We start from the raw sequence: 115343 nt of genomic DNA, 5'->3' as shown, positions 1-115343 counted from the left end.
CACACCGGGGACGGGAGCGCCGGTGAGGCAGGCCTCACCGGCGCTCTGGCACTGGATCAGGCGCAGCCTTCCGGCGCCGGCGCGCTGGTGGCCGTGAACTCGAGGCCGGTACCGCTGAAGTGCTTCTCGAACAGCGTCTTCAGCGTGCCGTCCTCGTACATCTTGGTGATCGCCTTGTTGACGGCCTCACAGGTCTCCTTGTCGCCCTTCTTCAGGCCGACGCCGTACTTCTCGTCGGTGAACGGCGCGCCGGCGACCTTCAGCCCGCTGCCCTCACGCTTGGCGTACCCGGCGAGGATCATGTCGTCGGTCGTCACCGCGTCGATGGCGTTGCCCTTGAGCTTGGTGATGCACTCGTCGTAGCCGCCGGCCGGGACGAGCTCCACGTCGACCTTCTTGTTCTCCTTGTTGGTGCCCTCGGCGATGTTCTTCCAGGAGTTGGAGCCGGTCACCTGGCAGATGCGCTTGCCCTTGAGCGTGTCGAGCGAGGTGATCGACGCGTCGTCCGCGCGGATCAGGGTGTCCTGGTGCGCGATGTAGAACGGCCCGGCGAAGGTCACCTTGGGCTTGCGCGCCTCGGTGATGGAGTAGGTCGCGACGATCAGGTCGACCTGGCCCTGCTGGAGGAACGTCTCGCGGTTGGCCGACCGCGCCTCCTTCCAGGTGATGCCGCTCTCGGGGACGCCGAGCTCCTTGGCGATGTACTTGGCGACGTCCACGTCGAAGCCCTCGACGGTGCCGTCCGGTTTCTTCAGGCCCATGCCGGGCTGGTCGTACTTGACGCCGATGACGAGCTTCTTGTCGTCCTTGGCCTTCTGCAGAGCGGTGGTGGGGCCACCGCCGCCACAGGCGGTCAGGCTTCCCGCCAGTGCCGCCGCGGACACCAGGACGGCCCCGATCTGTCGTGTACGCATGTACGTCTCCCTCGGCTTTCTCTCTGACGAACGGTCGGTTCCTGTTCCCGCGGACGGGGACGGCGCGCCGGGCCTCGTCACGTGCGAGGCCGTGCGTGTCGTCGTGGCATTGCTCAGTGGGTGAGGATCTTGGAGAGGAAGTCTTTGGCGCGGTCGGTGCGAGCGTTGGTGAAGAACTCCTCAGGGGTGTTCTCCTCGACGATCTGGCCTTCCGACATGAAGACCACGCGGTTGGCGGCGCGGCGCGCGAACCCCATCTCGTGGGTGACGACGACCATCGTCATGCCTTCGCGCGCGAGGCCGATCATGACGTCCAGCACCTCCTGGACCATCTCGGGGTCCAGCGCGGAGGTGGGCTCGTCGAAGAGGATCATCTTCGGCCCCATGGCGAGCGCGCGCGCGATGGCCGTGCGCTGCTGCTGGCCGCCGGAGAGCTGCGCGGGGTACTTGCCGGCCTGGCTGGCGATGCCGACGCGCTCCAGCAGTTCCATGCCTTTCTTGTCGGCCTCGGCGCGGGACATGCCGCGCACCTTGACGGGGCCGAGGGTGACGTTCTCCAGGATGGTCTTGTGCGAGAACAGGTTGAACGACTGGAACACCATGCCGACGTCGGAACGCAGGCGCGCGAGGGCCTTGCCCTCGGCCGGCAGCGGCTTGCCGTCGAAGGTGATGGTGCCGGAGTCGATGGTCTCCAGGCGGTTGATCGCGCGGCACAGCGTCGACTTGCCGCCCCCCGACGGCCCGATGATCACCACGACCTCGCCCCGGGACACGGTGAGATTGATGTCCTTGAGCACGTGCAGCGAGCCGAAGTACTTGTCGACGTTCTCCACTCTGACCAGAGGTGCCGCATCCCCGTTGTCCGTCATGCTGGACAACGTAAGTGGTCAAGGCCGCCCGTCACTAACCGCGCGGTACCGATCGCATCACGGCATTGTCACAGGGCCGGACGAGTGGTGCGGAGCGTACGAGGAAAACCGGGTGAGGCGGGTCACGAGGCGTCGCGCGGGTCACGGAGCGCCTACGCTTGTACATCGAGATGACTGTCACCGAGGAGCGCTCCCGCACGTACGAGGTCCGCACGTACGGGTGCCAGATGAACGTACACGACTCAGAGCGGCTGTCAGGCCTGCTGGAGGACGCCGGATACGTCAAGGCGGCCTCAGGCGAGACCGCCGACGTCGTCGTGTTCAACACCTGTGCCGTCCGTGAGAACGCCGACAACAGGTTGTACGGCAACCTCGGCCACCTGCGGCCGGCCAAGGTCACCAATCCCGGCATGCAGATCGCCGTCGGGGGCTGCCTCGCGCAGAAGGACCAAGGCGAGATCGTCCGGCGGGCCCCGTGGGTCGACGTGGTCTTCGGCACGCACAACATCGGGTCGCTCCCGGTGCTGCTCGAACGCGCCAGGGTCGCGCGCGAGGCGCAGGTCGAGATCAAGGAGTCGCTCGACGTCTTCCCGAGCACCCTGCCGACCAGGCGCGAGTCGCCGTACGCCGCGTGGGTCGCCATCTCGGTCGGCTGCAACAACACCTGCACCTTCTGCATCGTGCCCGCGCTGCGCGGCAAGGAGAGGGACCGCAGGCCCGGCGACGTCCTCGCCGAGGTCCGTTCCCTGGTCGACCTCGGGGTCCTTGAGATCACGCTGCTCGGCCAGAACGTCAACACCTACGGCGTGGAGTTCGGCGACCGGCTGGCCTTCGGCAAGCTGCTGCGTGCCTGTGGGGACGTCGAGGGTCTTGAGCGTGTGCGGTTCACCTCCCCGCATCCGGCGGCGTTCACCGACGACGTCATCGAGGCGATGGCCGCCACCCCCAACGTCATGCACCAGTTGCACATGCCGCTGCAGTCCGGTTCCGACCGCGTGCTGAAGGCCATGCGCCGGTCGTACCGCGCCGAGCGCTACCTCGACATCATCGAGCGGGTGCGCGCCGCCATGCCGGACGCCGCCATCTCCACCGACATCATCGTGGGCTTCCCCGGCGAGACCGAGGAGGACTTCCAGCAGACCCTGGAGGTCGTGCGCCGGTCCCGTTTCGCCAACGCCTTCACCTTCCAGTACTCCATCAGGCCCGGCACCCCCGCCGCCACCATGGACGACCAGGTGCCGAAGGAAGTCGTCCAGGAGCGTTACGAGCGACTGGTGGCCCTCCAGGAAGAGATCTCCTGGGAGGAGAACCGCACCCAGATCGGCCGCACCCTCGAGGTCCTCGTCGCCGAAGGCGAGGGCCGCAAGGACGGCGCCACCCAGCGCATGTCGGGCCGTGCCCCCGACAACCGCCTCGTGCACTTCGTCCCCACCCCCGCCGACGGCTCATGGACGACCCCACGACCAGGCGACATGGTCACCGTCAAGGTCACCTACGCCGCCCCCCACCACCTGGTGGCGGACGGCCCCGCCCTGGCCGTCCGCCGCACCCGAGCGGGAGACGCCTGGGAGTCCGCCGACAGCGCGTCCTGCGGCGTCCCGTCCACCCCCGGCAAATCGGGAGCGGTGTCCCTCGGCATGCCGGCCCTGCGCCGCTCCTAGACCTGTCCGCCTGAGCATCACCGTCCGAGGCACCGAACTGGGAACAGCCGCGCCGGTGCCTCCGGTACACCGACTGTCGCTGGGACACTGGTGTCGCTGGTACGCCGACTGTCGTCGGGACACTGGTGTCGTCGGGACACTGGTGCCGTCGGGATACCGGTGCCGCGATGAGTGCGGTCGCCTTCACCACGGCCATGAGCAGGTAGGTCTTACTCGGCGCCGCGGCGGCGGGACGTGGTGCGGCGAATCCGGCGCCGTCGTACGCACGTCAACCGGTGGAACTAGAGGGATGGGTCACCCTCCGTTCCGTGTCCCCGCCTCCAGTCGCCGGTGCGCCTTCCGGCTCGGGCGGCTGTGTTCCCCCGGCGCTTCGCCCCTTGATCGAAACCCCACCTCGGCTGCTGTGGCCTTGGCCCACCCATCGGAGTCGCCCCACTCCAACTCCGCCACCCACCCGAACCCCCACCACGTCCCGACCGCGCACAGCGTGCCGTGGCTGACGGGTTCGCGGCTGGGTCACCGTGTATGTCCCGTCCCAGGTACCGCGTGCGGTGGCCGACGGGTTCGAGGCTGGGTGACGTGCCTGATGCCCGTGTATGTCCCGTCCCGGGTACCGCGTGCGGTGGCCGACGGGTTCGGGGCTGGGTGACGTGCCTGATGCCCGTGTATGTCCCGTCCCGGGTACCGCGTGCGGTGGCCGACGGGTTCGGGGCTGGGTGACGTGCCTGATTCCCGTGTATGTCCCGTCCCGGGTACCGCGTGCGGTGGCCGACGGGTTCGGGGCTGGGTGACGTGCCTGATTCCCGTGTATGTCCCGTCCCGGGTACCGCGTGCGGTGGCCGACGGGTTCGGGGCTGGGTCACGTGCCTGATGCCCGTGTATGTCCTGTCCCGGGTATCGCATGTCGTGGCCGATGAGATCGAGGCTCGGTCACGCACCCGAACCCCACCACGTCCCGTCCGCGCGCAGCGCGCCGCGATGAGGATCTGTCAGCGAGTCGAAATTTACCGGTGTGGCCGGACCCCGCATCAGGCTGTGGTGGTACTCGGCCTCTACGGTCTGGGTTGATCGACGTGCCGGTGTCGCTGCGCCGACAGAAAGATCGTCGTCTCCCAATCTTCCGCTAGATACAGCATTTCGGACACTTGGTGCGAGTCTCTCGGTAGGCTCGCTCTGGTCGTGTTGGTGGTGGGGGTCCCGGGGTTGTTGGACCGTTGTGAAATCGGTCCAACAGATGACAAGTCGTGATTCCTCCGTGATTGAGGTGCGATAACGCGACGTTTGGGGCTAGTGTGACGTGCACTCGCGGAAGCCGGAGCGCTTTCTTCCCGATATGCCGCAGGAGTCAACTACATGGATCGGCACGACCCCACGTCGCCGGGCCGCAACGACGAGTCCCACTCGTTCTCCCCGCCCCCCTCCTTCCCCACGGAGTACCTGTCGTCCGAGCAGCGGCCGTCACGAGCCGAGCGCTCGGCGGCCGCGCGCACCTCGGGCCGCCGCCGCACCCTCGTGATCAGTGCGGCCGCGGCGGTGGTAGCCGCCGCCGTCACCGCCGGAGGTGTCATCGCCCTCACGGGTGACTCCGGCACCGCGGCCCCCGTGTCCGGCAAGCAGGTGGCCGGACAAGGCGAAGCCGGCCCCGCGGAGAACGCCGAACCCGTGGGCCCGGAGGCCGACCCCGGGGACGCCTCCTTGGAGGACGCCCCTGGTGACGCCGCCCCCGGCAGCGCGGGTTCCGGCGGCGCCGGTTCCGGTGGCTCAGGTGGCGGCGCGCAGGACGCTCAGCCGGACGCGCCGGTTCGCGACGGCGAGAGCGCCGCCAAGAACAAGCCCAAGGACGACGCGGCGGCCCCGCGGTCCGGCGGCTCAGGCGTCGGCCCCGACGGATCGGCCGGCTACGTCGAGCCGCTGCCGCAGCAGCCCAACGCGTTCAAGGGCATCGGCAGGTTCGAGTTCCCCGGTCCGAAGTCCACACCCTCGGCCACCCCCAAGCCGAAGCCCTCCGCGAGCGCCACACCGAAGCCGCGCAGGACCCCCACCCCGACGAGCAAGCCCTCGACCCCCTCCGGCGGCGGCTCCAAGCTCGTCACCGCCGAGGACGAAGTGGCCCGCCTGACCAACGCGGCCCGCGCCGAACAGGGCTGCGGCCCGCTGCGCATCGACGAGAAGCTCCGCGCCGCCGCGCGCGGCCACTCCGACGACATGGCCGCCAAGGGCTACTTCGACCACACCTCCGCCGACGGCCGTTCCCCCTGGGACCGCATCAAGGCCGCCGGCTACAAGAGCTCGATGTTCGCCGAGAACATCGCACGCGGCCAGGCCACCCCCGAGGCCGTCGTCAAGGCCTGGCTCAACAGCCCCGGCCACCGCGCCAACATCATGAACTGCAAACTCAAGGCCATAGGCGTCGGCGTCCACTTCGGCTCCGGCGGCCCCTGGTGGACCCAGGACTTCGGCGGCGACTGACCCACCCCCATCCTGCAACGGGCCGGGACCTCCACCGTGAGGGCCCGGCCCGCTTGCCGCCGGGAGTTCCAGACAGCCTGGTACGCGGGCTGGTAGTACCGATGCCGCTTATCGGTCGGCCGAGCGGCACCGCACGCTCGGAGTGGTGTGGCGTCCGGCCGGAGAGCTGGGAGTCGCGGGATCGGATCGAGCGTCCCACCGACGACCTGGGGTAAGGGCCGTGCCAGGCGCTCGGCTCGAGCGCCTGGCCGAGCTGACCGGTACCGGAAGCGGGGATCCTGCCTGCGGTCGACACCCTCGGTATCAGCAGGATCACCACACCATCGCGGTGACCTCTCTTGTTCCACCGGCTCACTACGCTCGGAGCGGCGGTTCCAGCCGGCCGACATCCAGAAGAGGTGGCCGCGGCCGGCCCAGGTCGGTGGCGGTGGTGTAGTCGGCTAGTTGCATGGCGATCCAGCCGAGCCAGGTGAGTTTCTGCACTGCATGTTCCGAGTGGCTCTGCACTGCGCGCTCCGGGCCACACCGCGTGCTCCTGGCTGTGGTTCTTGGACGGCGCCGGTACGGCGGGAAGTGGTGCGGTGAGATCGGCGCCGGGTTACGGTGGTCAGCCGGTCGGCCGGGTCGGTGTGAGGACGGGGCAGGGAGTGGTTAGCCTGATCTTGTGCTTGTCGCCGCTGCTGTGTGTCCGCATCCTCCGTTGATTGTTCCCGAGTTGGCGGGGGGTGCGGCGGGGGAGTTGGACGGGTTGCGGGAGAGTTGTGTGGCGGCGATCCGGGGCCTGCGGGACGCGGACGAGGTGGTGGTCGTGGGGGGTGGCGCGGCCGGTGCGGTGTATCCCGCCGATGCCGCGGGGACGCTGGCTCCCTGGGGGGTGGACGTCCGGGTGGGGGAGGGGACGGCGGTGCTTCCGCTGTCGCTCACCGTCGGCCGGTGGTTGCTGGACCGGGCCGGGGTGGGGAGGCCGGACGAGTACCGGGCCGTGGCGGTGGACGCCGGGCCTGAGGAATGTCTCGCCATCGGCGCGGAGCTGGCGGAGCGCGCCTCACGGGTCGCGCTGCTCGTCATGGCCGACGGTTCGGCCGCGCTCACCGTCAAGGCTCCGGGGTACCTCCAGCCCGGCGCCGAGGATTACGACCGGGCTCTGGTACGAGCCCTCGCCGCGGCGGACGTGACGGCGCTGGGTGCGCTGGATCCCGCAGAGGCCGACGAGCTCTGGGTGGGGGGCCGCGCGGCGCTCCAGGTACTCGCCGGAGCGGGGAGGAAAGACACGTTCCAGGCGGAGGTGCTGTACGACGAGGCGCCGTACGGTGTCGGCTACCACGTGGTCTCCTGGCACCGCTGAGAACGCGACTCTCCAGTCGCGTTCCGCGTGGCGCCGAGGAGGCGATCCCTGGATAAGGGCCCCGGGTCGCGCGGAGAGCATGGCGGCTCGTGCCGTTCGAGCGACACCGTCGGGAGATGTCACCGGCCGCCGCTACCGTGAGAGATGACATCGGTGGGTCGGGAAGGCGGAAGCATGACGGGGGTCGCGTTCGGCACGGTGGAGACGCCGCTCGGGGACTTCCTCGTGGCGGTCACCGGCGACGGGGTGGCCGCGACCGCGTTTCACGACGGTGACGCTGTGCGGCGGGCCATCGTGGCGCGGCTCAGGCTTCCCGAGACGGCCGACGCGACGCCGGCGAGGCAGGCCAGGGACGAGCTGGCCGGGTACTTCGCCGGTGAGAGACGTGTGTTCGACGTTCCGATCGACTGGCGCCTGATGTCCCCTCTGCAGCGCAAGGTCCTCGGCACGCTCACCGCCACCGTCGGGTACGGCCAGGTCACCACGTACGGCGCGCTGGCGGAGAGCAGCGCGGCGGGCGTCCCGGCGAGGGCCATCGGCTCGGTGATGGGGAGCAACCCCATCCCGGTGATCGTCCCGTGCCACCGCGTCGTCGCGGGCAACGGGCTCGGGGGGTTCAGCGGCGGCGAAGGCGTCGAGGACAAGCGCTGGCTGCTCACCCTGGAGGGCTACCTCCAGCCGACACTCGACTGGGCCCTGTGATGGACGCGCCGGCGGTCGTGGCCGTGGTCGGCCCCACCGCGGCCGGTAAGTCCGACCTGGCCGTGGAGCTGGCCCTGCGGCTCGGCGGTGAGGCGATCAACGCCGACTCGATGCAGCTCTACCGCGGCATGGACGTCGGCACCGCCAAGCTCACCACGGCCGAGCGCCGCGGCGTCCCCCATCACCTGCTCGACATCTGGGACGTCACCCGGGCCGCCAGCGTCGCCGAGTACCAGCGTCTCGCCAGGCCCCTCATCGACGGCATGCGCGCGCGAGGCACCGTCCCGATCCTGGTCGGCGGTTCCGGCCTGTACGTCAGGGCCGCGCTCGACGACCTGGAGTTCCCCGGCACCGACCCCGAGGTCCGTGCGCGCTTGGAGGCCGAGCTCGAAACCCTCGGGCCGGCGGCCCTGCACCAGCGGCTGAAGGAGCTCGACCCGGTCGCGGCCGAGGCGGTGCTGCCGAGCAACGGCCGCCGTGTCGTGCGCGCGCTCGAGGTCATCGAGCTGTCCGGCCGGCCGTTCTCCGCGACCATGCCGTCCTACGACGCGGTCTATCCGTCCGTGCAGATCGGCCTCCAGGTCCCGCGGCCGGAGCTCGATGAGCGCATCGCGCTGCGTGTGCGCCGCATGTGGGACGCCGGCCTCGTCGGCGAGGTGCGTGCTCTGGCCGGCCGGGGCCTCGCGGACGGCCGTACGGCGGGACGGGCCCTCGGTTACGCGCAGGTGCTGCGGTTCCTCGCGGGGGAGTGGACCGAGGAGCAGGCCGTCGAGGAGACCGTCAGGGCCACACGGCGGTTCGCGCGCCGTCAGGAGTCGTGGTTCCGCCGCGACCCGCGGGTGCGCTGGCTGCCGTACGACGCTCCTGACCTCGTCCGGCAGGCGATCGAGGCGGTGCGGGCGTAGGATGTTGTGACATGCGTTTCGTCAAGGGGCACGGCACAGAGAACGACTTCGTCATCCTGCCCGATCCAGATGGTGTGCTCGAACTGTCCGCCACCTCGATCGCGGCCCTGTGCGACCGGCGCTCCGGCATCGGCGCCGACGGCGTGCTGCGTGTGGTGCCGGTGAAGCTGAGCGCCGAGGCGAGCGAGATCATCGCGAGGGCCCGCCGCGAGGCCGGTTACACCGGTGACGCCGAGTGGTTCATGGACTACCGCAACGCCGACGGCGGCATGGCCGAGATGTGCGGCAACGGCCTGCGTGTCTTCGCGCGCTATCTCGCCGAGGCGGGTCTCGCCGACCCGGCCGGGTTCGACGTGGTGACCCGCGCCGGTGTGCGGCCGGTCAGCATCGCGCCGGACGGCATGGTGACCGTCGACATGGGGCCCCCACTCGTCAAGGGTGAGAGCTGGACGACGGTGGCCGGCACGCACTACACCGGCCTGGTCGTCGACATGGGGAACCCGCACCTGGCGTGCCTCACCGGCGAGCCGGTGGCCCGTCTCGACCTCGGCGCACATCCCGGTTTCGACCCCGCGGTGTTCCCCACCGGCGTCAACGTCGAGATCGTCAACCCCGTGGGTGAGCGCCGTGTCGTCATGCGGGTCCACGAGCGCGGCTCGGGGGAGACCCGGTCCTGCGGCACCGGCGCCGTGGCCTCGGCCGTCGCCGCCGCGCACGCCGCCGGCGAGACCACAGGCACCTGGACGGTGGAGGTGCTCGGCGGCCTGCTCACCGTCACCCTCACCCCGCAGACCAGCCTGCTGACCGGCCCGGCCGTCCTCGTGGCCTCCGGTGACCACCCCGCCACGACCCTGATCTGACCCCGCACGCGGGCCACGAGGTGTCGTGTCCGGCCACCTCCTGCGGCCCGCCGTCGATCTGACCCGCGCGGGGAAAGCGGCGCGGCCGGTGGCCGGCCACCGTTGTTCTGGCGACGGCGGGGAAAAACTTCCGTGACTTCTCGTGCTCGCCGGCCACATACGGTCCTCGGTATCCCCAGGGCACCGCTCGCATGTTTGGGGCAGGCCCTGTGAACTGGCAGACTGGCCTGCCATGGACGTTGACATCTGGGCATGGGTGGCGGACACCCAGCGGCAACTGCACGAAGCCGGTAACACCGGTCTTGCCATCGCGCTGGGTGACCTGCCCGCGCAGGTCTTCGAGGGCCGTTATGCCCAGCTTGACGTGATGGCCCCCGCGGTGGCCCAGCAGGCCCAGGAGCTGAACCAGCCGTGGCTGGAGTTCTTCGCGCGTTACTGGCATCTGCTGAGCCGGGTCGGCGACCGCCATCAGGGTGCGGTGGCCCTCGGCGACGCCGAGGCGCTGGCCGAGTTCTCCCGCAGGGCGGACGTCAAGGAGTGCCCCTCCACGCCGGCCGCCGTCGAGGCGGTGGCCCTCACCCAGGCCAACACCGACGGCCCGGGGTACGCCGCCGAGCGGCTGGCGGCTCTCGGCGCCGTGCTGGACGGCGTGGCCCACGACTCCGCGGCGTTCTGCGGTCTCGCCGCGCAGTACGTCTCGGCGCTTCTGGACGCGGGTGAGCACGAGCAGGCCGTCACCTACCACCAGTCCGCGGTGACCGGCCGCCGGGCCGCGGACGCGCAGGTGAGCTGGGAGCTCGCCGCCATGGGGGTGCGCGCGCTGCTCGCGGCGGGCCGCACCGAGGAGGCCCGCACCGAGCTCGACGCCGCCAAGGACTTCCCGGCCGACGACCCGGTGTCCAAGCCGCACCGTGAGGGTGTGCTGCGCGCGCTGGTGCTCGCCACCGCGGGCCGCCACGCCGCCGCGCTGGAGGCGCTGCCCGATCTCGACGTCATCGGCGAGCACCCCCGCGACTGGGTGGAGTGGGCCCGTGCGGTGCGCCTGCTCGACCAGGTCATCGCCAACACCTGGCAGCTCGGCCGGGTGCTGCGCCAGTGGATGGGTTACTACGAGAGCATGGGTGTGCACCGCGGCCGGGTCGAGCTGGCGCTGATCGCCGGCCACCTCGCGGTGGCGCGCAAGGGCATCTGGCAGGCGCGCGCTCTGGCCGATCTGGCCGAGGCCTGGACGGCCGACCTGCGGGTCGCCGACGGTGTGGCCGAGCGGGTGGCCGAGTTGCGGGCCGCCGCCGACGCCGCCACGCCGTTGCCCGCTCCCGGCCCGCAGGACGAGCTGGTGGCCTACTTCGACGCGGCCGACGGCCACAACGCCGACCCTGAGCGGTGGGTCGGCTGGCTGGCCCCGCTGTCGGGGACCGATCTGGAGGCCACGCGCCGCCACACCACGACCATCGCCTTCCTCGGGTACGCGCCGATCGGCGCCGACCTGCTGTGGAAGCAGATCGTCGACTCCGCCGACCCGGCGCAGGCCGAGCCCGACGACGTCGGCTACCTCACCGGGGTGCTGATCGAGGCCGGTCAGGACGAGCGGGTGGAGCGGTTCGCGGCCATGCTGCCGGAGCCGTCCCGCCATCTCGCTCTGGCGCGGCTGCACCGCGCGCGCGAGCGCTGGGAGCAGGTGCGCGAGGAGGCCGCCGCGTCGGTGGCGGCCGGGGCCGAGGGTGGGGTGGCGCTTGAGGCGCAGCGCCTGCTCGCGGGAGCGGCGCAGCAGCTCGGCGACAACGCCGAAGGCGCGGCACTGCTCCACAAGATCGTCGAGTCCGGTGCCTCCGAGGAGGAGGACGTGTGGCGCATGATCGTCATGGCCACCGCCGCCGAGGACTGGGCCCTGGTGCGCGCCGGCGCGGCCAAGCTCGGCATGGACGTCGACGGCACCGAGGGCCCGATCGAGGAGGAGTGGCACCTCGTGCGGGTCGTGCTTCCCGTCTCCGACGGCAGCCGCCGCGAGGTGCTGTCGGTGCGCACCGGCCCCGCGACCGCGCGGCTGCTCATCCCGCAGCCCCGCGGCATGGACTACAACGCCGGTGACATCGTCGTCATCGACCCCCGGCCGCTGGAGCCGGTACCCGAGGACCCTCAGCAGCAGGAGAGCTTCGTCATCCCGTTCGCCGCCGTCTCCATGCTCCGGCCCGGCGGCTACACGAGCTGGTTCTTCGACGGCGCGGCCCCCGGCGAGGACGACTGGACCGAGTTCAACGAGCTGATGGCCGAGCGCGGCTGGCCCATGTGGGTCTACAGCGAGGACAACTACACCGTCACCCATCCCACCTCCGGTGAGAGCCTTCAGGGTGTGTACGGCTGGATCGCCGTTCCCCCCGGCGTGGAGCCCGCTCAGCTCGACGCCGTGCTCGACGACGCCACCGAGCGCTGGTCCCACCCGCTGGCCTGGCTGGACCTCGCTCGCGCGGCGGGCATCGAGGCCGAGCGTCATGAGCGCATCATCAAGGAGTACGGTCTCTGACCTTTCCTGGCCGGCCCGTCCGTCCGGACGGGCCGGGGGCCCGCCACGTATCCACCGTCGTGGCGGGCTGGGTTACTTCGTGCTCTTGTGGGATTCTCGGGTTGTTAATCCGGTTGTGGGAGAGTAAGCGGTCTCTATCTCGCGGGTCAGTGGAGGGCTGTAGTGCTGGAGATCGATCGGCTCGGCGCGGTGGTGCGTGACGAGCGTCCGTGGGGGAACTTCGAGCGGTTCACACACAACGAGACCTCGACCGTCAAGATCATCGAGGTGGCGGCGGGGCAGCGGCTCAGCCTGCAGCGTCACAAGCACCGGGACGAGCTGTGGGTCGCGCTCGATCCCGGCCTGGTCTTCGAGATCGACGGTGAGCGCGTCGAGCCGGTCGTCGGTCAGCGGGTGCTGATCCGTGCGGGGCAGACCCATCGCCTGTCCTCCTCGGGCCCTGCCGCGCGCATCCTGGAGGTCGCGTTCGGCCACTTCGACGAGGACGACATCGAGCGGCTCGACGACGCCTACGGCCGCGCCTGACGGACACCGCTGAGCGGACCCGCCGGAGGGTGACCGGCCACCGGCGGGTGGCGCCGCTTGCGAAGATCCTTTTGTTGACCACGCTGCGGCTAATTGGGGTACTTCGGGGTAATTGATATACGTATCTTTTACCTTTCGTGTACTCCTGGGGGTGGGCTGTGGGGCGGCGCTGGCTGCGAGGTTTCGTCGCGGGTGGGCTGGTTCTCGGGTTGATGGGATGCGCACCCCTTGACGCCGCGGGAGGCGGCGGCGGTGGAGGTGGCGGGGGAGCGGGTGACGGTGGCGGCGGGAAGGCCGCCGGGGTCAGCCCGCTGGACAATCCCGACGGCACCGAGCCGGGCCTCGGGGAGGTGCGGTCGAAGAAGGACCGCGCGGCGGCCGTCGACGTGATCCAGAAGGTGGACACCAAGGGACGCGGCGCCAAGACCGGCTACGACCGGGACGAGTTCGGGTACGCGTGGGCCGACAACGTGGACGAGGTGCCGTTCGGCCGCAACGGCTGTGACACGCGCAACGACGTGCTGGCCAGGGACGGCAAGGACCTGAAGTACCGGTCGGGGTCGAAGTGCGTCCTGGTGTCGATGTCGTTGTACGACCCCTACACCGGCACGACGATCGAGTGGCGCAAGGAGGACGCCGCCGAGGTGCAGATCGACCACGTGATGCCGTTGTCGTACGACTGGCAGATGGGTGCGTCCCGCTGGAGCAAGTCCAAGCGGATGCGGATCGCCAACGACCCGCTGAACCTCATGCCGGTGGACGGGTCGACCAACTCCTCCAAGGGGGACTCGGGGCCGGCGACGTGGCTGCCGCCGAACCGCTCGATCCGCTGCGCGTATGCCCTCCGTTTCGCGCAGGTGGCGCTGAAATATGAACTTCCGGTCACTCCTGCGGACAAGGAGACGATGCTCACCCAGTGCGCCTGACCCGTGCCATAAGATCGGCCGACCGTAAAGCACGAGTAAAGGCGGAAGGGCGATGAACGCACGCAAGACGGCCGACGCGCAGGCAGGGGCGAAAGGACGAGGACGGCTGGTCTTGCGGGCCTTGCTGCTCGCGGTCATCGCGATCGTGGTGCTGGGGTTCGTGGCGAGTGGCTGCACCAAGGTCAGTACGGCGCCGGACGAGGTGCGCCTGCACTACGCAGGCGGCCCGTTCGAGGCGATCAAGTTCACCAAGTGCATCACCCCGTCCAGCGGCGCCACGTTCCTCGGCCCTGGCGACACTTCGTACGCCTACCCGTTCGGCCAGCGCACGTTCGACTTCTCCGGTTCCGAGGACGCCGAGTCCAAGCCGATCAGCATCGTGTCCAAGGACAACGTCGAGCTGAACGTGGCGGGCTCGGCGACGTTCACGCTGAACACCAACTGCGCCGTCCTGCGCCAGTTCCACGAGCGCATCGGCCTGAAGTACGGCGCCTACTTCGAGGGTGAGAGCACTTCCGACGGCTGGCGCCGCATGCTGAACTTCTACTTCAAGCAGCCCCTGGACCGCGCGATGGACGCCGCGTCCCAGGAGTTCGAGTGGAAGAAGCTGTTCAACGACCCGAACGCCAAGCAGCAGTGGGAGCAGCGGGTCGGCCAGCTCGCCAGGCAGTTCATCAAGGAGACCGCCGGGGCCGACTACTTCTGCCAGCCGAGCTACGGCGGCACCGGTGACTGCGGCGACGTGGTCCTGACCATCCAGAAGCCCGAGCCGCCGCAGAGCCTGATCGACGCGCTCGCCGCCGAGCAGGCCGCCAAGCAGCAGAACCTCGCGCAGCAGCAGATCAACACCAAGGTCCAGACCGAGATCGAGTCGATCAAGCAGCTGGTGAAGGTGCTCGGCCCGCAGGGGGCCATCCTCTGGAAGGCCATCCAGGACGGCCGGGTGCAGGTCGTCCCGGTGCCGCAGAACGGAGCGATCAACATCACGCCGCAGCAACGGTGAACCCGGCCGGCCGGTGTCCCGCTTCGGGTGCGACGATGGCCTGAGGGTCGTGTCCGAGTCCTTGTGAGGGGGTGCCGGATGCCGAAATGCACCCAGTATTCCGACGGAGCGCCGTGCTGGCCCGAGCTCACCGTCACCGACCTCGGCGGCGCCGCGCACTTCTACGGCGAGGTGTTCGGCTGGACCTTCCGGTCTCTCGGCCCGAAGGTCTGGGACTACACGATGTGCCTGATGGACGACATGCCGGTGGCCGGCCTGACCCCGCCACCGGTCGGCATGGAGAACTGCTTGGCGACGTGGAACGTCTACCTCGCCACCTCGCAGGTCGACGCGTCGGCGGTCCGGGTGCAGGCCAACAACGGCGAACTGGTGGTGCTGCCGACGGACCTGCCGGGTCTTGGACGGGTCGCCATGGCCATGGACCGGGAAGGGGCGGGGTTCGGTCTCCTGCAGCTGGGGAAGGAAAGCCCGCCTCTGCTGTACAAGGAGATCGGCGCCATGTGCTGGAACGAACTGTTCGCGCGCAGCTCCGTGGTGGCCGACAAGTTCTACACCGCTCTGTTCGGCTACGAGGCCGAGCAGGTGGGGGACGGCGTCGACTTCGACTACGTGCTGTGGAAGGTCGCGTCGCGGCCGGTGTGCGGACGGCTGCGGATGGACGGCGAACAGCCGCCGAGGCCGCCGCACTGGACCAGCTACCTGACGGTGGACGACAGCGAGGCCGCGGAGCGACGCATCGAGCGGGCCGGCGGCCAGGTGCTGATCGGCACCTACGACATGCCGCACGGCCGGGTCGCCGTGGTCGCCGACCCGTTCGGCGCGGTCTTCTGCCTGTGCGAGCACCCCACGGAGAACACCTGGTGAGCCCGGCGGTCAGCCGGCGGGACCGAGCTCGGCGCCGAAGGCACGCGCGAGGTCCCGCATCCCCGCGGCCAGCGTCTCCTGGTCCAGCGCGTCGATCCGCTCCGCGGGCCCGGAGACCGACATGGCGGCCACCACCCGGCCTCCGCCGTCCGGCACCGGGACCGCCAGGCAGTGCACCCCGAGCTCCTCCTCGCCGAGATCCATGGCGTACCCGCGCTCGCGCACGACGGCCAGCTCCGCGAGCAGAGCGCCGGCGGCCGTGATCGTGTGCTCGGTCCGGTGCGGCAGTCCGGTGCGGCCGAGCACGGCGGCGGCGTCCGGCCGGTCGGCGAGCAGCACCTTGCCGACCGCGGTGCTGTGCGGCAGCACACGCCGTCCCACCTCGGCGAACATCCGCAGCCGCCGCGGCGAGGCCGCCTGCGCGACGTACACCACGAAATCGCCTTCCAGCACGGCCAGGTTGGCCGTCTCCCCCGACAGCGCCACCATCTTCTCCAGGTACGGCTGGGCCCACACGCCGATCATGCCTTCGGCCACCCCGCCGAGCCGCACCAGCGCGCCGCCGAGCGCGTACCGCCGGTCGGACTCCTGGCGCACGTACCCCCGCGCCAGCAGCGACCGCAGCAGCCGGTGGATCGTCCCGTACGGCAGCCCCGTGCGCGCCGCGATCTCCGAGAGCGCCGCCGCGCCGCCGCGCTCCGCCAGCGCCTCCAGCACGTCGAGCGCGCGGTCCACACTCTGCACCGTCATGCCGGGCCGCCGAGAGCCGTGGGAGGCAGGCCGCGCAGCGAGGCGTCGAGCACCTCGGCGGTGTGCGCGACCCTGATGTCCGCACCGCGGCGCCGCATCGCCGCCGCGATCTGCATCGTGCACCCGGGATTGGCCGACACCAGCAGGTCGGCCGCCGCCTCGCGCACCCGCTCGGCCTTGCGGTCACCGAGCTCCCGTGCCGCCTCCGGCTGGAACAGGTTGTACGTCCCCGCCGAACCGCAGCACAGGGACCCTTCGGCGATCTCCCTGAGCGTCAGCCCCGGCACGCCGGCGAGCAGCGCGCGCGGCTGGTCGCGCACCCCCTGCGCGTGCGCCAGGTGGCAGGCGTCGTGGTAGGCCACGGTCATCGGCAGCGGATGCCGCTCCGCCGCCGGGCCGAGTTCGGCGAGGAACTCCGACAGGTCGGCGAACCGCAGCGCGCGGACCCGGCCGGCCCACGCCGGATCGCCGGCCAGGAGGTCGGCGTACTCCTTGGTGCTCGACCCGCATCCGGCCGCGTTGACCACCACGGTCGTCACCCCGGCCCGCTCGAACGTCTCGACGGTGCGCCGCGCGAACCGCGCCGCCTCCTGCGGCCGTCCCGAGTGCACCGACAGCGCGCCGCAGCACCCCTGCCCTCGCGGGATCACCACGTCGCATCCCTCAAGCGCGAGGACCCGCGCCGTGGCGGCGTTCACCTGGGGGAAGAACTCGCTCTGCACGCACCCCGTGAGCAGCCCCACGGTCGCTCTGCGCGGCCCGCGCGCCGCCACCCGCTCCGGCAGCCGCACCCGCCGCCGCGGCGCCTGCGGCGCGAGCTCCGCCATGGCCGCGAGGCGCGCGTCGAGCCGTTCCAGCAGCGGCCGTGCGCGGGACCGCAGCCCTTGGCCCGCACGCAGCGGCGTACGCAGGGCCCGCAGCCGGCGGGGGTAGGGGAACAGCCCGAACACCAGCCCGCGGAACACCCGGTCGGCCAGGGGACGGCGCCGCAGGCGCTCCACCTCGGCCCTCGTGGACTCGATCAGCTTGTCGTACCGCACCCCCGACGGACACGCGGGGACGCAGGCCATGCAGCCGAGGCACGCGTCGAAGTGGCCCGCCATCTCGGCCGTCATCGGTGTGCCTTCGACGTGCTGCTTCATCAGGTGGATCCGGCCGCGCGGCGAGTCCATCTCCTCACCCCACAACGTGTAGGTGGGGCAGGCCGGCAGGCAGAAACCGCAGTGCACGCAGTCGCCGATCAGCTCGGGGTCCATCGTCTCACCCCGCCTTCCCCGCGCCGGGGGTCCGGCCCGGCGCCATCCGGTCCTCGGGGTCGAACCGTTCCTTGACCCGCCGCATGAGCGCGGCGGCCCCCACCGGCCCCCAGCGGTCCAGCGGCCCGGTGGCCGGAGTGTCCCATACGACCAGTCTGCCGCCGCGGGTCCCGAGCGCGGCCCGTACCCGTGACACGAACGCGCCGACGGCCCCGGCGGGTGCCGCGGCGTCCAGCCCGAGCCACAGGACGGCACAGGCGGCCGACCCGCGCACGTGGACGGCGAGCGGCCCCGCGGCCTCGGCCACCACGCCGATGGCGTGCCCCGCCGAGGCCGGCGGCACCCGCAGTTCGAGCAGGTACCCGCCGTCCGGCGGTGACCCCCACCAGGCCGGCGGGGTGGCCGACGGCGGCACGACGGCGCCGAGCAGGTCCCCGGCGGCTTCGGCGCGCTCGCCGGCCGCGACGCCTTCGATCAGGACGGTCACGGTCGCCGGCCCGCCGGGATCGGGGACGTCGATCTCGACGGCGCTCGGTTCGAGCGGTGACCCGGCGACGGCGCCGACGGCGTCGAGCCGGCCGGCCTCGGGTGCCGTGGCGGTGACGTAGGCGCGGGAGGAGGGGAGCGGACGCAGCCGGAAGGTCGCCTCGGTGATCACGCCGAGGGTGCCGAGCGAGCCGGTGAACAGCTTGCCGAGGTCGTACCCGGCGACGTTCTTGACGACCCTGCCGCCGGCCCTGGCGACCGTGCCGTCCGCGAGGACGACCGTGATCCCGATGAGCAGGTCGCGTCCGGTGCCGTACCGCAGGCGCCGCGGTCCGGCGGCCCCGGTGGCGAGCACCCCGCCGACGGTGGCGGGCCCCGGCGGCACGTCCAGAGCCAGCTCCTGGCCGGACGCCGCGAGCGCCTCGCCGAGATCCCGCACAGGCAGCCCCGCCTGCACCCGGACCACCAGGTCACCGGCCTCGTGCTCCAGCACCTGGTCCAGGCGCCGGGTGTCGAGCAGCAGGTCGCACCGCTCAGGCGGTCCACCCCAGCCGATCTTGGTACGTCCGCCGGCCGGGACCACGGCGAGCCCGCGCCGCGCCGCGGCACGCAGCACGACCGCGACCTCCTCGGTGGACGCGGGGGAGGCGACCCACCGGGGCTCGGCCCCGGCGACCGTGTCGCCGGGGCCGGCGTCCCGTACCGCCACACCGGTCCCCGACAGCTCCGTGCCGGCGTTCATCGGTGTCTCCGCACGACGCGCATCAGAACAGTTCCGCCTCTCCTGAGGCCACCAGCGGGTGCACGCCTTTGCGCACCCCCGGCGCCTCCCCGCACAGGCGCGGCGTCGGGAAGACCTTGCCGGGGTTGGACAGGCCGCGCGGGTCGAAGGCGCAGCGCAGCAGCTGCATGGTGTCCAGGTCGTCCGGGCCGAACATCGCGGTCATGTGCTTGGCCTTGTCCACCCCGATGCCGTGCTCGCCGGTGATGGACCCGCCGTACGCCACGCACAGCGCGAGGATCTCGGCCGACACCTGCTCGGCCCGCTCACCGGCCCCGTCCTCGGTGTCGTCGAACAGCACCAGCGGGTGCAGGTTGCCGTCCCCCGCGTGGAAGACGTTCGCCACCCGGACGCCGAACCGCGCCGACAGCTCCTCGATGCCGGCGAGCACCTGCGGCAGCGCCGTGCGCGGCACCACGCCGTCCTGCACGAGGTAGGCCGGGCTGATCCGGCCCACGGCGGCGAACGCCGACCGGCGGCCCTTCCAGATCGCCTCCCGCTCCGCCGGGTCGTCGGCGGTACGCGTCTCGAACGCGCCGCTGCTCAGACACAGCTCGCGCACCCGCGTGAACTGCGCGGCCACCTCGGCGGCCGGGCCGTCCAGCTCGACGATCAGCACGGCGCCGGCGCCTGCCGGGTAGCCGCACCGCACCGCCGCCTCGGCGGCCTCGATGGCGAGCGCGTCCATCATCTCGATCGCCGCGGGCACGATGCCGGCCGCGATGATCGCCGACACGGCCGTGCCGCCGGACTCCACGCCGGGGAAGGCGGCCAGCAGCGTGGTCACCGTCTCAGGCGCGCGGCTCAGCCGTACGGTGATCTTGGTGGCGATGCCGAGGGTGCCTTCCGAGCCGATGAAGGCGCCGAGCAGGTCGTACCCGGGGTCGTCGGCGTCCAGCGTCACGATCTCCCCCTGCGGCGTGACCAGCTCGACGGCCAGCACGTGGTTCACCGTGAAGCCGTACTTCAGGCAGTGCGCGCCGCCGGAGTTCTCCGCGACGTTGCCGCCGATGGAGCAGACCTGCCTGCTGGAGGGATCAGGCGCGTAGTAGTACCCGTGCGGAGCCGCCGCCTCGGTGATCGCGAGGTTGGTCACCCCCGGTTCCACGACTGCACGCCGGTTCGGGATGTCGATCTGGAGGATCCGCCGCATGCGCGACATCACGATCAGCACCCCGTCGGTGCGCGGCACCGCGCCGCCGGACAGCCCCGTGCCGGCGCCGCGCGCCACGAACGGCGTGCCGGCCGCGTCGCACTCACGCACCACCGCGGCCACCTGCTCGGCCGTCTCCGGCAGCACCACGACGGCGGGGGTGGCCCGGTGGTAGGTCAGGCCGTCGCACTCGTAGGTGCGCAGCCGCACCGGGTCGGTGATCACCGACCCGGGGCCGAGCAGCCGCAGCAGCCGCGCCGTCAGGTCCGGCAGGGGGGACGCGGTGGCGGTCACGGCATGCGCGCGTAGGCCGGCAGGGTCAGGAACTCGGCGAAGTCGTCGTCCAGCGCGACCTCCTTGAACAGCTCGGCGGCCTGTTCGAACCGCGCGGCGTCGAACCCCGGCTCCTCGCGCATCGCGGAGAGCTCCTCGCCGATCACCTGCTCCACCAGCTCCCGCGTGACGACGTTCCCGGTGTCGGCGAGCCGGATGTCGTTGTGGATCCACTGCCAGATCTGCGAGCGGGAGATCTCGGCGGTCGCGGCGTCCTCCATCAGGTTGTGGATGGCCGCCGCGCCGGAGCCCGCCATCCACGCCGCCAGGTAGCGCAGCGCCACATCCACGTTGTTGCGCAGCCCCGCCTCGGTGATCTCGCCGGGGGTCTTGTCGACCGAGAGCAGGTCGGCGGCGCTCACCGAGACGTCCTCACGGAGCCGGTCGAGCTGGTTCGGCCGGTCGCCGAGCACCGCGTCGAACACCTCGCGGCACACCGGCACCAGGTCCGGATGCGCCACCCACGAGCCGTCGAACCCGTCGCCGGACTCGCGGGTCTTGTCGGCGCGCACCTTCTCCAGGGCCACCTTGTTGACCTCGGGGTCGCGGCGGGAGGGGATGAACGCCGCCATGCCGCCGATGGCGTGCGCGCCGCGCCGGTGGCACGTGCGCACCAGCAGCTCGGTGTAGGCCCGCATGAACGGCGCGGTCATGGTGACGGCGTTGCGCTCGGGCAGCAGGAACTCCCTGCCGCGGGTGCGGAACTTCTTGATCACGCTGAACAGGTAGTCCCACCGGCCGGCGTTCAGCCCGGCGGAGTGGTCGCGCAGCTCGTAGAGGATCTCGTCCATCTCGAAGGCCGCGGGGTAGGTCTCGATGAGGACGGTGGCCCTGATCGTGCCGTGCGGCACCCCGAGCGCACGCTGCGCCTCGGTGAACACCTCGTTCCAGAGCCGCGCCTCCAGGTGGGACTCCATCTTCGGCAGGTAGAAGTACGGCCCGCGGCCCTTGGTGATCTGCCGTGCGGCGCAGTGGAAGAAGTACAGCCCGAAGTCGAACAGCGACGCGGAGAACCGCTCGCCGTCCACCAGCACGTGCTTCTCGGTGAGGTGCCAGCCGCGTGGACGCACCACGACGGTGGCGAGCTCGTCGTCGGGACGCAGCGCGTAGCTCTTGCCGCCGGTCGCGAAGTCGATGGTGCGGTCCAGCGCGTCACGCAGATTGAGCTGGCCGTTGACGACGTTCTCCCACAGCGGCGAGTTGGCGTCCTCGAAGTCGGCGAGCCAGACCTTGGCGCCGGAGTTGAGCGCGTTGACGGTCATCTTGCGGTCCACCGGGCCGGTGATCTCGACCCGCCGGTCCACCAGGCCGGGGGCCGGTGGCGCGACCCGCCACGAGTCGTCCGCGCGGATGCGCGCGGTCTCGGGGAGGAAGTCCAGCGTGCCGCCGGCGGACAGCTCGGCCTGCCGCGCCTGGCGCGCGTCGAGCAGTTCACGGCGCCGGCCGTCGAACCGCCGCTGCAGGGCCGCGACGAACTCCAGCGCCTCCGGCGTGAGGATCTGGTCGAAACGGTCGAGCATGGGGCCCTTGATGTCGACGCCGTCCATGGGCTTCCCTTCATCTTTTCCACCAAGTGGAAACTATATTTTGAATCGCGGAATCGACGCTACTTCATGGTCGTCTCAGGGGTCAACGCGGGTCCCGGCAGGGTCCGGCCAGGGTTCGACTCGGGGCCTTCCCCGATGACCCGGCGGCCACGCGGACGGCATCCTCACAGCATGACCAAGACGACGATGATCGCCGCCGGCGCCGTGGTGTGCGCCGGGCTGGTGCTGAGCGGCTGCGGCCTGCGGACCATCGCCTCCCCCACCAAGGAGCACAGCCAGACGTACGACGTCACCGGTGGCAGGGTCGGCGCGCTCGACGTGCAGACCGGCGCCGGGGACATCGAGATCGTCCGCGGCACCGGCAAGAGGATCCGGGTGACCGAGACGATGCACTGGAAGAGCGAGCAGCCCAAGAGCGAGCACCCCGTGGACGGTGGCACGCTGCGCCTGTCGTACGAGTGCGCGCGCGACGACTGGAACTGCGGCGTGGACTACCGGGTGGAGCTGCCCGACGGCATGAGCGCCAAGCTGAGGACCGGTTCCGGTGACATCACCCTGCGGTCGGTCAGCGGCGAGCTGGACGCCTTCACCGGCTCGGGGGACATCGACGCCAACGGGCTGACCGGCCACCGCGCCATCGCCGAGACCGGGTCCGGTGACGTCGAGCTGCGCTTCACCGTCGCGCCGTTCGACGTGCAGGTCAGCACCGGCTCCGGCAACGCCACCGTCCACGTGCCGGCCGACGAGTACAACGTGACCGCGGAGACCGGTTCCGGCAGCCGGACGGTCGACGTCACCACCGACGCCTCCTCGGAGCGTCGCCTGATCCTGAAGACCGGCTCAGGCGACGCCAAGGTGCTCAAAGCCTGACTCCGGGGCAAACCCCGGTGATAAGGAGGTGAAACCTCTGGTACGGCGTGGCACCATCGGGGAAGACACCGTGGGATCGTCAGTGTTGAACTGTGTGAAGCGGTGAACCCAACGAGCGCCGAGGAGCGCGACATAACCACGAAGACGACATTCATGCAGAACGAGCCCTACGAGACCCTCGCCGACGGCGACTACGAGCTGGAGGAGCGCCAGGCGCTCCGCCGGGTGGCCGGGCTCTCCACCGAGCTCCAGGACATCACCGAGGTCGAGTACCGGCAGCTCCGCCTGGAACGCGTCGTGCTCGTCGGGGTCTGGACGACCGGCACTGTGACCGACGCGGAGAACTCCCTGCAGGAGCTGAAGCTCCTCGCCGAGACCGCGGGATCGGTGGTCCTGGAAGGCCTCATCCAGCGCCGCCAGCGGCCCGACACCGCCACCTACATCGGCTCCGGCAAGGCCCAGGAGCTGCGCGACACGGTCATCGCGAGCGGCGCCGACACCGTGATCTGCGACGGCGAACTGACCCCCGGCCAGCTGCGGCAGCTCGAAGAGGTCGTGAAGGTCAAGGTCATCGACCGCACGGCCCTCATCCTCGACATCTTCGCGCAGCACGCCAAGAGCCGCGAGGGCAAGGCACAGGTCGAGCTGGCCCAGCTCAGCTACCTGCTGCCGCGCCTGCGCGGCTGGGGTGGCAACCTGTCGCGCCAGGTCGGCGGCCGGGCCGCCGGCGGCGTCGGCATCGGTGGCCGCGGCCCCGGCGAGACCAAGATCGAACTGGACCGGCGCCGCATCCGCGAGCGCATGGCCAAGCTGCGGCGCCAGATCGGCGGCATGTCCGTGGCCCGCGACACCAAGCGGTCGTCGCGCCAGGCCCGCGAGGTGCCGTCGGTGGCCATCGCCGGCTACACCAACGCCGGCAAGTCGTCGCTGCTCAACCGCCTGACCGGTGCCGGTGTGCTGGTGGAGGACGCGCTGTTCGCCACCCTCGACCCGACCGTGCGCCAGGCCCGCACCCCCGACGGCCGCCGGTTCACGCTGACCGACACCGTCGGGTTCGTCCGGCACCTGCCGCACCAGCTCGTCGAAGCGTTCCGCTCCACTCTGGAGGAGGTCGGCGACGCCGACCTGATCCTCCACGTCGTGGACGGCTCGCACCCCGACCCCGAGTCCCAGATCGCCGCCGTACGCGAGGTGTTCTCCGACATCGAGGGGGCCAGAGGCATCCCTGAGATCATCGTGGTCAACAAGGCCGACGCGGCCGACCCCGTCGTGCTCGCCAGACTCCGGATGCTTGAGCGGCACAGCGTGGTGGTGTCCGCGCGCACCGGGGCCGGCATCGCCGAGTTGATCGAGGTCATCCAGCGGGAACTGCCGCGGCTGGACCACGAGGTGCGCATGCTGGTGCCGTACGACCGGGGTGACCTGGTCGCACGGGCCCACGAGGAGGGTGAGGTGCTGTCGGTGGACCACACCGGCGACGGCACCGTCCTGCACGCCAGGGTGCCGTCGATGTTGCACGCCGAGCTCGACCGGGTCGCCAAGCCCGTCGAGACCGTTTAGACACCGCGTAGGACCGAAGGGCCGGTCAGGGGTATCCCTGCCGGTCCTTCCGGCGTTTCAGGTCGTGCGGCGCAGGGCGACCACGGCCACGTCGTCCTCGCGGGCCCCGAAGTGGTCGATGAGGCGGTCGCAGAACAGCTCCGGATCCCGGTCGAACGCCATGGACAGCTGCCGCACGACCTCCATGCTCTTGTCGAGCGGCACGTCGCGGTCCTCGATGAGGCCGTCGGTGAACAACAGCAGCGCACCCTTGTCCGGAAGGGAGAACCGGTCCACGCGGTACCGCTCAGGCGCGGCCCCGATGAGCAGGTTGCCCCAGCCGTGGTAGTGCGCCTGGCCGTCTCCGATGATCACCGGGGGGATGTGGCCGGCGTTGGCCATCTCGACCGAGCCGTCCTTGGGGTCGATCAGCATCAGGCAGACGGTGGCCGTCATGCTCGGATGGTGGAGGCGCAGCATGTCGTTGAGCCGTCCGAGGATCGCGCCGAGGTCGCAGCCCTCGACGGCCAGAGCGCGCAGGCCGTGCCGCAGCTCGGCCATGACCGTGGCCGCGTGCAGCGAATGGCCCTGCACGTCGCCGATCCCGACGAGCAGCCGGTCGCCGAGCGGCGTGACCTCGTAGAAGTCGCCGCCGACCTCGACGTTGTCCACCGCCGGCTGGTAGCGCACCGCGAGCTCCAGGCCGGGGACCTGGGGCACCTTGGCCGGCAGGAAGCTGCGCTGCAGGGTGAGCGCGATCAGGTGCTCCTCGGCGTAGGCGCGCAGCGCGTCCACTGCCAGCGCGATGGCCTGACCGAGCTGCTTGAGGATGTCCAGCTCGTCGGAGTCCAGCGGCTTCGTGCCTTCGACCCCGAGGAACACCGGATCATGGCCGCTCTTGGTGCGGGACAGCACCCCCGTGATGTCCCCCCGCGTGTCGGACTCCGGCAGGATCTCCCGCCACCGTTCCTCGGTCAGCGACAGCTCGGCGGTGCCGGCCGACTCGCCGAGCGTCAGCAGCGACACCCTGTCGAGGATGTCGGCCGGCGCGCCGAGCCGCGCGGCGGGACGGCCCGGCTCCAGCGCCGTGTACCGGCGGACCACGCCGTCCAGCGCCATCGCCAGCGCGCCGCTGCGCCGTTCGAGCACGTTCGCGGTGCCTTCGACGGCGACGCTCATCAGCTCGCCGAACGTCCTGGTGGCGTTGATCTCCAGGGTGATCTGGGTGAGACGTCGCAGCCGGTGCGCGATGCGCTCGGCCCGGGTGCGGGCCCGGGAGTAGCGCAGCGCCGCGTGCACCGTGGCGATGAACTCCTCGGGCTCGATCGGCTCCGCCATGTACGCGTCGGCGCCGCGGTCGAGACCAAGGGTGCGTTCGGCCGCGCCGATGGCGTGCGCGGAGATCTGCAGCACCGGCAGCGCGGCGGTCTCGGGGTCGGCCTTGATGCGCTCGCACACCTCGTAACCGTCGATGTCGGGCAGCCGGACGTCCAGCACGACCACGTCGGGGAGGATCTCGCGCACCAGGGTGAGCGCTTCCTGGCCGCCGCTCGCCTCGACCACGTGGTGCCCCGCGCGGCGCAGCCAGCTGCCGAGGATGTAACGCTTGGTGGGGGTGTCGTCGACGACGAGGACGGTGCCGGGTGACTCCGTGGCCATCATCCCTCCCCGGGGGTGTCAGGTTCGCCGGGGCCGGAGGTGCCGGCGGATGTGCCGGGGATGCCGTCACCCGGCGCGTCCGACACGAGCGGCAGCCGGACCGTGACCGAGGTGCCAGAGCCCGGCGTGCTGGACAGATGCAGCGTACCGCCAAGCGCCTCGGTCAGTCGCCGCGCGTACGGCAGACCGAGCCCGGTGCCGCGGCCGTTCAGCGCGGCGGTGCCGGGGACCTGGTAGAACTCCTCGAACACCCGCTGCTGGTACTCGCGCGGGATGCCGATGCCGGTGTCGGCGACCACGAAGACGATGTCGTCGCCGTCCAGCCGCGCCGACATGCTCACCTCACCCGCCTCGGTGAACTTCAGCGCGTTGGACAGCAGGTTGCGCAGGATGCGGGTCAGCAGCACCTCGTCGGTCACCAGTACGCGGGGCCCCCCTGACACGTCCACCACCAGCCGCACCGTGTCGGCGCCGCTGGTGGGACGCAGCGTCATGCGCAGCCGCTCGGCCATGTCCGTCAGGTCGACCTGCGACCAGGTGGGGGTGATCCGGCCCGACTCGGCCTTGGCCATGTCGAGCAGCTCGCTGACCAGGGCCAGCAGGGTCTGCGCCGAGGAACCGATCAGCTCGATCTGCAGCTGCTGTTCCTCGGTGAGGGAATCGCCACCCGGGCCGAGCAGCAGCCGCACAAGGCCGATCACCGAGTTGAGCGGGGTGCGCAGCTCATGGCTGATGGTCGCCCAGAAACGGTTCCTGGCCTCGCTGGCCTCCCGCAGCTGCGCCGACTTCTCGTCCAGCTCGGCGTACAGGGCCACCACGCCGCGGTTGGTCTCCTCCAGCTCCTCGGACAGCTGGTTGTACAGCGCGAGCACGCCGGCGTTGGTCTCCTCCAGCTCGGCGTTCAGCTGGAGGAGGCGCTCGCGCTGGGCCTGCGCGTCATCAAGCGCCGCCGCGAGCTCGCGGTTCTGCTGCCGCAGCTCGTCGAGCACGCCGGTGGGGGCCGAATCGGTCATGCGGGCCCTCAGCTCGCCGAGCACCTCATCACCCGGCGCGCGGCCGTTCGCGATCCTCTTGGTCATCGTGATGGTGCGCACCCCGGTGTCATGCCTGACATCGTCCATCAACCGGCTCGCCAGCATGACCCCGGCCGGTGGGATGCTCTGCCGGCCGGCCGTATAGGTGATCTCCACGATCAGCACGGCGGATTCCACGCGGAACGCGATGTGCGCGTCCCGGGAACCGGCGACGAGCTCACGGCCCACCTCGCTGAGCGCGGTGCCGACCCTGATGCGGTCCAGATCGTCCAGTCCGACGGCCTCGGCCACCTCGCGGCCGATCTGGCGCACGGTGAAGACGTCGCGGTCGTCGTGGACCACCGTGGTCAGCAGCTCACCGGCCATCGCCACCGCCGTCCCCGCTCATCGCTCCGCCCGGATCACCAGCACGCACGCGTCGTCGCGGCGCACGGCCCAGTCGCGCAGGAGCGTGCCGGCGAGCACCGGCGCGGTATGCGTCAGCAGGCCGGGGTAGGACTGCAGGGACCAGCGGTCGGTCAGGCCGTCGGAGTGCATCACCACGACGCCGTGCTCGGGAAGCTCGTAGGTCGCCTCGCGTACGCCGCGCGCGCGATGGCCCGCGATGCCGGGGACCGACACCATGCCCTGCCTGCCGTCGGCACGCACGATCCACCCCGAGATGTTGCCGACTCCGGCGTACACGGCTTTACGGCTCACCCGATCGACGCGGACGACGGCCACCGCTCCGCCTCTCGTGCCGCCGAGCGCCTCGTGCACCCGCGTGACGACCGTGCCGGGGGAGACGTCGGGGAAGGAGCGGAAGACGCGCACCGCCTCGGCGGACGCCGCCGCGGCGGCGATGCCGTGACCGAGGCCGTCGCACACGATGGCGGTCATCGTGTCCCCCGCGTCACGCACCGCGAACGCGTCGCCGCAGGCGACCTCGTCGCCGACCGGCCGGTACAGCCCGCACTCGCGCGTGCCGGCGGCGGCGCTTCCCGGCTTGTGGAAGCTCATGCTGAGCACCGTGCCGCGGCCGGGACGCGAGTCGACGTCCCAGGCGTCGGTCAGCCTCGAGATGGCGCCGAGGCCGATGCCGAGGGTGCCGGCGGTGGAGTAGCCGTCCCGCGTCCTGGCGACGATGTCGGCCATGCCGGGGCCCTCGTCCACGCAGACGATCTCGATGGTGGTCGCGGCCTCGGGGTGCGGCCGGATCAGCATGGTCCCGGCGTCGGCGTGCTTGACGAGGTTGGAGGCCGCCTCACTGACCGCGACACCGACCCGGCCGGTCCGCTCGTCGTCGAAGCCTCCCGCGGAGGCGAGCGCGGTGGCGATCCGGCGGGCGGCGCCGATGGCGCTCGCGTCCTCCATCCTCAGCCACTGGTCCTGCCTCGGGATCAGCGCGTCCACTTCGTCACCGTCACGACCGTTCCCCGGCCGGGCTCGGAGTCCAGGTCGAACTCGTCGACGAGCCGTTTGCTGCCGCTCAGGCCGAGGCCGAGACCGCTGCCGCTGGTCCACCCGTCGGTCAGCGCCAGCCGGATGTCGGGGATGCCGGGCCCGTCGTCGCTGAACGTCAGGCGCAGGCCCTTGCGGCCGCCGGGCTGCTGGAGGACCTCGATGCGTGCGCGGCCGCCTCCCGCGTGCACCAGGGTGTTCCTGGCGAGCTCGCTCGCCGCGGTGACCACCTTGGTCTGGTCCACGAGGGACAGCCCGAGCTCGATGGCACTGGCCCGGACCCGCTGCCGCACGATCACCACGTCGTCGTTGGAACTGATGGCGAGTTCCAGGACGGTCCCGGTCGCGGAAGGGACGCTCACGGACCGACCGCTGACAGATCATCCGCAGGGGTGGCGGCGCCCTGGTTCAGCATGGCGATGCCTTTCTCCAGGTCGAGCGCCGTGCGCAGGCCGCCGAGGGTCAGGCCCAGTTCGACCAGTGTGATCGCGACCGCCGGTCGCATGCCGACGACAATGGTGTCGGCGTCGAGCATGCGCGCCATGCCGGCGATGGTCGACAGCATGCGGCCCACGAACGAGTCGACGATCTCCACTGCGGTGATGTCGATGATCAGGCCGATCGCGCCGGTGCTGACCACCTTGTCCGCGATGTCCTCTTGCAGGGTCAGCACCGTGTGATCGTCGAGGTCGCCCTGGATGGAGACGAGCAGGATGTCGCCGATCTTGAGGATGGGGACGCGGTCCATCAGGCCTCCTCGGTCCGCACCGCGATCCGGGACTTGACCTTGGAGGTGATCTGGACGCCGCTCTGCCGCAGCACGTACGCCAAGGCGTCCGCGAGCGAGGCCTTGGTGACGATGTCGCCGAACTCGATGCCGAGGGTGACGATGGTGTGCGCGATCTGCGGACGTATGCCGGAGATGACGCAGTTGGCACCCATCAGCCGGGCCGCCATCACGGTTTTGAGGAGGTGCTGGGCCACCTCGGTGTCCACGGCCGGCACGCCGGTGATGTCGATCACCGCGTACTCCGAACCGGTGTCCACCAGCGTCTGCAGCAGCTTCTCCATGACGACCTGGGTGCGCGCCGAGTCCAGCGTGCCGATGAGCGGCACGCCGACGATGCCCTCCCACAGTTTCACCACCGGGGTGGACAACTCCAGCAGCTCTTCGGCCTGATCGGTGATGATCTTCTCGCGCGCGGCGGCGTAGGTCTCGAACGTCAGCAACCCGAGGTCGTCGATGGAGCGCGACAGCCAGACGAAACCACGCAGGGCCTCCTCGCCGCCATGGGCCTCCACCGACTCGTAGACCGCTTCCTTCAGCCCGAAGACCGTGACCGCGGTCTCCCTCGGTGTGAAACCCTGGCGCGCACGGGTACGTGACAGGTCGGAAAGGAGCCCGTGCAACTCGGAGGCGCCGTCGGTGTCGGAGAACGACCGCAGGAAGGCGCGGTAGATCTCCTGGAGCTCCTTGCGCGCGTCGATGTCACTGATGCGGCCGCGCAGCGGCTGGGTGGAGATCTCGACCCAGCGCTGGAGGATCTGGTCCTCCCGGTCGCGCATCAGCTCCTGGACGTGGCTCCTGCTGGTATGGTCCTGCACGGTCAAGGCAACTCCCGGGCCCGCCTATTGGTCGTCGAGTAGAACACGCTCTCGACGCAGGCTACACGGTGACGGAGTAAGATCATTTCACTGCGCAAGCGGGTCCGTCCTTCCGTAGCGTGACGAAGAGGATGAAACGCCGCAAAGCCTGACATATGCGGTAAAGCTCGCAGAGGCCCTGGAAAAGCGCTGTGGCCGGTGCGCCTCTGTTATTGCTACGATATGGAAACCCTAACCAAGACATTCTGGCGCTGGTTTCGCATGACGACGCTTGTGACTGCTGCTACGGCAGGGGCGCGATCGACGCCGGTGGTCGCTGGGGAGCGGAGTTTCGTCATGGCGGGGTGCTGGTGGTCCCGTCGAGGACAGGGGAGACGAACCGGTGTTCTTCTCAATAACCCTGTACACCGAGCCGACCTGTGAAATAACGTAACTGAACTGAATCGCCCGGCCATGATCCGGGCGGTGCCGTCATCGCACGTCAGTGCGGATGAGATCAGGAGACCCCCCAATGACGTCCGGAAACCTGGCGGACCCGGCGGGCGTGGTGCCCATCGTGAGCTGGGCTCCGAAGGCATGCCGGCACGTCGCCGAGGTCCCCGGCGGGGTGGTGATGCCATGACGGTACGGCTGCTGACCAACATCGGCAGGCTCTGGACGGGCAACGACGTCTGCAGCAACGCCGCCATCCTGGTGCACAACGACCGCATCGCGTGGGTCGGCCGTGCCGCCGACCTGCCGCAGAGCGTGCCAGGCGTCGTCGACGACATCGTGGACGTCGACCACGTCGAGAACCTCGGCGGATCCCTCGTCACCCCCGGTCTCATCGACGCGCACACCCACCCGGTGTACGCCGGCAACCGCTACGCCGAGCTCGCCATGCGTTCCGGCGGCTCGTCGCCGAGCGCCATCACCGCCGCGGGCGGCGGCATCGGCTCCACCGTGACCGTGACCCGGGGCACCGATCCGTGGACCCTGTGCAACGGCGTCCGCGAGCGCCTGCGCGACTGGCTGCTCAACGGCACCACCACCGTCGAGGCCAAGACCGGCTACCACCTCACCCGCGACGGCGAGCTGGCCGACGTCCGCCTGCTGCGCGAGCTCGAGAAGGAACCGATGATGCCGCGGGTGCACGTCACCTTCCTCGCGGCCCACCTCGTCCCACCTGAGTACTTCGGCCGGCAGCGCGACTACGTCGAGGCCGTCGGCGCCTGGTGCGCCGACGCCGCCGCGGCAGGCGCCGACAGCGTGGACGTCTACTGTGACGACGGCCACTTCACCCCCGACGAAGCCCGTTACGTCCTCACCTGCGGCCGCAACGTCGGCCTGCTCCCGCGCGTTCACGCCGGCGCCTACAAGCGCCGCGGCGCCGTCCAGCTCGCCGCCGAGCTCGGCTGCGCCTCCGCCGACCTCCTCCACCACACCGCCGAGGAGGACATCGCGCTGCTGTCCCGCTACGGCGTCCCCGCCGTCGTCTGCCCCGGCACCGCGCTCCAGCAGCAGACCCTCCCCCCGGTCCGCCGCATGCTCGCACAAGGCGTCACCGTGGCCCTCGGCAGCGACCACAACCCCGGCCACTGCGGCATCACCTCGATGTCCCTGGTCATCAGCCTCGCCGTAGCCGCCTTCGGCATCAGCGTCGGCGACGCACTGCGAGCCGCCACCCTCGGCGGCGCCACCGTCCTCGGCACCCCCGACCGCGGCGTCCTCGCCCCCGGCCGCCTCGCCGACATCGTCCAGTGGGACGCCGACCACGAAGGCGCCTTCGCCTGGGGCTTCGGCCTGAAGCCCAGAAGAGTCTGGCGCGGCGGCACCCCCGTCCAGTAACGGCCACCCTCACCGTCACATCACCGGCCGCGCAGGCTTTCACCGCCACCGGCCACGGGTCCATCGTCTCGTGCGACGCACGCAGCGCCAGGTCGTACGCCTGGTCCCCGGCCAGGTGCACCGTCACCACGCCGCGCCGATGTTGTAGCGGCGTTCCGGCCGTCCACCTGGCGCAGTAGGTCACGCCGAACCATCCCGGCACCCTCACCCCACCAATTCCGACACAGCACAACGCCGGTGCTTGTGCCCTATCCACTGCTGTGAAAGAGGTCAGACCGGTAGCCTTCGGACATGTCACAACAGGTCGCTTTGGTCACTGATTCGACCGCCTATCTTGAGCCGGCGGAGGCGGATCGGCTCGGCATCGTTGTGATTCCGCTCCAAGTCGTCGTCGGGGACCGCACACTGGACGACGGGACGCAGATCGACACGGCCGGGGTGGCCACCGCGTTGAAGGAATGGGCCCCGGTGTCGACCTCCCGCCCCGCGCCGCAGCGGTTCGCGGAGGCGTACGAGGAGGCCGCGTCGCGGGGAGCCACCGGGGTGGTCTCAGTGCACCTGTCGGGAATGTTGTCCGGCACGGTGGAATCGGCCCGGCTGGCCGCACGGGAGGCGTCCATCCCCGTGGAGGTCGTGGACAGCCGTTCACTCGCCATGGGCCTCGGCTTCCCCGTGCTCGCCGCAGCCGCCGCGGCGTCCCGTGGAGCCTCCCGCACGGAGATCGCCACCGCGGCCACGGCCTGCGCGCAGGCCACACACAGCTACTTCTACGTGGACACCCTGGAATACCTGCGCCGCGGCGGACGAATCGGAGCCGCCGCGAGCCTCCTCGGTTCGGCCCTCGCCATCAAACCCCTCCTGCACATCACCGACGGCACGATCGCCCCCCTCGAGAAGGTCCGCACCTCGGCACGCGCACTGGCTCGCCTGGAGGACCTCGCCATCCGCGCCGCCGGAACCCACCCGGTCGACATAGCCGTCCACCACCTGTCCGCCTCCCCCCGAGCCCACACCCTGGCCGACCACCTCACCACCCGCATCCCCACCGTCTCCACCCTCCGCATAGTGGAAGTAGGCCCAGTCCTAGGCGTCCACGCCGGCCCCGGCCTCCTAGGCGTGACCCTCACCCCGGCCCTCCCCCCACCGGCATCGGCCTGATCCTGGTCCGGCCACATCTCAGGCACGCGCAGCCCCGCGAGTTATCCACAGAACCGCATTCTGTTAATCCCACCCCCCGGCGACCGTCCTAATGTCGCCGCATGCGAAGCCCGAGAACCAGCCCGACCACCACAATCGCCGAGTCCCGCCTCCAGTCCCTGACCGCCGGCCACCGTCCCCCACCCGAAACCCCCCCACCGCATGAGGACGCCGCACCTTCAGCCGGGGGAGAGGAAGCACATCAAGCGGCGTCGTCACGGCATGCACACCCCGATCATCATTTACCGCCGACGAGCCGTTCCTCTCCTCCCCCGCAGGAGCCGGTCAGCCACGTGACCCCCTTATGGCAGCCCCATGCCGCAGTGGACCCGGTTCAGCGGCGGTCTTCTGGTCTCGCAGGGGATCCGGTCCAGTGGCAGTCCCCTCGTGCCGGAGGGGATCCGGTCCATCGACAGCCCCCTCGTGCCGCAAGAGATCCGATCCAGCGGCAGCCTCCATCCTCCTCCTCTTTCCCGGAGGAGCCCGTCAGCCAGGTGACTCCCTCGTGGCAGCCCCATGCCGCAGTGGACCCGGTTCAGCGGCAGTCTCGTGGTGTCGCAGAGGATTCGGTGCATCGGCAGCCCCTTCGCGCCGTAAGAGACCCGGTCCATCGGCAATCTCCTCGTGCCGCAAGAGACCCGGTCCATCGGGAACCTCCTTCTGCCGCAGAGGACCCGGTTCATCGGCAATCTCCTCCTGCTGCGGAGGACCCGATCCTTCGGCAACCTCCACCCTCCGCTGTCGTCCCGGAGGGGCCGGCTCGCCATGTGATCCCCACCTGGCAGGCGCACGCAGGAGGAGACCCGCGGGAGCTTCCACCCTCCGCTCAGGTCTGGTCGGAGCCGCTTGCCGCGCCATCGGTTCACACTCGGCTCGCCGGCCTTCTTGCCGATCACGTCCCCGCGCTCGCTCTCAGTCGTCAGGGGCTCCGGGTCATGCTTGTGGCCGGATGCCTGGCGTTGCTCGCCGGTGGCGTCTATCTGTGGCGGTCCCGGCCCGTGCCGGATCCAGTCGCGTTGCTTCCCACCACCACGACCACGCTCCCCGCGGCGGCCACCGTTCCCGATCGGGGTGGTGGTGCGCCTGAGCCCACCGCCGTGCCGCCGGTCGCGCAGCCACCCCCCTCGGGATCTCCGGGCTCCACACAGACGGCGCAGGTGGTCGTGCACGTCACAGGGAAGGTGCGCAGGCCCGGTCTGGTGACCCTCCCTCTCGGGTCCCGTGTGGCCGACGCCGTCACTGCCGCCGGGGGTCCGCGTGCCGGGGTCACCGTCGCCGGTCTCAACCTGGCGCGGCGCCTGATCGACGGCGAGCAGATCGTCGTCGGCGCAAAGCCGGGCACGGCCGCCGCACCACCCGTCGCTCCCGGCCAGGAGACCACCACGACCGAGCCACTCGACCTCAACACCGCCACCCAGAGCCAGTTGGAGACCCTCCCAGGCGTCGGCGAGGTGCTCGCGACCCGCATCACCGAGTACCGCCAGAGCCACGGCGGCTTCCGCAGTGTGGACCAGCTCAGGGACGTCACCGGCATCGGTGAACGAAAGTACGCCGACCTGCGGACCAGGGTGCGCGTATGACCGTCACCCGCTCCGGACGATGGCTCGGACGGTGGGGCGGACAGTGGTGCCGACGGTGGTGTGGACGGTGGTGTGGACGGTGACTCGAACGACAGCTTGGACGGCGGTGCCGGTGGTGGTGCGGACAGTGGTGCCGACGGTGGCTCGGACAGTGGTGCCGACGGTGGTGTGGACGGCGGCTCGGACGGCAGCTTGGACGGCGGTGCCGGTGGTGGTGCGGACGGTGGTGCGAGGGTGCGGTCGAGGAAGGAGAGTTCGGTGGCCGTCGCGGGTGGGGTGTTTGCGGGTCAGGCGGGGTCGTTGCGTCTGGTGCCGCCGGCGATGGTGGCCTGGGGGACGGCGGTTGTGCTGGTCGGGTGTCCTGCGGTGGTCGGTGCGATCACTTGCCTGGTCGCTCTCATCTCGCTCGGCTGTCTCGTCCTGGTGCGGGGTTCCGTCATCCGGAGGGCTGTGCCTGCTCCTTTTCGGCGTCTTCGGTCGCCGGGCTGGGTGACAGTGGTGCCAGGGGTGCTTGCCGCGGTCGCGGCGGTGGGGGGTGGGGTGGCGGTGCGGGTGCACGCGGTCACCACGGGGCCGGTGGCGGAGGCGGCGCGGGGACGGGCGAGTGTGACGGTCGAGGTTGTGGTGAGTGACGATCCTCGGGTGCTGCCGAACCATCGCGGGTATTCGGGGAGGGAGCGCGTCGTCGTCGAGGGGGACGTGGTGTGGATCGCGCGGACCCCGCTGACGCGTGGGGTTGCGGTGAAGTCGCCGGTGGTGGTCTTCGGTGAGGGAGACCGGTGGGTCGCGGTGCGGGTGGGGGAGCGGGTCCGGTTCCGCGGCCGCATGGGGGAGGCGGACGGTGATGTGCTGCTGGCCGGGGTGGTGTCGGCACGGGGGGAGCCGGTGGTGGTGGGTCAGGCCGGAGCGGTGCAACGGGGAGCCGAGGTGTTCAGGGAAGGGTTGCGGAAGGCGGTCGAGGTCTTGCCGCCGGAGGAGAGGGGGTTGCTGCCAGGACTGGTCGTGGGGGACGTGTCACTCATGCGGGAGGACGTCAGGCAGGACTTCAAGGACGCGGGGCTCAGCCACCTGCTCGCGGTCTCCGGGGCCAATTTGGCGATTATCGCGGGGGTGGTCCTGGCGGTGGGGAGGGGGGCGAGGGTGCGGCCGGCGGGGCGGGCCGTGGTGGCTGTGGTGGCGATGGTGGGGTTCGCGGTGGTGGCGAGGCCGTCGCCGAGTGTGTTGCGTGCGCTGGTGATGGGGTCGGTGGCGGCGCTGGCGCTCGGGACCGGCCGGTCGAGGGACGGGGTGGCGGCGCTGTCGGTGACCGTGCTCGGGCTGGTGCTGTTCGATCCGGCTCTGGCCAGGGAGTACGGGTTCGCGTTGTCGGTGTTCGCGACCGCGGGCATTCTGGTGCTCGCGCCGCGCTGGCGGGACCGGCTGGCCCGGCGCGTCCCGCGTTTGGCGGCCGAGGCGGTCGCGGTGGCCGCCGGGGCTCAGGTGGCGGTGACGCCGCTGCTGGTGCTGATGTCCGGTGAGCTGAGTCTGGTCGCCGTCCCCGCCAACCTGCTGGCCGCACCCGCGGTGCCACCCGCCACGGTGCTCGGCTTCGCCGTCGCCGCTGTCGCTCCGATCGATCTGGATGCCGCCAGGCTTCTGGTGCACCCGGCGGGCTATGCCGCCACGTGGCTCATCCAGGTGGCCCGCCACGCCGCCTCGCTGCCGGCCGCCACCATTCCGTGGCCGGCGGGATTGGCCGGCCTGTTGTTGCTTCCCGTGTCGGTTGTGGCGGGCTGGTTCCTCCTGCGCCGTCCTCTGTCGCGCCTTGCCGCGTGCGCCGTCGCGGCCGCCTTGATCGTCTGCGCCGTCCTCGTGCGTCCGGCGCTGGCGCCGTGGCCCCCCAAGGGCTGGTTGCTCGTGGCCTGCGACATCGGTCAAGGCGACGGCCTGGTACTCAGCGCCGGTGAAGGCCGCGCCGTGGTGGTCGACACCGGTCCCGTCCCCGCGCTGATGGATCACTGCCTCCGCGACCTCGGCGTCCGCGAGATCCCCTTGCTCGTCCTCACCCATCCCCACGCCGACCACACCGGCGGCCTGACCGGAGCTCTGCGCCACCGCCCCGTGGGGACCATCCTCCTCGGCCCCGGCGACCTTGGCCGCGATGACGCGAACCTCGGCCCCGGCACGCTTGGCCGCGACGGTGCGGATCTCGGTCCTGACACGCCTGACCGCGACGGCGTGAGGCCTGCCCCTGGTGTGCTCGGCGGCGACGGCGTGAGGCCTGTCCCTGGTGTGCTCGGCGGTGACGGCGTGAGGCTTGGCCCTGGCGTGGTCGGCGGTGACGGCGCCGAGCTGTCCACGCGTTACTGGGGACGAGGAGGTGAGGTGGTGCGGGATCTGTGGTCGCGCCGGGTTCCGGTCCGGGTGGCGGTGGCAGGGACGGTGTGGCGGGCCGGGCCGGTGTCGCTGACGGTGCTCGGACCGGTTCCGGAGGCTGTGGCGGCCGGGGTCGGGGAGGGGGCCGTGGTCAACAACGGCAGTGTGGTGCTCCACGTGCGGTGGCCGTACGGGACGGCGCTGCTCTGCGGTGACATGGAGAACGAGGCCCAGGCCGCGCTCCTTCGGCACGGCCTCGCACCGGTCGATGTGTTGAAGATCGCTCACCACGGGTCCGGCCGGCAGGACCTGGGGTTTCTCGCCGCCACCAGGGCTCGGGCCGCCTTGATCAGTGTTGGGGAGCCGAACGACTACGGTCACCCATCCCCGCGTACGCTGGCCCGGCTCGCACTTCTCGGGATGCGGGTGTACCGGACGGACCGGTCCGGTGATCTGGCGGTGACCGCGGAAGGAGGCCGGCTGGCTGTCGTCACCCGGCGCCGTTGACGGCGTCATGGACAGCGGAAGGAGGTCGGCGTCGTTACCGCGGCGGTGTTGAAGACGTCATAGTCAGTGGAAGCAGGCGGCTTGCTGTCGTTCCTCGGTGCCGTGGACGGCGCGTCATGGACGGCACCGCGGCGGGCCCGGGTGCGGGCCGGGACGACGAGGGTCAGAGGATGTCGGCGGTCTGCGGCCCTCGGTGCCGTTGACGGCGCGTCATGGACGGCACTGCGGCGGGCCCGGGTGTACGGGCCGGGACGGCGAGGGTCAGAGGATGTCGGCGGTCTGCGGCACGGTGTGGAACTCGGTGTCGAGATCTGCCGCGTAGATGGAGCGGTGGCACATGGCGCAGCGGTAGAGGACGGGGCCCTCGTCCAGGAGCGAGCCGCATCGCGGGCAGCAGTGGCGGTGCTGGGCTGTCTTCATGGGTCTTCACCTCCTCCCGTCGCGGGACTCTCTCATCTGCAGAATGCCCGAGCGTACCTGCAGGTGAATTGCCGTTGACTTGCAGTGAGACACATGATTTCGCAGGTGTGTCGTGTGGCCAGAGAGATTTGGAATTTTTACGTTTCACCGGGGTGTGGTAGGGGGAGCCGTACGCGTCGGCGCCAGGACGCGCGGGATGTCCGAGCGGTTACCGACTCGAAATGGAGCGAGAACAAGCCGGTGTCGTTCTCCCGGAGGTTCGCCGGGTGAGCCGCCGTAATGCGGCGCCGGACTCGCCGCCTCGCCTCCCGCCGCACAGGCGCTGAAGGGGTGCGAGAGCCGGTAGGGATCGTGGGGTGGTCGGAGTGGTTGGGTAGCGGTGCGGTGGGTGAGAGTGGAAGTGGTGGGTGGGGTGGTCGGGTACCGGAGGGGCGACGTGTGTCGCTGTCGTAGTCCTCGTGGACGGCGAGGTCGTAGTGGGTGTAGGCGGCCTTGCCGACGCGGATGCCGCAGGAAGCCTTGCCCGGTGGTAGCCGGGGACGAGCACCCCGGTGCGCCGTTCTGCAGGCTCTCGTCGAAGACGCAGTGGCCGGTCGTGGCTGGTGTTGTCGGTGGCGGATCGCGTTTGTGGCCGGGGAGGATTTTGGCCGGGGAGGAGGGAGGCGGGCACCAGGGGTGGTGCCCGCCTTTGGGTGGGTTAGTTGAGGTTCCTCGGGGTGGGTTAGTTGAGGTTCAGGGTGAAGGTTGAAGTGGTGTTTTTGATGTTCTGGTAGTTGTTGGACAGGCGGAGGTTGGTGAAGGTGGCGGAGCCTACGGCGGGGCCCTGGCCGGGTTCGGGTAGTTCGTTGACCCAGATTCCGTAGCCGGACTTGGCGTCGAAGGGGTCGCCGCTTCGTTGGGCTCCGGTGATGGAGACGTTGGTGAAGATGGTGTCCTTCACGGGGAACTGGGGCTGGCCGCCTACGTAGTTGGTCTGGAACATGATGCCGCTGTAGGTCGGGTCGACGATGTCCACGTCGGTCACGCGGATGCCTTGGAAGACTTTGCTGGCGGAGAAGATCCAGATGGCGGGGAAGGTCTGGGATCCCCAGAAGTGGCCGCCGGCACGGACGATCGAGATGTTCTCGAACCGGGTCGGCGGGTCGGCGCCGAAGCCGTTCATCGGGTATCCGAAGTCGAGAGAGCTGATCGTGATGCCCGAGTAGGTCAGCGTGTCGGCGATGTGGATGTTGCGGAACGTGTTGGCGTACCCGCCGTAGACCGCGATGCCGGCGGCACGCCACGGCAGGATGGCCGTCAGGTTCTCGTAGACGTTGTTCTTCTCGTCGGCACCGCCGGCGTCGATCGCGGAGAACAACGCGAAGCTGTCGTCACCGGTCGACCGGGCCTCGTTGTTGGCGACCAGGTTGTCGGTGCTGCCGTTGGTCATGTTGACGCCGTCGGCGAACAGGTCGCGGATACGGGAGTTCTTGATGGTGACGAAGTCGGTGTTGGCACCCCAGTAGAGGCACACCGTGTGCTCGTTCCAGATGTTGTCGATCACCATGTTGGCGACGTTGGCGAAGTCGAACACCTTGCCGGGGCCGTCGATGCGCGAGGTGTAGTTGCCGAAGAAGGCGAAGTTCGCGAACGTCGAGCCGTTCGCCGTCGAATCGGCGCGGAAGCCCGCGTCGGTGTTCTCCTGCGTGGACGGCGTGTGGAACCGGGTGTACCACGGCCCGGCCCCGACGACCTTGACCGCCTTGCCGTACACCTGGAACTTGTTGGCGGTCTGGTAGTCACCCGCCGGCAGGTACACACCGGTCAGCGTGCCGGTGGTGTCCATCCGCACCCGGTCCAGCGCGTTCTGCACGTCCTGGTGGGTGAAGCCGGCCGGCACGGTGTACCGCGCGGGGTCGGGGTTGGCGATCGGCGACACCTGTTCCAGGTTGACGAAGTCGATCGCGTAGGTGTGGCTGTTGGCCGGGCCCTTCTGCAGCCTGATCTTGCTGCCCGCCGGCACGGTGGTGCCGAGCAGCACGTTGGCCTCGTCGTAGATGTGCCGCGGCGACCCGGCGCTCGGCGAGTTGCCGGGTGCGGTCTCGTTGCCGTACAGCCAGGCGTACCGGGACGTCAGGTCGATCGGCTTGAGGAACGTGCCGTTGACGTAGATGTCGAGCGTGGAGTTGATCCCGCCGCCGCCTGGCGCGTCGGGGATGGAGAACCGTGTGACCAGCGTGTTGGTGCTGGCCTTGGTGGTCCACTCGACGTAGCTGCCGGTGGTGTTCAGCGTCACGGCCTTGCGGCCCGACGCCTCGCCCGCGACGTCGCCGATGGTGCGGTTCGGCCCGACGACCTGCGCGCCGCCGCCGGTCACGCCGTCCTCGGCCTCGTACATGTCGTACGGCATGTTGGCGCCGCGGCCGACGAAGAACGACTGATTGGTGGTGTTGTTGGCTTGTTTGACCGATAGTTCGTTGCCGTCGGCGGCCAGCACCGTGCGGACGGTGTACCTGCCGTTGGCCGCGGTCCAGGTGCCGAGGTTCACCGCCGGCGCGGTGGCCCCGGCGGCGATGGCGCCGCTGAAGGACCCGGTGAGGGTGCGCACGACGGTCCCCGCGTCGTTGAGCACGGTGAGCGTGATGCCGTGCGCGCCGCTCGCCGACGCCACGTTGCCCTGGTTCCTGATCGCCACACTGAACGTCACGGTGGTGCCGCTCGCCGGGTTCCCCGGCGACCAGCTCGTGTTCGCCACCAGGTCGGAGCTGTCGACCGGCCGTACCACCAGCGACGACGCGGCGGTGTAGGAGTTGTTGGTGTCGTTCTGCTCGATGACGGTGCCGCCTTCGTCCACCTTGGCGGTCAGCGCGTACGTCCCGGCGTTCCTGGTGCCGATGTTCGCCGTCACCGTGGCCTGCGCGCCTGCGGCGAGCGCGCCGACGGACGCGGTGCCGACCTTGGTGGTGGCCAGGTAGAACCCGACGTCGGTGGCGCCGCTCGCGGCGTTGCCGGCGTTGCGTACCGTCGCGGTCAGCGTGATCGCGTCGGTCTCGACCGGCGAGGCGGGGGAGGCGGTGAGCGCGGTGACGGTGAGGTCGGGGTTGGGGGCCGGCACGCCGATCACCTGGAACTCGGCGATCTGTCCGGCCGGGGCCCCGGAGTTCGACGTGACGCGGAGCTGGACGTCGGCGATCCGGCCGGAGACCGGGATCGTGACGGTGTTCCCGCTCGCCGGGTTGAAGGTGTACGTCGCCGCCGCGGACAGACTGGTGAACGACGAGGCGCTCTGCTCACGGCCGAGCACCTGGATCGTCTGCGTGCGGGTGCCCCACGAGCTGTCGGGGTTGAGCTTCAGCACGACGGACGAGACGTCGGCGTTGGCGCCGAGCTGCACGGTCAGCACGCTCGGGTAGGCACCGGAGGCGCCTTCCCAGTAGGTCGAGGTGCTGTTGTCGTTGGCGTTGGCCGCCACGAACGTGAACACCGACGACGAGGCGGTGATGGGTTTGCCGACCGCCATGTTGGAGCCGCCGCCGCTGCCGTTGCGGGTCACGACGTTGCTGTCCGACGACTGGTTGCCGGCGGCGTCCTTGGCCCGCACGTGGTACGACACGGTCGCGGAGGCCGGCTGGGTGTCGGTGTACGTCAGCACGTTCCCGGCGACGCTGCCGCGCAGAGTGTTGTTGGCGTAGACGTCGTAGCCGGTGACGCCGACGTTGTCGGTGGACGCCGACCAGGTCAGCCGGATCTGGCCCGATCCCGGCTCGGTGTAGGCGAGGTTCCCCGGCGGCGTCGGCGCCTGCGTGTCCCCGGTCGACCCGGTGCGGGTCACGCTGTTGCTGTTCGGCGACTGGTTGCCTGCGGCGTCCCTGGCCTTCACGTGGTACGTCACCGTGGCGCTCGCCGGCTGCGTGTCGGTGTAGGTCAGGACGTTCCCGGCGACGCTGGTGAGCAGTGCGTTGTTGGCGTAGATGTCGTAGCCGGTGACGCCGACGTTGTCGGTGGACGCCGACCAGGTCAGCCGGATCTGGCCGGTGGCGGGCTGGGTGTAGGCGAGGTTCCCCGGCGCGGTCGGCGCCTGCGTGTCGCCGCCGCTCGGGCCGTACGCCTCCAGCTCGGCGAGCTGCCCGGCGGGCCAGCCGGTGTTGGCGGTGAAGGTGAGCCGCACGTACCGGGTCGTCGCGGCGGTGAAACTCACCGTCACTGTGTTGTTGTTCGCCGGAGTGAACGAGTAGCCCGCCGAGCCGACGATGTCGGAGAACGACGAGCCGTTGGTGCTTCCTTGCACCGACAGGGTCTGGGTGCGGGTGTCCCATCCGGAGACCGGCAGCCTGAGCACCAGCCGGTTGACCGCGACGGCGGACCCGAGGTCCACCTGCAGCCACTGCGGGAAGGCGTTGTTGGCGCTCTCCCAGTACGTCGCCTGGTTCCCGTCACCGGCGTTGCCGGCCACGTACGCCTGGCTGACGCTGCTCGCGGTGAACGGCCGGCCCTGCGCGAGGTTGGCGCTCGACTGCGCGGCGCCGTAGACCTCCAGCTCGGCGAGCTGCGCGGCCGGCCAGCCGGTGTTGGCGGTGATGTCCACCCGCACGTACCGGGTGGTGGTGGCGCCGAAGGCGATGGTCACGGCGTTGCCGCCGGACGGGCCGAAGGAGTACCCGGCCGATCCGACGATGGTCGTGAACCCGCTGCCGGTGGTGCTGCCCTGGATGGACAGCGTCTGCGTCCTGGCCTCCCAGCCCGGTGGCAGCTTCAGCACCACCTGGTCGACGGAGGTGGCGGCGCCGAGGTCGACCTGCGTCCACTGCGGGAAGGCGCCGGTGGGCCCTTCCCAGTAGGTCGACTGGTTGCCGTCGTTGACGTTGCCGGCGGTGTAGGGGGAGTTGCCGCCACTGGCCGAGGCGGATCTGCCGGCCGCGAGGTTCGGACCGCCGGCCGCGGAGACCGGCGGCACCGGCCATCCGAGCACGAGCAGACCGGCCGCCACGAGCGCGGCGACCAGCCGGGGTACCTGCTTCTTTCGCATGGTGTTCTCTATCTCTCGACGGATGGGGGGCAGGCGGACGCATGGACGCAATGCGACCCACCGGAAGTTGCGGAGAGAAGAAAGAAATAGAGCAGTAAGCTGCAAAATTCTTGCAGTGTGTTGGCCAAAGGTTACATACGTGCTACGGCCGCGTCAACGGGTCGGTCAGCCCGGCTTTCGCGCGGTGCGCGGCCGCCGCACGGCCCGGTCCCACGGGCCGGCCGGGACGTGGGATGCTGCTGCCATGGCGACGGACGCGGCACCGGTCACGCTGGTGATCGGGGACGAGGAACTGCTGGCCGACCGCGCGATCGGCGCGGTGGTCGCCGCGGCCCGCGCGGCGGAACCCGAGGCGCAGGTGCAGGATCTGACCGGCGGCAAGGTCGAGCCCGGTGAGCTGACCCGCCTCACCTCGCCGTCACTGTTCGGCGACCGCTCGATCATCGTCGTCCGCGCCGCGCACGACCTCAGCAAGGACGTCGTCGCCGAGGCCGTCGGCTACGCCAGATCCCCGTCCCCCGACGCCGTGGTCGTCTTCGCGCACCCCGGCGGCGTCAAGGGCAAGGCCCTGGTGGACGGGCTCAAGAAGGCCGGCGCGGCCGTGGTGACCATCGCCAAGATCACCAAGCCGGGTGAGCGCCTCGACTTCATCAAGGCCGAGATGCGGGCCGCCGGCCGCACGGTGAGCGCGGACGCCGCACAGGCCCTGCTCGACGCCGTGGGAAGCGACCTGCGCGAGCTCGCCGCCGCCTGCTCACAGCTGGCCTTCGACACCCCCGGCAAGGCCGTCACCGAAGCCGCCGTGGCCCGCTACCACCGGGGCCGGGCCGAGGTCAGCGGTTTCACCGTGGCGGACAAGGCCGTCGAGGGCCGCCTCGGCGAGGCCCTGGAGCAGCTGCGCTGGGCCCTGTCCACCGGCGTCGCACCCGTCCTCATCGTCAGCGCGCTGGCCGGCGGCGTCCGTTCCCTGGCCAAGATCGGCGACGCTCCCCGCAACCTGCGCGGCCCCCAGCTGGCGAGCCACCTCGGCATGCCCCCCTGGAAGGTCGACCGCGTCCGCCGCCAGCTCAACGGCTGGGGCCCCGCGGGCCTCGCCAGAGCGCTCCAGGCCGTGGCCGCCGCCGACGAGCAGGTCAAAGGCGGCGGCACCGACCCCGCGTACGCCTTGGAACGCACGGTCCAGCTCATCGTCGCCAGCCGCGACGGCCGCTGAGCCCTCTCGCTCAGGCGCCGGGGACGGCCTGCGCCGGGGAGCCGGCGGGGACCAGAGCGCCGTCGTGGAGTTCGAGCACGCGGTCGGCCAGGGTCAGCAGCGCCGGGTCGTGCGTCGCCACCAGCGCGGTCACGCCTTCACTGCGGACCACGGCGCGCAGGAGCTGCATGATCTGGCGCGCGGTCTGCGAGTCGAGCTGGCCGGTGGGTTCGTCGGCGATGACGAGCCGGGGCCGGTTGGCGAGCGCACGCGCGACGGCCACGCGTTGCTGCTGGCCGCCGGACAGCTCGTAGGGCCGCTGGTTGGCGTGTTTTTCCAGGCCGACCATCGCGAGGAGCATCGTGATCCGGTCCTCGCGTTCCCCGGAGGGGGTGCGGGTCAGGCGCATGGGGACGCCGACGTTCTCGGCCGCCGACAGCACGGGGATCAGGCCGAAGGACTGGAAGACGAAACCGATGACGTCGCGGCGCAGGCGCAGCAGCCCCGCCTCCGGCAGCTCGCTCACGGTCTCACCCGCGACGACGACACGGCCCGCGTCGGGACGGTCGAGGCCGCCGATCTGGTTGAGCAGCGTCGTCTTGCCGGAGCCCGAGCGTCCGCGTACGGCGACCAGCTCGCCGGGGTTCACGGTGAAGGACACGTCGCGCAGCGCGACGACCTCCTTGGGCCCGGTCCGGTAGACCTTGCGCAGGCCCTCGGCGATCACCAGCGGTTCGTCGCTCATTCGGTGTCCTCACCCCGTGGCCGGTCCGGCCACACTCCGATGTGGTCGCGTTCCAGCTCCAGCCGCACCCGCCGCTCCATGCCGAGGGCCCCGGTGAAGTCGCGGGGAAGCTGGAGGCGTCCCACCCGGTCCAGCACCGCGTACTCCTCGGCGATGAGCCGGCCGTCGGACGCCTCTCGGCGCAGCGTCTCGCTGCTCGTGCGGCCGTCGCGGATGCCGACGGTACGGTCCACCTGCTCCGACACCAGCGGGTCGTGCGTCACGATGACCGAGGTGACGCCGAGCTCGCGGGTGGCGCGGCGCAGCGCGGCGAACACCTGCTCGGAGTTCTCGCTGTCCAGCTCGCCGGTCGGCTCGTCGGCGAGGATCACCTGCGGCGTGTTGGCGAGCGCCACCGCGATCGCGACGCGCTGCTGCTCGCCGCCGGACATCTCCGACGGCCTGCGGTCCGCGCAGTACCCCACCCCGAGCAGGTCCAGCAGCTCGCCGGGGTCGGCGCCGTCGCGGTTGCGCGCCAGCCGCACCGGCAGCCGCACGTTCTCACGCGCGGTGAGGTACGGCAGCAGGTTGCGCGCCGTCTGCTGCCAGATGAACCCGACGACCTCCCGCCGGTACCGCAACCGGTCCTTGGCCGTCATGGACAGAAGGTCGGTCCCCGCCACCCTGGCCACCCCGGCGGTCGGCACGTCCAGCCCGGACAGCACGTTGAGCAGCGTCGACTTGCCCGAACCGGACGCGCCGACGATGGCGATCAGCTCGCCTTTCTCGACGAGCAGGTCCAGGCCCTGCAGCGCCACCACTTCGACGCCTTCGGTCTTGTAGATGCGCACCAGGTTGTCGCACAGGATGTGCGCGTGCTCACCGAACACCGGCCGCTGCTGCGCGGCCCTCGCCTCCAGCTCCGACAGGTCCGGTGTGTCCAGCGGTGTGTCCACCTTCAGTCCCCCACTCGCAGGATGGAGCCGAGCGACCGGCGCCGGCCGATCGCGGCGTGCAGGAAGGCGCCGCCGACGGCCACGGCGGTGAGCCCGGCGGCCAGCAGCACCGGCGTGCCGGGGTCGATCTCGTACGCGCGCACGGCGATGCCGCCGGCGTAGACGCCGAGGTCGAGCCCGGGCCCGAGAGCCGCGGGGAGCGCGAGGCCGAGCGCGAGCCCGGCGCACGCGGTCAGGAAGATCAGCGGCGTGACCTCGAGGACGGTCAGCGCCGCCGCCTGCCGTTCCGACAGCCCGAGGGTGCGCAGGAACGACAGCGCGCGCACCCGGTCGGCGGCCCCCGTCACCAGCGCGATGATCACGGTGAGCAGCGCGTACACGGCGAGCGCCACGGTGACCACCTGGAACGCGGTCGTGATCGTGCCGGTGAGCGGCGTGCCGGTGATCCGGCCGAGGGACTCGCCGAACGTCGCCACGTGGATGGGGGGGACGTTCCCCGTCGCGGCGCGCAGCCGTCCGGCGTCGATGTCCTCCCCGCCGAGCAGCAGCATGCTGGTGTATTCACGGGACCCGGCGCGCTCGGAGGCGTCGAACGGCACGATGATCAAGCTGTGCGTGGTGAAGCCGATGCCGGGCAGGCCGTCGGCGACGACCCCCCGCTTGCTGAGCTTCATGCGGACGTGCCAGCCGATCTCGAACTCCGACAGGTTGGCGAGGTCCGGCGAGACCAGCGCCGGGATGGTCCCCGCGGGTCCGCCCGCGGGTGCGGCGGGTACGGTCAGCGGCGTGCCGGCCACCAGGCGGCGGTAGGCGTCGAGGTCGATCGCGACGACGGTGGCGCTCCTGCCGCCGAGGCCGATCTGCGCCGTCCCCTTGTCGGCCGGCAGCACGGTCCGTACGCCGGGGACCTCGCGTACCGCGGCGACGACGCCGGCGGGCAGCTCGGCGGCGCTCTCCACCCGGCCCGCGGCCCCGGTCGCCTGCCACGCCGCGAGGCGCTGCGTGGCGTCGAGGGTGCCGCCGACGACGGCGCCGTACACCGACACGGCGAGCGCCGGCAGCAGGATCAGCACCGGCAGCGCGGTGACGGCCCGCGCGCGGGCCGCGAGCGTCATGCCGACGAACGGCACCGCGGGCCGGGCCCGCGCGGCCAGCCACACCACCAGCCGCAGGGGGTAGGGGTAGCAGCGCAGCACGATCAGCGCCACGGCCACCGTGAGCGCCACGGGTACCAGCATCAGGAACGGATCACCGGCGGGGGCCGAGCCGCCCCTGACGTCGGTGGTGAGGCCGCGGTTGCGCAGCAGGTAGGCCCCGGCGAGGGCCAGCACCACGACCACCAGCTCCAGCATCAGCCGCCGGGGGGACGGCCGGCGGGCCGCGACGTCGGCGCGGCGTTCGTTCAGCGGCCTGCGGTGCGCGAGGGCCACCCGGGTGGCGGCGAACACCAGCGCGACCGCGACGATGAACAGCGGCCCGAGATGCACGATCGAGGTGACGGGCCCCGGCACGAGGTACGACAGCGCGTACCCGATGAGCGCCGCCGGCGCGCAGGCCAGCGCCACCGTCCCGGTGCCGGTCAGCACGACCTGCCGCAGGGACGCGCCGCGCGCGCGGGCCAGGGCCAGCGCGCCGGCCATGCGTTCGGTCAGCAACTGCGCGGCGAGCGCCAGCACCCCGGCCGCGACGACGGCGAGGCCGCCGGTGGCCAGGTACGCCAGGGCCTGCGCCGTGGCGAGCTGCCGCAGGTAGTCGTTCAGCACCTCGTCGAGCGCGGTGCCGAGCTCCCAGACGGAGAACCCGGCCACCTGCGACCACGTGGTGATCTGGTCGGTGGCGGCGAGGCCGACCCGGCGCCGGAACTCGGCCACCCCGGCCACCGTGTCACCGGCGTTGCGCGCGTCGATCTTCGCGTTGTCGACGGCGAGCACCCAGTAGTACCGCAGGTCACGGCTGTCGCCGTTCAGCCGGGTCAACGAGGACGGCCCGGTGAGTGCCGTGATGTGGTGCTCCTCACGGTCGGTGCCGGCCATCCTGCGCACCGAGGCCTTGATCACGTTGAGGTCGTGATGCCAGTAGCGGTCGGCGGCGTTCACCGGCTCGAAGATCCCGGTGACCTTGGCGAGCATCGGACGGCTGTTGCCGAGCACCAGTATGGTGCCGGCCGGGATCCGCATCAGCTCGGCGGCGCTCCTGACCAGCGCGATCTCGAAGAGGTCCACGTCACGCAGGTCCGGGTGTCCCGGCACGCGCGGCACGACCGTCGGCGGGCCCGGCGGCACGCCGTCGACGTACCTGATCCGCTGGTCCGCGCCGGACAGCCACGCGACGTCCACGAGCTGCAGCGGCAGGTGGCCGGGCCCCACCCGGTCCGCGACCGGGGTGCCGACGGTCTTGGCGCTGTAGTGGCTGGTGTTGCCGGGCCGGGTGTCCATGAGGGACGCCAGGGACGGCGGCAGCGACTCCCGCCATTCGCGGTCCAGCTTCTGGAACCCGCCTTCCGCGGTGATCTGGTTCTGCGGGCCCTGCGTGCGCCGGGAGACGGTCAGGTCGGTCAGACCGGCGCTGGTGCCGGTCAGGATGGAGTGCAGCGCGTCGTCGTAGGACGCCTCCGCCACCCGCGGCAGCGCCGCGATGAGCAGCGCGGCGCTGAGCGTCAGCACGGCCAGCAGCGCGGCCGTACCCCGGTGCACGCGCAGGAGCAGCAACGGGTTCATCGGTCCTCCCCGATGCGCAGCGCACGGCCGAGGCCTTGGCGGCGCAGTGAGCGGGCCAGGGCCGCGACGATCGCGAACAGCAGCGCCGACACCGCCGCGAGCATCGCCAGTGTCGCGGGCCAGGGGATGTCGAGCAGCACAGGCGGCGTCACCAGGGACGCCTGGCCGGTCAGCACGATGTGCGGCACGACCAGCGTGGCCACCACCACGGCCAGCAGCGTGCCGCCGGCGACCGACAGCCCGATCAGGAACGCCTGCTCCACCGCCAGCAGCCCGAAGATCTGCCGGAAACTCACCCCGAGAGCGCGCAGGATCGCGAACTCGGCGCCGCGTTCCCGCGCGGCCACGGCCGCGTTCACGAGGAATCCGAGCGCCGCGAAGACCAGCGCGGCGGCGAAGCCGAGGATGAGCGCACCCTGCAGGCCACTCGCCAGCGGGTCGTCACGCAGTTGTCTCGTCAGGGTGCCGATGTCCACGACGGTCTGGTCCCAGTCGGGGTGGCGTGCCAGTTCGGCGGCGGCCGGGCCGGAGTCGTGGTTCTCGGCGGACATCCACCATTCGAGCGGGGCCCGCGGTTCGCGTCCCGACGCCACGTCCCTGGCGGTCAGCGTCGGCAGGTCGGCGAGCACGGCGGGGGCTCCGGCCGCCGTCCCCGGCATGGCGGCGACGATCCCGGCCACGGTGATCCGCACCGGCCTGCCGTCGAGCTGCATCACGCCGGCGCCGCCTACGGTGAGCTTCTCGCGTGCCGCGACGTCGGAGGTCACCACCACCGGCACCGGCCGGAAGATTGAGGCGTCCTGACCGGCCGGGCCGGGGCCGCCGTCGGCGGGGGGAGCAGCGAACAGCGCCTCGTCCGGCACGTCCGCCGGTGCGGCGACCACCGAGACGTCCTCGGGGCCCGCCGGGTCACGCTGGGTGCCGGACGGCTTCGGAACCTTGACGGTGAACAGGCCGGGTCCCGTCGTGAGCTGCTCCCCGGTCACGTGGCCCTCCCGTCGCGCCAGGTGCCCCCACCGCAGCCCGGAGGGCAGGGTGACCCGCGTGCCGTCGCCGGTGGCGATCGCGTCGAGCGCCAGCTCCAGCCCGCTGCCGTCGAAGGGCACGGGGACCTGGATGGCGAAGCCGCGGATCGCCAGCGGGTACGCGAGCCGTCCCTCCTGACCGGCGAGCCCCGCGAGGTCGGCGGTGAGGCGGTGCGCCGCGCCGTCGGCGTCAAGCGGCCCGAACGTCAGGTGGCGCTGCACGCCGAGCGCGTCGACCAGCACCATGCGCAGCCGCAGCGAGACGTACTGCTCGGCCACCTCGGGCCGGTCGAGGCGCAGCCGCACGTCGAGGGACAGCGAGCCGGGGGTGCCCGGCAGCGGCACGGACGGCGTGGGGGGACGCGCGGCGGCGAGGCGGCCGGCCAGGGACGTCATCGGCACGGGGGACAGGTCGTCGCGCAGCGTCACCATCGTGCCGAGCTTGGCGGCGTCGGCCGCGAGGATCGTGACGTTGCCCTGCGAGAAGGACACGGTGCCCCGGTGCACGGGGCTGACGGCGGTCACCCCCGGCAGGGCCGCGTACGCCGCGCCGCGGCCCATGCCGCCGAGTTCCGCCGACTCCGGTGGCGCGGCCACCCGCAGGTCGGCACCCGCCTGGTGGCGTGCCTGGTCGAGCTGCGAGCCGCGCCACGTGGCGGCCGTCGCCATGGACACCACGCCGATCGCCACCGCCATGGTGAGCAGCAGCGCGGGGCCGGAGTAGCGGGCCGGACGGCGGCTCACCTGCCAGGACCCGAGGGCCGGTGCGAGGCTCCTGCGCCGCGAGGTGACGCGTTCGGCGAGGCGGGAGACCCGTGGCACGAGCCGCAGCCCGAGCATGCCGCCGCACAGCAGCGCGAGCGCGGGCCCGGTCACGATCAGCGGGTCGATGCCGAGGTCCCCGCTGCTGGTGGTCGTCACCGGAGCGCCGTACCGCCGCAACTGCCAGATGGCGAGCGCCGCGACCACCGCGAGCGCGACGTCGCCGCCGGCGCGCTGCAGCCAGCCCTGCCGGTCGCCGCGGCCGCGCAGCGACTGCTCCTCGATGTAGGTGCGCCTCGCGCCGCGCAGCGCCGGCAGTGCGAGCAGCACGGCGCACGCCAGCGCCACCCCGGCCGACACCGCGAACGCCGTGCCGTCGGGCTCGGCCGCGACGTCCACCCCGGCGGCCTTGATCCACGGCAGTGAGTTGACCAGGCGGAGCAGCGGGGGAGCGAGGAACGGCGCCACCAGAGCGCACGGCACGGCCACCAGCAGGGTCTCCGCGCCGGCCAGCAGGCCGAGCCACACACTGCCGGCGCCGCGTGAGCGCAGCAGCGCCACCTCCATGCGGCGGTGGTCGGCCAGCAGGCGCGCGGTGAGCACCAGCGCGTACGCCGCGAGCAGCAGCAGTTGCAGCACGGGGACCAGCATCGTGGACCTCGCCACGAGTGCCGCTCTGTCCAGGTCGGTCAGCATGTCGGGGAGCCGGCTGTAGGTCTCGCAGGTGGGGCAGTCGCGGGTGAGCGCGTCGCCGAGGCGGTCCACCGCGGCGGCGAACGGCCGCAGGCCGCTCTGGTCGAGGCCCGACAGGTCGGGGACCGCGGTCCACGTGAAGTTCACGCTGGTGGTGAAGCGCGCGAGGAACGTCTCACGCGGCACCATCAGCGGGCCGTAGGTGGTGTAGTCGCCGCGTTCCACACCTTTGCGCAGCAGTTCCTGACCGGTCCAGCGCTCGGCGTACGGGTCACGCAACTGGTACACGCCGGTCACCGTGACCCGGACCGGCTTGTGGTCCAGGCGTCCCACCACGACGAACTCCTGGCCCGCGCCGAGGTCCATGGCGTCGGCCGCCGGCTGTGACAGCGCCGCCTCCACGGTGCCGCCGGTGGCGGGCCGCGGCCAGGAGCCCTCAAGCAGCCGGGCCTGCCGGTCCAGGCCGTCGTAGGTGCCGAAACGGGTCAGCTCCGGATGTTCCCGGCGTTGCTGGTCCGGCATGGCGTAGGAGTCGGACTGCGCGCTGAGGCTGATCTCATGCGGCACCGGCGCGCCACCCGGCCCCGCGGTCAGCTCACCGATCCGGCCGCGTACGGCGCCGTCGGCCGCGGGGAACCCACCTTCGCGGATGGAGGCGCTGACGGTGGTGGCGGTGACGGCCGTCGGCGCGGTCAGCATGGCCCGCTTCACGCCGACGTCGGCGACGGTGGAGGCGTACAGGGTCAGCGCGACCAGCGTGGTGGTCGCGAGGAGGATCGACCCGAACGCGGCGAACACCAGCAGGGGCTCACTGAACGCACGCCTCAGCACCAGAGGTGTCCGCCCCCGCATGAACCGCCTCCCGTGGTGCTATGTCCGTTTCGTACACCATAATTGTGGATCTACCTGGGGGAAGAGGCCCGGACTCACGGTGATAGAGCCGATATCTGGCAGGGACGGCGCCGTGATATCGAAAACGTGACATTTCCAAATACCGAGCCGGCACATGGTGTGCGGACATGACGAAACGCCGCGTCCTCGACGAGGACGCGGCGCCGGAAACCGCCGGGCTGGGCCCGGTGATCTGGCCTTACTTGGCCTGCAGAGCGGCGGCGCGCTTGGCGATGGCCGACTTGCGGTTGGCCGCCTGGTTCTTGTGGATGACGCCCTTGCTGACGGCCTTGTCCAGCTGACGGGACGCGGCGCGCATGAAAGCGGCGGCGTCTTCCGCGTTGCCCTGGTCGGCGGCCTCACGGAACTTGCGGATCGCCGTCTTCAGCGACGACTTGACGGCCTTGTTGCGCAGCCGGGCCTTTTCGTTCTGCCGGTTGCGCTTGATCTGGGACTTGATGTTCGCCACGAAAAAGCCTCGGTGAAGGTCGATGGATGGGGCGCGCGGGCAGAGAGGGCGCGCCACACGCAGTTGAACAGGGTACCAACTCGCGAGGTGCGCCCCCAAATCGAAGGACCACGGCACACCCCTGCGTCTTTATGTTAGCGCAGGCACGAGATCGGTGGTCGTGCCTGCCGGTAAACTGGAGGCGTAGAGCGCGGCAGCGGCCCACCCGCCAGGCTCTCGCTTCCTCGTCAATCCATGTGAAACGGACCCCGGTGCGCATCCAGCCTGGCCAGACCGACCCCGCGTTGATCCGCAACTTCTGCATCATCGCGCACATCGACCATGGCAAGTCCACACTCGCCGACCGGATGCTCCAGCTCACCGGTGTCGTCGACGACCGGCAGATGCGCGCGCAGTACCTCGACCGCATGGACATCGAGCGTGAGCGCGGCATCACCATCAAGTCGCAGGCCGTCCGCCTCCCCTGGGACGGTCATGTGCTCAACATGATCGACACCCCCGGCCACGTGGACTTCACCTATGAGGTGTCCCGGTCGCTCGAAGCCTGCGAAGGCGCGATCCTGCTGGTGGACGCCGCGCAGGGCATCGAGGCGCAGACCCTCGCCAACCTCTACCTGGCCATGAACGCCGACCTGCACATCATCCCGGTGCTCAACAAGATCGACCTCCCCGCCGCGCAGCCCGACAAGTACGCCGAGGAGATCGCCGGCCTCATCGGCTGCGACCCCTCCGACGTGCTGCGCGTGTCCGGCAAGACCGGCGCCGGCGTCAAGGAGCTGCTCGACCACGTGGTCACCACCATCCCCGCGCCGGTCGGCGACGCGCAGGCGGCGGCCCGCGCGCTGATCTTCGACTCGGTGTACGACACCTACCGCGGCGTCGTCACCTACGTGCGGGTCGTGGACGGCGGCCTGTCCAAGCGCGAGCGCACCATCATGATGTCCACCGGCGCCAGCCACGAGACCCTGGAGATCGGGGTCATCTCCCCCGAGCCCGTGCCGTCCGCCTCGCTCGGCGTCGGCGAGGTCGGCTACCTCATCACCGGCGTCAAGGACGTCCGCCAGGCCCGGGTCGGCGACACCGTCACCTCCGCGGCCCGTCCCGCGAGCGAGGCCCTCGGCGGCTACGACCACCCCCGCCCCATGGTGTACTCCGGCCTGTATCCCATCGACGGCGACGACTACCCCGAGCTGCGCGAGGCCCTCGACAAGCTCAGGCTGAACGACGCGGCGCTGGTGTACGAGCCGGAGACCTCCGCGGCGCTCGGCTTCGGTTTCCGCTGCGGCTTCCTCGGGCTGCTGCACATGGAGATCGTCCGCGAGCGGCTGGAGCGCGAGTTCAACCTGTCGCTCATCTCCACCGCGCCGAACGTCATCTACCGCGTCATCATGGAGGACGGCAAGGAGCTCATCGTCACCAACCCCTCGGAGTTCCCGGCCGGCAAGATCTCCGAGATCCACGAGCCGACGGTGAAGGCCACGGTGCTGTCCCCGGCCGACCACATCGGCGCCATCATGGAGCTGTGCCAGGGCCGCCGCGGCGCGCTGCTCGGCATGGACTACCTGTCGGAGGACCGCGTCGAGATCCGCTACACCCTGCCGCTCGGCGAGATCATCTTCGACTTCTTCGACCAGCTCAAGTCCCGCACCCGCGGTTACGCCTCGCTCGACTACGAGCCCTCCGGCGAGCAGGTGGCCGACCTGGTCAAGGTCGACATCCTCCTGCAGGGCGAGGCGGTCGACGCGTTCAGCGCCATCGTGCACCGCGACAAGGCCTACTCCTACGGCGTCGAGATGGCCAAGAAGCTCAAGGACCTCATCCCGCGCCAGCAGTTCGAGGTCCCCATCCAGGCCGCCATCGGCTCCCGCGTCATCGCACGCGAGAACATCCGCGCCATCCGCAAGGACGTCCTCGCCAAGTGCTACGGCGGTGACATCAGCCGTAAGCGCAAGCTGCTGGAGAAGCAGAAGGAAGGCAAGAAGCGCATGAAGATGGTCGGCCGCGTCGAGGTCCCCCAGGAGGCCTTCGTCGCCGCGCTGTCCACCGAGGCCCCCGCCGCGGACAAGGCCAGGAAGTGACCTCGCGGCAGGTGACCTCGTGCCTTCCGTAGTGCTCGAAGGGGACCCGGTCCCCGCCACCGGCGAGCTCCCCGCCGAGGCCCTGCGGAGCCTCGGCACCCGGCCGTTCGGCTTCTACGTCCACGTGCCGTTCTGCGTGACCCGCTGCGGCTACTGCGACTTCAACACCTACACCGCCGCCGAGCTCGGCCCCGGCGCGTCCAGAGCAGGTTACGCGGCCACCGCGATCGAGGAGATCCGCCTGGCCCGCCGCGTGCTCGGCGACGCCGACATGCCGGTGAGCACGGTGTTCTTCGGCGGCGGCACCCCCACCCTGCTCCCCGCGGCCGACCTGGTCTCCGTCCTGCGCGCCGTCGACACCGAGTTCGGCCTCGCGCCGGACGCCGAGGTCACCACCGAGGCCAACCCCGAGTCCGTCACCCCGACCGCGCTGGCCGAGCTCCGCGCCGGCGGCTTCACCCGCGTCAGCTTCGGCATGCAGAGCGCCGCACCCCACGTCCTCGCCGTGCTCGACCGCCGCCACACCCCCGGCCGTCCCGCCGCGGCCGTCCACGAGGCCCGTGCCGCCGGCTTCGAGCACATCAGCCTCGACCTCATCTACGGCACACCCGGCGAGACCGCCGGCGACTGGCGCGACTCCCTGACCGCCGCCGTCGAGGCCGCTCCCGATCACATCTCCGCCTACTCCCTGATCGTCGAGGACGGCACCCGCCTCGCCGCACGCATCCGCCGCGGCGAGCTCCCCATGCCCGACGACGACCTCGCCGCCGACCGCTACACCGCGGCCGACACCCTGCTGTCGGCCGCCGGCTACGACTGGTACGAGGTCTCCAACTGGGCCACCTCCGAGGCGTCCCGCTGCCGCCACAACCTCCTGTACTGGACCGGCGGCGACTGGTGGGGTGTCGGCCCCGGCGCGCACAGCCACATCGACGGCGTCCGCTGGTGGAACGTCAAACACCCCACCCCCTACGCCGCACGCCTCGCCGCCGGCACCTCCCCCGGCCAGGCCCGCGAACACCTCACCCCCGCCGACCGCCACCTCGAACGCCTGATGCTCGAACTCCGCCTGAGCTCCGGCTACCCCCTCTCCGACATCCCACCCCCGTCCCGCCCCGCCGCCGCCAGAGCCCTCGCCACCGGCCTCCTCGACCCGGCCCCGTTCACCAAGGGCCGCGCCGTCCTCACCCTGAAGGGCCGCCTCCTCGCGGACGCCGTGATCCGCGACCTGACCTGATACCGCGGCGACCGATGGCCGGGGCCTCTCGCACTTGGCTGAGTCCGTCACCGATCACGAAAGGCCTGTCGTCAGGAGACGAACCGGATGTTCAGTGGATAGCGGTAGTTCTCTCCCCGGTTGGCGGCGACCGAGGCCATGATCATGATGATCAGGGAGCCGATCCACAGGACCGGGAAGAGGATGAGGCCGATGATCAGGAACGACAGGACGAAGCAGACGACGTAGGCGATGACCAGGGTGATCTGGAAGTTCAGGGCCTCGGCGGCCTGGTCGCGGACGTAGGGGGACTCGTCCTTCTTGGTGACGTAGAGGATGAGGGGGCCGATGAACGAGGTGAGCAGGCCCAGCAGGTGCGCGAGCATCGCCATCGTGGTGTCGTCGGTGCCGGGACGCGGGCCGTAGCGGCCGGGGACGTGCGGCTGGCCGTACGCCGGGTTGGCGTAGCCGGGGCCGTAGCCGGGCTGTCCGTAGCCAGGGCCGTAGCCGGGTTGTCCGTAGCCAGGTTGGCTGTAACCAGCTTGTCCGTAGCCGGGCTGGCCATAACCGGGCTGTCCGTAGCCGGGTTGTCCGTAGCCGTGCTGGCCGTAAGCCGGTTGGCCGTGGTCCTGTGGGGTGCCGTGGTCGGACGGCGCGGGGCCGGGGTGGTTGTAGGAGGGCTGGTCGTGGGTGGGGGTGGTGTACGGCTGGGATGGCGGGCCGTAGGCGGGGGTGGCGTGGGGACGGCCGGAGTCGGCGGGGGTGTGGTGCTGGGGTTGGTCCTGGGGGGTGCCGTGGGGGCCGGAGGGCGGGTCGAAGGAGGGGCGGGGGGCCTGGCGGGTTTCGTCGGCCGGGTCGGGTGGAGTGGTCATGAGTGCTCCTCGGTGGTCACGAAGTCGATCAGTTCCTCGACGCGGCCGAGGAGTTGGGGCTCGAGGTCGGTGTAGGTGCGGACCGACCCGAGGATGCGGCGCCAGGCGTCCGGCGGGGTCAGGCGCCAGCCGAGCGCGTCGAGCACACCTTCCTTCCACGGTACGCCGCGAGGCACGTCTGGCCAGGCGGGGATACCGAGGACGGACGGTTTCACGGCCTGCCAGATGTCCACGAAGGGGTGGCCGGTGATCAGGACCTGGGGGGAGGACACCTGTGCGGCGATGCGGCTCTCCTTGGAGCCGGGGACCAGGTGGTCGACCAGGACGCCGAGGCGCCGGCCGGGGCCGGGGGCGAACTCCTCGACGATCGCCGGCAGGTCGTCCACGCCTTCGAGGTACTCGACGACGACGCCTTCGACCCGCAGGTCGTGGCCCCAGATCTTCTCCACGAGGGCCGCGTCGTGCAGGCCCTCGACGTAGATGCGGCTCTCCCGCGCGACCCGCGCGCGCAGGCCCGTCACGGCGACGGACCCGGACGCACTGCGACCGGGGGTGCGCGCCGCCTGGCCCTCGGGTCGCACCAGCGTCACCGGCCTGCCGTCGAGCAGGAACGCGGCGGGGGCCAGCGGGAAGACGCGACGCCTCCCGAAGCGGTCCTCCAGGGTGACGGCTTCCTTGTCACATGCCACCACGGCGCCGCAGAAACCGTCCCCGGCGCCGTTCGCGTCCTCCACGACCAGGCCCGGCTCGGCGGGGACGCGCGGGATCTCGGCCCGCGGCCTTCTCCACCGGCCGCCGGCCAGCACATCCCGTCCGTAGTCCCGCATAGCAGGGCACGCTAGCAAGCTCAGGCGCCAGGCGGGGCCTGCCACCCGCCGCCGTACGGCGCGCTCGGCGCCAGGCGCTTGCGGAACCGGCTGCGGCGCACCAGCACCACGATGGTGACGATCAAGGCGAACAGGAAGCCGATCAGCGGCACCAGGAACAACGCGGCCACTCCGCCGGCCAGCGCGCCGGTGTTCGCCGTGAGCGAGCGGCCGACGCCGAACACGACCTGCTGGCCTTCCTCGGCCTGGCACGTGAACTTGTAGTCGCCGGCGGCGGGGACGCCGATGTTGAACAGCAGTTCCCACACGCGGCCGTCGGCCGTGATGGTCTGCGAGGTCGACGGGTTGGTCAGCTTGGCCTTGCGGCCGTCGGCGGCGTTCTCCGCGACGCACGTCACGTTGGCGGGACCGGACGCCGAGGCGTACAGAGCGGGCTTCTGCGCGGGGTCCACCGTGGCGACCACGCTGCCACCGCTCTGGAAGGTCTTGGACGGCGCCGCGTCGCCGAGGGTCTTGAACAGGCCGCCGGCGAAACCGGCGAAGCCGATGCCGACGCAGACCACCGCGATGATCCACGCCAGGAAGACCCACAACAGTCTCGGACGGACCTGACCCTTGGCCGGCGGGGGAGTGCCGTAGCCGGGGGGGTTCGCGCCGTAGGACGGGCCGCCGTAGCCCTGGCCGGGAGGCGGGGAGTAACCCTGGCCGCCCGGCGGGGGCCCGTACCCCTGCTGGGGGTTGCCGTACCCGCCACCGTACCCGCCACCGGGGCCGCCGTGGCCCTGGCCGGGAGGGGGACCGTACGGTCCCTGGCCGCCGGGAGGCGGCGGGTAGTTCTGCCCGCCTGAGGGGGAGCCGAAGGGCGGACGGTCACCGGGGCCGCTCGCCTGAGCGCCGTAAGAAGGGGTTCCCTGGGCACCGTGAGGGGACGAGCCGGGGGCGGCCTGCTCGCCGAAGGGGTAGGGACGCGCGATGCGCGATGTCGCGTCCTCGGGCCGGGGGGTGTTCTCGGTCATGCGAGAAGTGTGGACCATGTCACTTGCCGGTCGATAGCAACCCGCTTGTAGCGGCCGCACCCGTGCTGTGCCCCGCGGGTTATCGCACCGTGCCTGCGGGAGCCGTACACTTGGCACTCGGGAACACTGAGTGCCAGGACCGCGTTCACGCAGGCACGCAAAGCAGGCAGGAGGTGAGCACGTTGCTCGATGATCGCAAGCTGGCCGTACTGCGCGCCGTCGTCGAGGACTACGTGTCCACCAACGAACCCGTCGGGTCCAAGGCGCTGGCCGAACGGCACAATCTCGGCGTCTCGCCTGCCACGGTGCGCAACGACATGGCGGTGCTGGAGGAGCAGGGGTACATCGCGCAGCCGCACACCAGCGCGGGCCGGGTGCCGACCGACAAGGGCTACCGGCTGTTCGTCGACCGGCTGTCGCAGATCAAGCCGCTGTCGGCGGCCGAGCGCCGCGCCATCGAGACGTTCCTCGCCGGCGCGGTCGACCTCGACGACGTCGTCACGCGCACGGTGCGGTTGCTGGCGCAGCTCACCCGGCAGGTCGCGGTGGTGCAGTACCCGTCGCTGATCCGCTCCACGGTGCGCCACGTCGAGCTGGTGCCGCTGTCGGAGCGGCGCATCATGCTGGTCCTGATCACCAACACCGGCCGGGTCGAGCAGCGGGTCGTGGACCTCCCCGACGTCGTGGAGGACGACCGCATCGCCCACCTGCGGGCCGTGCTCAACGCCGGCCTGGACGGCTGCGCGCTGAGCCAGGTCCCCGAGACGGTGGCCGACATGCACGAGCGTCTCCCCGAGGACGACCGGCCGATGGCGGGCACGATAACCTCCGTCCTGCTGGAAACGCTGGTCGACCGGCACGAGGAGAAGATCGTCTTCGCCGGCACGGCCAACCTCACGGCCGACTTCACCGTCGGCCTGCGCGACGTGCTGGAGGCGCTGGAGGAACAGGTCGTGCTGATGCGGCTGCTCGGGGAGGCCGGCGGCTCCCCTGTCACGGTGCGTATCGGGTCGGAGAACCCCTATTCCGGCCTTCACGGCACTTCCATCGTCGCCGCCGGATACGGTTCGGGCGACAATGAACTGGCCCGGCTCGGAGTGCTGGGCCCGACGCGAATGGACTACCCGGTGACCATGGGAGCGGTGCGCGCAGTGGCACGCTATGTCGGCCAGATTCTGGCGGGGTCCTAGTGGCGCGCGACTACTACGCCATTCTCGGCGTCCGCCGTGACGCGGGCCAGGACGAGATCAAGAAGGCGTACCGCCGTCTCGCGCGCGAACTGCACCCCGACCTGAACCCCGACCCTGAGACGCAGGAGCGTTTCAAGGAGATCAACCAGGCGTACGAGGTCCTGTCCGACCCCAACAAGCGCCAGATGTTCGATCTCGGCGCCGACCCGTTCGGTGGTGGCGGCGGCGCGGGGGGTGCGGGTGCCGGGTTCGGCGCGGGATTCCCCTTCAGCGACATCATGGACGCGTTCTTCGGCGGCGGCGCCGCGGCGCGCGGGCCGCGCTCGCGTGCGCGGCGGGGCCGCAACGCCACCATCCGCGTCGAGCTCGACCTCGCGGAGTCGGCGTTCGGCACCACCCGTGAGCTGGTCGTCGACACCGCCGTGCTGTGCGAGGTCTGCCACGGCTCAGGCGCCGCCTCAGGCACCCACCCCGACACCTGTGACATGTGTCACGGCCGGGGTGAGATCTCCCAGGTGACCCGTTCGTTCCTCGGCCAGGTCATGACGGCGCGGCCCTGCCCCCAGTGCGGCGGCTTCGGCTCGGTCATCCAGCACCCCTGTCAGGAGTGCTCCGGTGACGGCCGGGTGCGCACGCGCCGCACCATCAAGGTCCGCATCCCCGCGGGGGTCGAGGACGGCACCCACATCCAGCTCGCCGGCGAGGGGGAGATCGGCCCCGGTGGCGGCCCCCCCGGCGACCTGTTCCTTGAGATCGTCGAGCGGCCCCACCAGATCTTCGAGCGGCGCGGCGACGACCTGCACTGCACCGTGCAGATCCCGATGACCGCCGCGGCCCTCGGCACCATCCTCACCGTCGAGACGCTCGACGGCGCCGAGGAGATCGACGTCCGGCCCGGCACGCAGTCCGGCCAGGTCATCCCCCTGTACAGCCGCGGCGTGCAGCACCTCAACGAGAGCGGCCGAGGCGACCTGCTGATCCACTTCAACGTGGAGACCCCGACCCGCCTCGACCCCGCGCAGGAGGAACTGCTCAAGGAGCTTTCCAAGCTGCGCGGCGAGGAACGGCCCCCCGGCAAGTTCGCCCCGGGCCAACAGGGTTTTTTCTCCCGCCTCCGTGACGCGTTCAACGGCCGCTGATCCCCGGCCGCGAGCGTTCCACGGTCACCTCGGCGGGTGACTAAGGTTTCACGGGTGAGTGTTCCTGTCTTCCTCGCGGACGACCTTTCCGGCGACGAGATCCTGCTGGACGGCCCCGAGGGCCGGCACGCCGCCGCCGTGCGGCGGCTGCGGGTGGGGGAGAGGGTCGACCTGACCGACGGCGCCGGCGCGGTGGCCGAAGGCGAGGTGCGGTTCGCCGGCCGGGACGCGTTGCGGGTGGCCGTGCTGGCGCGCCGGGTCGTGCCGCCGGCCGTGCCGCGACTGGTGGTGGTGCAGGCTCTTCCCAAAGGGGACCGGGGTGAGCTGGCGGTCGAGATGATGACCGAGGCCGGGGTGGACGTCATCGTGCCGTGGGCCGCGTCGCGGTGCGTCACCGTGTGGAAGGGGGACCGCGCGGCGAAGTCCCTGGCCCGCTGGCGGTCCGCCGCGAGAGAGGCCGGCAAGCAGGCCCGCCGGTTCCGGCTCCCTGAGGTGACCGAGCAGGCCACCACCGCGAAGGTGGCCGAGCTCCTGCGCGGCGCGGCCACGGCCGTCGTGCTGCACGAGGACGCCGCTGAGCCGCTCTCCCGCCTGCCTCTGGCGACCGGCGGTGACATCGTCGTCGTGGTGGGTCCCGAGGGAGGCGTCGCCGACGACGAGCTCCGCCAGTTCACGGAGGCCGGAGCGGCCGGCGTGCTGCTCGGCCCCACGATCCTGCGCACGTCCACCGCCGGGGTCGCGGCCGCGGCGGTGCTGCTGGCCCGCACGGGCCGGTGGTGACCGGCGGCACACCGGGTTCACCCCGCGTCGCGGTCCCCTGAGGGACCGGTCCTGCGCCGGCTGGGGCTCAGCCGGAGCTGGACGACTGGTCCAGCGCGGGTGGTGCGTCGGACGGTCCCTCGCTGTGCGTCTGCGGGGTGATGCTGGCCGTCGCGGTCGGCTCGGCGGCCGTGGGGGTGGGCTCGGCCGGCGTGGCGGGGGTGGGGGCCTTGGTCGGGGTCTTGGTCTGGGTGGGCCTCGGCTTGGGCTCGGTGGTGCGGCCCTCGGGGTCGGCGTCCGACTCCGAGGGTGCGGGGCACGGCGGCGCGTCCGCCGGGGCCCCGGACGCGCAGTCGGTGCCCGGCGAGGGCACGGTGCTCGGCTTCGGCAGCGGTGTGGTGCTGCCGGTCGGCGTGGGAGCCGTGGGGAGAGGACGCGCCGAGCCGCCTGTGGTCGGCGGCAGGACGTTCGGCGGCCTGCTCGTGCTCGACTCCTCAGGCGGGTCGGTGTCGTACTGGACCGGCATGATGGGCCGCTGCTCACCGCCGTCGCCGCGCAGCGAGGGGACGAACGTCACGATCGCGGCGGCCACCAGCACGGCCCCGAAGGCCGACGCGGCGGCGCGCCACCAAAAGAGACCTCGCGGCCCGCGCTGCTCGACGCGGGTGCGGATGATCTGCAGTCCTTCTGCGGAAGGCACGACGGAATCCGCCTCCGCGCGCAAGACACGGCGCAGGAGGTCGCCGTACTCGTCGGGGGATTCGGTCATGACAGTTGCTCCAGGAGAGTCCTCAAGGCGGCCATGCCGCGTGCTGTGTGGCTCTTCACCGCACCCTTGCTGATGCCCATGGCACCGGCGATCTCCGCTTCCGAAAGGTCGCCGTAGTACCGCAGGACCAGCGCTTCGCGCTGCCGTGCGGGAAGCCCGCGAAGGGCCTCGATCACCGCGGACCTTTCGAGCTCGCCGATGGCGCCGTTCTCGGCACTCGGCGCGTCGGGCAGCCCCTTGGGGGCGTACTTCTCGACGACGGCGCGGTGGCGCAGCACGGAACGCGATCGGTTGACGACCGACTGACGCAGGTAGGCGAGTGCCTTGTCGGTGTCGCGCAGCCGCCGCCATGCCCCGTGGAGGGCGACGAAGGCGTCCTGAACGACTTCCTCCGCGGTGGCGCTGTCGCGGACCAACAAAACGGCCAGACGCACGAGCGACCGGTAATGAGCGCTGTAAAGCGCCGTAACGGCCATGTCGGCGTCCCAACCGACGGGCACCGCCCCGAGCGACCTGTCGGCCACGAGGGTCTCGGTGGTCACATCAGTTGGACGCACGGGCTTTCCAGAGGGTTTACTCTCTGCCGGTTCTTTAGGGGGCATGACCCGATTCGTGTCCTCGCCGGTGGCCTCGCGCCGACACTGACCACTCCTGACGCTGAAGTGTCGCACACCAACCCTAGCCGTGGGGATCAGTCCGCGCTGCCTAGTCGGTGTTACCGATTGGCAACAGAGGTGACTACCATGCGGGCGTGACAGACTGCCTGTTCTGCAAGATCGTGAGCAAGAACATCCCCGCGACGGTCGTCCATGAGACCGATCGCACCGTGGCGTTCCGGGATCTCGACCCGCAGGCGCCGACGCACGTGCTGGTGATCCCCAAGGGCCACTACGAGAACGCCGCCGCGCTGGCCGAGGCGGACGACGGACTGGCCGACGAGGTGCTGAAGGCCGCGCACGCCGTGGCGGTGCGCGAAGGGGTCGCGGGGGACGGGTACCGGATCGTGTTCAACACCGGCCCAAAGGCCGGTCAGACGGTGTTCCACGTGCACGCGCACGTGCTCGGCGGACGCCCCATGACCTGGCCGCCTGGCTGACGGCGAACCGTGCCCCGGAGGCCGTCCGCGCCCGGATAGCATGGGGTTATTCAGCGGCGCCGCCGGGCCCGATGCGAGAGCATGGAACCGCCAGATCCGCGTGAGACACGCAGAACCAGATGAGTACGACCGGGAGGCGAGCAGGCCGCAAGGGCCGCCCATGACCGAGTCACACGAGAACCGCAGCGCGCCTAACGGCGCGAGGACCGGCGAAGCGCCGCGCGGAAAGGGCCCTGCCCGCACCCAGGCGAAGGTCGTCATCCCCGACGACCACTCCATGGTGAGCCTCCTCGGCTCCCGCGACGAGTTGTTGCGCGTCATCGAGAAAGCGTTCCGCGCCGACGTCCACGTCCGGGGCAACGAGATCACGATCAGCGGCCCCCCGGAGGAGAGCGCGCTCGTGGTGCGCCTCTTCGAGGAGATGGTGGAGCTCCTGCAGTCCGGCGCTCAGCTCACCGCCGACGCCGTCGAGCGCAGCATCGCGATGCTCCGCATGAGCACCGCCAGGCCCGCCGACGTGCTGTCCCTCGACATCCTGTCGTCCCGGGGCCGCACCATCCGGCCGAAGACCGTGAACCAGAAGCGCTACGTCGACGCGATCGACAAGCACACCATCGTCTTCGGCATCGGGCCGGCCGGCACCGGCAAGACCTACCTGGCCATGGCCAAGGCCGTGAAGGCCCTGCAGGCCAAAGAGGTCAACCGCATCATCCTCACGCGGCCCGCGGTCGAGGCCGGGGAGCGGCTCGGGTTCCTGCCCGGCACGCTGTACGAGAAGATCGACCCCTACCTGCGGCCCCTGTACGACGCGCTCCACGACATGCTCGACCCCGACTCCATCCCGCGGCTGATGGCGGCGGGCACGATCGAGGTCGCGCCGCTGGCCTACATGCGCGGCCGCACGCTGAACGACGCCTTCATCATCCTCGACGAGGCGCAGAACACCTCGCCTGAGCAGATGAAGATGTTCCTGACCCGCCTGGGCTTCGGCTCCAAGATCGTCGTCACCGGCGACGTCACGCAGATCGACCTGCCCGGCGGCCAGCAGAGCGGCCTCAAGGTCGTCCAGGATATCCTCGACGGCATCTCCGACATCTATTTCAGCAGGCTGACGAGCGTCGACGTCGTCCGGCACAAGCTGGTGAGCGACATCGTCGACGCCTACAGCCGGTACGACCTGGCGACCGCCGAGCCGCACGCCATCAAGGGCGGCGGCAAACGCCCCAGGGGAAGATAAGAACATGAGTATCGAGGTGGCCAACGAGTCCGGGGTGGACGTCGACCAGGCCTCGCTCGTCGAGCTGGCCGGTTTCGTGCTGGGCCGCATGGGCATCCACCCGCTGGCCGAGCTGTCCATCCTGGTCGTCGACGAGGCGGCCATGTCCCAGCTGCACGAGCAGTGGATGGGGGAGCCGGGGCCGACGGACGTGCTGGCGTTCCCCATGGACGAGCTGCGGCCCACGCAGGGTGGCGCGCGTCAGGACGCCGACGTGCCGCTCGACCCCGCGCTGCTCGGTGACGTCGTGCTGTGCCCCCAGGTGGCGGCCAAGCAGGCCGCCGAGGCCGGCCACAGCGCGCGCGAGGAGCTGGAGCTGCTCTGCACGCACGGCATCTTGCATCTGCTCGGGTACGACCACGCCGAACCCGACGAGCACAAGGAGATGTTCGGCCTGCAGGGCGAGCTGCTGGAGGCATGGCGGGAGGTGCGGCGGGAGCCGTGAGTTCTCCCACCGGATGGTTGTTCGCCGCCGTCGTCCTCATCATCGTCGGCGGACTGATCGCCAGCGCGGAGACGGCGCTGGCGCGCATCTCGCGGGTGCGCGCCGAGGAGTTCGCACGCAGGGGGACGCGCAGCGCGCACCGCCTGCAGGCGATCGTCGCCGACCCGCCGCGCTACCTCAACCTGTTGCTGTTGCTGCGGCTGAGCTGCGAGCTCGGCGCCACGGTGATCGCGACGCTGCTGTTCATCGACATGCTCGGCGACGAGGGCCAGGCGTACGCCGCCGCGGCCGGCGTCATGATCGTGATCAGTTACGTCATCGTCGGGGTGTCCCCGCGCACGCTCGGCCGCCAGCACGCCGAGCCGATCGCGCTGGCCAGCGCACCCGTCGTGTACGGCCTGACCCGTATCTTCGGCCCGCTGCCGAAGCTGCTGATCCTGCTCGGCAACGCTCTGACGCCTGGCAAGGGTTTCCGTGACGGCCCGTTCACCTCCGAGGCGGAGCTGCGCGACCTCGTGGACCTCGCCGAGGAGCGGCGCGTCATCGAGCCCGACGAGCGGCAGATGATCCACTCGGTGTTCGAGCTCGGCGACACCATCGTCCGTGAGGTGATGGTGCCGCGTACGGACATGGTGTTCATCGAGCGCGGCAAGACCCTGGCGCAGGCGCTGTCCCTCGCGCTGCGCAGCGGGTTCTCCCGCATCCCCGTGGCGGGGGAGAACGAGGACGACGTGGTCGGCATCGCCTACCTGAAGGACATCGTGCGCCGCGTCCACGAGTCCGGCGACAACGGCGAGACCGAGCGGGAGAAGGTCGAGTCGATCATGCGTCCCGCCACCTACGTCCCCGACAGCAAGCCCATCGACGAGCTGCTGCGCGAGATGCAGGCCCGCCAGATCCACCTGGCCATCGTCATCGACGAGTACGGCGGCACCGCGGGCCTGGTCACCATCGAGGACGTCCTGGAGGAGATCGTCGGCGAGATCACCGACGAGTACGACCAGGAGACCCCGCGCGTCGAATGGCTCGACGACGGCGGCGCACGGGTGACCGCGCGCCTCTCGGTGGACGAGCTCGGCGAGCTCTTCGACACCGAGATCGACACCGAGGACGTCGACACCGTAGGCGGCCTCCTGGCTCACGCGCTCGGCCGCGTCCCCATCGCCGGTTCCCAGGCCCTCGTCGACGGCCTGAGCCTGACCGCCGAGACCACCGCCGGCCGCCGCAACCGCATCAGCACCGTGGTCGTCCACCGCCAGCCCGTCTCCACCACCGCCGAGACCGACTGACCCGTCTGCGCCACCGTCGGCCCCAGAGTGTCCCGTCGGTTGTCATCTCTCCCCTTCACCCTGAATGACCAGCTTCGAGTGACATGCGTGAAGGGTGCGGCAAGTACCTTTTAAGTGGATTGCAAGCGGCTCGTGACACCTTTCTTCCAGGCGCCCAATGGCTCGGGGCGCCGGTAGGGGGCGGTGTGCCGAGGAGGGGTTCGCGGCACGCCGTAAGGGCTGGGGGGATACGTCAGGGCCCCCGGCCGGCCGAGCCGGCCGGGGCCCCGACGCCACAAAGGGTGCCCGCCTGCGACTCGCAGGCGGGCACCCTTGGCGTTTATCCGGCTTCAGGTGATGACCGGGGGGGCCACGGTCGTGTCGCCGCCCCAGACGTTCTCGTCCTCGGTGAGCCAGGTCGTGCGTTCGCGTTCCCGGTCGCCTTCGCCTGGGGTGCCGCCCATGGGCATGAAGGGCATGCCGCCGAGGGGGGTGCCGGCGGCGGCGCGGCCGGCGAGGGCCGCCTGGCCTGCCGCTCCGGTGGCGGCGCCTCCGTAGGCGGTGCCTGGGCCCAGGGGGCCCGCGGTGAACGGGGTGGTGCCGAGTGGGCCGGTTCCCAGGGGGGTGGTGCCTGGGGGAAGGGTCGTCGGTGGGGTCAGGGAGGTCGGGACGGTGGGGAGGGTGGTGGCGTTCGGTGGGGGGACGGGTGGAGGGGTGGCGCCGGCCAGGCCGGTGGCCCTTGGGTCGTTCGGGTTGAGGCCGGTGCCGCCGGTGGAGCCGGGGGGTACGGCCGGGCCGTTGCCGGGGGAGTCGCCGTCGCCTGGCAGACCCGTGCCGGGGACGCCGCCGGTACCGCCGGAACCGGGGCCGCCCGCGCCGGGGAGGTCTGCGCCGGGGCCGCCGGTGCCGGGGAGGCCGGTGCCGGGGTGGACACCGCCGGGGAAGAGGTCGTCGGTGTTCGGGGTGCGGACGCCGCCGTAGCTCGGCATGCCGCCTGTTCCGCCGAAGCCGGAGCCGCCGCCGTAGCCGCCGCCACCGCCTCCGTAGCCGCCGCCACCGCCGCCTGGGTAGCCGGCCTGGGTCAGTGGGGGAGCGGTGGGGGGACCGGGGTCGGGGAGGACCATCGTGACCTGCTGGGGGAGGGTCTGGTAGACGGCGGTGATGCGCTGGTTGAGGCGCTCCAGGTGCTCCCGGGCCTTGTCGTTGTCACTTTGGGTATCGCCGGTGATGGCTCCCTCGATGATGGTGATCGGCGAGATGGTCTTCCAGTTGGCGCCGATGTCGTCGTCCCAGGTGAACCAGCCGCTGGTCGGCAGGTTGGCCTTGGCCTCGCGCAGGTCGGCGGCGTAGTCGTTGTGCGCGGCACCCACCTCGCGGGCCCGGTACGCCAGCTCGCGCGCCGTGGCGTGCAGCATCTGCAGCGCCTTCTGCGCCTCACCGGAGGACTTGTCCCGCCAGTGGCCCGCCATCGTCCCCGCCACGGACTCCAGCAACTGGTAGGTGTCCTCCAGCATGCCGGCCGCGCGGATGTAGGCGTTCCCCGCCGTGCTCAGCCAGTCGGGGTCGGTGTTCTCGATCTTCGAGCGCACGCTCTCGACGCCGCCGTACGTGCTCGGGTCTCCGTGCGGCGCGGCGGTCCCCGCCTTGATGGCCTGTATCTCGCTGATCCGGCCCATGTCCACCCACCTCGGCTACGTCAGGTCCTTGAGGCCGACATCGCTGGCGTGCTCGGCCCTACCGATGTTCTGGAACGCCGCCTCGATCACGGCGATCGCGGCCTCGTACTGCGCGACCAGCTTGTCGTAGCCGGTCGTGATCGCCGTGTGTCCCTGGTCGAAGACCACGCCGAGTTGCTGCGCCGCGTCCCACTCGCCGACGTGGGATGTGGTCACCTTGCCGTACGCGCGCAGGTGCTGCGGCGTGCCGGCCCCCACCCCTTTGAGGCGCTCCACGTCCTCACGCAGGGCCTTCAGCAGGTTGCGTACCGAGGGGTGGTGCAGGTCGACCCCGTCGCCGACCTTGATCCCCGGCCACTTGGGGTCGAGCCGCCACCCGTCGTACGCGAAGGCGCTGCCGCCGTTGTCGCTCATCACTGTTCCCCTCGCGCGGCCGCCGGTCATCGCGCGCCGGGACGGCCTGCCTGCCGGGACGGCCCGCTGTCAGCGGCCGTCGAACATCGAGACGTTGGCCTTCTCCGTGAGCGAGAAGTTCTCGTGTCCCTGCTCGATCACCGCGCCGAGCTGGTTGAGCAGCGCCGCCATGCGGCCGGACGCGGCGTCCCACTGCGCGCGTGCGGCCCAGTAGGCGTTGCGCGCCTCGCCGTCCCACTCGCCGAGCAGCCGGTCGAGTTCGCCTTCGAGCTGCTGGAGCGTGCCTTCCATGGCCTGCCACTGGCGCGCGAAGTCCTGCCGGCCGGCGGCCATGCTGCCGAAGTTGACGAGCGTACGGTCGACGTCGTTGTTGATCGCCATGATGGTCTCCGTCGGTCGTGGGTCGCGATCAGGCGTTGATGTTCGCCGACAGGCGGGTCGCGACACCGGCCTGCTCGGCCTCGGTGGTGCGGTACTTCGCCTCGACCGTGTGCAATTTCCGCGCGAGTTCGCCGAGCTCACGCAGCACGACGCCGAGCTCGGTGTTCCACGAGTTGTACACCGACTCGAAGGCCATGCCGGACTGCCCGCCCCAGCCGGCCCGGAGGTCCGCCACGTGTCCTTGCAGCTGGGTCTGGATGCTGCCGATCAGCCCGTGCGCGTTCTCGGTCCGCTTGGCGGCCTCGACGATCTGAGGGAGATTGGCGGCGGTCTGTTGCTGTGCCATGGGTTACCTCCATGTACGGCCGGTGCCGTTCTCGCAGTGGCCGCCATAAGGAACACGTCGCCGGCCCCCGCCTGATCACTGCAACACTAGGATCAATCCCCACATGGTGGACATGCGTCACATTACACGTCAATAACAGTTCTCGGCCCCTATGGCCCACCGAATCCCATGCACCTCACTGGACCTGCGCCGACGGCGTCCCCCCGGCCGGCACCGGCACCCGCGCCGCCGCCGGGTCCAGCGCCGGGCCCTCGGGGATCAGGTGCAGAAGGTGCGCGGGTACCGGCGTCACGTGCGCCGCGTCGTACCCGAGTATGGCGAGCACGTCGGCCGAGGCGAGCGCGAACCGCCGGCCCTGGTCGGTGATCAGCCAGTGGTCCCGCACCGCCTGCGCCTGGCCGTCACCCGGCAGCAGCCCGGCGAGCACCGCGCCACCCGGCGGCAGCAGCACCTGGTCCACGTGGTCGGGATCCGCGCCTGCGGCCGCCGGCGCCGGCATCGCGAGGCGTCCGCCGATGGTGAGGCTCGCGCGGGTGGAGCCCTTCTCGGTGTCGGCGTACACCGCGCACAGCGGCGCGGCGGGGTCCGGCGTCTCGATCCGCGGCATCGTGGCGGGAAGCCCGTCGGCGGCGAGCGACGTGCGCGACTGCGGGAAGGCGTTGGCGCGGGCCGCGTCCACCTCAAGTGGCCGCATGCGGCCACGTCCGTACGCGGCCTGGCTCGCCGGGTCCTGCAGCATCAGCGTCGCCTGCGTCTGCGAGATCGGCGCGAGACCGTCGCGCAGCAGGACGTACCACCTGGCGTCCCCGCCGGTCACCGCCGGCACCGTGTAGACACGGCCCACCGCGGACGGCAGGCCGTCGGGACCGCGCATGCGCTTGCCGCGGCCGGCGACACGGGGGCCCGTGAAGTCCGGGCCGATCGGCAGCGCGTTGAGCCACGACGCCGGCACCTGGCGCGGCCGGCTCGCCGTCAGCGCGCGCACCCCGGCGTCGCCGATCCGCATGCGGCGGTCGGCCAGGATCACCCACGACTGCTGGCCGTCGTCGGCGACCATGGCGCCGTTCCCGAAGGGCCGGCCGCCGACCGCCATGCCGCCGACCAGCGTGACGTACGGCCGCCGCGCGCCGCCGGACCCGGTGGTCTCCGCCACGCACGCCGACCAGGGACCCCGCACCAGCCGGTCCGGCGCCGGCAGCGACTCCGGGGCCCCGGCGATGCCGACCAGCGTGCCGCGGGAGAAACCCGCGAGCGAGGCCGGTGACACGGTGCGCACGGTCACGGTGGCGGTGCCGAGCAGCAGGCGGGCCGAGGTGTAGTTGGCGACCGGTATCAGCCGCTCCTCGGCCTTGCTGTAGACGTACGTGGCGCCGGTGCCCTCCTCGACGATGAGCGTGCCGGGCTCGGTGAGCGCGGTCGCGCCGCCGGGCCGCAGCAGCCCCCAGACGCCGAACGCGGCCGTGACGAGGACCGCCACGAGCACGCCGCAGAACATCGCCACGTTGTGCCGCCGCATCGGCGACTCGGGGACGTCGGGCTCACCTTGCAGCAGCGCCATGCCGAGGCGCTGCGTCATCAGGCGGTGCGCCTGGTACAGATCACGGCGGGTCTGCATGCCACCACCTCTCGCGACGCCGCGCGCCCCCTGTGGCGCGTGCCGACAGCATAGAAGGGACGTCTCGCCGGCGACGCCGGGATCACCGGATCAGTGAACGCTTCCCCGGTGGGTAGTGTGAGGTGGGCCCCGGACACGGACGGAGGCGGACGATGAACGTACGAGAAGCCGGAGCGGCGCCGCATCACGACCTCGCCGCACCTGCGGCACCCCTGCCGAGCCCGCACGGCATGACCGTGCCCCCGATACCGAACCCGGACCTCCCCGGTCAGCCGGACCCGGACGTCCCGCCGGTCCCGAACCCGGACCTGCCCGGCCGGCCGGACCCGGTCCCGCCACCGGTCCCCGACCCGGATCTGCCGGGCCGTCCCGGCCCCGCCGCACCCCCGGTGCCGGACCCCGACCTGCCCGGGTTCCCGAGCGCGCCTCCGGGACCGAATCCCGACCTGCCGTGGAACCCCGGCCCGCGGCCACCGGTGCCTGGCCCGCCTGATCCGTCCACGCCGCCGGTGCCGTCACCCGGCGTCCCGGGCCCGCCTGACCCGGAGCGGCCGCCGGTGCCGCGGCCCGACATCCCCGGCCCGCCGGACCCGTCCCGGCCCCCGGTGCCACCGCCGGACGTGCCGGAACCCGGGGATCACCGAGACCGGCGGTGACCCACGCTCCGGTGGCCGCCAAGGGCCGTGTCGCCGGACCCGGTCACGGGTCCAGGCGGCGGCGGAGGGTGTCGAGGCGGGCCATCGCCTCTTCGTAGGTGCGGACGGTGGTCTGGCCGAGGGGGGTGGTGTGCGGCGCCGGTTCGGCCGGTGAGCCGAGTACCTCGCTCATCAGGGCCACGGCTCTCTCGCGCAGGTCGTCGGCGGACGCGGCGATGACCTGCTTGATCAGGTCGGCGAGGTCCTCGGCGGACAGGCGCATGGCCGCGGGGTCGAGCCGCAGGTCGCGCAGCCCTTCCTGGGTGTACTCGGCGGTGACCAGCGCGTTTCCGTCGCTCGCGACACCGGTCAGCGCGCCGGTGCGCCGCTGGACCTCCTCCAGTCGCGCGAACTGTTCCTGCGTGCCGCGCAGCAGTTTCTCGGCGTCGATGTGGGCGAAGTCACCGAAGTCCATCACGCGAACCAACCTCCGTCGCCTCGCAGGCACTTTACCCCGCAGAGGCCCCAAATCCCTATGAACCGTGATCAACCGACCTGGCTGTCACCGATCGACACCCGTCGTCAGCCGGCCAGGCCGCGTACCCAGGAGTAGACGTCCAGTACGGCGAGCGTCAGCGGGAACAGCGCCATGACCAGCACGAACTCCAGTACGTCGCCGGCGCGGCCCCAGAACGGCGTCGGCCGCTCGGTGGACAGGAACAGGCCGGCGCCGGTCGCCACCGCGCCGGCCACCAGTAGCGCGGGAGCGATCAGCAGGGCCGCTTTCTGGCCGGTGAGCCCCACGGCGACGAGGAAGAGCACCAGCCCCGCCGTCCCCGCCGCGATCAGCCACAGCCGCTGGCCGACGCCGAGGAAGACCCGGGCCCGCACCAGCAGCGCCAGCGCGAGCACCACGTGCGTGGCGCGCGCGGCCCAGCCGTCCGCGCCGAGCAGCAGCACCTCGCCGGCGAAGGCGACCAGTGCCACACCGGCGGTGAGGCCCGTGGCGAAGCGCTCGGCCTCGACCGCGCGCCGTTTGACGTCGGGGCCGTCGAGCTCACCGGTGTCGGCGCGCAGTTCCTCGGCGTTCGCCGGCGCGGCGGGAAGCGGCAGGCGGGCCAGCCGGAACGACAACGCCGGGATCAGCGGCGTGCAGGCGAGCACGACGGTGGCGACGGCCGCCGCGGCGCCGGGAACCGGGACGTCCCAGACCATCACCGCGGCCGAGCCCGCCGCACCTGCGAGCGAGGCGACGACGACACCGAAGTAGCCCGGCAGGCCCTCGGCGACGGCCCACCCGGCGACGGTGGCGGCGAGCGCCGTCATGGCGAACCCGGCGAGCACACTCGGCGCGCCGAACCACAGCAGGCCGACGTCGCGGGCCGGCGCGAACATGCCGGCGAGGAAGGCGTACGGCAGCGCGGTGTACCCGATGGCGGCCCCGGCCCCCGCGTCGCCGAAAGCACGGGACAGCGCCGCCGCGCCGCCGGTCAGCAGCAGCGCGGCCACCCCGCAGACGATCGCGGCCGGCTGCCACGGCGGCCCCGCCACGGTCAGCGCGAGCGCTCCGGCCAGCAGGAACGCGATCGCCGCGCCGAGCCCGGTGGCCCGGGTGTGCCGTTCACGCCAGCGGCCGGCCCGTTCCTTGACGGCGGTCGCGATGGTGTCGGCCACGTCGTCGAACACCGCCTCAGGCAGTTCCGACGCGCGCGGCACGAGGTACAGCACCTCGCCGTCGCGCACCCCGAGCGAGCCGAGGCCGGAGTCCACGTCCAGCGGCCGTCCGCCGACCCGTTGCAGCACCCACCCGCTGGACACGTACGCCGGGTCGTCCCCCGTCTCCCCGGCGGCCCCGAGCATCCCCGGCAGCACGTGGGCCAGCGGCAGGTCGGACGGCACGGCCAGGTCGACTCTCTTGCGCGGCGTGACGACCGTCACCCGCGTCAGCGCGACCCCGGTCCCCGGCCCGCGGAGCACCGCCACCGGCGTCCCGCCTCCCTGCGCGGGAGGCGGCTGGACGACCGGCGGGCCGGCGGCGGCCGGTATCGCGGGGTTGGTCGCGGGTCCGGACGGCTCCAGTTGGGTCACGCGGAATACCGTAGCGGCCGGTTGGTGCGGGGTGCCGGGACATAAGGGGGTTTCTGGTGTGATGCCGGTGAAGGCGGATCAGGTAGGGGATTCGAGAGGCATGTGAGTTTTATCCGGAGATGGGGGTGTGGCTTTCGCTACGGTGAACGGGTCGGGCCGGCGAGGAGGGGAGTGGCGTGGGGATCGTCGTGGTGCGGCGCGGGGAACGCAGGCCACCGCCGGCGCCGCCGCGAGGGGAGATCGTGCTGGAGTCCCCGCCGGAGATCCCCGAGACCACGTCGGCGGGCTTCACGCAGGTGCTGACCTTCATGCCGATGGCCGCCGGCGGCGCGGCGATGGCGCTGATGTTCACCGGCGGCGGCGCGGGAAGCCCCATCATGTACGTCGCCGGAGGCATGTTCGCGCTGTCCATGGTCGGCATGAGCCTCAGCCAGATGGGACGGGCCGCGGGGGAACGCAAGTCGCGGCTCAACGGGCTGCGCCGCGACTACTTCCGCTACCTGTCCCAGACCCGCAAGAAGGTGCGCAGAGCCGCGCGGCAGCAACGTGAGGCGCTGACCTGGAACGGCCCCGACCCCGAGGCGCTGTGGGCCGTCGTCATGGGTCCGCGGCTGTGGGAACGGCGGCCGAGGGACGGCGACTTCGCGACCGTACGGGCCGGCACGGGGACGCAGGCGCTCGCCGTCCAGCTCGTCCCGCCGGAGTCCAAGCCGGTCGAGGACCTCGACGCCATGTCCGCCGGCGCGCTGCGCCGCTTCGTGCGCACCCACTCCACCGTGGCGGACCTGCCGATCGCCCTGGCGCTCCACTCGTTCGCGCGCATCGTGCCGACCGGCGACCCGGCGGCCGTGCGCGACCTCACCCGTGCGCTGATCTGCCAGATCGCGGCCTTCCACTCTCCCGAGGACATGCGCGTCGCCGTGTGCGCCGGCAAGGAGTGGATGTCCCAGTGGGACTGGGTGAAATGGCTGCCGCACGCGCTGCACCCGGAGGAGAGCGACGCCGCCGGTCCCGTGCGGCTCATGGCCGACGACCTGCGTGACCTCGACCGCCTGCTCGGCGCCGAGCTGAAGGACCGCGGCCGGTTCCGGCCCGGCCCCTCCCCTGAGTCGCTGCCGTACCACGTGGTGATCCTCGACGGCGGGTACGTCCCGCAGGACTCGCCGCTCGGCGCCGACGCCATCCAGGGGGTCACGCTCATCGACCTCAGCGGCTCGGCGTCCCCCGCCGAGGAGGCGCTCACCCTGCGGCTGGAGGTGCTGCCGGACCGGTTCAGCCGCGTACAGCTCGACCACGCCGGCAAGGAGATCGTCACCGGCCTCGGCCGGCCCGACCGCGCGTCGTACCTGCTGGCCGACGGCCTGGCCCGCCAGCTCGCGCCACTGCGCGCGTCCCCGGCCAAAGGCGGCGAGGGCCAGGACGTGCTCGCCACCGACATGACCCTGACCGACCTGCTCGGCGTGCCGGACCCGCGCCGTCTCGACGTCCCCGCGTTGTGGCGGCCCCGCGCGCCGCGCAACCGGCTGCGCGTCCCCATCGGGCTCGGCGCCGACGGCCGGGTCGTGGAGCTGGACATCAAGGAGTCGGCGCAGGGCGGCATGGGGCCGCACGGGCTGATCATCGGCGCCACCGGGTCCGGCAAGAGCGAACTGCTGCGCACACTGGTGCTGGGTCTCGCCACCACGCACTCGTCCGAGACGCTCAACTTCGTGCTCGTCGACTTCAAGGGCGGCGCCACGTTCCTCGGTCTTGAGTCGCTGCCGCACGTCTCCGCGGTGATCACCAACCTGGAGGACGAGCTTCCCCTGGTGGACCGCATGTACGACGCGCTGCACGGCGAGATGGTCCGCAGGCAGGAACTGCTGCGCGCGTCCGGCAACCACGCCTCGCTGCGCGACTACGAACGCGCCAGGGAACAGGGGGCCGACCTGCGGCCGCTGCCGACGCTGTTCGTGGTGCTCGACGAGTTCAGCGAGCTGCTGTCGGCCAAACCCGAGTTCATCGACCTGTTCGTCATGATCGGCCGCCTCGGCCGGTCCCTCGGCGTCCACCTGCTGCTCGCCTCGCAGCGCCTGGAGGAGGGACGGCTGCGCGGCCTGGACACGCACCTGTCGTACCGCGTCGGCCTGCGCACGTTCTCGGCGATGGAGAGCCGGGTCGTGCTCGGCGCCGCCGACGCCTACGAACTGCCGTCCGCGCCAGGCAACGGGTACCTGAAGTTCGACACCAGCGGCATGACGCGCTTCAAGGCCGCCTACGTCTCCGGGCCGTTCGCTCCGGAGTCCCGCAGGGAACGCCGCACCACGCCGGAACGGCGGCAGGTCGTGCCGTTCGGCCCCGCCTATGTGCCTGTGCCGGTCACGCCTGGCCCGGCCGAGCCGGAACCCGCGGCCGTCCCGGCCGGCCGGGACAGCCTGCTCGACGTCATGGTGCGGCAGTTCGCCGGGTACGGCCCGCCGGCGCACCGCATCTGGCTGCCGCCGCTGGCCGAGCCGCTGACCCTGAGCCACCTGCTTCCGCCGCTCAGCATCACCCCCGAGTACGGCCTCACCACGGCCGGCTGGGCCGGACGCGGCAAGCTGCGCGCGGTGCTCGGCGTCGTGGACCGGCCGTTCGAGCAGCGGCGCGACCCGCTCGGCGTCGACCTGTCCGGCGCGGCGGGTCACCTCGCGGTCGCCGGCGCGCCGCAGAGCGGCAAGAGCACCCTGCTGCGCACCCTCGTCACCGGGCTCGCGCTCACCCACACCCCGCAGGAGGCGCAGTTCTACTGCCTGGACTTCGGCGGCGGCACGCTCGCGTCGCTGGAGGGCCTGCCGCACGTCGGCGGGGTCGCCAACCGCCTGGACGCCGACCGGGTGCGCCGCACCGTCGCCGAGGTCACCGGGCTGCTGCGGCGGCGGGAACAGCAGTTCGCCGAGCACGGTGTGGACTCGTTCGCCGCCTACCGGCGTCAGGTCGCCGACGGCACACTGCCGGGGGACGGGTACGGCGACGTGTTCCTCGTCGTGGACGGATGGCTCACCGTGCGGCAGGAGTTCGACTCCCTTGAGCCGGTCATCACCGACCTCGCGGCCAGGGGCCTCGGGTACGGCGTCCACGTGGTGGCGGCGACCAACAAGTGGTCGGAGTTCCGGCCCGGCATCCGCGACCTGTTCGGGTCCCGGCTGGAACTGCGGCTCGGCGACGTGTACGAGTCCGAGGTGAACCGCAAGGCCGCGCTCGGGGTCCCCGAAGGCGTGCCGGGCCGGGGACTCACCAGGGACGGCCACCATTTCCTCGGCGCGCTGCCCCGCATCGACGGCGTGCGGCAGGCCGACGACCTCACCGTCGGCGTGCGGGCCCTGGTGGACGGCGTACGCGAGGCGTGGCACGGCACACCGGCCCCACGCGTACGGCTGCTTCCCGCCGTCCTGCCGGCGGACGCGCTGCCGGGACCCGAGCAGACGGGGCCGCGCATCCCGCTCGGCATCGACGAGGCCACCTTGTCGCCGGTGTTCGCCGACTTCGGCACCGACCCCCATCTCACCGTCATCGGGGACACCGAGAGCGGCAAGTCGAACCTGCTGCGGCTGGTCGCGGAAGGCGTCGTCGCGCGGCACGCACCCGCGCAGGCCAGGCTCGTCGTCATCGACTACCGCCGGTCCCTGCTCGACGCGGCCTACACCGAGCACCGCATCGGGTACGCCGCCTCGAGCACCACCGCCGCCGAGATGGTCGCCGAGGCCAGGCAGGCCCTGGTGGAACGGCTGCCACCGGCCGACCTGACCCCCGACCAGCTACGGTCGCGGTCCTGGTGGAAAGGCGCCGACCTGTACTTCGTGGTCGACGACTACGACCTGGTCGCCACCGGCGCCAACCCGCTGGCGCCGCTGCTCGACCTGCTGCCGCAGGCCCGTGACATCGGCATGCACCTGGTGCTGTCCCGCGCGATGGGTGGCGCGGGCCGCGGCATGTTCGACCCGGTCATGCAGCGCCTGAAGGACATGGCGAGCCCCGCCGTCATCCTCTCGGGGGACCGCGACGAAGGTGTCCTGTTCGGTGTCCGGCCGCACGCGCTGCCACCGGGCCGCGCCTACTACGTGGACCGCCGGTACGGCTCGCGGCTCGTGCAGACCGCCTTCCTGCCGCCGGAGACCCCCGTTGAGCGATGAGCGTCAGGCGCGGCGGCCGGAGACCCCGGCGGAGCGGTGAGCGTCAGGCGCGGTGGCCGGGGTGCGCGGCGACGAAGTCGTCCAGGGCCTCCTGGAAGAACGCCACGGCCTCGGCGACACCCTCGCGGGTGAACCACTCGGGGTCGTCGCGGCGCGCCGCGCGGCCCATGTCGGTCCAGAACGCCTCGCCGGGGATCTCGTCGCCTTCCTCGGGGAGGAACTTGGCCACCTCGGCGGCGGCGTCCCTCGCGGACTCCCAGCCCTGGACGACACCCTGGTAGCGGGCCGCGTCGGTGGGGTCCTTGGCGAACAGCAGGTCCTCGCGGAGCGCCTGGCGCGCGTAGCCGCCGCTGATCACCCGCCACTGGCCGGCGTCGATCACCTCGGAGGGGCCGTGGCCGAACCGGACGCCTTCACGGCGCGCGGCGAACTCCGTGCGGTACGGCACCACGACGACGAGGCGCAGCGGCAGGCCCATCTTGTGGCCGTCGAACCGCACCGTCCACGCCTCACGGCTCTCGGCCAGGGTGGTGCAGGCCTCGTAGTCCTTGAACGTGGCCGCGCCATCGCCGTCCCCGCCGTCCCCGCTCTGCTCGCCGCCTTCCGCCGCTCGCAGGGCCACCGCGGTCACCTCGATGTACAGGTAGGCCTCCACGAGTGTTCTGGCCAGAGGCAACGTCAACGCGGCGCTCCTTTCGCGTCCCGGCCGCCGCACCGGCCCGGCGCGGCGTCGTTGCCGACCTTATCCGGGTGCGGCGGCGGTCAGCCCCGTGACCCGAGTTCGCGGTAGGTGTCGCGGACGACCAGCAGGCGGTCCACCTGGAACCGGCCGGGTTCCGCCGCGCGCACCCTGCGGCCCCGGTCGGACCAGAACGCCTCGTCAGGCACCCGGTCGGCCCCCGGCGGGATGAACTTCACGACCTCCTCGACCGCCGCCGCGGCGACGGCCAGGGCCCGCCGCGCCGCCACCGGGTCCCCGGCCGGGACGTTCCCCGCCGTCAGGTCCGCCACCCACAGCCACTCGCCGGCGTCCAGCAGCCGCGACGGCTCCGGGCCGCCGAACACCGGGAAACCGGCCGCGACGACCTCTCTGCGCGGCGACGCGAACACGTACTCGCGGGCCGCGCCGCACCCCGGACAGATCCCCGAGTACCGGGTGGCGGCCGACCCGCCGGACGTCACGAGCGCGTCCTGCCAGGTGACGTCCACCGATCCGCACGCCGCGCAGGGGTGCAGGTCCAGGTACAGATGCGCCTCGTCCCTGGTGCGCGCCACAGGGAACACCGTCACGCCTCCTCCCGTCCGCCGGCCCGTGCCGGTGCGGGGGCCTGCGCCGGCCGGCGTCCGCACCGGCACGGGCCGTCCTGCGGGCACGCGCAGTCCTCCTCGTCCGGAGGGTCCCACCCGGTGGTGTTCGCGAGCTTGCGCATGCGGTTCCAGAAGTCGGCCCTGGACTCCCCGGGGTCCGGCGCGGCCCACGGCGGTGGCGGCGGGACGTGGCCGCGCGCGGTGATGACGCGGGCCAGCCCTTCCAGTTGCCGCCGCAGTTCCGGCCGCGCGTCCGGCGCGGCCTCGGTCCACCGGCGCGACAGGTACCGGTACTCGTCCGTCCGTGCCGCCACGCAGGCGTCCTCGGCCGCCTCCGGCGCGCCGGTCGTCAGCGACGGCCGGATCACCCCCTGGCGGGGACCGGTGCCCTCCGGCGCCGCCTGTGTGCCGGAGGCGTTCCGCTGCGGCGCCTCCGGCGCGGAGGCGTTCAGCGCGCGGATGGAGTGGCCGACCTCGTGGAGCATCGCGCGGGTGACATGGTCGGCGGGGACACGGGGGTCGACGGTCAGCACGTGCGGGTCGGCCTCGGTGCCTGAGGCGCGTTCGGTCCTCGCCATCAGGTCGCCGGGGAGTTCCCCGACCACGGGCCGGTAGTGCTGCCGTGGCAGGCCGCGCACGTCGACGCGCAGCAGCGGGTCCCCGTCCGGGAAGGACGAACCCGCGTACCCGCCGGCGATGTCCGACGGCCGCACCTCGGCCCACGCGGCACGCATCTCCGCCTCGGTGACCGGGCCCGCCTCCGGCGGCCGGCTCTTCACGAAACCGGAACCGGGATCCCCCGGGGCCGTGGTGCCGACACCACCGAGAGTGGAACCGGTGATCTGGCCGGGCCCCGGCCCCCACAGCACGGTCGGGAACATCGGGTCAGGCACGCGGGGGACCGGCACACCGCTGGCGGTCAGTTCCGCGCGCACCCGGTCGGCGAAGCCGTGCTGGTCGGACGCTGTGCGGTTGAACAGTTCACGCAGGTCCAGGTCCGCGGCCCTGGCCGTGGCCCACACCTCGGGAGGAAGGGTGGCGAACGCCGCGGCGAACCCGCCGTCCGGGTCCTCGGCGGTCAGTCCGCCGTCCGGTGCGGCGACGTAGCCGCGCACCTGGCCGCGCTCGTCCACGGTGATCCGCACCGGCGCGCGCAGCTCACGCGCCAGCACCCTGGCCCACGTCAGCGCCAGCGGCAGGTCCGCGGCGGTGGACGAGGTGACCAGGGACACCATGTCCGCCGCGCCGGACGAGACGATCCGTGACACCGGTCCGCGTCCCGCCGCGCGCCGCCGCACCTCGTCGGCGACCGCGCGGAACACCTCCTCCATGCCGGCCGCGGCGTCTGGTCCGAGCGTGCGGCCCGCGGCCTCCAGGACCTCGTCCAGGACGTGCGGCGTGCCGGCGGCGGCGCGGCGCCACGGGAGGCGGCGCGCGGGACGGTCCTCGCCGAGGTCCCAGCCGGAGGAAGGGGCCGGAGCCGACTCCAGATGACGCAACATGTGCTCGTACTCGGCCGCCGGCATCATGAGGTGCGCCGTGCCGGTCACCGGCGCCGGCAGCGTCGCGCGGCGGCCGGGCCGTTCCGTGCCGTCCCCGCGCACGGTGCGGCGTTCGAAGGCCACGTCGAAGTCCACCCGGAACGCCGCCGTGACGGTGGACCCCTTGAGGAACAGGCTCGTCTCGTTGCGGTTGCCTCCGCTCGACGACGCGCGGTCCCCGGACTGCTCACCCGCCGAGACGCTCTCGGCCGTACCCGAGGCGTCCTGGCCGAGCCCTCCGTTGACGCCGAGGGGAAGCATGCGGCCGCGCTCCACCGCCGACTCGTACCTGCGCTCCTGCCGGTCGACCCGGCCGAGTTCCACCCCGGCGCGCGGCCCGACGACCAGGCGCGGCTCCGACGGCCGCGCGCGCACCCACACGTCCACCACCTCGCCGTACGAACCCGGCACCGGCAGGCGCAGCACGTGGTGGCCGTCGGGGTCGGTCATCAGGCGGAAGTTCGCCGTGCGGGCCATCGGCGCGAGCTCCTGCCCCACCGTCACCCAGTGCTCGCGCACCCCTTGCGGACCGAGCAGGTCGCGTCCCGCGAGCCGTTCACGCACGGCGTCGATCAGGGACTCGGCGCGTGTCGTCTCGGTGAAGTACGTCTCCGGCAGCGGCGCCTGGCGTGGGTCGGGGAACCGGGACGGCTCACCCTGGGCCCGCCGCGCCGGAGCGGTGAGTCCGTCCGGCACCAGTCGCACCGCGCGTCCCGTCAGCGTGATCCGCACCGGCCCGCCGGCCGCGGGGACCGGTGGCGGCAGCGAACGCAGCCGCCGGCTCCCCCCGTCGAGCGCCTTGGTGACCATGGCCGTGGCGGCGTGCAGGGGACGGGTCAGCCGGCCCGGGGGACGGCTCGGCGGCAAGGGCTCGCGGGACACCTCGATCTCCACGGTCACGTCGTGGCTGATCCGGTCGGCGCCGTCGAAAGACGCGGCGCGCTGCAACAGGGTGCGCTGCTCGGTGCCGGACGCCGACCGCGTGAGACCCCGGTCGGTGCCGGCCCCGAAGTTCCCGCCGTGACCGCCGCCTGAGGCGTCACCCGACACCCCGAAGCCGCCGGACCGGCTCGACGACGCCGACCGGCCGCGCAGACGGTAGGCGTACTGCTGCGAGATGTGCACGACCTCGTCGTTCTTGCCTTCGAGCATCACCGCACCCTCACCCATGCCGACCCGCACGGTGATCCGTACCTGGTCGGTGCGGTGCGGCCCCACCCGCACCGGCAGGGCCCACTCGAAGCCGTGGGACGCCGCCATGTCGTCGATCTTCCCCCACCAGTTCTCACCGGCCAGGTCGCCGAACATGGCACGCCACAGCACCGGGTCGGTACCCGCCGCCTCAGGCGCCACCGCCGCGACGGCCCTCATCACGGCGTCGAACGGCTCCATCGGCGTCCCGTCCGGCCCAGCCAGGTCCACCGTCTCGAACGTCGTCAGCGCCATCGAGTCCCTGAAGTGCGCCGGCAGCGTCACCTCGGTCCGCGGCCTCCGCCGTGTCAGCAGGTCGGCCAGGTCCTTGCTGCGCGCCGACGGCGGGTCGATCCGGTCCGCCATCGTCGTGAACAGCGTCTCTGGGGTGTGCCGGGCCACCAGCGGCCCGACCGGCGTCCCCGCCGTCAGCGCCGCCTCTCGCTCCGCGACGTACCTGCGCGCCACCCGCACGGCCATCGCGGGGTCCAGCCGCAGGTCGCCGTTCAGGTAGCGCTGCACCGCGTCCGCCACCTGGTGCAGCGGCAACGACATCTGGCTCTCCCCGTACAGCAGCAGCGCGTCGCGTTCCGGCAGCGCGTAGAGCACCGTGGCGGACACCGTCTGCTTCCGCGGCCGGGACGAACCGGCCTCGTGGCCGGTGACCTTGATCTCGGCGGTCATCAGGTAGTGGTTCTTGCGGCCCGTCTCGACGGTCAGCTGTTCCCTGCCGGACGTCGTGGCGTGCGTGACCGCGTGCGACCGTCCCCCCGACACCCCGCCGTTCACGCCGAGACCGCCGCCTGAGCCGTCCGCCTGCCGCGTGCCGAGACCCGTGGACGCGTTGCCGCCGGCGCCGCGCTGCGCGCTCAGCGTGGCCGAACTGCCGCCGAGCGCCAAGATGATCTCGCCGGTCACCAGGTCGCCGTCCCCGGCGAACGTCGACTCCCCGATCGCCACCTCCATGGTCAGCGTCGCTCTCGTCTGACCGGCGGCCCTCGGACGGACCACGACCTCGGTGCGGTACCCCGAGGACAACCCGGCGGGGTTGGCGATCAGGTTGCGCACGTTGGCGAAGGCCGCGACATGGTGGAACGCCGCCGCGTCGGCCCGCACGCTCGACGGAAGCACGCTCATCACGGCCGGCAGCAGGCCGGGTGCGTCCAGGTGCAGCAGCGTGGCGCGGCGCAGCATGTCCATGGTCGTCGGCTGCGTGTCCGGCGCCGGATCCGCGGCGCGGCGCGGCAGCAGGTCGGCCGGCACCAGCAGGCGGGCCGGCACGGGGGCCGCGCCGGGGGTGAGCAGCGGCTCGGTGCGGCCGTCGCGGCGGACGACGTCGATCGCCAGGTCATAGCCGGTGGCGAACACCGCCGTCTGGCCGGAGCTCTCGATCAGGGTCACCGAGTTGAGCGTGTTGGACGCCGACCAGCCCGCGCCGCGGCCCCAGTTCCCCTGGACGCTCGCCTCGGCCCCCGTCCACACCCTCCCCGTCGTACCCGGCGGGGGACCCGCCGCGACGCCGGCGCCGGCGGAGTAGCCGCGCGACCGGTCGCGGGAACGGGACGCGGAGCTCGATCCGATGTTCAGCGAGACATGGGGCTCCGCCGTGGTCACGCCGACGTACCCCGCGTCCGGCGTGGCGGTCAGCCGCACGCGCACCGTGACGTGCTCCATGGACAGTCCGGGCCGCACCCGCACCAGATCGAAGAACACGCCGTCCTGAGCCGCCTGGTCGATCCGCGTGCGCAGCGCGTTCGGCGACAACTGCTCGGCGACCTCCCGCATGTTGGTGAGCTGCGCCTCCCGCAGCGCCGGCACGCGCGACAGCTTCGGCATGCCGTCCGGCCGCAGCTCCGGCAGCAGCCCCATGCGGCGCAGCCGCTCCTCGGCCTGCGCCTGACGCCGCTCCACCTCCGCCGGATCCAGGTCCACCGTCACCGGCCCCGCGCCGCGCGGTGCTCCCGCACCGGGCCGCAGCCACTGCGGCAGCTCGCGGCGACGGCCCGGCGGCGTGCCGTCCGCCGGGTCGTCCCGCAGCACCAGCGTGCCGTCCGGGTTCCGCACCGGGACGCCGTTCGCGGTGCGCGGGGCCCGCGCGTCCACCGGCCAGCCGTACCGGGCCGCGTCCGGCTCCGGGCTCTGCACCAGTGCCGTGCCGCCGCCGCGCACCGGCAGATGCGGCTCGCCGTGATCGAGCGCCAGGAACGTCACCTCGTGCGCGAGAGTCAGCACATGCGTGTTGCTGTGGCCCATCCACCGGCGCACCATCGGCAGGATCGCCATGCCCCCCGAACTGAGGCCGTCCGAACGCGACACCGACCGCTGCACGGTCGCGAACACCCGCGCCTTCAACGACGCGATCCCCTTCACCCCCGGCTCGGCGTCCGAGGGATCCCTGACCCCCGCGGTGACCGCGACCCCCGAGGACCGGGTCGCCGTCGCCGACCCGTTCGCGCCGGAGAACCCGACCCCGAGCCACTCCTGGTGCTGCTTGGTACTGGCGTTCCCCACCAGCACCGGCACCGACCGCACCGTGGTACGCACCCGCAGATACCCGACCGGCCGGCCGTTGTCACTGATCACCCGCTGCAGCCCGTGCCGGCCCTCGACCGCCTCGTTCAGCCTCCCGGGAAGATCCTCAGTGATCACCATGCGCACCTGGGCCCTGGCCTCCGGCCCCAAGGTGACCTGCGGCCGGCCCCCACCTCCCCGGCCGATCGCCGCCACCGTCTCGTCCGCGAGCGCCGCCAGCCCGTCCATGGCCACCACCGCATGGCGAGGAAACCGTGCCCCCGGCTCCGCACGCGTCAACCGGAACTGTTTCCCGGCAGGTGGCTCCGTATGAGCATGCGAAATCCACAGATCCAACTCGGCCTTGTCCCCCGGCAGACTCTCAGCGACCCGCAAGGCCGGTGTCCAGCGGCCGGGGTCGCGGCGTCCCGGGACGCGCAGGTCCACGTCGTAGGCCACCCGCATCCGGTACATCGTCGCGTCGCCACGGTTGTCGGTGACCTGTCCCGGCAGCACGAACTCCGCCGCGCCACCCGACGTCCGCGTCAGATGGCCCCGGTTCCACCGGCCGTTCAGCACCGCGTACTTGGCGAGCAGCCGCACCTGGGCCCACGCCGGATCGACCTGCGGCACCAGCCGCGCCAGCGCCACCGGGTCCACCTTGAACGCCGCCCCGAGGAACCGCGCCGTCGTGGCCGCCACCCACCCCCCGCCTTGCGGCAACCGCCCCACCATCATCTCCGAAGCCGTCATCCCCGGCTCCGCCACCTCGACCGCCTCACCCGCGCGAAGCCGCACCCTGACCTCCGCGTCCCCCGCACGCAGCACCGCGCCGTCCGAGGTGACCATCCGCCGGAACTCCGCACGCAACTCCCACATCAGGTCCTCGGCCGTGAACCGATGCGCCACCCCTTCCCGTTCCAGCAGCGCGTTGACCTCCCGCGTCAACCCCCCCATGTGCGGCAGCACCCCATGCGGAACCCCCGCAGGCAGCACCTCCACCAGCGGCCGCACCCGCGCCACCGCCTCCCGGTACCGTCCGGCCGCTTCCTCCACGGCCTGAAGCGCCGCCGCCACGGTCGTGCCGCCGGTGGGAGGTGTGGCCGTGCCGAGGAGTGCGGCGAGGTCGGCGTAGGCGTGTTCCAGTTCGGCGGCGCGGCCGGCGGCGACGCGGTACGCCTTGGCGATGCGCTCGAACCGGTCGGCCGTCAGCCGCTGGAGCGCACGGTCGGCCCGGTGCCGCCGCCGGCGCTCCCCGTGGCCCATGTCCTGCGCCTTGGCGGCCCCCCTGGCGAGCTTCTTCGCCTTGTCCGCCTCCGTCCGGGCCTCGGCGGCCCGTTCGCGGTTGATCCCCGACCGCTCCTGGAGGCCGCGCTCGGCCGCCGCCAGCGTCTCCCGCACCCGGCCGATCCGCGCCACGACCTCGTCGACGCGTCGCGCGTCCGGGTCGGCGGGAACACTCCGGGCCGGGTCCGGGGTGGAGGCCGGTACGGGGACGGAGGCGGGTGTGGTGGTACGCACCCCGCCGGCGGCCCACGGAGGCACCGGCGCCACCTGGCCGTCGTCCTCCAGCACGCGTGCCAAGCGTTCCATCTCACCTTGGCGCCGCACCCGCCCCTCGGCGTCCGCCGCGTCCCAGGCCGCCGCCAGACGCCGGTACTCGGCGTACCGCATCTCGACGTACGCGTCGAAAGCCCCAAGAGCCGGCCCGAGCGGATTCACCGCACCCAGGAACCGCCGCACCATCCCTTGATCGGACCGGATGCCACCCTGGTCGGCTCGCACACCCTCGTGAACAGGCGCCGCCGTCTCACCGTGGCCGGGTCGCGCCGCGCTCTGGCCGGCGTGTGCGGCGCTCTGGCCGGGTCGTGAGCCACCTTGGCCGGGTCGCGTGGCTGCCTGGTCCGGCTGTGCCGCTCCCTGGTCCGGCTGTGCCGCTCCCTGGTCCGGCTGTGCCGCTCCCTGGTCCGGCTGTGCCGCTCTCTGGTCGGGTCGTGTTCCACCTTGTGGGGGTGGGGTCTGCGGTCGAGCTTGTGGGGGTGGGGTCTGCGGTCGAGAGGAGCTTGTCAGAGCGGCGATCCGCTGGATGATCTCCTGGCGTGCTCGGTCGAGAGGGCCGAGGAGGAGCGCGTCGGTGCCGGAGGGAGGCGGGGTGGGGGAGGGAGCGGACCGGGAGGTCAGGAGGCGGGCCGGGTCGGTCAGGTCGTACGTGGCCAGGCGGTCCCAGCGGTGGCCGACGACGTCCTGTGCGACGACGACGGCCAAGGCACCGGTGTCGGGGAACGCGAGGGTGAAGTCGCCGAGAGCGTTGAGTGCTCCCTCCATGGGGGGCCGGTGCTCGGCTCTGGCGACGGCCGCACCGAGCCAGGCGGCGGCCTCGGCACGCACCCGGTCCCGCGGGACGCCGTCCTCGACCCGTGACGCCAGTCGCCTGCGCACCCGGTCCACCGCGTCCGCCGGTACCCGCGTCGTCCTGCCCTCGGCCCGGACCCGCACCGTCCCGTCCCGAAGCGGCAGCGCACCCGGCGCCACCACAGGCAGGACCTCGCTGACCACGCCGTCCACGACCCGCACGACCCGCGGATCCACCACGGCCCCACCTCTGGCGACCAGAGCCCTGTCCTCGCCGGCTACCCGGTTCCCGTCCGGCGCGTTCCCGTCCGGCGCGTTCCCGTCCGGTGCCGTCGACGGCCCGGGGGTGCCGGTCTGAGCCTGACCTGTGCCGCTCGCCTGCGCCGCGGGGCTCACCGGAGCGGTACCGGGAGGGGTGCCGGGTGAGATGGGAACGCCTATCGCGGGGCCGGAGACGGCCGGGGGTCCTGCCGGTGCGGGGGAAGCGGCTCCTGGCGGTGTGGCCGGTGCGGCACCTGAGGGTGTGGGTGGGGTGGCGGCCCCCGGTGGGGTGGACGAGGTGGGTCCCGCCGCGGTGCCGCCACTGGACACCGCGCCGGACGACCCCGCGGTACCGTCCGGAGCCGCGCCGGCCGGCACACCGCCGGCCGGCACACCGCCGACCGGGCCACTGCCAGCGGGAGAACCCGCGGCGGCGGGGTTCCCGGAAGGAACACCACCGGTGGCGGAACTGCCGGAAGGAGCACCTCCGGAAGGCGCTCCACCGCTCGGCGGGCCGGTCGGCGGTGTGGTGCCTGGAGGCGTACTTCCCGTCGGAGTGGTGCCGGTCGGAGTGGTGCCGGTCGGGGTGGTGCCGGTCGGGGTGGTGCCGGTTGGTGTGGTTCCCGTGGGAGGAGTGCTTGTCGGCGTGCTGCCGGGTGGTGCGGTGCTTGTGGGGGTGTCGCCGGTTCCGGTGCCTCCTGGCTGGCCTGGGGGAGTGCCGGTGGTGGAGCCGGTCGGGTTGCCTGCCGTTGATGTGCCGCTGGGGGTGTTGCCGGGGACGGGGGCCGCGGGGGGAGGTCCGCTGGCGGAGGGGTTGTTGATCGGACCGGTGGGGTGGCCGTTCCCGTTGCCTGTGCCGCCGTTCGTGCCATTGCCACCGCCATTGCCGGTGCTGTTGCCCGTGCCGCCGCCACTGTTGCCGCCGCCACCACCCGTGCCGCCACCGGTGGTGTTGGGTCCGCCGGCGGTGCTGTTCGCGGCGGGGGGAGGGGCCGCTTGGGTGGTGGGGTCGGTCGTGGGGGTGCTTGATGTGGGGTCGGGGGCTTGTGCCTGGGTGGGGGGAGGGGAGTGGTAGGAGTCGGCGTTGGCGGCGGTGGCGGTGGCGTTGTTCAGAGCGGTGAGAGGGTGGAGGGCAGCCGTGGCCACGTCGGGGTTGAAGGGGCTGATGGTGTTGGTGCGGCCGGCGCCTCCGAGTGCGGCGCCGAGGAGGGATTCGCCGGTGGGGAGGGACCACTGGCCGTAGACGAGGCCGTTGGCGAGGAAGCTGCCGCCGGGGGAGGCGGCCATGTTGTTCAGGCCGGTCTGGACGGCGCGGCCGGGGAAACGCGCGAACGCGTTGCCGACGCCGGGTGCGGTGCCGCCGGCGGCGCCGAGCGCGCGCAGGCCGGGGACGCGGCCGGTGGCGCGGGACAGAGGGGAGGCGAGCTTCACGCCGATGACGGCGCCGCCGGCGGCGCCGATGCCGGCGGCGGTGGTCTTGCGCCAGTCCCAGCCGGTGCGGGTGCCGAGGCGCATCTGCTCGCGCTGGGTGTAGGCGTCGATGAAGACCTCTTCGCCGACCTCCTCGATGACCTCTCGTACGAAGTGGTTGGCGAGCACCGTGCGGCCGAGGGTGGCCCGTCCGGCGGTCGTCGCGACGAGGCGTGTGGCGGCGCCGCGACCGGCGACCATGGCGAGCCGTTGCAGGATGCGGCCGATGACGGTGCGCGCGGTCGCGGCGATGGGGCCGAGCGCCGAGGTGCTGGCCCCCGCGGTGAAGAACGCCGCCGCGAGCGCGATGGCCGCCGCGCTCACCGCCACCCAGAACGCCACGTTGATCGAGATCTTGGAGTACTGCGTCTCCTGCGCGAACGCGTTGGCCTGCTGCGCGTAGGCGAGGTTGCGCAGCCCGATCGCCGGCACGCTGGAGCCTTCGGACTCGAGCAGCCGCCGCGCTTCGGCGAGGAACTCCGGTGACGCGGGGACGTCCCATCCTTTCAGCACGGCCACGCACGCGTCGACGACCGGCCCGGTGGCCGTGCACAGGTCGTTGCCGAGGGCCTGGTGCGCCTTGGCGAGGTCCCAGAGACCGCTCTCGCTCGCCTCCGGCCAGCTCTGCCCCGAGACGATCAGCGAGATCAGCATGTCGGCCCAGCCCGGCAGGCTCTCCCCCCACGCCGGCGTCACGTCGCTCGTGGTCCCCGCGCCGGTCGCGATGGTCGGCTGACCGCCGCCACCGGTGGTGTTCGGATCGACCGGCCCTGTCCCGCTTTGTGTCACCGTCACATCCACCCGTCGCAGCCGCAGGTCCCCTGTGTCACCGTCACGTCCACCCGTCGCAGCCGCAGGTCCCCTGTGTCACCGTCACGTCCACCCGTCGCAGCCGCAGGTCCCCTGTGTCACCGTCACGTCCACCCGTCGCAGCCGCAGCCCCTGTGTCACCGTCACATCCACCCGTCGCAGCCGCGGGCCCTCCGCGTCACCGTCACGTCCATCCGTGGACGTCGCGGATTCCCCGTGTCGCCGTCATGTCCGTACGCCGAGCCGCGGGTCCCCTGTGTCATGTCCCACCCCGTCGTCGCCGCGTCCGCAGGACGGGACGCGGGCCGGTCAGATGCCGCGGGCCGCGGCCGCCTGGGCCTGGTCGGTCTGCTTGGTGCGGGTCACGGCGGTGCGGACCTTCTCGCCGAGCACGGTCACGCCTTCGATGATCTGGTCGCCGTCGCGGATCATCTTCTCGGGTCCGCCGCCGTTGCCGAGGTACGCCGACTTGAACGCCTGGCCCGCCGAGTCGTTCCCCCATGGCGAGCGGCTGGTGTGTGCACGGATCGTCTGCTTGCCGGTGTTCCAGGTGGTGGTGACGGTGGACGCGGCGGTGTCCCAGCGGCTGATCGCGAGGCCGGCCTGCTGGTGCTGGACGTCGACGTGGTCGGGCATGGGTCACCTCTCGCCGGGTAGCCGCGCGGTCATCTGCTCCAGTACGGCGTCCAGGTCGCCGTCCAGGTGGGCCTTCATGTGCTCGGCGGGGATCAGGGGTGCGAAGATCTCCACGACCTGCTGCCGTGCCGTGGCGGCGGCCTTGTGGACGGTGGTGGTGATGGTGTCGGCCAGGTGGCGCGAGTCGGGCCGCCGGTAGACGCGTGGGTCGATATCGAGCCGGACGAGGTCGCCGCGCGCGCCGACGGTGGCGCTGATCAGGCCGTCGGGGGATCTCTCGGTGACCTGCAGGGTGCGGGCCCTCTCGTGCAGCGCCGGGATCTCCTCCTGCATGCGGAAGAAGGCGTCACGCAGCTCGTCGGCGTAGGCCCGCAGTCCCGCCGCGTCCCCGCTGTCGTACGGTTCCACCGGACCTCCCCCGAGTATCCGCCGCAGCACACTTCAGGAGCAAAACCTGATATGGCCGGACATTCTGGCATTTCTCCAGTGACACGGCAAGCATTGTGTGTCGAATGTGAAACTCTGAGATTATTATCCGTTTTATAGGTAAATGTCTAGAATTCCAGCCGTACGACGTCCTCCCGCAGATTCCGCACCTCAACGCGCGGCACCCACCCCCGGTACACCCCCCGCTCCACCCGCGCGAGCCCCAGCCCCCGCGCCACGGGAACCAGCCCTCCCACGTACTCCACCAGCAGCTCACCGTCCCGAGCGTCGCGCACCTGGCACGGAGCCCCGCGCCACTCGCAGGCCGTGACGGCGTACACCACTTCGTCGCACTCACCGGCCGGCACCGGCCGCACGTGGACACCGGCCGTGACCTCGGTGAACCCCTCCGCCGGCGCGCCGCCGCGCAGCCGGATCCACACGCCGTCCGGCCGGGGGTCGGGGACGGCGGCGTACTCGGCGCCGCGCCACCGCGCGCGGTACCCGTGGCCGGTCACGCCGCGTCCACCGGGACGACGCGCACGAGCAGCCACCGGTCCAGGTCGCCGTCGTACACGGCGCGGCGGTGCTCGGCGCCGCCGGCGGTCAGCTCCCAGATCTCCGCGCCGTGCGGCAGGCCCGCTCCGGCCACGTGGTACTCGCGGACCACCTGGTCGGGGTTCGGCCCGAACCCCATGCCGGCGAACGGCGGCTCCTCGATCACCCAGCCCGCCACGGCGTCCCTGCTCTCCTCGTCGACCCCGCCGTAGGGGACCCGGTACAGGTTCAATCCGGCGGCACGCCACCGCAGCAGGTGCACCGACCCCTGATCGGTGATCACCCCCTCCTCCCCGGCCTGGCCGAGCGCGTCCGCGAGGACGGCCGGGGTCGCGATGTGCGCGACGTCCATGGCGTGGTGGCAGTACCCCGACACCCGCGACTCGCCTTCGGCCAGGTAGGCGTGCAGGTCGACCGGCCGCAGAACCTTCTGCAGCACCGGCGGCCCCGCCGCGCCGACGGCGTCCCGCATGGCGTCCCTGTCCTGCGCCAGCGACGGCGCCGCCAGCCGTGCCACCGTGCCGGGTTCGAGGAAGAACCCCTCAGGCGCTCCGGGGTTCACCGCGAGCCCCCACCGCGGGTCGGGCCACCCGGCGGCCAGCTCGGCCAGTGTCACCACCCGGTGATGCGCCGTCAGCTCCCCGAGGCAGGCCCGCATGGACTCCACCGAGGTGAACGCCACCACCCAGACCCGTTCCTCGTCGGCGACCGTCGGCCACGCGGGAGGCTCGTCCCCTCTGGCGGCACGCTCGGTGATCGGCAACCCGAACTGCGCCACCCGCAGCAACGCCAGGCACCCCGCGACATCTCCGTCCGCCCACGCCAGGCGCAGACGCTCCTCCAGCGGCACTTCCACGACGATCACTCTAAGCGCCGCCACCGCGGAGCGCTCACCGATGACCGATCAGCGGTCGCCGGTGGGGGGACGGGGCCGGTCGTCGCCGAGGAGGGGCCGCATGACGGCTTCGGCGCGGTTGGCGGCGTTGGTCTCGGCTTCCTTGGCGGCGCTGAGGATGGCGGCGGCCAGCACGTCGGGGCCGAGGGTGAGCGCGTGGGGGTCCAGGCGCAGCGAGGCCAGGGAACCGCCGGTGCGGACCTCCACCACGACGCGGCCGTCCTCGGCCTCACCGCGGCCGAGAGTGGCCGACAGGCGGCGGCCGACCTCCTCGAACTGCGCCGTCTGAGCGGCGAGCGTCTCAAGCACCTGATCGACCTCGGGGTCACCGGTCGGTGAGAACGGCTCGCCGCGCCACGTCATACGAATTCGCCTTCCGCTGTGAGGGATTTTCCGGAAGAGCGGCGTCGCGCGGCCGGGAAGCCGGGTCACTCAAGCCCTGGCACCGCAAGCGCCGCCATATGGCGTCTCACCGTATCGCGGCGCGTCAAACCACCGGACGCCAACACGCCTCACGCGGACTCGCGCACCACGAGTTCGGTCGGGAGGATCACCGGGCCGGTGTACTCGCCGCCGTCGATCAACCCCAGCAGCAGCCCCACCGTCTCCTCGGCGACCCGCGCGAGCGGCTGCCTGATCGTGGTGAGCGGCGGATGTGTGGTCATGGCCACCGCCGAGTCGTCGAAACCGGCCACCGCGACGTCGTCCGGCACCCGCCGTCCGACGGACCGCAACGTGGACAGCGCACCCGCCGCCATGAGGTCGGAGCCGACGAACACCGCGTCGATGTCGGGGGCCCGCTGCAGCAGCCGCGCCATCGCGCTCTCGCCGCCGAGCTGGGTGTAGTCGCCGTGCTCGATCAGCTTCTTGGCGGCCCGCCGGCCGAGCACGTCGCAGAACCCGGCGAGCCGCAGCGCGCCACCCGGTGTGTCCAGCGGCCCGGTGATGGTCGCGATCCGCCTGCGGCCCTGCTCGGCGAGGTACCGCGTCATCTGCCTGGCCCCTTCGCGGTCGTCGGCCGCGGCGTACGGGATCACGGTCTCGCGTCCAGGCACCGCGCCTTGCGCGACCGCCGCCACCGGGATGTCGCGCAGCCGGTCCGGCAACGGGTCGCCGGCGTGCGTGGAGACCAGCAGCACCCCGTCGGCGTGGCCGCCGCGCACGTACCGCACCACCCGCTCGCGGTCGCTGTCGTCGGCCGCGATCATCAGGACCAGCGACACGTCACGCTCGGCGAGCCGCCGGGTGGCGGTGCGCAGCAGCACACTGAAGTTGGGGTCCTCGAACAGCTTCTCCTGGGGTTCCGACAGCACCATGACGACCGAGCCGGTGCGCTGGGTGACCAGGCTCCGCGCGTTGCGGTTCACGACGTACCCGGTCTCGGCGATGGCGCGCTCGATCGCCACCTTGGCCGAGGTGCTGACGTACCTGTCCCCGTTGAGCAGCCGGGACACCGTGCCCCGTGACACTCCGGCGGCGGCGGCCACGTCGTGGATGGTGGGGCGTCTTCTGTGCACGAGCATCAGTTTTTCACGGCCCCACCCGACAGGTCGGCGCGCCAGTGCCGCTGCATCGTGAGGCACAGCGCGATCAGCGGGATCAGCGACACCATGGCTCCGGTGATGATCAGGTTGTACAGCGCGGGCTGGTTGGCCCCGGCGGCGAGCAGCGTGTACAGGCCGACGGTCAGCGGGAACTTCCGGTCGTCGCCGAGCATGATGAACGGCAGCAGGAAGTTCGTCCAGATCGCCACGAACTGGAACAGGAACACCGTCACCATGCCGGGAACCATCAGTGGCAGCGCGACCCGGCCGAACACCCGCAGGTCCCCGGCGCCGTCGATGCGCGCCGCGTCCAGCAGCTCGTCCGGCACGGCGGCCGAGGCGTACACCCTCGACAGGTAGATGCCGTACGGGCTGAGGATCTGCGGCAGCAGGACGGCCCAGTAGGTGTCGGCGAGCCCCGCCTCGGACAGCAGCAGGTACTGCGGCACGGCGAGCACCACGGCCGGGACGAGGATGCCGCCGATCAGCAGGTTGAACAGCAGCGTCCTGCCGGGGAAGCGGTACTTGGCCAGGGTGTACCCCGAGATCGCCGACACGCCGGTGGACAGCAGGGCCCCGGCCCCGGCGTACAGGAAGGTGTTCAGCGTCCACAGCCAGAACACCCCGTCCCGGTACGCCGCGAGGCCGGCGAGGTTCTCCAGCAGGCCGCCGCCGACGGCGAACGTGCCGGTGGAGAACAGCTCGGCCCGCGACTTGGTGGCGGCCACCACCACCCAGGCGATCGGGAACAGGCAGTACAGCGCGCCGCCGAGCAGGATCACCGTGGCCGCGAGGCCCGGCGCGCCGGCGGCGCGTGTGCGTGTCGCGGTGGCCGCCATCACCGCTCCTGGAAGGCGCGGTCGCGCACCACGCGCAGGAAGCCGAACGACACCACCAGCGCTATGCCTGCGATGACGATCGACGTGGCCGCCGCCGAGTACAGGTCGCCGGTGATGAACGCGTCCCGGTACACCTTCATCAGCGGGCTCCACGTCGAGCTGATCGTGTTGGTCAGCGGACGCAGCGCGGTCGGCTCGGTGAACACCTGGATGGTGGCGATGAGCGAGAACACCGTGGTGAGGACGATGGCCGGCATGAGGATCGGGATCTTCACCCGCAGCGCGATCGCCAGCTCGCTCGCACCGTCGATGCGCGCCGCCTCGTAGTACGTCCGCGGCACCGCGCGCAGCGTCGTGTACAGCACCAGCATGTTGAACCCGACGCCTCCCCACACCGCCACGTTCGCCATCGAGAACACGACCGTGCCGGCGCCGAGCAGGTCCACCTCGCCGCCGAGCGCCGACAGCGGCCCCTGCGCGGGACTCAGGCTCGGCAGGTACAGAAAGCCCCACAGCAGGGTGGCGGCGACCCCCGGCACGGCGTACGGCAGGAAGATCGCGATGCGGGAGAACCGCGCGAGCCGCACGTGCGCCGAGTCCAGCAGCAGCGCGAACAGCAGCGCCAGCCCGAGCATCGTCACCAGCACCATCGCGCCGTACCCGAGCACGCGCAGCCACCCGGCCCACAGCTCGCCGTCCCCGATCGCCGCGGCGAGGTTGGCGAACCCGACGTACACCTCCCTGCGGGCCCCCTTGCCGAGCCCGAGCCCGGTGACCTTGGTGCCGCGCAGGCTCAGGTAGGCGGTGTACCCGATCGGCAGTGCCAGGAACAGCGTGAACAGCACCACCGCCGGGGTGAGGAACAGGTACGGCACCGGGCCGCCGCGCCGCCTCATGGCGCGAGCTGGAAGCCGGACTTGCGCATGTCGGCGACCGTCGACTCCTGCATGACCCGCACGGCGTCCGCGAACGGCGACCGGTCGCGCAGCGCCTTGTCGAACGCGTCCTTGAAGGCGTTGTAGGTGACGTTGACGTTCGGCCCGAACGTGAAGCCGCGCGCGGTGGCCGAGATCGCCTGTACCTGCTGCCAGAAGTCCGGCTGGCCGGAGAAGTACGCCGGCGGTTCGGTCATCGCGGCCTGTCCCTCGGCGGAGGCCGGGTAGACCGAGCCCTCGTCGATGAGCAGGCGCAACGCCTGTGGATCGGTGTTCAGCCAGGTCGCGAACTTCACGGCCGCGGCGCGGTTCGGTGACTTCTCCGCGACCGCGGTGGACGAACCACCCCAGAAGCCGCTCACGTTCTCACCGGCGCTCCACTGCGGCAGCGGCGCGACGGCCCACTTCCCCTCGCCTTTCGGCGCGTTCGCCGACAGCACCCCCGGCCCCCACACCGCGGACGGCCAGGTCAGCAACGTGCCGTCGTTGAGTGCCTTGTTCCACTCGGGGGTGAAGTACGGCATGTCGTCGATGACGCCTTCCTTCACCAGGCCTCCCCAGTAGTCGGCGACCTTGCGGGTGGCGGCGTCGTCGATGCCGACCTTCCACGCCTCCCCGCTGATCGACCACCACTGGGCCCCGGCCTGCTGCGCGAGCCCGGCGAACGCGCCGGGGTCCTTGCTGGAGAAGGTGCCGAGATAGACCTCGCGGTCCTTGCTCCGCACGGTGCGCGCCGCCTCGGCGTACTCGTCCCAGGTCTTCGGCACCTCGATGCCGTACTTCTCGAACAGGTCCTTGCGGTAGTAGAGCATCATCGGCCCGCTGTCCTGCGGGATCGCGTAGGCCCCCTCGGTGCCGAGGGTCACGAGGCCCCACTGCCCCGGCGAGAACTCGCCTTTGGCGGGACCGGCCTCGGCCGCGATGTCGGCCACCGCGCCGGCGGCGACGAACGACGGCAGGTGCTGGTACTCGGCCTGCACCAGGTCCGGCGGGTTCCCTGCCTTGGCGGCGGTGAGGAACTTGGCGGAGGCGTCGTCGCCACCCGCCTGCTTGCTCACGGTGACCTTGATGCCGGGGTTGGCCTGGTTCCACACCGCGGCGATCTTGTCCATGTTGGGGACCCAGGTCCAGTACGTCAGCGTCACCGGACCGGCGGGGGCCGTGCTCGCCGGTCCTGAGGCGGCGGGGGCCTCGGGGTCGCCGGATCCGCCGCACCCGGCGGCCAGAAGGGCTGTGATCAATGCCGTCGCCACGGCGGAAAGGCGCCTGGTGCGCATTCCTGCCTCCATCGTATGGAGTCGTCGATCAAGGATGGGGGATGTTCTGGGAGCGTTCACAGACTGATTCCCCGCTTTTGGTCTCGTCAAGAGTCTGTTGCCTGGTCGTTAACTTCTGGTTTCGGCGGGCTACGGGGGCATCCCCTTCTCAGCTGCACGGAGCTGAGCTACTGTGCACGTTCACAGACTTTCGGTAGGGAGAGGCCCCATGCCCCGGCGCTTTCCGGTCGGTGTCGCCTACGGCGGCGACTACAACCCCGAGCAGTGGCCACGCGAGGTGCAGGAGGAGGACGTCCGCCTCATGCGTGAGGCCGGGGTGAACCTCGTCAGCGTCGGCATCTTCTCCTGGGTCCTGATGGAACCGACACCCGGCGCGTACGACTTCGCCTGGCTCGACGAGATCCTCGACCGGCTGCACGACGCCGGGATCGCGGTGAACCTCGGCACCCCCACGGCCGCGCCACCCGCGTGGTTCTCCCGCCGCCACCCCGGCTCGCTCCCCGTCACCAGGGACGGCGTCCGGCTCGGCACCGGCGCACGCCAGACGGCCTGTCCGAGCTCGCCGGAGTACCGCGAGGCCACCGCCGCGCTGGTCCGCGCGCTCGCCGGCCACTACCGCGACCACCCGGCGCTCGCGCTGTGGCACGTGCACAACGAGTACGGCGCGCCACTCGGCGAGTGCTACTGCCCCGCGAGCGTGGACGCGTTCCGCGTCTGGCTGCGCCGCACCTACCGCGACCTGACCGCGCTCAACGACGCCTGGGGCACCACGTTCTGGGGCCAGCGGTACGGCTCCTTCGACGAGATCGACGCACCCCGCGCCAACCACACCGCCGTCAACCCCGCGCAGCGCCTCGACTTCATGCGCTTCACCTCCGACGAGCACCTGGCGTGCTACCGCCTGCAACGCGACATCCTGCGCGAGCTCACGCCGTCGGTGCCGGTGACCACCAACTTCATGACGGCCAACTGCGCCTCGATGGACTACTGGGCCTGGGCCCGCGAGGTCGACGTCGTCGCCAACGACCACTACCTGGCGGCCGAACGACCCGGGAACCACATCGAGCTCGCCATGGCCGCCGACCTCAGCCGCTCACTCGGCGGAGGCCGGCCCTGGCTGCTCATGGAGCACTCGACCGGCGCGGTCAACTGGCAGCCGCGCAACATCGCCAAACAGCCCGGCGAGATGCGCCGCAACAGCCTCACGCACGTCGCCAGAGGCTCGGACTCGGTGCTGTTCTTCCAGTGGCGCGCGTCCCGTTTCGGCGCCGAGAAGTTCCACTCCGCGATGCTGCCGCACGCCGGCACCGGTTCGCGGCTGTGGCGCGACGTCGTGGCACTCGGCCGCGACCTCGCCGCGCTCGACGGCGTACGCGGCGGCGAGGTCCCCGCGCAGGTGGCGGTGCTGTGGGACTGGCAGTCGGCCTGGGCCCTGGAACTGGAGTGGCGGCCGTCGGCCGACCTGCGGTACCGCGAGCGGATGGACGCCTACTACGAGGCGCTCTGGCGCGAGCACGTCACCGTCGACTTCGCGCACCCCGAGGCGGACCTGTCGGCGTACCGGCTGGTGGTCGCGCCGAGCCTGTACCTGCTCGGCGAGGCCGGCGCGAAGAACCTCCGCCGGTACGCCGAAGGCGGCGGCCACCTGTTCGTGTCGTTCTTCTCCGGCATCGTGGACCGCAACGACACCGTCCACCCCGGCCCGTACCCCGGCGCGCTGCGCGACGTCCTCGGCCTGAGCGTCGAGGAATTCCACCCGCTGCGCGCCGGCGAGCGGGTCGCGCTGTCCGGCGGGGACCACGGCCGCGTGTGGTCGGAGCGGGTACGGCCCGCAGGCGCGCACGCCGTCGAGCTGTTCGCCGAAGGACCCGACGCGGGACACCCCGCGATGACCCGCCACGACCTCGGCGGCGGTGTCGCGTGGTACCTCGCCACGGCCCCCGGCGACCTGCGTCCCGCGCTGACCGCCGTACTGGACGGCGCCGGGGTGGACCGGCCACGCGACCTGCCGGACACGCTGGAGCACGTGCGGCGCGGCGACCACCTCTTCCTGATCAACCACGGCGGCGACCCCGTCACCGTCCACGGGATCACCGGCCGCGACGCGCTCGACGGCACACTCTACGAAGGCCGGGTCACCGTGCCGTCCGGCGGGGTGACCGTGGTCCGCGAGTAGGCGCCGTGGGCCGCGAGCCGACGGGGTCACCGGTCCGCGAACCGCCGGGCCGACCGTGGTCCGCGAGTAGGCCCGCGCCACGCCTCTCATCCACTCCGAGGCGTGGCGCGGCGTCCGTCAGCCGCAGTTGCCGTACGGCACGGACGTGGCGGCGGTGCCGACCGTGCCGGTGAAGCGGACGCACTTCCCCTTCGCGGCGGCGATGACCGGGCCCGCGTAGTAGGAGTAGGAGCCCTTGTCGGTGAGCGGAGCCTGGCCCTGCACCTCCAGCGTCGCCGACACCGGGGTCGCCTTGCCGAGGTTCCCGGTCTTCAGCGTGACGACGCAGTTGGCGCCGGCCGCCGCGCTGTAGAGCTGGTACGTCACGCCGCCGGCGAACGAGCTGGAACGCTGGACGTAGAACCCGGTGCCCTTGCCGGCGCTGTCGCAGATCCGCTGCGGTTCGTACGGGTTGGCCCCCTGCGGCCGGGTACGCGGCAGCGAGTACGTCGGATCCGGCGTGACCCGCGGCGGGCTGGTCGCCGTACGGCTCGCCGTGGGCCCCGGGACGGCCGTGCCGCTCGCCGTGGGACGCACCGTCGGCGCCGGAGTGCGGGTCCTGGACGGGTTCGGCGCCGGGGTGACGGGCCCGGACGCGGTGGGACTCCCGGCTCCGCTCGGCGTCGGCGTGGGGGTGCCAGGACTCGCCGTCGGCGTCGGGGTGTCCAGGCTCGGGGTCGGCGTCGGGGTGTCGAGACTCGGAGTGGGGGAGGCCTCGCCTGACGGGGTGACGGTCGGGGTCGCGGTCACGGTGACCGTCGGCGCCGGGCTCGGCGTGGTCGGCCCTGGGTCCGGCACCGTGGTCGGCACCGCCGGAGGGGTGAACCGCTGGTCAGAGGTGGGAATGTCGGGGTCACCGCCGATGTCCAGCGGGTAGACGCCGGTCTCCTGCGGCCCCGGGCTCGCGGCCCACGGGACGGTCACCTCGGGCCGTGGCGCACTGGTGCCACCCACCTCGGTACCCCCGGTGCCGCCACCACGGTCGGTGGGTACCGGGACGCCGCCGGCGTCCCCCTCGGCGGCCAGCCGGCCGATCTGCGTCGGCGCGGAGTACTGCTGCGCACCCCACAGCCCGAGCCCCGACAGCCCGACCACCAGCCCGAGCCCCGCCGCCAGTCCGACGGGGAACCGTCCGCCGATCTTCTTGCGCACGACGGCCCGCGACGGCTCGGCCCCCTCGTCCGGGGACACGGCCGTGACCGGCACGACCCCCTCGGCCGGCAACGCAGGCGCACCCCACACCTGAACGGGTACCTCCCGCGCCGGCACCACCGTGGCGGGGGGGACGGCGGGAAGCGTGCCTTCGGCCGCCGGGGTGGCCGGACGCGTGATCTCGGCCGCCGGAACGACGGCCTTCGAGCTCGCGGGTGCCGTACCAGGGACCGCAGGGTCTGGTGCCGCAAGCGCGGGGGTGCCTGGACGGTCGCCGCCGTGGGGCTGGGTGCGGTCCTGGCCGAGGAGCCAGAGCATGGCGCCTTGTGCCGTGGGACGGGAGGCGGCGGCCGGGGACAGGCAGGCGGACACCACGTCACGCAGCGGGGCCGGCAGGGCCGCGAGGTCGAGACCGGTGCTGCCTGTGGCGGCGTACGCCATCGTGGTGGCCCAGGCGCGCAGGTCGTCGGCGGTCTCCGCAGGGGAGGGGAGACCGAAGTCGGCGATCCTCGGGCCGTCCTGAGTGAGGATCACATTGCTCGGGCTGAGCGCACCGTGGGTCAGCCCGGCGAGGTGGACGGCCGTGAGCGCGGTCAGCGCACCCACGGCGACCCGCTCCAGCGCGTCCCCGGCGAGCGGCCCGCCGGCCTCGACCGTCTCCCGCAGGGAACGACCCTCGACATACTCCCGGACGACATACGGCCGGTCCCCGTGCCACCCGGCGTCGACCACCCGCACCGCGTGCGCACCGGACACCCGCCGCGCCGCCGACAACTCGTCCAGCACCGCCGTCCGCGCGGCGTCGTCGGCCCCCGGCCGAGACGCAAGCAGCCTGACGACGAACCTGGGCCCCGGACCCGTCTCCCCGCCGGTCCCCACTCCGCCGCCGGCCCTCGTCTCAGGGGTGGACTTCGTTCCCTCCGAGGTCTGCGCTTCCCCGGCGGACCCGGCGGGCTCCGGCTTTTCGGTGTTTCCCGCCTCACCGGCCGGCGGCGCGGTGCCGGCCGGTGAGGCGGTGGCGGGAGCCGTCTCGGTGTTCGTCTCGGTGTTCGTCTCAACGGTGCCGGTCGGCCGGGCCAGGTAGGTGGTGCCGCGTGGTCCCTCACCAAGGCGCGTAAGTAGGGAGTATTCGCCTACTTTCTGGGGGTCGTCCGGCATTAATGCCTGCATGTCCCTTTTGCCTTCCCCTGTGGCTCAAGTATCCAGTGGGACATGACACCACATCACACAAGCCACATTCCGGATATTTAGCCACTTGAGTGGCACCGTTACGGTCTTGTTGAGTACCGGCCAGAGGCCGACCGCAAAACCCGATGAGGGCTCATGACAAGCCCTCCGAAATACGGCGTGAGTGGCACGTTCCACGTGGCCACGAGGCCATCGAACCGTGGACGGCCGTGCTTCAGGCGCACCGGTCCCAGACCGCGTAGACTCGGTGTACTCCGCGCAGACCACGTTCAGTGGGACGAGACGCGCCAGTCCGAGACCGCCGCGGACTTGGCGCGCTGTTCGCTTGAACGTCGTCGGCGAGAAAGGCGCACCCGGTCCCGGGCCATGGCGCAGGAGCGGCTCAGTCTCCGGGGACGGCTGTGCGGCCCGGTCGCCAGCCGCGTCTGCGGCCCGCAGGGAGTACCAGGCGGAGGCAGGTCACCAGGGCCGCCGCGCCGAGTGCGGCGAGGGTGACGGTGACCGATGTGGCGACGGCCTCGTGGTCGCGTGGCTCTGGCGGGCTGATCGCGCCGGGAGGCAGCGGCGGGGGTGGCGGCGGTGCGATGGCCACCGACTCCGACGGGATGATCTCGGTGACGGCGAGCAGCGGGTTCACCATGCCGGCCCCGGTGCCGGCCCCGGACGCGCCGTCGGCGGTGATCTCGATGCGCCTGCGGACCCGGACGTTGTCCAGGCCGGGGTGCCGGGCCCGTACCAGCGCCGCCACACCGGCGACGAACGGCGCGGCGTAGCTGGTGCCTTCCAGGTCCTCGCGGTACGACCCGCCGGGCCACGTGCTGGTGAGGTCGGTGCCTGGCGCGAGCACCGAGACGGGGGTCGCGGCGTTGGAGAAGTCGGTGCGCCGGCCGTCCGGCCCGGCGGAGCCGACCGACAGCACCCCGGGGTAGGCGGCCGGGTAGGCGGGGGCCGGTGTGCCGTCCCCCTTGTTCACATTGCCGGCCGCGGCGACGATCACGACGTCCCTGGCGAGCGCGTAGTCCACGGCGGCCTTCAGGTCCGGCTGGTCGTGCGTCTGGATGGACACGTTGACGACCTTGGCGCCGAGCTCGGCGGCCCGCACGAGCCCCCGCGCCAGCAGCGCGATGTCCCCGGTCTCGTCGTTGGTCTGCTTGATCGAGATGAGCCGCGCCTCCGGCGCCACTCCGGCGAACGGGATCTCCGGCATGTCACGTCCCGCGATGATCCCCGCCACCGCCGTGCCGTGGCCGAGGCAGTCCCTGGCCCCCGTCCCGGTGAGGTCCACCGACTTCGCCACCCGCACCTGCGGATGCCGCGCGTCCACCCCGCTGTCGATCAGCGCGACCGTGACCCCCGCGCCTTTGGTGAGCGGCCACACCCCGGTGAACGCGAGCCGCCGCTGTCCCCACGACTCCCCGACCCGCACCCCGCCGCGCTGCGGCGCGCACCGCACCGGCGCGTCCGCGATCGCCGGCACCGCGCCGGGCCCCACGGCGAACACCAGCGCCACCCCGGCGGCGAGCACCCCGCGACCGGCCACCCCGAGCCACCTCCCAGCCATAAGGATCCGCCGCAGCAGCGTAGTGCGGCGGCTGTCCGCACGGGGAGAGAGCCGATCAACGGGTGGTGGCGGCGCACACGCGCGCTCGGCGGGTGAAGGGGTGGTCCGCACGCGAGCGCGGCGGATGGACGGCTGGTGCGCCATCGGCGGGCCAACAGGCGGTAAGCGTTGACGATCATGAGGTTGCGCCGGGAACGGCCGGGAAGGATCACTGCGGCGGGAGCCGGGGAGTCCCGCGTGCGGGATCTCGGGGGAGCGCGATGCGCGTCACTGGTGTGTTCCTGGCCTGCGCCCTGTTCGCCTGGGCCACGGCGGCCTGTGGCCCAGGCGACGGCGCGGCGGGACCCGAGGAACTGCGGCGGGCCCGTGCCGCGCTGACGGGGCTCGTCGACCCGGCGGTGGACTTCGCGCACCGCTCACCCGCCTGGCACTCACCGTTCCGGCCCGCCGAGGAGGACTGCGCGCACCTGTTCCGGCTGGCCGAGGGACGGATCGGCGACGACGAGGAGCCGGCGATCACCGAGTCCGCGACGTTCGAGGGGGACCACCTCGGGGAGAGCGCCGGGGTGGTGCTCTTCGCGTATCCGGACGGGGACGCGGATGCCGAGCTGCGGCACATCGGACGGCTCATGCGTTCCTGTCCGTCCGCCACCGTGGACAGCGCGGGTCGCGGCGACCGCCTCGTCGCCTCCGAGCTCGCTGTGCGTCCGCTCGGCGACGGCTCGCAGGCCCGCCGCTACCGGGGGAGGGTCGGCGGCTACCCGTACGAGATGCACATCGTCGTGGTCCGCAGCGGAGACCTGCTCGTCTCGCTGGTGCACACCGGCGTGGCCCGTCTCGACCCCGAGCAGACCGGCCGCCTCGCCGAGTCCGTCGTCTCGGCCGTCCACGAGCCGTCCGGGGACTGATCGGCGGCACCTGGTCCCGGTACGGCAGGCGCGGACCGCGGGGACGCCAGTAACCTTGGCGCGTGAGCGAGACGAGCCTCGGCCCCGAGGACAGCAAGATCATCACTCTGGCCCGGGCGGCGCGAGCACGCAACGGCACCGCGGAAGGCGCGGCGGTGCGCGACGAGACCGGCCGCACCTACACCGCGACCGACATCGACCTGCCGTCGCTGAAGCTGACCGCCGTGCAGGTGGCGGTGGCGATGGCGGTGTCCAGCGGCGCCGTCTCGCTGGAGGCCGCGGCCCTGGTCACCGAAGGTGACGAGCCCGGTGGCGACGACCTCGCGGTGATCGAGGACCTCGGCCGCGCGGTGTTGTTCCTGGCCGCTCCGGACGGCACCGTGAAGGGCCGCTACATCTGATCCGGGACAATGGGGGACGTGAGTTCTCCAGCCACTGAGTTCCGAGCCGGTTTCGCCTGTTTCGTCGGCAGGCCCAACGTGGGTAAGTCGACGCTGATGAACGCGCTGGTCGGCGCGAAGGTGGCCATCACCTCCTCCAAGCCGCAGACGACCCGCCGCGCCATCCGCGGCGTCGTCCACCGGCCAGGCGCGCAGCTCGTCGTCGTCGACACCCCCGGCCTGCACCGGCCCCGCACGCTCCTCGGCGAGCGGCTGGACAGCCTCGTGCTGTCCACCCTGACCGAGGTCGACGTCATCGGCTTCTGCGTCCCCGCGGACGAGGCGATCGGCCGCGGCGACCGGTTCATCGCCGACAAGCTCGCCGCCGTCAAGAAGACCCCGGTCGTCGCCGTGGTCACCAAGTGCGACCTCGCCGACCGTGAGGCGGTGGCCCGGCAGTTGCTCGCGGTGTCGGAGCTCGCCGACTTCGCCGAGATCATCCCGGTGTCCGCCGAGACGGGGGAGCGGCTCGACGTGCTCGCCGACCAGCTCGTCGCACGCCTCCCGCTGTCCCCGCCGCTGTACCCCGACGGCGAGCTGACCGACGAGCCCGAGCAGCTGCTGGTCGCCGAGCTGATCAGGGAGGCCGCGCTCGAAGGGGTGCGCGACGAGCTGCCGCACTCCATCGCGGTCGTCGTCGAGGAAATGGGTCCCCGGCCGGGCCGCGAGGACCTGCTCGACGTCTACGCGCACATGTTCGTGGAGCGGCCCTCGCAGAAGGCCATCGTGATCGGCCCCAAAGGCGCGCGGCTCAAGGACGTCGGCACCCGGGCCCGTCAGCAGATCGAGGCCCTGCTCGGCACCCGCGTCTACCTGGACCTGCGCATCAAGGTCGCCAAGGACTGGCAGCGCGACCCCAAGCAACTGCGCCGCCTCGGTTTCTACGACTGACCGGCCCCGGCCTCACCCGGGCCGTGTTCCGCCACCGACCGGCCTCTGTCTCCCCCAGGTCGAGTTCTACGCCTGACCGGCCTCCGTCTCCCCCCACGTCAGCCGGGCCCGCAGGGCCGGCGCGTCGAGGGCCAGCGCGGAGACCAGCGTGCCGGGTCCGGCGAGCGGCAGCACGGCGCAGCCGTCGGACAGCAGGGGTGCGGCGGGCCGCACCCCGGTGAGCAGCACGCTGCCGACGCAGCGCGCGTCGCCGTACACCGCCGGGCTGCCGTCCACGGCGGGGTCGCCGACGGTCAGCTCCTGGCGCAGCAGCGGCACACCGTCCACGGTGGCGTCGAACCGGGAACGGCACACGCCGGGACGTTCGCCGTGCCGGCCGAACACGATCTCCTCACGCCACGACACCCGTGCGTCCGTGGCCAGGTCCAGCCGCACGTCCATGCGGTGGTCACACCCGGCGGCCAGCACGGTGGGCTCGGGAGCGTAACGCAGCACGGCCCCCGCGCCGACCCGTGCGCGCACCACCACATGGGACACGCCGGTGCCGGGCAGCACGAGCGTGCTCGCCACCGACGCGATCTCCAAGGTGGTGCCGGCCGCCACGTCGATGTCGAGCTCCAGCAGGTCGCCGCCGAGCGGTCCGGCGGCCGTGGACACCAGGTGGACCCGCCGCGGCCCGGTCTGCCGCAACGTCAGCGGTGGGTCCGACCGCAGCGTGCGCAGCACGGTGCGCTCGCCGGCCCGCTCGGTCCCCACCGCGGCACGGGCCCGCAGCGACCGCCGTCCGCCGTCACGCGCGGCGAGCCGGTACGGCCCTGGTCCGGTCTCCACGGTTGTGCTCATCGGCCCGCCGCACGTCCTCAGGAGCCGGACGGCACGGCGTGACCGTGCTCACCGTGGTCGTGTGCCTGCGCGTGGGCCCATGCCTGCGTGATCCCGTGGACCCACTCGGCCACGGCGTACACCTGCGGCACCTCACGGATCGAGGTGAACAGCACCGGCCGGCCCTCGCGGACGGCCGCCGCGTCCCTGGACATGACGGTCAGATCGGCCCCGACGTGCTTGGCGAGGTCGGTCTTGTTGATGACGAGCAGGTCGGCGCTGGTGACGCCGGGCCCTCCCTTGCGTGGCACCTTGTCGCCGCCGGAGACGTCCAGCACGAAGATCTGCTGGTCGGCCAGGCCTCTGCTGAACGTCGCGGTGAGGTTGTCGCCGCCGCTCTCCACGATGACGAGGTCGAGCGGCCCGAAGCGTTCCTCCAGGGTCTCGACGGCGTCGAGGTTGGCCGCGATGTCGTCGCGGATCGCGGTGTGCGGACAGCAGCCGGTCTGCACGGCGATGACCCGCTCGGGGTCGATCACCCCCGCGCGGCGCAGGAAGTCGGCGTCCTCGGTGGTGTAGATGTCGTTGGTGACCACGCCGAGGCGCAGTACGGGCCCGAGTGTGCGGCACAGCGCCGCGACCAGTGCGGTCTTGCCGCTGCCGACCGGTCCGCCGACGCCGAGGCGAAGAGCCCTGCCGTGCGGGTCGGGACGGTCGTGGCGGTCGTCGTGGTTAGCTGACAAAGAGCCGTACCTCCGTGCGTAGGTGCTGTTCGGCCAGCAGATCGAGTGCGGGTGCGGCGTGCGCGGGAAGGTCCTCCCACGCGGCGGTGGCGCCGGCCGCGCGGGCCACGCCGTCGAGCTCCGGCCCGAGGCCGGCGAGCACCCGGTGCACGACGACGGGGTCGAGACCGAGCAACCGGACCGCCGCGGTGGCGGGCCCGGTGACCGTGGTGTACGCGGCGGCGAGCGCCGCGTCGTGGGGGTCGCAGCCCGCGGCCGCCGCGACGGCGCCGAGCGCGACCGGGTGATGCGTCCCCTGCGGCGCGGCCGCCGCGAGCGCGTCGAGCGCCGCCGACGGCCAGATGCGCCGCGCGCTGCGCACCAGCAGCCGTCCCTGGGTGCGGCTCGCGTCCCGCTGCGCCGGTGAGGCCGTCCGCGCGTCCGCCTCACCGTCCAGCACACGCCACGCGCCTTCGGAGGCGGTGGACGTCTCCGATGCCTCGGCCGCCTCCCTCGCCAGCGCGCACGCCGCCGCGGCGAGGGACGCCGCGACGAGGCCGGTGGTGGCGAGGCGTCCCCGCAGGTAGCGCGTGAGGTCGCCGGGGCCGGTGACGTCGCCGGTCCGCACGGCCTGTTCGGCGCCGCCGGAGTGCGCGTGGCCGCCGGCCGGCAGGCGGGAGTCGGCGAGGAGCAGCAGGGCCGCCGACATGGTCAGAACAGGAAGTAGCGCTGGGCCATGGGGAGCTCCACGGCCGGGGCGGGTTCGATGAGTTCCCCGTCGATCCGCACCGCGAAGGTGTCGGGGTCGACGTCGATGGCCGGTAGCGCGGCGTTGTTCGGCATGGTGTCCTTGCCGCGCCGCCGCACGTCGGCGACCGGCACGATCCGCCGGTCGGCCCTGAGCCGGTCGGCCAGGCCGTACTCCAGCGCGAGCGGCGCGACGAAGTGCAGCGACGTGGCCGCCGCGGTCTTCGGCGTGGCGCCGAACATGGGCCGCGGCATCACCGGCTGCGGTGTCGGGATGGACGCGTTGGCGTCACCCATCTGCGCGTACGCGATCACACCGCCTTTGAGCACGACGTCCGGCTTGACCCCGAAGAACGCCGGGTCCCACAGCACGAGGTCGGCCAGCTTGCCGGTCTCGACCGAGCCGACGTGCTCGTCCAGGCCGTGCGCCACGGCGGGACAGATGGTGTACTTGGCGACGTACCGCTGTGCGCGCAGGTTGTCGGCCGCGCCGTCACCCGGCAGCGCGCCGCGCCGTTTCTTCATCACGTGCGCGGTCTGCCACGTGCGGATCACCGTCTCGCCGACCCGGCCCATGGCCTGCGAGTCCGACCCGATCATCGAGATGGCCCCGAGGTCGTGCAGCACGTCCTCGGCGGCCATGGTGGACGGCCGGATGCGCGACTCGGCGAACGCGAGGTCCTCAGGCACCGCCGGGTTGAGGTGGTGGCACACCATCAGCATGTCGAGGTGCTCGTCCAGGGTGTTCACGGTGTGCGGCCTGGTCGGGTTGGTCGAGGACGGCAGCACGTTGCGGTACGACGCGACGCGGATGATGTCGGGTGCGTGGCCGCCTCCCGCGCCTTCGGTGTGGTAGGCGTGGATCATGCGGTCGCCGATGGCGGCCAGCGTCGACTCGACGAACCCCGCCTCGTTCAGGGTGTCGGTGTGGATGGCGACCTGCACACCGGTCGCGTCGGCCACCCGCAGGCACGCGTCGATGGCGGACGGCGTGGTCCCCCAGTCCTCGTGCAGCTTGAACCCCGAGGCCCCGGCGCGCAGCTGCTCAAGCAGCCCTTCCTCGTTCACCGTGTTGCCCTTGCCGAGCAGCGCGACGTTGACCGGCATGCCGTCCATCGCCTCGAGCATGCGCGCGAGGTACCAGGTGCCGGTCACGGTGGTGGCCTTGGTGCCTTCGGCCGGGCCGGTGCCGCCGCCGATGACCGTGGTCACCCCTGCGGCGAGGGCCTCGTCGACGATCTGGGGGCAGATGAGGTGGACGTGCGAGTCGATGGCCCCCGCCGTGACGATCTTGCCGTTGCCGGAAAGGATCTCGGTGGACGGCCCGATCACCAGATCGGGGTGCACGCCGTCCATGGTGTCGGGGTTGCCGGCCTTGCCGATGGCGACGACGCGGCCGTCGCGCACGCCGATGTCGGCCTTCACCACACCCCAGTGGTCGAGGATCACCGCGCCGGTGATCACCAGGTCGGGTGCGCCTTCGGCACGGGTGGTGCGGGCCTGGCCCATGGACTCGCGGATGACCTTGCCGCCGCCGAAGACGACCTCGTCGCCGGCGCCGTGCGGGCCTCTGCTGAGGTCCTCCGACACCTCGACGAACAGGTCGGTGTCGGCGAGGCGGATCCGGTCGCCGGTCGTCGGGCCGTACAGGACGGCGTATCTCGATCGTTCGATCGCCGGCTCGGTCATGCCGTGTCCCCGTCCGCGCTGGTGTCCGATGCTTCCGCGGCCTTCTCGTCCAGCGGCCCGGCCCATTCGGGACGAAGGCCGGGGACGACACGCAGTCCGGCGATGGCGACGAGGGTGACGTCCCGCTCGACGCCGGGTTCGAACCGGACGGCGGTGCCGGCGGGGACGTCCAGCCGCAGGCCCCACGCGGCGGTCCGGTCGAACTCCAGGCCGGGGTTGGCGGCGGCGAAATGGTAGTGCGAGCCGACCTGGATGGGCCGGTCGGCGGTGTTGACGACGCGCAGGGTGACCCGCTCGCGTCCCGGGTTGAGCGGGACCGGCTCGCCGGTGTGCACGATCTCGCCGGGGATCATGCGATCGGCCGGTGGACGGTGACGAGCTTGGTGCCGTCGGGGAAGGTCGCCTCGATCTGCACCGATTCCAGCATCTCGGGGATTCCTTCCATGACGTCCTCACGGCGCAGGACCTTGCGGCCCGCCTCCATGAGGTCGGCCACGCTCTGACCGTCTCTGGCGCCTTCCAGGAGGAAGGAGGCGATGATCGCGGTGGCCTCCGGGTGGTTCAGCCGCAGCCCACGGGCTTGCCGGTCACGGGCGACACCCGCCGCTACGTGGATGAGCAGGCGTTCCTGTTCGTGTGGGGTGAGCCGCATGGCCGGACCCTAGGCAACAACCGTTTCGTAGGCGTGACGTGCGGATTTCCGATTCGTGTCGGCGCTGACCGGGGCCGTTGCCACCTTACTCCGATGTCCGGCACACCTGTTCAACCAGAAACTTTCGTTATGAGTGAGATTTGCCGGTTCGATTCGGCCGGCGCCTAAACCCGTATGGCGCACGGGCTTTGCGGCGCGTTCATGTTGATGCGGTGAAGAGCCGGTAAACGGCAATTAACAATCGCGACGTTGTCGCGAAACGTCGTTCGCGGACCTTTGCGGCAGACGGGTCGGTGCGGGGGCCGTATCGGCAAGGAGGAGTAATTGCGGAATTCAGCTTGGCGCATCGGGGCCGCGGTCGCGCTGCTCGCGACGGGTCTCACCGCCTGTGGCGGTGAGCCGACGACGGCTTCGGGCGGTGCCTCCGCAGGGGCTGGAAGCGACACCATCAAGGTCGGCATCCTGCACTCGCTGAGCGGCACGATGGCGATCAGCGAGGTCACGGTACGGGACGCGGAACTGCTCGCCATCGAGGAGATCAACGCCGCCGGCGGCGTGCTCGGCAAGAAGATCGAGCCCGTCGTCGAGGACGGCGCGTCCGACTGGCCGACCTTCGCGGAGAAGGCCACGAAGCTCATCGCTCAGGACAAGGTGGCGACGGTCTTCGGCGGCTGGACGTCCGCCAGCCGCAAGGCCATGCTTCCGGTGTTCGAGAAGCGCAAGGGCCTGCTGTGGTACCCGGTGCAGTACGAGGGGCTGGAGAGCTCCCCGAACATCTTCTACACCGGTGCCACCACCAACCAGCAGATCGTTCCTGGTCTGGACTACCTGAAGGAAAAGGGCAAGAAGAAGATCTTCCTGGTCGGCAGCGACTACGTCTTCCCGCGCACCGCCAACAAGATCATCAAGGCGTACGCGGCGGCGAACGGCATGGAGGTCCTCGGCGAGGAGTACACCCCCCTCGGCCACACCGAGTACAGCACCTTGGTCAACAAGGTCGTGCAGGCCAAGCCGGACGCGGTCTTCAACACGCTGAACGGCGACAGCAACGTCGCCTTCTTCAAGCAGCTGAAGAGCGCCGGGGTCACCGCCGACAAGATGCCGGTCATGTCGGTCAGCGTCGCCGAGGAAGAGGTCAAGGGCATCGGCGTCGACAACATCGCCGGTCACCTGGTGGCGTGGAACTACTACCAGACCACCGACAACCCGGCCAACAAGAAGTTCGTCGACGCCTTCAAGGCCAAGTACGGCGCCGACCGTCCGACGTCCGACCCGATGGAGGCCGGCTACAACGCCGTCTACCTGTGGGCCGAGGCGGTGAAGAAGGCGGGAAGCACCGACATCGAGGCAGTGAAGAAGGCGGCAGGCGGCATCGCGCTGGAACTCCCCGAGGGTCTGGTCACCATCGACGGCGAGAACCAGCACATGTACAAGACCGCGCGGATCGGCGTGATCGAGCCGGACGGCCTCATCAAGGAGGTCTGGAACTCCGGCAAGCCCATCAAGCCCGACCCCTACCTGAAGACCTACTCCTGGGCCGGCGGCCTCGCCTGACGAGGCGCGCCGGACGAGATGAGCGTGGCCGGGGGAGGGGGTCTCACCCGGCCACACCGCAAACGGGTTCCGGGACGTGGAGGCGACCCGACCGCGGACATGACCGCGGCGCGGCGACGCGGCGCCTTCCGCGTCCCGGAACCGGCAGGGCCGTCCCCGCCCCGCCGAAAAGAAGGGATCTTCGGCTTATGCACAACGTGACTGACATGGACGGCGCGTCCCACGGCGCCGTGCATGCGGTCGGCCGGCGCGCGAGGGAGGTGAGGGCCGCATGGAGGCGGTAGTCAACCAGCTCCCCATCGGGCTGTCGATCGGGGCCGTACTGCTGCTCATCGCGCTCGGCCTGACGTTCACGTTCGGCCAGATGGGTGTGATCAACATGGCGCACGGCGAGTTCATCATGGCCGGCGCCTACACCGCCTACCTGCTGCAGGGCTGGGCCGGCCGCCAGGCCGTGCTCGTCGCGCTCCCCGTCGCGTTCCTCGTGGCCGGGATCATGGGCTGGATCCTGGAACGCACGGCCATCCGCCACTTCTACGGCCGGCCACTCGACACGCTGCTGCTGACCTGGGGCGTCAGCCTGGTGCTCCAGCAGCTGGCGCGTGACCTGTTCGGCGCACCGAACGTGCAGGTGACGGCCCCCACGTGGCTGCAAGGCGGCATCGGCATCCTGCCGTACAACCGCATGTTCATCACGGCGCTCGCCATCGGCAGCGTCGTCGCCATCTGGGCCTACATGACGCGCAGCTCGCAGGGCCGCCGCATGCAGGCCGTCATGCAGAACCGCCAGCTCGCCGCGGTCAGCGGCATCAACACCGGCCGGGTGGACCAGCGCACGTTCTTCATCGGCTCCGGCCTCGCCGGCATCGCCGGTGTCGCGCTCACCCTCATCGGCCCGGTGGGACCCGCGCTCGGCACCTACTACATCGTGGACGCGTTCCTCGTGGTGGTGGCCGGCGGCCTCGGGCAGCTGCGCGGCGCGGTGATCGCCGCCGTCGCGCTCGGCCTGCTCAACTCCTACGCCGAGTTCTGGACCAACGCCAGCCTGGCCAAGGTGATCGTGTTCGTGGCCATCATCGCGTTCCTCCAGATCCGGCCGCAGGGCCTGTTCGTGCTCCGATCGAGGGCGCTCACATGACGACGACCGTGCGCGACGACGTGACCGTCGCGGCCCCGCCACCGGGGCCGTCCCTCACCAGCCGGCTGCGCGGCCCCGCCGTGTTCGCCACCATCGCGGTCATCGCGCTGGTGGTGGCCCCGCTGCTTCTCGAACCGTTCCGCCTCGGGCTGCTCGCCAAGTACCTGTGCTACGCCATCGTGGCCCTCGGCATCGGCCTGGCGTGGGGTCAGGGTGGCATGCTGACCCTCGGCCAGGGGGTGTTCTTCGGGCTCGGCGGCTACGCCATGGGGATGTACCTCAAGCTGCACGACGCCGGGGGAGACCTGCCGGACTTCATGGTGTGGAGCGGCGTCGAGCGGCTGCCGTCGCTGTGGGTGCCGTTCGAGAACCCCGTGTTCGCGATCTTCTTCGCGGTGGCGGGTCCCGTGCTGCTCGCGGTGCTGCTCGGCGCGCTGGTGTTCCGGCAGCGGGTGCGCGGCGCGTACTTCGCCATCCTCACCCAGGCGCTCGCCGCGGCCCTGGTGATCCTGCTCGTCGGCCAGCAGGGGCTCACCGGCGGCACCAACGGCCTCACCAACTTCTTCGAGCTGTTCGGCCAGGACCTCGCCGCCGACGGCACGCAGCGCGGGCTGTACATCGTGGTCGCGGCCGTGCTGCTGGTGCTGTACGTGCTGGCCTGGCAGATGGTGCGCAGCAGGTTCGGCCGGCTGCTCATCGCGGTGCGCGACGGCGAGGACCGCGTGCGGTTCCTCGGCTACAACCCCGCGACCGTCAAGACCCTCACGTTCGCGGTGTCCGCCGGCATGGCGGGCCTGGCCGGCGCGCTGTTCGTGCCGGTCGTCGGCATCATCTCGCCGGCGCTGCTCGGCGTGGTGCCGTCACTGGAGCTGGTCGTCGCGGTCGCGGTCGGCGGCCGGTTCGCGCTCGCCGGGGCCATCCTCGGCGCGGTGGTCATGGGGTACGCCAAGACGTCGTTCAGCGAGCAGTTCGCCGACGGCTGGCTGTACCTGCAGGGGGCCCTGTTCATCCTGGTCATGACGCTCGCCCCCAAGGGCATCTTCGGGGTCGCCGCCGCGGCGCGCGACCTCGTCACGTCGCGGAGGAGGCGGCCCGCATGAGCGACGGCGCGTTGCTGGAGGTACGTGACCTTTCGGTGGTTTTCGACGGCTTCCGCGCCATCGACGGCATCGACCTCACCGTCCAGCACGGGGAGCTACGGTTCCTCATCGGCCCGAACGGCGCCGGCAAGACCACGCTGGTGGACGTCATCACCGGCCTGACCAAGCCGGCGACCGGCACCGTGCGGTTCGAAGGCGCCGACCTGGTGGGCCGCAAGGAACACGAGATCGTCCGCATGGGTGTGGGCCGCACGTTCCAGACGTCGGTGGTGTTCGAGAAGCTCACGGTCGTGGAGAACCTCGACCTCGCCGCGTCGTTCCGCAGGCCGCTGTGGTCGCTCATCAGACGGCGGCGCGGGGTGTCCGACGCCGTCGCTGCCGCCATGGAGATCACCGGCCTCGACGTGCTGGCCGAACGGCCCGCCGGGGTGCTGTCGCACGGCCAGCGGCAGTGGCTGGAGATCGGCATGCTCATCGCGCAGGGGCCCCGGCTGCTGCTGCTCGACGAGCCGGTGGCCGGCATGTCGGCCGACGAGCGGTCCCGCACCGGCCAGTTGCTCACCGAGATCGCCAAGGACCACACGGTCATCGTGATCGAGCACGACATGGAGTTCCTGCGGCGCTACGCCTCGCAGGTCACCGTCCTGCACGAAGGCAAGGTGCTCACCGAGGGCTCGGTGGACGAGGTGCGCGCCGACCCGCTGGTGCAGGAGGTCTACCTCGGCAGGGCCAGGGAGGACGCCGCCGTGGTACCCGAGGAACACGCGGCGGCGGTCGCCACGACCGCCGGGGAGGTGACGTGATGTTGTCGGTCCGCGACCTCGAAGCGGGGTACGGCAGAGCGCGCGTGCTGTTCGGCGTGTCGTTCGACGTGGCCCCCGGCAGCCTGGTGTGCGTCATGGGCCGCAACGGCGTCGGCAAGACCACGCTGCTCAACACCGTGATGGGGGTGCTGCCGGCCACCGCGGGCACCGTCACGTTCGAGGGCACCGACGTGACCCGCATGCCGCCGCACGAGCGGGTGCGCCTCGGCCTCGGGTACGTCCCGCAGGGTCACGAGACGTTCCCGCAGCTCAGCGTGATGGGGAACCTGCTGGTCACGCTGGAGGCGTCACCGCACAGGGACGCCTCGGCCATCGACGAGGCCCTTGAGGTGTTCCCCCGGCTGAAGCCGCTGCTGAAACGGCGGGCCGGTTTCCTGTCCGGCGGCCAGCAGCAGCAGCTCGCCATGGCGCGTGCGCTGGTCACCCGGCCCAAGCTGCTCATCCTCGACGAACCCACCGAAGGCATCCAGCCGTCCATCATCCTGGAGATCGAGGAGGCCATCGAACGGCTGCACGCCTCGGGGCTCGCGGTGCTGCTCGTGGAGCAGTACCTCGACCTGGCGCTGCGGCTCGCCGACCGGTTCCTCATCCTGGACGCCGGTCACGTCGTGCGGGACGGCACCGCCGACGACCTGCACGACGAGGAGGTGCACCGGCTGCTCGCGGTGTGACGTGCCCTACTCCTCGTGTTCCATCCGCACCGGGATCGGACGCAAGGAGTAGTGCAGGTCGAACGCCGGACGCTCGGAGCGGATCGGCGGGATCCTGACGAAGTTGTGCCGCGGCGGCGGACAGGACGTGGCCCACTCCAGCGAGTTGCCGTGACCCCACGGGTCGTCCACGGTCACCTTCTCGCCACGCCGCCACGTCTTCACGACGTTCCAGATGAACGGCAGGGTGGACGCGCCGAGCAGGAACGCGCCGGCGGTCGAGATCTCGTTCAGCAGCACGAGGTTCCCCTCGGCCGGATAGTCGGCGTAGCGGCGCGGCATGCCTTCCGCGCCGAGCAGGTGCTGCACGAAGAACGTGACGTGGAAACCGACGAACAGCGTCCAGAAGTGCCACTTGCCGAGCCGGTCGTCCAGCATCCGTCCCGTCAGCTTCGGCCACCAGAAGTAGAAGCCGGAGAACATGGCGAACACCACCGTGCCGAACAGCACGTAGTGGAAGTGCGCCACCACGAAATAGCTGTCGCTCACGTGGAAGTCCAGCGGCGGCGACGCCAGGATCACCCCGGTCAGGCCGCCGAACAGGAACGTCACGAGGAACCCCACCGCGAACAGCATCGGCGTCGGGAACACGAGCTGTCCCCGCCACATCGTGCCGACCCAGTTGAAGAACTTCACCCCCGTCGGCACGGCGATGAGGAACGACATGAACGAGAAGAACGGCAGCAGCACGTGGCCCGTGACGAACATGTGGTGGGCCCACACCACCGCCGACAGGCCGCTGATCGCCATGGTCGCGCCGACCAGGCCGATGTAGCCGAACACCGGTTTGCGGCTGAACACCGGCAGCACCTCGGTGATGATGCCGAAGAACGGCAACGCCACGATGTACACCTCGGGATGGCCGAAGAACCAGAACAGGTG

At 71.8% G+C, this 115343-nt stretch carries 92 protein-coding genes (1 of these 92 running past the window's edge); 38 read left to right on the top strand and 54 right to left on the bottom strand.

Features of this window, described 5'->3' with window-relative positions:
- Positions 1–56: 56 nt before the first annotated feature.
- Together BJ992_RS22645 and BJ992_RS22640 are read right to left on the bottom strand one after the other, a co-directional pair.
- The gene (locus BJ992_RS22645; protein ID WP_184984203.1) at positions 57–914 is read right to left on the bottom strand and encodes a glutamate ABC transporter substrate-binding protein; all 858 of its coding nucleotides are present in this window, start codon (positions 912–914) and stop codon (positions 57–59) included.
- A 113-nt stretch (positions 915–1027) separates the two neighbouring features.
- Positions 1028–1783, bottom strand: a complete 756-nt coding sequence (locus BJ992_RS22640) for an amino acid ABC transporter ATP-binding protein (RefSeq protein WP_281390444.1) — start codon at positions 1781–1783, stop codon at positions 1028–1030.
- Between the two features lie 170 nt (positions 1784–1953).
- Here BJ992_RS22640 and miaB point away from each other — a divergent pair, with 170 nt between their 5' ends.
- Positions 1954–3444 (top strand): tRNA (N6-isopentenyl adenosine(37)-C2)-methylthiotransferase MiaB, encoded by a 1491-nt coding sequence (miaB, locus tag BJ992_RS22635; RefSeq protein WP_184984201.1) that lies wholly within the window; start codon positions 1954–1956, stop codon positions 3442–3444.
- A gap of 1353 nt (positions 3445–4797) precedes the next feature.
- Positions 4798–5913, top strand: coding sequence for a CAP domain-containing protein (locus BJ992_RS22630; protein WP_184984199.1), 1116 nt, complete (start codon positions 4798–4800; stop codon positions 5911–5913).
- A 354-nt stretch (positions 5914–6267) separates the two neighbouring features.
- Here the strand turns inward: BJ992_RS22630 and BJ992_RS33920 are convergent, their stop codons facing one another.
- A complete protein-coding gene (locus BJ992_RS33920) occupies positions 6268–6396 on the bottom strand; it encodes a hypothetical protein (protein ID WP_281390443.1) in 129 nt (42 codons plus the stop codon).
- 280 nt (positions 6397–6676) lie between these two features.
- Between BJ992_RS33920 and BJ992_RS22625 the strand changes: the two genes are divergently transcribed.
- The 9 genes from BJ992_RS22625 to BJ992_RS22585 all read left to right on the top strand — a co-directional run bounded on the left by BJ992_RS22625 (position 6677) and on the right by BJ992_RS22585 (position 15564).
- Positions 6677–7258, top strand: coding sequence for a class III extradiol ring-cleavage dioxygenase family protein (locus tag BJ992_RS22625; protein WP_343072808.1), 582 nt, complete (start codon positions 6677–6679; stop codon positions 7256–7258).
- Between the two features lie 174 nt (positions 7259–7432).
- Complete coding sequence (locus tag BJ992_RS22620) at positions 7433–7960, top strand: methylated-DNA--[protein]-cysteine S-methyltransferase (protein WP_184984195.1); 528 nt, start codon at positions 7433–7435, stop codon at positions 7958–7960.
- A complete protein-coding gene (miaA, locus tag BJ992_RS22615; protein WP_184988731.1) occupies positions 7960–8865 on the top strand; it encodes a tRNA (adenosine(37)-N6)-dimethylallyltransferase MiaA in 906 nt (301 codons plus the stop codon). The genes BJ992_RS22620 and miaA overlap by 1 nt, the downstream gene beginning before the upstream one ends.
- An 11-nt stretch (positions 8866–8876) precedes the next feature.
- Positions 8877–9725: a diaminopimelate epimerase gene (gene dapF, locus BJ992_RS22610; RefSeq protein ID WP_184984193.1), complete on the top strand. Its 849-nt coding sequence runs from the start codon at positions 8877–8879 to the stop codon at positions 9723–9725.
- Between the two features lie 232 nt (positions 9726–9957).
- Positions 9958–12246, top strand: a complete 2289-nt coding sequence (locus tag BJ992_RS22605; RefSeq protein ID WP_184984191.1) for a tetratricopeptide repeat protein — start codon at positions 9958–9960, stop codon at positions 12244–12246.
- Positions 12247–12408: 162 nt separating this feature from the next.
- Positions 12409–12771, top strand: coding sequence for a cupin domain-containing protein (locus tag BJ992_RS22600; protein ID WP_184984189.1), 363 nt, complete (start codon positions 12409–12411; stop codon positions 12769–12771).
- A 158-nt stretch (positions 12772–12929) separates the two neighbouring features.
- Positions 12930–13697, top strand: coding sequence for an HNH endonuclease family protein (locus BJ992_RS22595; protein ID WP_343072807.1), 768 nt, complete (start codon positions 12930–12932; stop codon positions 13695–13697).
- Positions 13698–13749: 52 nt separating this feature from the next.
- Positions 13750–14700: an SPFH domain-containing protein gene (locus BJ992_RS22590; protein WP_184984187.1), complete on the top strand. Its 951-nt coding sequence runs from the start codon at positions 13750–13752 to the stop codon at positions 14698–14700.
- Between the two features lie 78 nt (positions 14701–14778).
- On the top strand, positions 14779–15564 hold the full coding sequence (locus BJ992_RS22585) for a VOC family protein (protein WP_184984185.1): 786 nt from the start codon (positions 14779–14781) through the stop codon (positions 15562–15564).
- Positions 15565–15573: 9 nt separating this feature from the next.
- Here BJ992_RS22585 and BJ992_RS22580 read toward each other — a convergent pair whose 3' ends face one another.
- From BJ992_RS22580 to aceB, 5 genes are read right to left on the bottom strand one after another with little or no spacing between them, the layout of a single operon-like run.
- Complete coding sequence (locus BJ992_RS22580) at positions 15574–16314, bottom strand: IclR family transcriptional regulator (protein ID WP_184984182.1); 741 nt, start codon at positions 16312–16314, stop codon at positions 15574–15576.
- Positions 16311–17570, bottom strand: coding sequence for a (Fe-S)-binding protein (locus tag BJ992_RS22575; RefSeq protein WP_184984180.1), 1260 nt, complete (start codon positions 17568–17570; stop codon positions 16311–16313). Before BJ992_RS22575 ends, BJ992_RS22580 begins: the two co-directional genes overlap by 4 nt.
- A 4-nt stretch (positions 17571–17574) precedes the next feature.
- Positions 17575–18798, bottom strand: a complete 1224-nt coding sequence (locus BJ992_RS22570) for an FAD-binding oxidoreductase (RefSeq protein ID WP_184984178.1) — start codon at positions 18796–18798, stop codon at positions 17575–17577.
- A 22-nt stretch (positions 18799–18820) separates the two neighbouring features.
- Positions 18821–20284: an FAD-linked oxidase C-terminal domain-containing protein gene (locus BJ992_RS22565; protein ID WP_425503692.1), complete on the bottom strand. Its 1464-nt coding sequence runs from the start codon at positions 20282–20284 to the stop codon at positions 18821–18823.
- Positions 20281–21870 (bottom strand): malate synthase A, encoded by a 1590-nt coding sequence (gene aceB / locus BJ992_RS22560; RefSeq protein ID WP_184984176.1) that lies wholly within the window; start codon positions 21868–21870, stop codon positions 20281–20283. Before aceB ends, BJ992_RS22565 begins: the two co-directional genes overlap by 4 nt.
- Positions 21871–22041: 171 nt before the next feature.
- Between aceB and BJ992_RS22555 the strand changes: the two genes are divergently transcribed.
- Entirely contained in the window at positions 22042–22740 is a 699-nt protein-coding gene (locus BJ992_RS22555; RefSeq protein WP_184984173.1) for a DUF4097 family beta strand repeat-containing protein, read from the top strand.
- A gap of 153 nt (positions 22741–22893) precedes the next feature.
- On the top strand, positions 22894–24300 hold the full coding sequence (gene hflX, locus BJ992_RS22550) for a GTPase HflX (protein ID WP_184988723.1): 1407 nt from the start codon (positions 22894–22896) through the stop codon (positions 24298–24300).
- A 57-nt stretch (positions 24301–24357) separates the two neighbouring features.
- Here hflX and BJ992_RS22545 read toward each other — a convergent pair whose 3' ends face one another.
- Genes BJ992_RS22545 through BJ992_RS22520 form a run of 6 tightly spaced genes read right to left on the bottom strand, consistent with a single transcriptional unit; the run spans position 24358 to position 30017 of the window.
- Complete coding sequence (locus BJ992_RS22545; RefSeq protein ID WP_184984171.1) at positions 24358–25938, bottom strand: fused response regulator/phosphatase; 1581 nt, start codon at positions 25936–25938, stop codon at positions 24358–24360.
- On the bottom strand, positions 25938–27338 hold the full coding sequence (locus BJ992_RS22540) for a sensor histidine kinase (protein WP_184984169.1): 1401 nt from the start codon (positions 27336–27338) through the stop codon (positions 25938–25940). The genes BJ992_RS22545 and BJ992_RS22540 overlap by 1 nt, the downstream gene beginning before the upstream one ends.
- Positions 27339–27356: 18 nt before the next feature.
- On the bottom strand, positions 27357–28364 hold the full coding sequence (locus tag BJ992_RS22535; protein WP_343072806.1) for an ATP-binding protein: 1008 nt from the start codon (positions 28362–28364) through the stop codon (positions 27357–27359).
- Positions 28352–28774, bottom strand: a complete 423-nt coding sequence (locus BJ992_RS22530) for an anti-sigma regulatory factor (RefSeq protein ID WP_343072805.1) — start codon at positions 28772–28774, stop codon at positions 28352–28354. Before BJ992_RS22530 ends, BJ992_RS22535 begins: the two co-directional genes overlap by 13 nt.
- Positions 28771–29160: an STAS domain-containing protein gene (locus tag BJ992_RS22525; RefSeq protein WP_184984167.1), complete on the bottom strand. Its 390-nt coding sequence runs from the start codon at positions 29158–29160 to the stop codon at positions 28771–28773. Before BJ992_RS22525 ends, BJ992_RS22530 begins: the two co-directional genes overlap by 4 nt.
- Complete coding sequence (locus tag BJ992_RS22520) at positions 29160–30017, bottom strand: STAS domain-containing protein (RefSeq protein ID WP_343072989.1); 858 nt, start codon at positions 30015–30017, stop codon at positions 29160–29162. The genes BJ992_RS22525 and BJ992_RS22520 overlap by 1 nt, the downstream gene beginning before the upstream one ends.
- A gap of 618 nt (positions 30018–30635) precedes the next feature.
- Between BJ992_RS22520 and BJ992_RS22515 the strand changes: the two genes are divergently transcribed.
- The 4 genes from BJ992_RS22515 (at position 30636) to BJ992_RS22500 (ending at position 37483) form a co-directional block, all read left to right on the top strand.
- The gene (locus BJ992_RS22515; protein WP_184984165.1) at positions 30636–31844 is read left to right on the top strand and encodes an amidohydrolase family protein; all 1209 of its coding nucleotides are present in this window, start codon (positions 30636–30638) and stop codon (positions 31842–31844) included.
- Between the two features lie 291 nt (positions 31845–32135).
- Positions 32136–33002 carry a DegV family protein gene (locus BJ992_RS22510; protein ID WP_184984157.1) on the top strand — a complete coding sequence of 289 codons (867 nt, stop codon included), beginning with the start codon at positions 32136–32138 and terminating at the stop codon, positions 33000–33002.
- A 974-nt stretch (positions 33003–33976) separates the two neighbouring features.
- Entirely contained in the window at positions 33977–34621 is a 645-nt protein-coding gene (locus BJ992_RS22505; protein ID WP_184984155.1) for a ComEA family DNA-binding protein, read from the top strand.
- A 498-nt stretch (positions 34622–35119) separates the two neighbouring features.
- The gene (locus BJ992_RS22500; RefSeq protein WP_184984153.1) at positions 35120–37483 is read left to right on the top strand and encodes a ComEC/Rec2 family competence protein; all 2364 of its coding nucleotides are present in this window, start codon (positions 35120–35122) and stop codon (positions 37481–37483) included.
- 261 nt (positions 37484–37744) lie between these two features.
- On the opposite strand, the gene BJ992_RS22495 is transcribed toward BJ992_RS22500, so the two are convergent.
- Both BJ992_RS22495 and BJ992_RS22490 read right to left on the bottom strand, forming a co-directional pair.
- The gene (locus tag BJ992_RS22495) at positions 37745–37903 is read right to left on the bottom strand and encodes a hypothetical protein (protein WP_184984151.1); all 159 of its coding nucleotides are present in this window, start codon (positions 37901–37903) and stop codon (positions 37745–37747) included.
- A gap of 721 nt (positions 37904–38624) precedes the next feature.
- Positions 38625–42908: a discoidin domain-containing protein gene (locus BJ992_RS22490; protein ID WP_184984149.1), complete on the bottom strand. Its 4284-nt coding sequence runs from the start codon at positions 42906–42908 to the stop codon at positions 38625–38627.
- Positions 42909–43152: 244 nt separating this feature from the next.
- Between BJ992_RS22490 and holA the strand changes: the two genes are divergently transcribed.
- Positions 43153–44121, top strand: coding sequence for a DNA polymerase III subunit delta (gene holA / locus BJ992_RS22485; protein WP_184984147.1), 969 nt, complete (start codon positions 43153–43155; stop codon positions 44119–44121).
- A gap of 10 nt (positions 44122–44131) precedes the next feature.
- Here the strand turns inward: holA and BJ992_RS22480 are convergent, their stop codons facing one another.
- The 5 genes from BJ992_RS22480 to rpsT all read right to left on the bottom strand — a co-directional run bounded on the left by BJ992_RS22480 (position 44132) and on the right by rpsT (position 52337).
- Positions 44132–44845 (bottom strand): ABC transporter ATP-binding protein, encoded by a 714-nt coding sequence (locus BJ992_RS22480; protein ID WP_184984145.1) that lies wholly within the window; start codon positions 44843–44845, stop codon positions 44132–44134.
- Entirely contained in the window at positions 44842–45780 is a 939-nt protein-coding gene (locus tag BJ992_RS22475) for an ATP-binding cassette domain-containing protein (RefSeq protein WP_184984143.1), read from the bottom strand. Before BJ992_RS22475 ends, BJ992_RS22480 begins: the two co-directional genes overlap by 4 nt.
- Positions 45781–45782: 2 nt before the next feature.
- Entirely contained in the window at positions 45783–48497 is a 2715-nt protein-coding gene (locus BJ992_RS22470; protein ID WP_184984141.1) for an FtsX-like permease family protein, read from the bottom strand.
- On the bottom strand, positions 48494–51829 hold the full coding sequence (locus tag BJ992_RS22465; RefSeq protein ID WP_184984139.1) for an ABC transporter permease: 3336 nt from the start codon (positions 51827–51829) through the stop codon (positions 48494–48496). The genes BJ992_RS22470 and BJ992_RS22465 overlap by 4 nt, the downstream gene beginning before the upstream one ends.
- Before the next feature lie 238 nt (positions 51830–52067).
- The gene (rpsT, locus tag BJ992_RS33140; protein ID WP_184984137.1) at positions 52068–52337 is read right to left on the bottom strand and encodes a 30S ribosomal protein S20; all 270 of its coding nucleotides are present in this window, start codon (positions 52335–52337) and stop codon (positions 52068–52070) included.
- 251 nt (positions 52338–52588) lie between these two features.
- On the opposite strand from rpsT, the gene lepA reads away from it, so the two are divergent.
- Positions 52589–54415: a translation elongation factor 4 gene (lepA, locus tag BJ992_RS22455; RefSeq protein ID WP_343072804.1), complete on the top strand. Its 1827-nt coding sequence runs from the start codon at positions 52589–52591 to the stop codon at positions 54413–54415.
- Between the two features lie 19 nt (positions 54416–54434).
- Positions 54435–55652 carry a radical SAM family heme chaperone HemW gene (hemW, locus tag BJ992_RS22450; RefSeq protein WP_184984132.1) on the top strand — a complete coding sequence of 406 codons (1218 nt, stop codon included), beginning with the start codon at positions 54435–54437 and terminating at the stop codon, positions 55650–55652.
- Positions 55653–55723: 71 nt separating this feature from the next.
- On the opposite strand, the gene BJ992_RS22445 is transcribed toward hemW, so the two are convergent.
- Genes BJ992_RS22445 through BJ992_RS22435 form a run of 3 tightly spaced genes read right to left on the bottom strand, consistent with a single transcriptional unit; the run spans position 55724 to position 58346 of the window.
- Positions 55724–56503 carry a DUF4870 domain-containing protein gene (locus BJ992_RS22445; protein ID WP_184984130.1) on the bottom strand — a complete coding sequence of 260 codons (780 nt, stop codon included), beginning with the start codon at positions 56501–56503 and terminating at the stop codon, positions 55724–55726.
- Positions 56500–57330: a DUF3097 domain-containing protein gene (locus BJ992_RS22440; protein ID WP_184984129.1), complete on the bottom strand. Its 831-nt coding sequence runs from the start codon at positions 57328–57330 to the stop codon at positions 56500–56502. The genes BJ992_RS22445 and BJ992_RS22440 overlap by 4 nt, the downstream gene beginning before the upstream one ends.
- 20 nt (positions 57331–57350) lie before the next feature.
- Positions 57351–58346 carry a hypothetical protein gene (locus BJ992_RS22435; protein ID WP_184984127.1) on the bottom strand — a complete coding sequence of 332 codons (996 nt, stop codon included), beginning with the start codon at positions 58344–58346 and terminating at the stop codon, positions 57351–57353.
- Between the two features lie 182 nt (positions 58347–58528).
- On the opposite strand from BJ992_RS22435, the gene hrcA reads away from it, so the two are divergent.
- From hrcA to BJ992_RS22420, 3 genes are read left to right on the top strand one after another with little or no spacing between them, the layout of a single operon-like run.
- Entirely contained in the window at positions 58529–59536 is a 1008-nt protein-coding gene (gene hrcA / locus BJ992_RS22430) for a heat-inducible transcriptional repressor HrcA (protein ID WP_184988711.1), read from the top strand.
- On the top strand, positions 59536–60675 hold the full coding sequence (gene dnaJ, locus BJ992_RS22425) for a molecular chaperone DnaJ (RefSeq protein WP_184984125.1): 1140 nt from the start codon (positions 59536–59538) through the stop codon (positions 60673–60675). The genes hrcA and dnaJ overlap by 1 nt, the downstream gene beginning before the upstream one ends.
- Before the next feature lie 54 nt (positions 60676–60729).
- Positions 60730–61455 carry a 16S rRNA (uracil(1498)-N(3))-methyltransferase gene (locus BJ992_RS22420; protein ID WP_184984123.1) on the top strand — a complete coding sequence of 242 codons (726 nt, stop codon included), beginning with the start codon at positions 60730–60732 and terminating at the stop codon, positions 61453–61455.
- Between the two features lie 67 nt (positions 61456–61522).
- Here the strand turns inward: BJ992_RS22420 and BJ992_RS22415 are convergent, their stop codons facing one another.
- Both BJ992_RS22415 and BJ992_RS22410 read right to left on the bottom strand, forming a co-directional pair.
- Positions 61523–62203, bottom strand: coding sequence for a hypothetical protein (locus tag BJ992_RS22415; protein WP_184984121.1), 681 nt, complete (start codon positions 62201–62203; stop codon positions 61523–61525).
- Positions 62200–62679, bottom strand: a complete 480-nt coding sequence (locus BJ992_RS22410; protein ID WP_184988708.1) for a SigE family RNA polymerase sigma factor — start codon at positions 62677–62679, stop codon at positions 62200–62202. Before BJ992_RS22410 ends, BJ992_RS22415 begins: the two co-directional genes overlap by 4 nt.
- Before the next feature lie 275 nt (positions 62680–62954).
- Here BJ992_RS22410 and BJ992_RS22405 point away from each other — a divergent pair, with 275 nt between their 5' ends.
- From BJ992_RS22405 to BJ992_RS22390, 4 genes are all read left to right on the top strand, one after another.
- A complete protein-coding gene (locus tag BJ992_RS22405; RefSeq protein WP_184984119.1) occupies positions 62955–63299 on the top strand; it encodes an HIT domain-containing protein in 345 nt (114 codons plus the stop codon).
- A gap of 277 nt (positions 63300–63576) precedes the next feature.
- Positions 63577–64536 carry a PhoH family protein gene (locus BJ992_RS22400; protein WP_246497474.1) on the top strand — a complete coding sequence of 320 codons (960 nt, stop codon included), beginning with the start codon at positions 63577–63579 and terminating at the stop codon, positions 64534–64536.
- 4 nt (positions 64537–64540) lie between these two features.
- Positions 64541–65020, top strand: a complete 480-nt coding sequence (gene ybeY / locus BJ992_RS22395) for an rRNA maturation RNase YbeY (RefSeq protein WP_184984115.1) — start codon at positions 64541–64543, stop codon at positions 65018–65020.
- Positions 64993–66309: a hemolysin family protein gene (locus BJ992_RS22390; RefSeq protein WP_184984113.1), complete on the top strand. Its 1317-nt coding sequence runs from the start codon at positions 64993–64995 to the stop codon at positions 66307–66309. Before ybeY ends, BJ992_RS22390 begins: the two co-directional genes overlap by 28 nt.
- Positions 66310–66638: 329 nt before the next feature.
- Here BJ992_RS22390 and BJ992_RS22385 read toward each other — a convergent pair whose 3' ends face one another.
- The 5 genes from BJ992_RS22385 to eccB all read right to left on the bottom strand — a co-directional run bounded on the left by BJ992_RS22385 (position 66639) and on the right by eccB (position 70720).
- Positions 66639–67964 carry a WXG100 family type VII secretion target gene (locus BJ992_RS22385; protein WP_184984111.1) on the bottom strand — a complete coding sequence of 442 codons (1326 nt, stop codon included), beginning with the start codon at positions 67962–67964 and terminating at the stop codon, positions 66639–66641.
- Positions 67965–67979: 15 nt separating this feature from the next.
- Positions 67980–68378, bottom strand: a complete 399-nt coding sequence (locus BJ992_RS22380; protein WP_184984109.1) for a hypothetical protein — start codon at positions 68376–68378, stop codon at positions 67980–67982.
- Positions 68379–68447: 69 nt separating this feature from the next.
- Positions 68448–68759: a WXG100 family type VII secretion target gene (locus tag BJ992_RS22375; RefSeq protein ID WP_184984107.1), complete on the bottom strand. Its 312-nt coding sequence runs from the start codon at positions 68757–68759 to the stop codon at positions 68448–68450.
- Between the two features lie 28 nt (positions 68760–68787).
- Complete coding sequence (locus BJ992_RS22370) at positions 68788–69105, bottom strand: WXG100 family type VII secretion target (RefSeq protein WP_184984105.1); 318 nt, start codon at positions 69103–69105, stop codon at positions 68788–68790.
- Positions 69106–69280: 175 nt separating this feature from the next.
- Positions 69281–70720, bottom strand: coding sequence for a type VII secretion protein EccB (gene eccB, locus BJ992_RS22365; RefSeq protein ID WP_184984103.1), 1440 nt, complete (start codon positions 70718–70720; stop codon positions 69281–69283).
- 152 nt (positions 70721–70872) lie between these two features.
- Between eccB and BJ992_RS22360 the strand changes: the two genes are divergently transcribed.
- Entirely contained in the window at positions 70873–71376 is a 504-nt protein-coding gene (locus BJ992_RS22360; RefSeq protein WP_184984101.1) for a hypothetical protein, read from the top strand.
- Between the two features lie 43 nt (positions 71377–71419).
- On the opposite strand, the gene BJ992_RS22355 is transcribed toward BJ992_RS22360, so the two are convergent.
- Together BJ992_RS22355 and eccD are read right to left on the bottom strand one after the other, a co-directional pair.
- On the bottom strand, positions 71420–71830 hold the full coding sequence (locus tag BJ992_RS22355; protein WP_246497473.1) for a YbaB/EbfC family nucleoid-associated protein: 411 nt from the start codon (positions 71828–71830) through the stop codon (positions 71420–71422).
- 107 nt (positions 71831–71937) lie between these two features.
- Positions 71938–73443: a type VII secretion integral membrane protein EccD gene (eccD, locus tag BJ992_RS22350; protein ID WP_184984097.1), complete on the bottom strand. Its 1506-nt coding sequence runs from the start codon at positions 73441–73443 to the stop codon at positions 71938–71940.
- A gap of 176 nt (positions 73444–73619) precedes the next feature.
- On the opposite strand from eccD, the gene eccCa reads away from it, so the two are divergent.
- On the top strand, positions 73620–77594 hold the full coding sequence (gene eccCa, locus BJ992_RS22345) for a type VII secretion protein EccCa (RefSeq protein WP_184984095.1): 3975 nt from the start codon (positions 73620–73622) through the stop codon (positions 77592–77594).
- 43 nt (positions 77595–77637) lie between these two features.
- Here the strand turns inward: eccCa and BJ992_RS22340 are convergent, their stop codons facing one another.
- From BJ992_RS22340 to BJ992_RS22285, 12 genes are all read right to left on the bottom strand, one after another.
- Complete coding sequence (locus tag BJ992_RS22340; protein ID WP_184984093.1) at positions 77638–78276, bottom strand: hypothetical protein; 639 nt, start codon at positions 78274–78276, stop codon at positions 77638–77640.
- 80 nt (positions 78277–78356) lie between these two features.
- Entirely contained in the window at positions 78357–78884 is a 528-nt protein-coding gene (locus BJ992_RS22335; RefSeq protein ID WP_343072802.1) for a hypothetical protein, read from the bottom strand.
- Positions 78881–89017 (bottom strand): WXG100-like domain-containing protein, encoded by a 10137-nt coding sequence (locus BJ992_RS22330; RefSeq protein WP_184984091.1) that lies wholly within the window; start codon positions 89015–89017, stop codon positions 78881–78883. Before BJ992_RS22330 ends, BJ992_RS22335 begins: the two co-directional genes overlap by 4 nt.
- A 330-nt stretch (positions 89018–89347) precedes the next feature.
- Positions 89348–89674, bottom strand: a complete 327-nt coding sequence (locus tag BJ992_RS22325; protein WP_184984089.1) for a hypothetical protein — start codon at positions 89672–89674, stop codon at positions 89348–89350.
- 3 nt (positions 89675–89677) lie between these two features.
- Positions 89678–90082 (bottom strand): YbaB/EbfC family nucleoid-associated protein, encoded by a 405-nt coding sequence (locus tag BJ992_RS22320; RefSeq protein WP_184984087.1) that lies wholly within the window; start codon positions 90080–90082, stop codon positions 89678–89680.
- A 146-nt stretch (positions 90083–90228) separates the two neighbouring features.
- The gene (locus tag BJ992_RS22315) at positions 90229–90618 is read right to left on the bottom strand and encodes a hypothetical protein (protein WP_184984085.1); all 390 of its coding nucleotides are present in this window, start codon (positions 90616–90618) and stop codon (positions 90229–90231) included.
- Positions 90615–91514, bottom strand: coding sequence for an SseB family protein (locus BJ992_RS22310; protein WP_343072801.1), 900 nt, complete (start codon positions 91512–91514; stop codon positions 90615–90617). The genes BJ992_RS22315 and BJ992_RS22310 overlap by 4 nt, the downstream gene beginning before the upstream one ends.
- Before the next feature lie 48 nt (positions 91515–91562).
- A complete protein-coding gene (locus BJ992_RS22305) occupies positions 91563–91916 on the bottom strand; it encodes a YbaB/EbfC family nucleoid-associated protein (protein ID WP_184984081.1) in 354 nt (117 codons plus the stop codon).
- Between the two features lie 149 nt (positions 91917–92065).
- Positions 92066–93070, bottom strand: a complete 1005-nt coding sequence (locus tag BJ992_RS22300; protein ID WP_343072800.1) for a LacI family DNA-binding transcriptional regulator — start codon at positions 93068–93070, stop codon at positions 92066–92068.
- A 5-nt stretch (positions 93071–93075) separates the two neighbouring features.
- Positions 93076–93936, bottom strand: a complete 861-nt coding sequence (locus BJ992_RS22295) for a carbohydrate ABC transporter permease (protein WP_184984077.1) — start codon at positions 93934–93936, stop codon at positions 93076–93078.
- Entirely contained in the window at positions 93936–94832 is an 897-nt protein-coding gene (locus tag BJ992_RS22290) for a carbohydrate ABC transporter permease (protein ID WP_184984075.1), read from the bottom strand. The genes BJ992_RS22295 and BJ992_RS22290 overlap by 1 nt, the downstream gene beginning before the upstream one ends.
- Entirely contained in the window at positions 94829–96148 is a 1320-nt protein-coding gene (locus BJ992_RS22285) for an ABC transporter substrate-binding protein (RefSeq protein WP_184984073.1), read from the bottom strand. Before BJ992_RS22285 ends, BJ992_RS22290 begins: the two co-directional genes overlap by 4 nt.
- 208 nt (positions 96149–96356) lie before the next feature.
- On the opposite strand from BJ992_RS22285, the gene BJ992_RS22280 reads away from it, so the two are divergent.
- Positions 96357–98324, top strand: coding sequence for a beta-galactosidase (locus BJ992_RS22280; RefSeq protein WP_184984064.1), 1968 nt, complete (start codon positions 96357–96359; stop codon positions 98322–98324).
- A gap of 117 nt (positions 98325–98441) precedes the next feature.
- On the opposite strand, the gene BJ992_RS33915 is transcribed toward BJ992_RS22280, so the two are convergent.
- Both BJ992_RS33915 and mycP read right to left on the bottom strand, forming a co-directional pair.
- Positions 98442–100685: a serine/threonine protein kinase gene (locus BJ992_RS33915; RefSeq protein ID WP_184984062.1), complete on the bottom strand. Its 2244-nt coding sequence runs from the start codon at positions 100683–100685 to the stop codon at positions 98442–98444.
- A 400-nt stretch (positions 100686–101085) separates the two neighbouring features.
- The gene (mycP, locus tag BJ992_RS22270) at positions 101086–102243 is read right to left on the bottom strand and encodes a type VII secretion-associated serine protease mycosin (protein WP_184984060.1); all 1158 of its coding nucleotides are present in this window, start codon (positions 102241–102243) and stop codon (positions 101086–101088) included.
- Positions 102244–102524: 281 nt separating this feature from the next.
- Between mycP and BJ992_RS22265 the strand changes: the two genes are divergently transcribed.
- From BJ992_RS22265 to era, 3 genes are all read left to right on the top strand, one after another.
- Positions 102525–103172 carry a hypothetical protein gene (locus tag BJ992_RS22265; RefSeq protein ID WP_184984058.1) on the top strand — a complete coding sequence of 216 codons (648 nt, stop codon included), beginning with the start codon at positions 102525–102527 and terminating at the stop codon, positions 103170–103172.
- A gap of 62 nt (positions 103173–103234) precedes the next feature.
- Entirely contained in the window at positions 103235–103573 is a 339-nt protein-coding gene (locus tag BJ992_RS22260; protein WP_184984056.1) for a cytidine/deoxycytidylate deaminase family protein, read from the top strand.
- 9 nt (positions 103574–103582) lie between these two features.
- Positions 103583–104503, top strand: coding sequence for a GTPase Era (gene era / locus BJ992_RS22255; RefSeq protein WP_184984054.1), 921 nt, complete (start codon positions 103583–103585; stop codon positions 104501–104503).
- Between the two features lie 66 nt (positions 104504–104569).
- Here era and BJ992_RS22250 read toward each other — a convergent pair whose 3' ends face one another.
- The 6 genes from BJ992_RS22250 to BJ992_RS22225 are packed head-to-tail and all read right to left on the bottom strand — an operon-like array spanning position 104570 to position 109135.
- Positions 104570–105346 carry an urease accessory protein UreD gene (locus BJ992_RS22250; protein WP_184984052.1) on the bottom strand — a complete coding sequence of 259 codons (777 nt, stop codon included), beginning with the start codon at positions 105344–105346 and terminating at the stop codon, positions 104570–104572.
- Positions 105347–105363: 17 nt separating this feature from the next.
- Positions 105364–106068 carry an urease accessory protein UreG gene (ureG, locus tag BJ992_RS22245; RefSeq protein ID WP_184984050.1) on the bottom strand — a complete coding sequence of 235 codons (705 nt, stop codon included), beginning with the start codon at positions 106066–106068 and terminating at the stop codon, positions 105364–105366.
- Positions 106058–106756 carry an urease accessory protein UreF gene (locus BJ992_RS22240; RefSeq protein ID WP_184984048.1) on the bottom strand — a complete coding sequence of 233 codons (699 nt, stop codon included), beginning with the start codon at positions 106754–106756 and terminating at the stop codon, positions 106058–106060. The genes ureG and BJ992_RS22240 overlap by 11 nt, the downstream gene beginning before the upstream one ends.
- Before the next feature lie 2 nt (positions 106757–106758).
- A complete protein-coding gene (locus tag BJ992_RS22235) occupies positions 106759–108483 on the bottom strand; it encodes an urease subunit alpha (RefSeq protein WP_184984046.1) in 1725 nt (574 codons plus the stop codon).
- Positions 108480–108836: an urease subunit beta gene (locus BJ992_RS22230; RefSeq protein ID WP_184984044.1), complete on the bottom strand. Its 357-nt coding sequence runs from the start codon at positions 108834–108836 to the stop codon at positions 108480–108482. Before BJ992_RS22230 ends, BJ992_RS22235 begins: the two co-directional genes overlap by 4 nt.
- On the bottom strand, positions 108833–109135 hold the full coding sequence (locus BJ992_RS22225) for an urease subunit gamma (protein ID WP_184984037.1): 303 nt from the start codon (positions 109133–109135) through the stop codon (positions 108833–108835). The genes BJ992_RS22230 and BJ992_RS22225 overlap by 4 nt, the downstream gene beginning before the upstream one ends.
- A 324-nt stretch (positions 109136–109459) precedes the next feature.
- On the opposite strand from BJ992_RS22225, the gene urtA reads away from it, so the two are divergent.
- From urtA to urtE, 5 genes are all read left to right on the top strand, one after another.
- The gene (urtA, locus tag BJ992_RS22220; RefSeq protein ID WP_184984035.1) at positions 109460–110689 is read left to right on the top strand and encodes an urea ABC transporter substrate-binding protein; all 1230 of its coding nucleotides are present in this window, start codon (positions 109460–109462) and stop codon (positions 110687–110689) included.
- Positions 110690–110960: 271 nt separating this feature from the next.
- On the top strand, positions 110961–111827 hold the full coding sequence (gene urtB / locus BJ992_RS22215; RefSeq protein ID WP_184984033.1) for an urea ABC transporter permease subunit UrtB: 867 nt from the start codon (positions 110961–110963) through the stop codon (positions 111825–111827).
- The gene (gene urtC / locus BJ992_RS22210; protein ID WP_184984031.1) at positions 111824–112927 is read left to right on the top strand and encodes an urea ABC transporter permease subunit UrtC; all 1104 of its coding nucleotides are present in this window, start codon (positions 111824–111826) and stop codon (positions 112925–112927) included. Before urtB ends, urtC begins: the two co-directional genes overlap by 4 nt.
- Positions 112924–113730, top strand: a complete 807-nt coding sequence (gene urtD, locus BJ992_RS22205) for an urea ABC transporter ATP-binding protein UrtD (RefSeq protein ID WP_184984029.1) — start codon at positions 112924–112926, stop codon at positions 113728–113730. Before urtC ends, urtD begins: the two co-directional genes overlap by 4 nt.
- Positions 113730–114422 (top strand): urea ABC transporter ATP-binding subunit UrtE, encoded by a 693-nt coding sequence (urtE, locus tag BJ992_RS22200; protein WP_184988702.1) that lies wholly within the window; start codon positions 113730–113732, stop codon positions 114420–114422. The genes urtD and urtE overlap by 1 nt, the downstream gene beginning before the upstream one ends.
- A 6-nt stretch (positions 114423–114428) precedes the next feature.
- Here urtE and ctaD read toward each other — a convergent pair whose 3' ends face one another.
- Positions 114429–115343: the 3' portion of an aa3-type cytochrome oxidase subunit I gene (ctaD, locus tag BJ992_RS22195; RefSeq protein WP_246497467.1), read on the bottom strand. The gene runs 684 nt beyond the window's last position; only the last 915 of its 1599 coding nucleotides appear in the window; the start codon falls outside the window, past its right edge; it ends in the stop codon at positions 114429–114431.

Source organism: Sphaerisporangium rubeum, from assembly GCF_014207705.1.
GTDB classification, from domain to species: domain Bacteria; phylum Actinomycetota; class Actinomycetes; order Streptosporangiales; family Streptosporangiaceae; genus Sphaerisporangium; species Sphaerisporangium rubeum.
The sequence above is the reverse complement of the archived record's forward strand: the minus strand, read 5'-3'. Positions and strand labels throughout refer to the sequence as shown.

Excerpts from the sequence above, each read along its gene's own strand:
- ybeY (WP_184984115.1), top strand. The coding sequence starts at position 64,541 with ATGAGTATCGAGGTGGCCAACGAGTCCGGGGTGGACGTCGACCAGGCC.
- BJ992_RS22390 (WP_184984113.1), top strand. The coding sequence starts at position 64,993 with ATGGCGGGAGGTGCGGCGGGAGCCGTGAGTTCTCCCACCGGATGGTTG.
- BJ992_RS22440 (WP_184984129.1), bottom strand. The coding sequence starts at position 57,330 with ATGCGGGACTACGGACGGGATGTGCTGGCCGGCGGCCGGTGGAGAAGG.
- BJ992_RS22505 (WP_184984155.1), top strand. The coding sequence starts at position 33,977 with ATGCTTGTGGCCGGATGCCTGGCGTTGCTCGCCGGTGGCGTCTATCTG.
- BJ992_RS22235 (WP_184984046.1), bottom strand. The coding sequence starts at position 108,483 with ATGACCGAGCCGGCGATCGAACGATCGAGATACGCCGTCCTGTACGGC.
- BJ992_RS22470 (WP_184984141.1), bottom strand. The coding sequence starts at position 48,497 with ATGAACCCGTTGCTGCTCCTGCGCGTGCACCGGGGTACGGCCGCGCTG.
- BJ992_RS22415 (WP_184984121.1), bottom strand. The coding sequence starts at position 62,203 with ATGACCGAATCCCCCGACGAGTACGGCGACCTCCTGCGCCGTGTCTTG.
- BJ992_RS22250 (WP_184984052.1), bottom strand. The coding sequence starts at position 105,346 with ATGAGCACAACCGTGGAGACCGGACCAGGGCCGTACCGGCTCGCCGCG.
- urtC (WP_184984031.1), top strand. The coding sequence starts at position 111,824 with ATGACGACGACCGTGCGCGACGACGTGACCGTCGCGGCCCCGCCACCG.
- urtE (WP_184988702.1), top strand. The coding sequence starts at position 113,730 with ATGTTGTCGGTCCGCGACCTCGAAGCGGGGTACGGCAGAGCGCGCGTG.
- BJ992_RS22640 (WP_281390444.1), bottom strand. The coding sequence starts at position 1,783 with ATGACGGACAACGGGGATGCGGCACCTCTGGTCAGAGTGGAGAACGTC.
- BJ992_RS22645 (WP_184984203.1), bottom strand. The coding sequence starts at position 914 with ATGCGTACACGACAGATCGGGGCCGTCCTGGTGTCCGCGGCGGCACTG.
- BJ992_RS22490 (WP_184984149.1), bottom strand. The coding sequence starts at position 42,908 with ATGCGAAAGAAGCAGGTACCCCGGCTGGTCGCCGCGCTCGTGGCGGCC.
- BJ992_RS22280 (WP_184984064.1), top strand. The coding sequence starts at position 96,357 with ATGCCCCGGCGCTTTCCGGTCGGTGTCGCCTACGGCGGCGACTACAAC.
- BJ992_RS22540 (WP_184984169.1), bottom strand. The coding sequence starts at position 27,338 with ATGGCCGGTGAGCTGCTGACCACGGTGGTCCACGACGACCGCGACGTC.
- BJ992_RS22230 (WP_184984044.1), bottom strand. The coding sequence starts at position 108,836 with ATGATCCCCGGCGAGATCGTGCACACCGGCGAGCCGGTCCCGCTCAAC.
- BJ992_RS22435 (WP_184984127.1), bottom strand. The coding sequence starts at position 58,346 with ATGACCGAGAACACCCCCCGGCCCGAGGACGCGACATCGCGCATCGCG.
- BJ992_RS22285 (WP_184984073.1), bottom strand. The coding sequence starts at position 96,148 with ATGCGCACCAGGCGCCTTTCCGCCGTGGCGACGGCATTGATCACAGCC.
- BJ992_RS22380 (WP_184984109.1), bottom strand. The coding sequence starts at position 68,378 with ATGAGCGACAACGGCGGCAGCGCCTTCGCGTACGACGGGTGGCGGCTC.
- BJ992_RS22225 (WP_184984037.1), bottom strand. The coding sequence starts at position 109,135 with ATGCGGCTCACCCCACACGAACAGGAACGCCTGCTCATCCACGTAGCG.
- BJ992_RS22590 (WP_184984187.1), top strand. The coding sequence starts at position 13,750 with ATGAACGCACGCAAGACGGCCGACGCGCAGGCAGGGGCGAAAGGACGA.
- BJ992_RS22465 (WP_184984139.1), bottom strand. The coding sequence starts at position 51,829 with ATGCGGGGGCGGACACCTCTGGTGCTGAGGCGTGCGTTCAGTGAGCCC.
- BJ992_RS22370 (WP_184984105.1), bottom strand. The coding sequence starts at position 69,105 with ATGGCACAGCAACAGACCGCCGCCAATCTCCCTCAGATCGTCGAGGCC.
- BJ992_RS22305 (WP_184984081.1), bottom strand. The coding sequence starts at position 91,916 with ATGACGTGGCGCGGCGAGCCGTTCTCACCGACCGGTGACCCCGAGGTC.
- BJ992_RS22375 (WP_184984107.1), bottom strand. The coding sequence starts at position 68,759 with ATGGCGATCAACAACGACGTCGACCGTACGCTCGTCAACTTCGGCAGC.
- BJ992_RS22555 (WP_184984173.1), top strand. The coding sequence starts at position 22,042 with ATGACCAAGACGACGATGATCGCCGCCGGCGCCGTGGTGTGCGCCGGG.
- BJ992_RS22575 (WP_184984180.1), bottom strand. The coding sequence starts at position 17,570 with ATGGACCCCGAGCTGATCGGCGACTGCGTGCACTGCGGTTTCTGCCTG.
- BJ992_RS22580 (WP_184984182.1), bottom strand. The coding sequence starts at position 16,314 with ATGACGGTGCAGAGTGTGGACCGCGCGCTCGACGTGCTGGAGGCGCTG.
- miaB (WP_184984201.1), top strand. The coding sequence starts at position 1,954 with ATGACTGTCACCGAGGAGCGCTCCCGCACGTACGAGGTCCGCACGTAC.
- BJ992_RS22445 (WP_184984130.1), bottom strand. The coding sequence starts at position 56,503 with ATGACCACTCCACCCGACCCGGCCGACGAAACCCGCCAGGCCCCCCGC.
- urtB (WP_184984033.1), top strand. The coding sequence starts at position 110,961 with ATGGAGGCGGTAGTCAACCAGCTCCCCATCGGGCTGTCGATCGGGGCC.
- BJ992_RS22410 (WP_184988708.1), bottom strand. The coding sequence starts at position 62,679 with ATGGCCGTTACGGCGCTTTACAGCGCTCATTACCGGTCGCTCGTGCGT.
- BJ992_RS22495 (WP_184984151.1), bottom strand. The coding sequence starts at position 37,903 with ATGAAGACAGCCCAGCACCGCCACTGCTGCCCGCGATGCGGCTCGCTC.
- BJ992_RS22525 (WP_184984167.1), bottom strand. The coding sequence starts at position 29,160 with ATGGACCGCGTCCCCATCCTCAAGATCGGCGACATCCTGCTCGTCTCC.
- hflX (WP_184988723.1), top strand. The coding sequence starts at position 22,894 with ATGCAGAACGAGCCCTACGAGACCCTCGCCGACGGCGACTACGAGCTG.
- BJ992_RS22290 (WP_184984075.1), bottom strand. The coding sequence starts at position 94,832 with ATGAGGCGGCGCGGCGGCCCGGTGCCGTACCTGTTCCTCACCCCGGCG.
- era (WP_184984054.1), top strand. The coding sequence starts at position 103,583 with ATGGGGGACGTGAGTTCTCCAGCCACTGAGTTCCGAGCCGGTTTCGCC.
- dapF (WP_184984193.1), top strand. The coding sequence starts at position 8,877 with ATGCGTTTCGTCAAGGGGCACGGCACAGAGAACGACTTCGTCATCCTG.
- BJ992_RS22510 (WP_184984157.1), top strand. The coding sequence starts at position 32,136 with ATGTCACAACAGGTCGCTTTGGTCACTGATTCGACCGCCTATCTTGAG.
- BJ992_RS22620 (WP_184984195.1), top strand. The coding sequence starts at position 7,433 with ATGACGGGGGTCGCGTTCGGCACGGTGGAGACGCCGCTCGGGGACTTC.
- BJ992_RS22570 (WP_184984178.1), bottom strand. The coding sequence starts at position 18,798 with ATGAACGCCGGCACGGAGCTGTCGGGGACCGGTGTGGCGGTACGGGAC.
- urtD (WP_184984029.1), top strand. The coding sequence starts at position 112,924 with ATGAGCGACGGCGCGTTGCTGGAGGTACGTGACCTTTCGGTGGTTTTC.
- aceB (WP_184984176.1), bottom strand. The coding sequence starts at position 21,870 with ATGGACGGCGTCGACATCAAGGGCCCCATGCTCGACCGTTTCGACCAG.
- BJ992_RS22605 (WP_184984191.1), top strand. The coding sequence starts at position 9,958 with ATGGACGTTGACATCTGGGCATGGGTGGCGGACACCCAGCGGCAACTG.
- BJ992_RS22360 (WP_184984101.1), top strand. The coding sequence starts at position 70,873 with ATGAACGTACGAGAAGCCGGAGCGGCGCCGCATCACGACCTCGCCGCA.
- BJ992_RS22265 (WP_184984058.1), top strand. The coding sequence starts at position 102,525 with ATGCGCGTCACTGGTGTGTTCCTGGCCTGCGCCCTGTTCGCCTGGGCC.
- miaA (WP_184988731.1), top strand. The coding sequence starts at position 7,960 with ATGGACGCGCCGGCGGTCGTGGCCGTGGTCGGCCCCACCGCGGCCGGT.
- BJ992_RS22355 (WP_246497473.1), bottom strand. The coding sequence starts at position 71,830 with ATGGACTTCGGTGACTTCGCCCACATCGACGCCGAGAAACTGCTGCGC.
- holA (WP_184984147.1), top strand. The coding sequence starts at position 43,153 with ATGGCGACGGACGCGGCACCGGTCACGCTGGTGATCGGGGACGAGGAA.
- BJ992_RS22385 (WP_184984111.1), bottom strand. The coding sequence starts at position 67,964 with ATGGGCCGGATCAGCGAGATACAGGCCATCAAGGCGGGGACCGCCGCG.
- BJ992_RS22480 (WP_184984145.1), bottom strand. The coding sequence starts at position 44,845 with ATGAGCGACGAACCGCTGGTGATCGCCGAGGGCCTGCGCAAGGTCTAC.
- BJ992_RS22545 (WP_184984171.1), bottom strand. The coding sequence starts at position 25,938 with ATGGCCACGGAGTCACCCGGCACCGTCCTCGTCGTCGACGACACCCCC.
- BJ992_RS22295 (WP_184984077.1), bottom strand. The coding sequence starts at position 93,936 with ATGGCGGCCACCGCGACACGCACACGCGCCGCCGGCGCGCCGGGCCTC.
- BJ992_RS22515 (WP_184984165.1), top strand. The coding sequence starts at position 30,636 with ATGACGGTACGGCTGCTGACCAACATCGGCAGGCTCTGGACGGGCAAC.
- eccB (WP_184984103.1), bottom strand. The coding sequence starts at position 70,720 with ATGCAGACCCGCCGTGATCTGTACCAGGCGCACCGCCTGATGACGCAG.
- BJ992_RS22400 (WP_246497474.1), top strand. The coding sequence starts at position 63,577 with ATGGTGAGCCTCCTCGGCTCCCGCGACGAGTTGTTGCGCGTCATCGAG.
- BJ992_RS33915 (WP_184984062.1), bottom strand. The coding sequence starts at position 100,685 with ATGCAGGCATTAATGCCGGACGACCCCCAGAAAGTAGGCGAATACTCC.
- BJ992_RS22325 (WP_184984089.1), bottom strand. The coding sequence starts at position 89,674 with ATGCCCGACCACGTCGACGTCCAGCACCAGCAGGCCGGCCTCGCGATC.
- BJ992_RS22630 (WP_184984199.1), top strand. The coding sequence starts at position 4,798 with ATGGATCGGCACGACCCCACGTCGCCGGGCCGCAACGACGAGTCCCAC.
- BJ992_RS22585 (WP_184984185.1), top strand. The coding sequence starts at position 14,779 with ATGCCGAAATGCACCCAGTATTCCGACGGAGCGCCGTGCTGGCCCGAG.
- BJ992_RS22240 (WP_184984048.1), bottom strand. The coding sequence starts at position 106,756 with ATGTCGGCGGCCCTGCTGCTCCTCGCCGACTCCCGCCTGCCGGCCGGC.